Source organism: Pseudomonas sp. LA5 (assembly GCF_028640825.1).
Taxonomy (GTDB): Bacteria; Pseudomonadota; Gammaproteobacteria; order Pseudomonadales; family Pseudomonadaceae; genus Chryseomonas; species Chryseomonas aestiva.
The window spans coordinates 57,672-167,213 of sequence record NZ_JAQYZY010000033.1; the positions used below are offsets into that span (position 1 = coordinate 57,672).

General features: G+C 66.6%; 100 protein-coding genes, 2 tRNA genes, 1 pseudogene and 1 riboswitch (1 of these 104 cut by a window edge). Of the genes and pseudogenes, 44 read left to right on the forward strand and 59 right to left on the reverse strand.

Annotated features, from left to right (window positions below; genetic code table 11):
* Window positions 1-236, reverse strand: the 5' portion of a protein-coding gene (dtd, locus tag PVZ72_RS10710) for a D-aminoacyl-tRNA deacylase (protein ID WP_187980389.1). The gene continues 202 nt to the left of window position 1, outside the view; the window shows 236 of its 438 coding nt (coding positions 1-236); it begins with the start codon at window positions 234-236; the stop codon falls past the left edge of the window.
* Window positions 233-1,198, reverse strand: coding sequence for a prolyl aminopeptidase (pip, locus tag PVZ72_RS10715; protein ID WP_133861514.1), 966 nt, complete (start codon window positions 1,196-1,198; stop codon window positions 233-235). Before pip ends, dtd begins: the two co-directional genes overlap by 4 nt.
* A 131-nt stretch (window positions 1,199-1,329) precedes the next feature.
* On the opposite strand from pip, the gene PVZ72_RS10720 reads away from it, so the two are divergent.
* On the forward strand, window positions 1,330-2,133 hold the full coding sequence (locus PVZ72_RS10720; RefSeq protein ID WP_273861875.1) for a hypothetical protein: 804 nt from the start codon (window positions 1,330-1,332) through the stop codon (window positions 2,131-2,133).
* A 17-nt stretch (window positions 2,134-2,150) separates the two neighbouring features.
* On the opposite strand, the gene PVZ72_RS10725 is transcribed toward PVZ72_RS10720, so the two are convergent.
* From PVZ72_RS10725 to PVZ72_RS10755, 7 genes are all read right to left on the reverse strand, one after another.
* The gene (locus PVZ72_RS10725) at window positions 2,151-2,645 is read right to left on the reverse strand and encodes a YbhB/YbcL family Raf kinase inhibitor-like protein (protein WP_252977208.1); all 495 of its coding nucleotides are present in this window, start codon (window positions 2,643-2,645) and stop codon (window positions 2,151-2,153) included.
* 17 nt (window positions 2,646-2,662) lie between these two features.
* Window positions 2,663-3,226, reverse strand: coding sequence for a lipocalin family protein (locus PVZ72_RS10730; RefSeq protein WP_133861517.1), 564 nt, complete (start codon window positions 3,224-3,226; stop codon window positions 2,663-2,665).
* Complete coding sequence (locus PVZ72_RS10735; protein ID WP_133861518.1) at window positions 3,223-3,477, reverse strand: hypothetical protein; 255 nt, start codon at window positions 3,475-3,477, stop codon at window positions 3,223-3,225. The genes PVZ72_RS10730 and PVZ72_RS10735 overlap by 4 nt, the downstream gene beginning before the upstream one ends.
* Before the next feature lie 207 nt (window positions 3,478-3,684).
* Entirely contained in the window at window positions 3,685-5,598 is a 1,914-nt protein-coding gene (gene speA / locus PVZ72_RS10740) for an arginine decarboxylase (RefSeq protein WP_187980392.1), read from the reverse strand.
* 86 nt (window positions 5,599-5,684) lie between these two features.
* Entirely contained in the window at window positions 5,685-6,029 is a 345-nt protein-coding gene (locus PVZ72_RS10745; RefSeq protein WP_187980393.1) for a translation initiation factor Sui1, read from the reverse strand.
* Between the two features lie 143 nt (window positions 6,030-6,172).
* Window positions 6,173-6,724, reverse strand: coding sequence for an NUDIX hydrolase (locus PVZ72_RS10750; protein ID WP_187980394.1), 552 nt, complete (start codon window positions 6,722-6,724; stop codon window positions 6,173-6,175).
* Complete coding sequence (locus tag PVZ72_RS10755) at window positions 6,724-7,740, reverse strand: DUF2333 family protein (protein ID WP_133861522.1); 1,017 nt, start codon at window positions 7,738-7,740, stop codon at window positions 6,724-6,726. The genes PVZ72_RS10750 and PVZ72_RS10755 overlap by 1 nt, the downstream gene beginning before the upstream one ends.
* 268 nt (window positions 7,741-8,008) lie before the next feature.
* On the opposite strand from PVZ72_RS10755, the gene PVZ72_RS10760 reads away from it, so the two are divergent.
* From PVZ72_RS10760 to PVZ72_RS10815, 12 genes are all read left to right on the forward strand, one after another.
* Complete coding sequence (locus PVZ72_RS10760) at window positions 8,009-9,622, forward strand: response regulator (RefSeq protein WP_187980395.1); 1,614 nt, start codon at window positions 8,009-8,011, stop codon at window positions 9,620-9,622.
* Window positions 9,623-9,678: 56 nt separating this feature from the next.
* On the forward strand, window positions 9,679-11,442 hold the full coding sequence (gene dsbD, locus PVZ72_RS10765) for a protein-disulfide reductase DsbD (RefSeq protein WP_187980396.1): 1,764 nt from the start codon (window positions 9,679-9,681) through the stop codon (window positions 11,440-11,442).
* Window positions 11,443-11,558: 116 nt separating this feature from the next.
* Window positions 11,559-12,005, forward strand: a complete 447-nt coding sequence (aroQ, locus tag PVZ72_RS10770; protein WP_017641056.1) for a type II 3-dehydroquinate dehydratase — start codon at window positions 11,559-11,561, stop codon at window positions 12,003-12,005.
* Window positions 12,006-12,058: 53 nt separating this feature from the next.
* A complete protein-coding gene (accB, locus tag PVZ72_RS10775) occupies window positions 12,059-12,523 on the forward strand; it encodes an acetyl-CoA carboxylase biotin carboxyl carrier protein (protein WP_187980397.1) in 465 nt (154 codons plus the stop codon).
* A gap of 16 nt (window positions 12,524-12,539) precedes the next feature.
* Complete coding sequence (gene accC, locus PVZ72_RS10780; RefSeq protein ID WP_187980398.1) at window positions 12,540-13,886, forward strand: acetyl-CoA carboxylase biotin carboxylase subunit; 1,347 nt, start codon at window positions 12,540-12,542, stop codon at window positions 13,884-13,886.
* A gap of 238 nt (window positions 13,887-14,124) precedes the next feature.
* Complete coding sequence (gene prmA / locus PVZ72_RS10785) at window positions 14,125-15,000, forward strand: 50S ribosomal protein L11 methyltransferase (RefSeq protein ID WP_158890978.1); 876 nt, start codon at window positions 14,125-14,127, stop codon at window positions 14,998-15,000.
* A gap of 109 nt (window positions 15,001-15,109) precedes the next feature.
* Complete coding sequence (locus tag PVZ72_RS10790; protein ID WP_273861876.1) at window positions 15,110-16,555, forward strand: DUF3426 domain-containing protein; 1,446 nt, start codon at window positions 15,110-15,112, stop codon at window positions 16,553-16,555.
* Between the two features lie 155 nt (window positions 16,556-16,710).
* Window positions 16,711-17,703 carry a tRNA dihydrouridine synthase DusB gene (dusB, locus tag PVZ72_RS10795; protein ID WP_187980400.1) on the forward strand — a complete coding sequence of 331 codons (993 nt, stop codon included), beginning with the start codon at window positions 16,711-16,713 and terminating at the stop codon, window positions 17,701-17,703.
* The gene (gene fis, locus PVZ72_RS10800; protein WP_026083845.1) at window positions 17,700-18,017 is read left to right on the forward strand and encodes a DNA-binding transcriptional regulator Fis; all 318 of its coding nucleotides are present in this window, start codon (window positions 17,700-17,702) and stop codon (window positions 18,015-18,017) included. The genes dusB and fis overlap by 4 nt, the downstream gene beginning before the upstream one ends.
* Window positions 18,018-18,083: 66 nt before the next feature.
* A complete protein-coding gene (gene purH, locus PVZ72_RS10805; protein ID WP_273861877.1) occupies window positions 18,084-19,676 on the forward strand; it encodes a bifunctional phosphoribosylaminoimidazolecarboxamide formyltransferase/IMP cyclohydrolase in 1,593 nt (530 codons plus the stop codon).
* 85 nt (window positions 19,677-19,761) lie between these two features.
* A complete protein-coding gene (gene purD / locus PVZ72_RS10810) occupies window positions 19,762-21,045 on the forward strand; it encodes a phosphoribosylamine--glycine ligase (protein ID WP_273861878.1) in 1,284 nt (427 codons plus the stop codon).
* Between the two features lie 94 nt (window positions 21,046-21,139).
* Window positions 21,140-23,914, forward strand: coding sequence for a hybrid sensor histidine kinase/response regulator (locus PVZ72_RS10815; protein WP_187980403.1), 2,775 nt, complete (start codon window positions 21,140-21,142; stop codon window positions 23,912-23,914).
* Here PVZ72_RS10815 and PVZ72_RS10820 read toward each other — a convergent pair.
* On the reverse strand, window positions 23,898-24,293 hold the full coding sequence (locus tag PVZ72_RS10820; RefSeq protein ID WP_064309293.1) for an acyl-CoA thioesterase: 396 nt from the start codon (window positions 24,291-24,293) through the stop codon (window positions 23,898-23,900). The two genes, PVZ72_RS10815 and PVZ72_RS10820, sit on opposite strands and share 17 nt — an antisense overlap.
* A 152-nt stretch (window positions 24,294-24,445) precedes the next feature.
* Window positions 24,446-24,588: riboswitch (S-adenosyl-L-homocysteine riboswitch) on the forward strand.
* A 22-nt stretch (window positions 24,589-24,610) separates the two neighbouring features.
* Here PVZ72_RS10820 and ahcY point away from each other — a divergent pair.
* The 3 genes from ahcY (at window position 24,611) to PVZ72_RS10835 (ending at window position 28,986) form a co-directional block, all read left to right on the forward strand.
* Window positions 24,611-26,017, forward strand: coding sequence for an adenosylhomocysteinase (ahcY, locus tag PVZ72_RS10825; protein ID WP_133861533.1), 1,407 nt, complete (start codon window positions 24,611-24,613; stop codon window positions 26,015-26,017).
* A 52-nt stretch (window positions 26,018-26,069) separates the two neighbouring features.
* Window positions 26,070-26,906, forward strand: a complete 837-nt coding sequence (metF, locus tag PVZ72_RS10830; RefSeq protein WP_133861534.1) for a methylenetetrahydrofolate reductase [NAD(P)H] — start codon at window positions 26,070-26,072, stop codon at window positions 26,904-26,906.
* 184 nt (window positions 26,907-27,090) lie between these two features.
* Window positions 27,091-28,986: a DEAD/DEAH box helicase gene (locus PVZ72_RS10835; protein ID WP_273861879.1), complete on the forward strand. Its 1,896-nt coding sequence runs from the start codon at window positions 27,091-27,093 to the stop codon at window positions 28,984-28,986.
* Between the two features lie 82 nt (window positions 28,987-29,068).
* Here PVZ72_RS10835 and PVZ72_RS10840 read toward each other — a convergent pair whose 3' ends face one another.
* The 3 genes from PVZ72_RS10840 to PVZ72_RS10850 all read right to left on the reverse strand — a co-directional run bounded on the left by PVZ72_RS10840 (window position 29,069) and on the right by PVZ72_RS10850 (window position 30,494).
* On the reverse strand, window positions 29,069-29,356 hold the full coding sequence (locus tag PVZ72_RS10840; protein WP_007161573.1) for a PA4642 family protein: 288 nt from the start codon (window positions 29,354-29,356) through the stop codon (window positions 29,069-29,071).
* Window positions 29,357-29,472: 116 nt separating this feature from the next.
* Entirely contained in the window at window positions 29,473-29,943 is a 471-nt protein-coding gene (locus PVZ72_RS10845) for a WbuC family cupin fold metalloprotein (RefSeq protein WP_273861880.1), read from the reverse strand.
* Window positions 29,940-30,494 carry a hypoxanthine-guanine phosphoribosyltransferase gene (locus tag PVZ72_RS10850; RefSeq protein ID WP_133861537.1) on the reverse strand — a complete coding sequence of 185 codons (555 nt, stop codon included), beginning with the start codon at window positions 30,492-30,494 and terminating at the stop codon, window positions 29,940-29,942. Before PVZ72_RS10850 ends, PVZ72_RS10845 begins: the two co-directional genes overlap by 4 nt.
* A 255-nt stretch (window positions 30,495-30,749) precedes the next feature.
* On the opposite strand from PVZ72_RS10850, the gene upp reads away from it, so the two are divergent.
* A complete protein-coding gene (gene upp / locus PVZ72_RS10855) occupies window positions 30,750-31,388 on the forward strand; it encodes a uracil phosphoribosyltransferase (protein ID WP_017641072.1) in 639 nt (212 codons plus the stop codon).
* Window positions 31,385-32,656 carry a uracil-xanthine permease family protein gene (locus tag PVZ72_RS10860; protein ID WP_166655918.1) on the forward strand — a complete coding sequence of 424 codons (1,272 nt, stop codon included), beginning with the start codon at window positions 31,385-31,387 and terminating at the stop codon, window positions 32,654-32,656. The genes upp and PVZ72_RS10860 overlap by 4 nt, the downstream gene beginning before the upstream one ends.
* Window positions 32,657-32,675: 19 nt before the next feature.
* Here PVZ72_RS10860 and PVZ72_RS10865 read toward each other — a convergent pair whose 3' ends face one another.
* Entirely contained in the window at window positions 32,676-33,731 is a 1,056-nt protein-coding gene (locus PVZ72_RS10865; RefSeq protein WP_187980406.1) for a ferrochelatase, read from the reverse strand.
* On the reverse strand, window positions 33,728-34,636 hold the full coding sequence (locus PVZ72_RS10870) for a TIGR01777 family oxidoreductase (protein WP_273861881.1): 909 nt from the start codon (window positions 34,634-34,636) through the stop codon (window positions 33,728-33,730). Before PVZ72_RS10870 ends, PVZ72_RS10865 begins: the two co-directional genes overlap by 4 nt.
* 65 nt (window positions 34,637-34,701) lie before the next feature.
* Here PVZ72_RS10870 and PVZ72_RS10875 point away from each other — a divergent pair, with 65 nt between their 5' ends.
* From PVZ72_RS10875 to PVZ72_RS10890, 4 genes are all read left to right on the forward strand, one after another.
* Window positions 34,702-35,799 carry an NAD(P)/FAD-dependent oxidoreductase gene (locus tag PVZ72_RS10875; RefSeq protein ID WP_133861541.1) on the forward strand — a complete coding sequence of 366 codons (1,098 nt, stop codon included), beginning with the start codon at window positions 34,702-34,704 and terminating at the stop codon, window positions 35,797-35,799.
* Window positions 35,800-35,924: 125 nt separating this feature from the next.
* Window positions 35,925-36,896, forward strand: a complete 972-nt coding sequence (locus PVZ72_RS10880) for a YbgA family protein (RefSeq protein ID WP_187980407.1) — start codon at window positions 35,925-35,927, stop codon at window positions 36,894-36,896.
* Window positions 36,886-37,830: a MerR family transcriptional regulator gene (locus PVZ72_RS10885; protein ID WP_273861882.1), complete on the forward strand. Its 945-nt coding sequence runs from the start codon at window positions 36,886-36,888 to the stop codon at window positions 37,828-37,830. The genes PVZ72_RS10880 and PVZ72_RS10885 overlap by 11 nt, the downstream gene beginning before the upstream one ends.
* Window positions 37,827-39,248: a cryptochrome/photolyase family protein gene (locus PVZ72_RS10890; RefSeq protein ID WP_273861883.1), complete on the forward strand. Its 1,422-nt coding sequence runs from the start codon at window positions 37,827-37,829 to the stop codon at window positions 39,246-39,248. Before PVZ72_RS10885 ends, PVZ72_RS10890 begins: the two co-directional genes overlap by 4 nt.
* A gap of 28 nt (window positions 39,249-39,276) precedes the next feature.
* On the opposite strand, the gene PVZ72_RS10895 is transcribed toward PVZ72_RS10890, so the two are convergent.
* The 6 genes from PVZ72_RS10895 to hemA all read right to left on the reverse strand — a co-directional run bounded on the left by PVZ72_RS10895 (window position 39,277) and on the right by hemA (window position 44,668).
* The gene (locus PVZ72_RS10895; RefSeq protein ID WP_133861545.1) at window positions 39,277-39,801 is read right to left on the reverse strand and encodes an acyloxyacyl hydrolase; all 525 of its coding nucleotides are present in this window, start codon (window positions 39,799-39,801) and stop codon (window positions 39,277-39,279) included.
* 152 nt (window positions 39,802-39,953) lie between these two features.
* The gene (gene murI, locus PVZ72_RS10900) at window positions 39,954-40,745 is read right to left on the reverse strand and encodes a glutamate racemase (RefSeq protein WP_273861884.1); all 792 of its coding nucleotides are present in this window, start codon (window positions 40,743-40,745) and stop codon (window positions 39,954-39,956) included.
* Window positions 40,738-41,493: a molybdopterin-synthase adenylyltransferase MoeB gene (locus PVZ72_RS10905; protein ID WP_133861547.1), complete on the reverse strand. Its 756-nt coding sequence runs from the start codon at window positions 41,491-41,493 to the stop codon at window positions 40,738-40,740. The genes murI and PVZ72_RS10905 overlap by 8 nt, the downstream gene beginning before the upstream one ends.
* Window positions 41,487-42,317: a peptide chain release factor N(5)-glutamine methyltransferase gene (prmC, locus tag PVZ72_RS10910; protein ID WP_273861885.1), complete on the reverse strand. Its 831-nt coding sequence runs from the start codon at window positions 42,315-42,317 to the stop codon at window positions 41,487-41,489. The genes PVZ72_RS10905 and prmC overlap by 7 nt, the downstream gene beginning before the upstream one ends.
* A gap of 3 nt (window positions 42,318-42,320) precedes the next feature.
* Window positions 42,321-43,403 carry a peptide chain release factor 1 gene (gene prfA / locus PVZ72_RS10915; protein WP_187980411.1) on the reverse strand — a complete coding sequence of 361 codons (1,083 nt, stop codon included), beginning with the start codon at window positions 43,401-43,403 and terminating at the stop codon, window positions 42,321-42,323.
* Window positions 43,400-44,668: a glutamyl-tRNA reductase gene (gene hemA, locus PVZ72_RS10920; RefSeq protein ID WP_133861550.1), complete on the reverse strand. Its 1,269-nt coding sequence runs from the start codon at window positions 44,666-44,668 to the stop codon at window positions 43,400-43,402. The genes prfA and hemA overlap by 4 nt, the downstream gene beginning before the upstream one ends.
* Before the next feature lie 246 nt (window positions 44,669-44,914).
* Between hemA and PVZ72_RS10925 the strand changes: the two genes are divergently transcribed.
* From PVZ72_RS10925 to PVZ72_RS10965, 9 genes are all read left to right on the forward strand, one after another.
* Entirely contained in the window at window positions 44,915-46,639 is a 1,725-nt protein-coding gene (locus tag PVZ72_RS10925; protein ID WP_187980412.1) for a tetratricopeptide repeat protein, read from the forward strand.
* Window positions 46,636-47,256, forward strand: coding sequence for a lipoprotein insertase outer membrane protein LolB (gene lolB / locus PVZ72_RS10930; protein WP_133861552.1), 621 nt, complete (start codon window positions 46,636-46,638; stop codon window positions 47,254-47,256). The genes PVZ72_RS10925 and lolB overlap by 4 nt, the downstream gene beginning before the upstream one ends.
* Entirely contained in the window at window positions 47,253-48,113 is an 861-nt protein-coding gene (gene ispE / locus PVZ72_RS10935) for a 4-(cytidine 5'-diphospho)-2-C-methyl-D-erythritol kinase (protein WP_187980413.1), read from the forward strand. The genes lolB and ispE overlap by 4 nt, the downstream gene beginning before the upstream one ends.
* Window positions 48,114-48,138: 25 nt before the next feature.
* Window positions 48,139-48,213: transfer RNA gene (locus PVZ72_RS10940), tRNA-Gln, on the forward strand.
* 41 nt (window positions 48,214-48,254) lie between these two features.
* The gene (locus tag PVZ72_RS10945; protein ID WP_007161553.1) at window positions 48,255-49,196 is read left to right on the forward strand and encodes a ribose-phosphate pyrophosphokinase; all 942 of its coding nucleotides are present in this window, start codon (window positions 48,255-48,257) and stop codon (window positions 49,194-49,196) included.
* Between the two features lie 122 nt (window positions 49,197-49,318).
* On the forward strand, window positions 49,319-49,942 hold the full coding sequence (locus tag PVZ72_RS10950; protein ID WP_133861554.1) for a 50S ribosomal protein L25/general stress protein Ctc: 624 nt from the start codon (window positions 49,319-49,321) through the stop codon (window positions 49,940-49,942).
* Window positions 49,943-49,976: 34 nt separating this feature from the next.
* Window positions 49,977-50,561 (forward strand): aminoacyl-tRNA hydrolase, encoded by a 585-nt coding sequence (gene pth, locus PVZ72_RS10955; RefSeq protein ID WP_133861555.1) that lies wholly within the window; start codon window positions 49,977-49,979, stop codon window positions 50,559-50,561.
* Window positions 50,562-50,603: 42 nt separating this feature from the next.
* Complete coding sequence (gene ychF, locus PVZ72_RS10960; RefSeq protein ID WP_133861556.1) at window positions 50,604-51,704, forward strand: redox-regulated ATPase YchF; 1,101 nt, start codon at window positions 50,604-50,606, stop codon at window positions 51,702-51,704.
* 160 nt (window positions 51,705-51,864) lie between these two features.
* Window positions 51,865-52,776: a LysR family transcriptional regulator gene (locus tag PVZ72_RS10965; protein ID WP_273861886.1), complete on the forward strand. Its 912-nt coding sequence runs from the start codon at window positions 51,865-51,867 to the stop codon at window positions 52,774-52,776.
* Here PVZ72_RS10965 and PVZ72_RS10970 read toward each other — a convergent pair.
* On the reverse strand, window positions 52,749-53,108 hold the full coding sequence (locus PVZ72_RS10970; protein WP_208693789.1) for a hypothetical protein: 360 nt from the start codon (window positions 53,106-53,108) through the stop codon (window positions 52,749-52,751). The two genes, PVZ72_RS10965 and PVZ72_RS10970, sit on opposite strands and share 28 nt — an antisense overlap.
* 106 nt (window positions 53,109-53,214) lie before the next feature.
* Window positions 53,215-54,402 carry an MFS transporter gene (locus tag PVZ72_RS10975; RefSeq protein ID WP_273861887.1) on the reverse strand — a complete coding sequence of 396 codons (1,188 nt, stop codon included), beginning with the start codon at window positions 54,400-54,402 and terminating at the stop codon, window positions 53,215-53,217.
* 102 nt (window positions 54,403-54,504) lie between these two features.
* On the opposite strand from PVZ72_RS10975, the gene PVZ72_RS10980 reads away from it, so the two are divergent.
* Entirely contained in the window at window positions 54,505-55,380 is an 876-nt protein-coding gene (locus PVZ72_RS10980; protein ID WP_187980417.1) for a LysR substrate-binding domain-containing protein, read from the forward strand.
* 638 nt (window positions 55,381-56,018) lie between these two features.
* Here the strand turns inward: PVZ72_RS10980 and PVZ72_RS10985 are convergent.
* The gene (locus tag PVZ72_RS10985; protein WP_187980418.1) at window positions 56,019-56,387 is read right to left on the reverse strand and encodes a hypothetical protein; all 369 of its coding nucleotides are present in this window, start codon (window positions 56,385-56,387) and stop codon (window positions 56,019-56,021) included.
* Between the two features lie 266 nt (window positions 56,388-56,653).
* On the opposite strand from PVZ72_RS10985, the gene PVZ72_RS10990 reads away from it, so the two are divergent.
* Window positions 56,654-57,898, forward strand: a complete 1,245-nt coding sequence (locus tag PVZ72_RS10990; protein ID WP_273861888.1) for an MFS transporter — start codon at window positions 56,654-56,656, stop codon at window positions 57,896-57,898.
* On the opposite strand, the gene PVZ72_RS10995 is transcribed toward PVZ72_RS10990, so the two are convergent.
* The 7 genes from PVZ72_RS10995 to PVZ72_RS11025 all read right to left on the reverse strand — a co-directional run bounded on the left by PVZ72_RS10995 (window position 57,876) and on the right by PVZ72_RS11025 (window position 65,024).
* Window positions 57,876-58,787, reverse strand: a complete 912-nt coding sequence (locus PVZ72_RS10995) for a LysR substrate-binding domain-containing protein (protein ID WP_158894809.1) — start codon at window positions 58,785-58,787, stop codon at window positions 57,876-57,878. The genes PVZ72_RS10990 and PVZ72_RS10995 overlap by 23 nt on opposite strands.
* A gap of 196 nt (window positions 58,788-58,983) precedes the next feature.
* The gene (ycaC, locus tag PVZ72_RS11000) at window positions 58,984-59,607 is read right to left on the reverse strand and encodes an isochorismate family cysteine hydrolase YcaC (protein WP_059313433.1); all 624 of its coding nucleotides are present in this window, start codon (window positions 59,605-59,607) and stop codon (window positions 58,984-58,986) included.
* Window positions 59,608-59,655: 48 nt separating this feature from the next.
* Window positions 59,656-61,251, reverse strand: a complete 1,596-nt coding sequence (locus PVZ72_RS11005) for an MFS transporter (RefSeq protein WP_273861889.1) — start codon at window positions 61,249-61,251, stop codon at window positions 59,656-59,658.
* Window positions 61,252-61,263: 12 nt separating this feature from the next.
* Window positions 61,264-63,105 carry an amidohydrolase gene (locus tag PVZ72_RS11010; RefSeq protein WP_273861890.1) on the reverse strand — a complete coding sequence of 614 codons (1,842 nt, stop codon included), beginning with the start codon at window positions 63,103-63,105 and terminating at the stop codon, window positions 61,264-61,266.
* A gap of 52 nt (window positions 63,106-63,157) precedes the next feature.
* Window positions 63,158-63,976 carry an alpha/beta fold hydrolase gene (locus tag PVZ72_RS11015; RefSeq protein ID WP_273861891.1) on the reverse strand — a complete coding sequence of 273 codons (819 nt, stop codon included), beginning with the start codon at window positions 63,974-63,976 and terminating at the stop codon, window positions 63,158-63,160.
* Window positions 63,973-64,602: an antibiotic biosynthesis monooxygenase gene (locus PVZ72_RS11020; protein WP_273861892.1), complete on the reverse strand. Its 630-nt coding sequence runs from the start codon at window positions 64,600-64,602 to the stop codon at window positions 63,973-63,975. Before PVZ72_RS11020 ends, PVZ72_RS11015 begins: the two co-directional genes overlap by 4 nt.
* Window positions 64,599-65,024, reverse strand: coding sequence for a DoxX family protein (locus tag PVZ72_RS11025; RefSeq protein WP_187980423.1), 426 nt, complete (start codon window positions 65,022-65,024; stop codon window positions 64,599-64,601). Before PVZ72_RS11025 ends, PVZ72_RS11020 begins: the two co-directional genes overlap by 4 nt.
* A 296-nt stretch (window positions 65,025-65,320) precedes the next feature.
* Here PVZ72_RS11025 and PVZ72_RS11030 point away from each other — a divergent pair, with 296 nt between their 5' ends.
* Window positions 65,321-65,728, forward strand: a complete 408-nt coding sequence (locus PVZ72_RS11030; RefSeq protein ID WP_187980424.1) for a DoxX family protein — start codon at window positions 65,321-65,323, stop codon at window positions 65,726-65,728.
* A gap of 36 nt (window positions 65,729-65,764) precedes the next feature.
* Here the strand turns inward: PVZ72_RS11030 and PVZ72_RS11035 are convergent, their stop codons facing one another.
* Window positions 65,765-66,685: a LysR family transcriptional regulator gene (locus PVZ72_RS11035; RefSeq protein ID WP_133861569.1), complete on the reverse strand. Its 921-nt coding sequence runs from the start codon at window positions 66,683-66,685 to the stop codon at window positions 65,765-65,767.
* Between the two features lie 97 nt (window positions 66,686-66,782).
* Between PVZ72_RS11035 and PVZ72_RS11040 the strand changes: the two genes are divergently transcribed.
* From PVZ72_RS11040 to PVZ72_RS11055, 4 genes are all read left to right on the forward strand, one after another.
* A complete protein-coding gene (locus PVZ72_RS11040) occupies window positions 66,783-68,009 on the forward strand; it encodes an MFS transporter (RefSeq protein ID WP_187980425.1) in 1,227 nt (408 codons plus the stop codon).
* A 155-nt stretch (window positions 68,010-68,164) separates the two neighbouring features.
* Complete coding sequence (locus PVZ72_RS11045; RefSeq protein WP_133861571.1) at window positions 68,165-68,887, forward strand: pirin family protein; 723 nt, start codon at window positions 68,165-68,167, stop codon at window positions 68,885-68,887.
* Window positions 68,888-68,967: 80 nt separating this feature from the next.
* Window positions 68,968-69,555, forward strand: coding sequence for a DedA family protein (locus PVZ72_RS11050; protein ID WP_273861893.1), 588 nt, complete (start codon window positions 68,968-68,970; stop codon window positions 69,553-69,555).
* A gap of 115 nt (window positions 69,556-69,670) precedes the next feature.
* Window positions 69,671-70,111 (forward strand): helix-turn-helix domain-containing protein, encoded by a 441-nt coding sequence (locus PVZ72_RS11055; protein WP_133861573.1) that lies wholly within the window; start codon window positions 69,671-69,673, stop codon window positions 70,109-70,111.
* Window positions 70,112-70,732: 621 nt separating this feature from the next.
* Here the strand turns inward: PVZ72_RS11055 and PVZ72_RS24080 are convergent.
* The 23 genes and pseudogenes from PVZ72_RS24080 to PVZ72_RS11170 all read right to left on the reverse strand — a co-directional run.
* Window positions 70,733-71,449 (reverse strand): annotated as a pseudogene (locus PVZ72_RS24080) (winged helix-turn-helix domain-containing protein); the annotation flags it as partial.
* A 158-nt stretch (window positions 71,450-71,607) separates the two neighbouring features.
* A complete protein-coding gene (locus PVZ72_RS11065; RefSeq protein WP_273861895.1) occupies window positions 71,608-72,561 on the reverse strand; it encodes a GlxA family transcriptional regulator in 954 nt (317 codons plus the stop codon).
* A gap of 217 nt (window positions 72,562-72,778) precedes the next feature.
* Window positions 72,779-73,897, reverse strand: coding sequence for a metallophosphoesterase (locus tag PVZ72_RS11070; RefSeq protein WP_273861896.1), 1,119 nt, complete (start codon window positions 73,895-73,897; stop codon window positions 72,779-72,781).
* A 98-nt stretch (window positions 73,898-73,995) separates the two neighbouring features.
* Complete coding sequence (locus PVZ72_RS11075; protein WP_273861897.1) at window positions 73,996-75,288, reverse strand: NTP/NDP exchange transporter; 1,293 nt, start codon at window positions 75,286-75,288, stop codon at window positions 73,996-73,998.
* On the reverse strand, window positions 75,289-76,206 hold the full coding sequence (locus tag PVZ72_RS11080; RefSeq protein WP_273861898.1) for an aldo/keto reductase: 918 nt from the start codon (window positions 76,204-76,206) through the stop codon (window positions 75,289-75,291).
* A 295-nt stretch (window positions 76,207-76,501) separates the two neighbouring features.
* Window positions 76,502-77,578 carry a UV DNA damage repair endonuclease UvsE gene (uvsE, locus tag PVZ72_RS11085; RefSeq protein ID WP_273861899.1) on the reverse strand — a complete coding sequence of 359 codons (1,077 nt, stop codon included), beginning with the start codon at window positions 77,576-77,578 and terminating at the stop codon, window positions 76,502-76,504.
* A gap of 281 nt (window positions 77,579-77,859) precedes the next feature.
* A complete protein-coding gene (locus tag PVZ72_RS11090; RefSeq protein ID WP_273861900.1) occupies window positions 77,860-79,128 on the reverse strand; it encodes a DUF445 domain-containing protein in 1,269 nt (422 codons plus the stop codon).
* 193 nt (window positions 79,129-79,321) lie between these two features.
* Complete coding sequence (gene hxsA, locus PVZ72_RS11095; protein ID WP_273861901.1) at window positions 79,322-79,954, reverse strand: His-Xaa-Ser repeat protein HxsA; 633 nt, start codon at window positions 79,952-79,954, stop codon at window positions 79,322-79,324.
* Entirely contained in the window at window positions 79,941-81,179 is a 1,239-nt protein-coding gene (hxsC, locus tag PVZ72_RS11100) for a His-Xaa-Ser system radical SAM maturase HxsC (protein WP_273861902.1), read from the reverse strand. Before hxsC ends, hxsA begins: the two co-directional genes overlap by 14 nt.
* A 4-nt stretch (window positions 81,180-81,183) precedes the next feature.
* Window positions 81,184-82,671: a His-Xaa-Ser system radical SAM maturase HxsB gene (hxsB, locus tag PVZ72_RS11105; RefSeq protein ID WP_273861903.1), complete on the reverse strand. Its 1,488-nt coding sequence runs from the start codon at window positions 82,669-82,671 to the stop codon at window positions 81,184-81,186.
* Window positions 82,672-82,974, reverse strand: a complete 303-nt coding sequence (gene hxsD / locus PVZ72_RS11110; protein ID WP_273861904.1) for a His-Xaa-Ser system protein HxsD — start codon at window positions 82,972-82,974, stop codon at window positions 82,672-82,674.
* A 235-nt stretch (window positions 82,975-83,209) separates the two neighbouring features.
* Window positions 83,210-84,322 (reverse strand): Gfo/Idh/MocA family protein, encoded by a 1,113-nt coding sequence (locus tag PVZ72_RS11115; protein WP_273861905.1) that lies wholly within the window; start codon window positions 84,320-84,322, stop codon window positions 83,210-83,212.
* A 249-nt stretch (window positions 84,323-84,571) separates the two neighbouring features.
* Window positions 84,572-85,597 (reverse strand): ABC transporter permease, encoded by a 1,026-nt coding sequence (locus PVZ72_RS11120; protein WP_133861581.1) that lies wholly within the window; start codon window positions 85,595-85,597, stop codon window positions 84,572-84,574.
* Window positions 85,598-85,656: 59 nt separating this feature from the next.
* Window positions 85,657-87,210: a sugar ABC transporter ATP-binding protein gene (locus tag PVZ72_RS11125; RefSeq protein ID WP_273861906.1), complete on the reverse strand. Its 1,554-nt coding sequence runs from the start codon at window positions 87,208-87,210 to the stop codon at window positions 85,657-85,659.
* A gap of 439 nt (window positions 87,211-87,649) precedes the next feature.
* Window positions 87,650-88,576 carry a sugar ABC transporter substrate-binding protein gene (locus tag PVZ72_RS11130; protein ID WP_187980435.1) on the reverse strand — a complete coding sequence of 309 codons (927 nt, stop codon included), beginning with the start codon at window positions 88,574-88,576 and terminating at the stop codon, window positions 87,650-87,652.
* Between the two features lie 129 nt (window positions 88,577-88,705).
* A complete protein-coding gene (locus PVZ72_RS11135) occupies window positions 88,706-88,876 on the reverse strand; it encodes a hypothetical protein (RefSeq protein WP_158896923.1) in 171 nt (56 codons plus the stop codon).
* A gap of 111 nt (window positions 88,877-88,987) precedes the next feature.
* Window positions 88,988-90,082 carry a Gfo/Idh/MocA family protein gene (locus PVZ72_RS11140; protein ID WP_273861907.1) on the reverse strand — a complete coding sequence of 365 codons (1,095 nt, stop codon included), beginning with the start codon at window positions 90,080-90,082 and terminating at the stop codon, window positions 88,988-88,990.
* Between the two features lie 42 nt (window positions 90,083-90,124).
* Window positions 90,125-91,135, reverse strand: coding sequence for a Gfo/Idh/MocA family protein (locus PVZ72_RS11145; protein ID WP_133861585.1), 1,011 nt, complete (start codon window positions 91,133-91,135; stop codon window positions 90,125-90,127).
* 43 nt (window positions 91,136-91,178) lie between these two features.
* Window positions 91,179-93,116, reverse strand: a complete 1,938-nt coding sequence (gene iolD / locus PVZ72_RS11150) for a 3D-(3,5/4)-trihydroxycyclohexane-1,2-dione acylhydrolase (decyclizing) (RefSeq protein WP_273861908.1) — start codon at window positions 93,114-93,116, stop codon at window positions 91,179-91,181.
* Between the two features lie 13 nt (window positions 93,117-93,129).
* Window positions 93,130-94,629 carry a CoA-acylating methylmalonate-semialdehyde dehydrogenase gene (locus tag PVZ72_RS11155; protein WP_133861587.1) on the reverse strand — a complete coding sequence of 500 codons (1,500 nt, stop codon included), beginning with the start codon at window positions 94,627-94,629 and terminating at the stop codon, window positions 93,130-93,132.
* Between the two features lie 50 nt (window positions 94,630-94,679).
* A complete protein-coding gene (gene iolB / locus PVZ72_RS11160; RefSeq protein ID WP_273861909.1) occupies window positions 94,680-95,495 on the reverse strand; it encodes a 5-deoxy-glucuronate isomerase in 816 nt (271 codons plus the stop codon).
* An 11-nt stretch (window positions 95,496-95,506) separates the two neighbouring features.
* A complete protein-coding gene (gene iolE / locus PVZ72_RS11165; RefSeq protein WP_273861910.1) occupies window positions 95,507-96,403 on the reverse strand; it encodes a myo-inosose-2 dehydratase in 897 nt (298 codons plus the stop codon).
* A gap of 25 nt (window positions 96,404-96,428) precedes the next feature.
* Entirely contained in the window at window positions 96,429-98,366 is a 1,938-nt protein-coding gene (locus tag PVZ72_RS11170; RefSeq protein WP_273861911.1) for a bifunctional 5-dehydro-2-deoxygluconokinase/5-dehydro-2-deoxyphosphogluconate aldolase, read from the reverse strand.
* Window positions 98,367-98,596: 230 nt separating this feature from the next.
* Between PVZ72_RS11170 and PVZ72_RS11175 the strand changes: the two genes are divergently transcribed.
* On the forward strand, window positions 98,597-99,511 hold the full coding sequence (locus PVZ72_RS11175) for a MurR/RpiR family transcriptional regulator (RefSeq protein ID WP_133861591.1): 915 nt from the start codon (window positions 98,597-98,599) through the stop codon (window positions 99,509-99,511).
* Between the two features lie 109 nt (window positions 99,512-99,620).
* Window positions 99,621-99,697: transfer RNA gene (locus PVZ72_RS11180), tRNA-Met, on the forward strand.
* 435 nt (window positions 99,698-100,132) lie between these two features.
* Here PVZ72_RS11180 and otsA read toward each other — a convergent pair.
* Both otsA and otsB read right to left on the reverse strand, forming a co-directional pair.
* A complete protein-coding gene (otsA, locus tag PVZ72_RS11185; RefSeq protein ID WP_273861912.1) occupies window positions 100,133-101,584 on the reverse strand; it encodes an alpha,alpha-trehalose-phosphate synthase (UDP-forming) in 1,452 nt (483 codons plus the stop codon).
* A 1-nt stretch (window position 101,585) separates the two neighbouring features.
* On the reverse strand, window positions 101,586-102,344 hold the full coding sequence (gene otsB / locus PVZ72_RS11190; RefSeq protein WP_133861593.1) for a trehalose-phosphatase: 759 nt from the start codon (window positions 102,342-102,344) through the stop codon (window positions 101,586-101,588).
* 127 nt (window positions 102,345-102,471) lie between these two features.
* On the opposite strand from otsB, the gene PVZ72_RS11195 reads away from it, so the two are divergent.
* The gene (locus tag PVZ72_RS11195) at window positions 102,472-103,005 is read left to right on the forward strand and encodes a hypothetical protein (protein ID WP_133861594.1); all 534 of its coding nucleotides are present in this window, start codon (window positions 102,472-102,474) and stop codon (window positions 103,003-103,005) included.
* Between the two features lie 13 nt (window positions 103,006-103,018).
* Here PVZ72_RS11195 and rimI read toward each other — a convergent pair whose 3' ends face one another.
* Window positions 103,019-103,471 carry a ribosomal protein S18-alanine N-acetyltransferase gene (gene rimI / locus PVZ72_RS11200; RefSeq protein ID WP_133861595.1) on the reverse strand — a complete coding sequence of 151 codons (453 nt, stop codon included), beginning with the start codon at window positions 103,469-103,471 and terminating at the stop codon, window positions 103,019-103,021.
* Entirely contained in the window at window positions 103,468-104,298 is an 831-nt protein-coding gene (locus tag PVZ72_RS11205; RefSeq protein WP_273861913.1) for an energy transducer TonB, read from the reverse strand. The genes rimI and PVZ72_RS11205 overlap by 4 nt, the downstream gene beginning before the upstream one ends.
* A 161-nt stretch (window positions 104,299-104,459) precedes the next feature.
* Here PVZ72_RS11205 and mksB point away from each other — a divergent pair, with 161 nt between their 5' ends.
* The 3 genes from mksB to mksF are packed head-to-tail and all read left to right on the forward strand — an operon-like array spanning window position 104,460 to window position 109,187.
* Entirely contained in the window at window positions 104,460-105,722 is a 1,263-nt protein-coding gene (mksB, locus tag PVZ72_RS11210; protein WP_273861914.1) for an Mks condensin complex protein MksB, read from the forward strand.
* Window positions 105,712-106,389, forward strand: coding sequence for an Mks condensin complex protein MksE (mksE, locus tag PVZ72_RS11215; RefSeq protein ID WP_273861915.1), 678 nt, complete (start codon window positions 105,712-105,714; stop codon window positions 106,387-106,389). The genes mksB and mksE overlap by 11 nt, the downstream gene beginning before the upstream one ends.
* Window positions 106,386-109,187, forward strand: a complete 2,802-nt coding sequence (gene mksF, locus PVZ72_RS11220; protein WP_273861916.1) for an Mks condensin complex protein MksF — start codon at window positions 106,386-106,388, stop codon at window positions 109,185-109,187. The genes mksE and mksF overlap by 4 nt, the downstream gene beginning before the upstream one ends.
* Window positions 109,188-109,542: the final 355 nt, after the last annotated feature.

Below are 109,542 nucleotides of genomic sequence, written 5' to 3' on the forward strand. Positions count from 1 at the left end.
AACTGGGAGACCAGCAGCAGACCGCCGCCGACATCCTGCAGGGACAGATTCATGCGCTGTTCGCCGTCGGCGAATACCCGGTATTCCAGCAGCCGCTTGAGCATCCGAGCACAGGCCGCTTCGTCATCCGCGGGTTCGATGCCGACAAAGACCAGCAGCCCCGGGCCTATGGCGCCGACCGTCTCTCCCTCCACCTCGACGCTGGCGCTGATGACCCTTTGCAGCAGCGCCTTCACTCGGCCTCCTGGGGCAGATCGAGCAGTTCACGGGCGATCTGGTCGGTCGCCCGCACCAGGGCGTCGCAGATACCGGGCTCGCTGGCCGCATGACCGGCGTCGCGGATGATCTGCAATTCGCTGCCTGGCCAGGCGTGGTGCAGGGCCCAGGCATTGTCCAGGGGGCAGACCATGTCGTAGCGGCCGTGCACGATTACCGCCGGTATATGGGCGATCCTGGGCATGTCGCGCAAGAGCTGGTCGGGTTCGAGAAAGGCAGCGTTGATGAAGTAGTGGCACTCGATACGGGCAATGGCCAGGGCATGCTCGCTGAATTTCTCCAGCACGTCGGGATTGGGCCTCAGGGTGACCGTACGGCCCTCCCAGCAGGACCAGGCGCGGGCGGCGGACATCTGCGCCAGTTCATCCGGGCCGGTCAGGCGGCGATAGTAGGCCTGAATGAGATTGCCGCGTTCTTCCTCAGCGATGGGATGCAGATAGTCCTGCCAGAAATCGGGAAAGAGTCGGCTCGCGCCCTCCTGGTAGAACCAGTGCAGATCCACCGGGCGACAGAGAAAGATGCCGCGCAGGACCATGGCCTTGACCCGCTCGGGATGGCGCTGGGCATAGGCCAGGGCCAGGGTGGAGCCCCAAGAGCCGCCGAACAGTACCCACTGCTCGATGCCCAGGTGCTCGCGCAAGCGCTCGATGTCCTCGACCAGGTGCCAGGTGGTGTTGTTCTCCAGGCTGGCATAGGGGGTGGAGCGACCACAGCCGCGCTGATCGAAGGTGACAATGCGATAGAGATTGGGATCGAAGAAGCGCCGGCTCAGGCGATCGCATCCGGAGCCGGGTCCGCCATGGATGAACAGCACCGGCAGACCATCCGGCGAGCCACTTTCGTCGGCATAGAGCACATGGGGGGCTTCGACGGCCAGCTCGTGGCGGGCGTAAGGCTTGATTTCCGGGTACAGATTCAGCATGTCGCGCTCCGCGGGGCAGGGTCGGCCCCTTCATCATAGACCTGCACCTTACCGGGTTTCCACGCTGCCCGGGCTTGCCTCGCGTCCAGCGGCGCCCGCACCATCGACAGCCCGTCACCAAGGAGATCGCCATGCCCCATGCCAAGCTGCACTTGCTGCTGATCGATCCGCAAAACGATTTCTGCGACCTGCCGGGGGCAGCCCTGCCAGTGCCCGGCGCAGTGGCAGGGCTGCAGCGTGTCGCCGCCCTGATCGAACGCCTGGGTGCCCGACTCACCGCGGTCCGGGTGACCCTGGATTCCCACCAGCCGCTGCACATCGCCCACCCGCACGGCTGGCAGGATGCCCGGGGCGGGCCGCCGGCGCCCTTTACCCAGATCAGCGCGGACGACGTGGCCAGCGGTCGCTGGCAGACCCGCGATCCGGCCGAGCACACCCGTGCGCTGGCCTATGTGCAGGCCCTGGAGGCCGGGGGTCGCTATCGCCTGGTGATCTGGCCGGAGCACTGCCTGGTGGGTGGCTGGGGCCATGGCGTACAACAGGATGTGCACCAGGCGCTCAATGGCTGGGGACGGCAGCAGGGACGCCTGGTGGAATTCATCGCCAAGGGCGGCAATCCCCACACCGAACATTATTCGGCCCTGCGCGCCGAGGTCCTGGATCTGGCGGACCCGGGCACTGCAGTGGACGCCGGACTGATCGCCCGGTTGCAGTCCGCCGACACCCTGCTGGTGGCGGGCGAGGCGCTGTCACACTGCGTGGCCAGTACCCTGCGCGATCTGCTGGAATACTGGCCGCGGGAGCGGTGCCAGGACCTGGTGCTGCTCACCGACTGCAGTCATTCGGTGCCGGGCTTCGAAGCCCAGGGCGAGGCGTTCCTGGCCGAGATGCGTGCGGCAGGCATCCGCCTGGCGATCTCGACGGACGAGTTCTAGCCCGTCCGCCCGCTGCCTCACTTGATCTCGTAGAGACCGGTGTAGGTGGCCGAAGCCAGCTGGTTGAGGTGGATCATGAAGCGGCCGACCGCATTGGTGGCGTCCGCTGGCACCGGCAGCTGATCAACCTTGAGCGCATGCAACTGGAAGATATAGCGGTGCGGCTTGTCGCCCTTGGGCGGCGCCGCGCCACCAAAGCCACGGGTGCCGTAGTCGTTGATCAGCTGCAGCGCACCTGCGGGCAGGCCCGAACCATCGGCGCGACCGGCGTCTTCCGCCAGACCCCGGGTGCCGACCGGGATGTTGACCACCACCCAGTGCCAGAAACCGCTACCGGTAGGGGCATCGGGATCGTAAACGGTCAGCGCGAGGCTCTTGGTATCGGCGGGTAGATCGGCCCACTGCAAGGCGGGCGAGATGTTCTCTCCGTGGGCGCCGAAATCGGCCACGTCGAATTCGTGGCGCTTGGGCATGAAGGCGTTATCGGAAAAGGCGTCGGTCCAGAGTTTCACGGGGGTGCTCCTGAGGCCTAGGGCATGTGGGCGTCGGTCTCGCGCCAGACCAGACGATTGAGGTTGTAGCCTTTCTCGCGGGCGATACGCAGCAGCTTCTCGCTCTGCGCCGAGGAAATCTCGGGCTTGCGCGCCAGCAACCAGAGGTACTTGCGATCCGGGCTGCCGACCAGGGCGGTCTTGTAGTCGTCATCGACATAGAGGATCCAGTAGGGTCCCTTGGCCACATTGGGCAGCACGCCACTGAACCAGGTGTCGAAACGCACTTCCAGGCGATCGGTCACGCCCGGCTTGATCGGGGTGGCGGTACCCGTGGCTTCCTGGACCTTGCCGTCCAGGGTGCGGCAGCGATTGAACACGGCCACCGAGCCATCGGCCATGACGTGATAGTTGGCGTCGGACTGGGCGCACTTGCGCTGGAAGAACATCGGCAGCCGCGCGACCTCGTACCATTGGCCCTGGTAACGCTGCAGATCGACATTGCCCGCGGTGAGCGGCGGGACCTCGCGCGGACCGCTGGCGCAGGCCGCTAGCAGTCCGGCGGCGCCCGCCAGCAGTAGAATCTTGGTAGAGGTTTTCATCGCAGACCCTGCCCGGCGAACATCGCCACCTTGTCGTTGAGATACTGCACGCTGATGAAGGAGCCGCGATCGCCCCAAGTACAGGTGGTGACGCCCAGGGCGCCCGCGCATTCCGTGGGTGCACCCAGGACCTGCTCCACCTCGGCCTTGGTCTGGCCGGCCTTGAGCCGGGAATAGTTTTCCTGATTGACCTTGCCGCAGCCGGCCAGCAGCAGACCGCCCACCAACAACAGCGCCATGCGCCCCTTCATAACTGCCTCCTCTCATCCTGACGGCAAGGCTATAGAGCCCGCCCCGCCGCCAGGGTTCGCTTCGTCAGAAGCTGTTCACGATCTCGCGAGCTAGAGCCAAGCAAGACGAAAATGCCGGAGAAAGCGGAATTTACAGATAGTAAATGAGCATTTCGAAGGCATTTTCAACGCCGCTTGGCCGACGCGCAGCAGATCGTGAGCGGCTTCTTAGCTGGCGAGATAGGAGGAACGGGTCAGGCCCAGGCGCATGGCGTCGAGGAACTGGGTGCGTTCGCGCGCGGTGAGGCGCGCGCTGGCGACCTTGTCGCGGTAGTAGGTCATCAGTTCCTCGGGCGAGAGGTGCACGTACCTGAGCATGTCCTCGATGGTGTCGTGGGTCTCGATGCCGCCGTGGCGCACGCTGCCGTCGGCGTCCTGGTAGACGTTCACCGAGTCGGTGTCACCGAACAGGTTGTGCATGTCGCCGAGGATCTCCTGATAGGCGCCCACCAGGAACACCGCCAGCAGATAGTCCTCGCCTTCGCGCACCTCGTGCACCGGCAGGCTGGTCTCGATGCTCTGCTCGTCGACGTACTGCTTGATCTTGCCGTCCGAGTCGCAGGTCAGGTCCTGCAGCACGGCACGGCGCACCGGCTCCTCGTCCAGGCGGGTCAGGGGGACGATGGGCAGGATCTGGTCGATGGCCCAGGTATCGGGCAGGCTCTGGAACACCGAGAAGTTGCAGATGTACTTGTCGGCCAGCTTGTCGTTGAGCTCGTCGAGCACCTGGCGATGAGAGCGCTGGCGTGCCTTGAGCTGGTTGTAGAGGCGGCGACAGATGGCGAAGTAGCACTGCTCGGCCAGCGCCTTGTCGCTCAGGCTCAGGGTGCCGGAGGCGTACTGGGCGGCGGCTTCGCTGACGTACTGGGTGGCGCGCCAGTAGGTCTCGGTGACCATTTCCGGATCGGTGTCGCCCAGCAGTTCGGCCAGCCACTGCACCACCTCGGCCTTGCCTTCGAAGCGTTCGCTGGCCGGCACGCTGTCGTTGTGGCGCTCGACGTCGGTGACCTGCATCACCAGCATGGCGTGGTGCGCGGTCATGGCGCGGCCACTTTCCGAGAAGATGTTCGGATGCGGCAATTCCTGCTGGTCGCAGAATTCCTTGAGCATGCCGACCACGGTACCGGCGTAGTCGTCCATGTCGTAGTTGATCGAGCTGGCGTTGCGCGAATGGGTGCCGTCGTAGTCCACGCCCAGACCGCCACCGACATCGATGTGATCCAGCGGAAGGCCCAGGGCGCGCAGCTCGGCATAGTAGCGGATGGCTTCGCGGAAACCCTGGCGATAGTCGGCCAGGTTGGCGATCTGCGAACCCATGTGGAAATGCAGCAGGCGCACGCCTTGCTCCAGGCCGGCGGCGCGGAAGCGCTCGATCACCGACAGCAACTGGGCAGCGGAGAGACCGAATTTGGACTTCTCGCCACCGGTGTCGGCCCATTTGCTCGACGCCAGGGACGACAGCCGCACCCGCAGGCCGACCTGGGGCGTGACCTTGAGCTCGGCCGCCTCCTCGATCACCAGCGGGACCTCGGACTCCTTCTCGATGACGATGAAGACATTGTGGCCCAGTTTCTGGCCCATCAGCGCCAGGCGAATGAATTCGCGGTCCTTGTAGCCGTTGCAGACGATGGTGCCGCCCTTGGGCGCCAGCGCCAGCACCGCCATCAGCTCCGGCTTGGAACCGGCTTCCAGACCGATGGAGACGTCGCGGGTGGCGATGATGTTTTCCACCACCGCTTCCTGCTGGTTGACCTTGATCGGATAGAGGGCGGTGTAGCGGCCCTGGTAGTCGAGGCGCTCGATGTTGCGATCGAAGGCACCGGTCAGGTGGCGCACCTGGCCCTGGAGAATGTCGGGGAAACGCACCAGCAGCGGCAGCGACAGCCCCGCTTCGCGCAGCTGGCCGACCAGCACATGGAGGTCGATCGGCTGGCCGTCCGGGCCATGGGGGCGGACTTCGACGTTGCCGGCATCGCTGATGGCGAAGTAGCCGGCACCCCAGTGGCGAATACCATAGACGCTGCGGCTGTCCGCCACGGTCCACTGGCTGCCGTCATCTTTGCGCGTGCGTCGTGGGGACATTCGCGGGAATCTCCTGTAGGGAATCTTGCTTTGGATGGACCGCCGCCAGGGGCGGTAAGTTGTACGCGGAGGTTGGAAGGCCTGGCCTAGCCGCCCGACCGCCTGGTCTTGAAGCCGCGTTTTTCGAGTTCGCCGAGCAGCAGGTCGACATGGTCGCCCTGGATCTCGATGACGCCATCCTTGAGCGCCCCGCCGGTGCCGCAGCGGCGCTTGAGCGCGCTGGCCAGGTCCTTGAGTGCTTCCTCGTCCAGGGGGACGCCGCTGACCGTGGTCACCGTCTTGCCGCCACGGCCCTTGGTCTCGCGCCGGACCCGGGCGATGCCGTCGCCGGTCGGGACCGGTGCCGGGGGTTCTTCCGGGCGAATGCGGCCGACGTCGGTGGAGTACACCAGCCGGCTGAGATCCGCCAGCGACGAGGTTTTCTTGCTCAAGGGACGGTCCTCCCAGTCTGGTTCAGACGCCGGGCGCCTGGAGGAAACCTTGGATACAGCGCCGGCCGGCACGGGCCGCGCTGGTCCGGGGCCGCGCAATGTAGCAGCATCGCCCACGGATGCTAAGGCGCGAATGCGAGAAATTAAGGCAGGGATGCGACATCTGCCCGGCTGATGACCAGGCGCAGGGCCTCCAGCGAATCCGGGCAATAGGGCTGCTGACGAGCCTCGGCGAGAATCGCCGCCGGAGCCAGGAAGCGGGCCTCCAGTACCTCTTCCGGCTGCAGCCGCAGCGGGCCGTTCCAGTGGGCGCTGAACACGCCGCCCCAGAGGCGATTGCCCGGCTCCTCGAAATAGAAGGTGCCGTGCTCGCGCAGGGGGACGCCGCTGCCCCCCAGTTCCTCGGCCAGCTCCCGGGCCGCCGACTGCGCATAGCTCTCGCCCGGCGCCACCATGCCGCCGGCGGCCACGTCCCAGTAGCCCGGGTAGAGCGCCTTGCTCAGGGTGCGCCGGTGCACGCAGAGTTCGCCGCGGTCATTGAACAGCAGGATGAAGGTGCAGCGACCGATCAGGCCGCGGGCACGCAATTCCGCCCGTGGCACCTCACCCTGGATGCGGTCGTCGCGATCGACCCACACCACCAGCTCCCGGTCGGAGGCGGCGCGATGCGCCGCTTCGCGAGCGTCCGGCGTCATCAGCCCTGTTCCAGCAACTGGCGCAGGTCGATGATCGCGGCGTTGGCGCGGGAGATGTAGTTGGCGATCACCAGCGAATGGTTGGCCAGGATGCCGAAGCCGCTGCCGTTGAGGATCATCGGACTCCAGACCGGCTGCTGCGCCGCCTCAAGTTCGCGGATGATCTCGCGGACGTTGACCGTGGCGTTCTTCTTGGCCAGGGTGTCGGCGAAGTCCACCTCGATGGCGCGCAGGATGTGCGACAGCGCCCAGGCCTGACCGCGGGCCTCGTAGAAGACGTTGTCGATCTGCAGCCAGGGCGTCTCGACGCGCTGCTCGTGCACTTCCGGCACCTGGCCGGCGGGAATGTCCTGGTTCGGCCGTACCTCGGCGTCCAGGCGTACCCGGCCGACGCTGGCGGACAGCCGCTGGGACAGCGAACCCAGGCGGGTCTCGACGTCACCCAGCCAGTTGCGCAGGTTGTCCGAGCGCGAATAGAAGTAGGCGGTGGGCTGGCCCTGGGCATTCTGGCCACCCAGGCGCGCCAGGTAGCGATCCAGGGAAGCGATGCCGGCGCGGTATTCCGACTCCGACGAGGGCATGGCCCAGCTGTGGTTGTCGAAGTTGAAGCGCGGCTCGGCCTGGGCCAGGTCGACGTCCTCGGTGGACTGCGACTGGGAACGGGCGAAGTCCTTGCGCAGGGCGCGCGCCAGATCGCGGGTCTGCACCAGCACGCCGTATTCCCAGGACGGCATGTCGTCGAGCCAGAGGCCCGGCGGGAAGATGTCGTTGGAGAGATAGCCGCCCGGCTTGTCCAGCAGGGTGCCGGCCACCTGCTTGAGGGTCTCGACCGTGGTGTAGCCGAGCACCAGCTTGCGACCACTGGCCGTGGCCGCCTCCTGGGCATGCTGCTGCACCGGGAAGAAATCCGGTTCGCGACTCCAGTACCAGCCTATCGCCAGGGTGACCAGAAGGTAGAGCGCGATCAGCACTGCCACCAGCCGGAGCCATCCCGACCTCAAGTTCCACTCCCGCATGGGCAATTCCTTGCAATGATTTCAAAGATGTTGGCGCTTGGACCCCCGCCGGCGACGCCGGTTGCGCCGCCATCGCCGGCAGTGCGGGCACGACGCATCTGGACAGCCGCCTTCGAGACTAGGGTAACAGGCGACGGACGCTACTCCAGAAGCGACCGACAGTGTCCATGCGAGCGGCATAGCCGCCGCTAACCAGGGTACCGCCTCTCCCCTGCCAGCCAGCAATTGGTAGCATAGGGCCACCACCTCAAGAATGACGGAACAATTCGTGAGCGAACCAGATGATCCGAGCCGGGACCGCCTCAAGCTGCACTTCGCGCAACGGGTCATCCACCAGTCGCGCCAGATGCTGGAGATCTGGCAACGGCTGCAGCGAGACGAGTGGACGGCCGGCAGCCTGGTCGAGCTGACCGACGCCAACGCGCGCCTGCTGCAATATGCCAAGCGCTTCGAGCAGCAGGGCCATGCCGAACTCGCCGAGGCCATCGGTGCCTCCCTGGCCCAGGTCACCGCCAATCGCGGTCGCCTCAACAGCCAGGCCATCACCGAACTCAGCCAGGCCATGCAGAGCCTGTCGCGCACCGGGCTGCGCCAGGGCGACCAGCTGGAGACCACCAGCCTGCCGCCGCTGCGCAAGCCGATCTACATCGCCCTGCTCGACAGCGAGCGCGCCGAGCGGCTGGCGCAGCAGATGGAATACTTCGGCGTCACCATCCAGATCATCCATGGCGCCGACGACTTCCGCGCGATGATGGACAACCGTCACCCGGCGGTCATCGTCATGGACGTGGACTTCGGCGGCGCGGGCGCCGGCATCCAGCTGGCGCTGGAGGCCCAGAGCGGTCTGGAGCGCAAGCTGCCGGTACTGTTCTACAGCCACCAGGAAGCCGACACCCCCTTCCGCCTGGCCGCGGTGCGCGCCGGCGGTCAGGAGTTCTACACCGGCACCCTGGATTCGGCGCGGCTGCTGGAAAAGATCGAGACCCTCACCCGCACCGTCTACTACGACCCGATCCGCGCCCTGGTGGTAGACGACTCTCGCGCCCAGGCCATGGCCACGGAAATGGCGCTCAACAGCGCCGGGATCGTCACCCGCACCCTGATGCAGCCCGGCGCGGTGATGGCGCACCTGGCCGAATTCGTGCCCGACCTGATCATCCTCGACATGTACATGCCAGAGTGCACCGGCACCGAGCTGGCCAAGGTCATCCGTCAGCACGAACGCTATGTCAGCGTGCCCATCATCTATCTGTCGGCCGAGGACGACCTCGACAAGCAGCTGGACGCCATGAGCGAGGGCGGCGACGACTTCCTCACCAAGCCGATCAAGCCACGCCACCTGATCGCCACGGTGCGCACCCGCGCCGCCCGGGCGCGCAGCCTGCAGGCGCGCATCGTCCAGGACAGCCTCACCGGCCTGTACAACCACACCCACACCCTGCAGCTGCTCGAAGACGCCTGCTTCCGCGCGCGGCGCAGCCAGCGGCCGATCACCTTCGCCATGCTGGACATCGACCACTTCAAGCAGGTCAACGACCACTACGGCCACCCCATGGGCGATCGGGTGATCAAGAGCCTGGCGCTGTTCCTCAAGCAGCGCCTGCGCAAGTCCGACCATATCGGCCGCTATGGCGGCGAGGAATTCGCCATCGTGCTGCCCGATACCGACCTGGCCACCGCCACTCGCCTGATCGACGAGATCCGCCAGCGCTTCGCCGAGATCCACTATCCGGCGCCGCCCAAGGAACTCAGCTGCACCTTCAGTGCCGGCGTGGCGCAACTGCAGCCCGGACAGGAGATGCCCACGCTGGCCAAGCAGGCGGACGAAGCCCTCTATGCCGCCAAGCATGCGGGACGCAATTGCGTGCGCCAGTACGTCTAGCCAGACCAACCGGATGCCTCTGCTATGATCGGCCGCTGCCGATCGCCGAGAAGCCCATGCGTGTCCTGCTGTTCCTGCTCACCCTGCTGCTGACCCTGCCCGCCGCCGCCGGCCTGTTCGATGCGCCGCGCCCGACGGCCGCATTGGGCCTGGACGGTCAGCGTCCCAGTCAGCAATTCCTGCCGGTGGACCAGGCCTTTCGCCTGGAGCAGCGTCGCGACGCCGAGGGCCGCCCCCAGGTGCGCTTCATCATCGCCGAGGGTTATTACCTCTATCGGCAGCGCTTCGCCTTCGACGCCGACCCCGGCCTGCTGACCGCGCCGGTGGCCCTGCCACCTGGCGAGCCCAAGCACGACGAATGGTTCGGCGACGTCCAGGTCTATCACGCCGGCGTCGACATCCCCCTGCCCCTCGCGCCCGACCGCGGCGGCCGGATCCAGGTGACCTACCAGGGCTGCGCCGATCGCGGCCTCTGCTATCCGCCGGAAACCCGCACCCTGACTATCGCCGGCCCCGCGGCCGCCTCCGCGGCGAGCCCGGCGGTCGCCGCCCCGCCCCCTGACCAGGTGGGGTGGAACAGAATCCTGCTGGCCTTCCTCGCCGGCCTGGGACTGACCTTCACCCCCTGCGTCCTGCCGATGCTGCCCATCGTCTCGGCGGTGGTCCTGGCCGGCAAGGCGCGCCCGGGCCGTGGCCTGCTGCTGGCGCTGGCCTACGTGGTGCCCATGGCGCTGAGCTTCGCCGCCCTGGGCGCACTCATGGGCGTCTTTGGCGCCAGTCTCAACCTGCAGGCGCAATTGCAGTCGGCCTGGGTACTGATTCCCTTCGCCGCGCTGTTCGCGCTGTTCGCCCTGGCGATGTTCGGCCTCTTCGAACTGCGCCTGCCGGCGGCCCTGCGCGAGCGCCTGGAACAGCTCGCCAACGGTACCCGCGGCGGCTCCCTGGGCGGCGCGGCTACCCTCGGCGTGCTCTCCAGCCTGATCGTCTCGCCCTGCGTCTCGGCGCCCCTGGCGGGCCTCCTGCTCTATATCAGCAGCACCGCCGACTGGCTCGGCGGCGGCCTGGCACTGTTCGCCCTGGGCCTGGGCATGGGCGCCCCGCTGATCCTCATCGCCGCCGGCGGCGGCGCCCTGCTGCCACGCAGCGGCGCCTGGCTGGTGGGCATGCGCAATGCGTTCGGCGTACTGCTGCTGGCGGTAGCCCTGTGGCTGCTTGAGCGACTCCTTCCGGGCCCCCTGGCGCTGGCGGCCTGGGGCCTGCTGGCCGCCGGGGTCGGGCTGTTCCTCGGCGCCCTGGAATTTGTCCCCAAGCCGCCCCGCCAGCGCCTGTCACAACTGGCGGGCCTGGCCCTGGTGGTCTACGGCGCGGCCGCCGGCATCGGCGCCCTGCGCGGCGCCAGCGATCCCCTACGACCGCTGGGCGACGCCGCGGCACCCGCCGTGGCTGCCCGCGCGGAGGTCATGCGCAGCCTGAGCGATCCCACCGCCCTGGCGAGCAGCCTCGGCAGCGGGCGACCCCTGCTGGTGGACGTCTATGCCGACTGGTGCATCAGCTGCAAGCTGATCGAGCGCGAGGTCTTCGGCAATCCTGAGATCCAGGCGCAATTGCGCGACTTCACGCTGATCCGTTTCGATATGACGCAAAGCACCCGGGAACAGCGCCAGTGGCTGGAGCAGCACGGCCTGTTCGGCCCGCCGGCGATCCTGTTCTACGATGCCAGCGGCCAGGAGCAGGCCAAGGCGCGCATCGTCGGCGAAATCGATGCTGCGGGCTTTCTCGCCCGACTCGACGAAGCAAAAAGGCTTATCACCAGTGATTAAAAGAATTTCGCCCAACGTGCGGGCATTTCCGGCAAACGTCTAGCGACTGGACAGTCACCTCCGGTTGCGGCATAGTCCGCGGCCAATCTGGTTGCGAAATCGCGAGGCAAGTGGCTATGGCGCATCTGCTGGTACTGCACGGGCCCAACCTGAATCTGCTGGGTACCCGCGAACCGGGCGTCTACGGTGCCACCACCCTGGCCCAGATCAACGCCGACCTCGAAGCCCGCGCCACCGCGGCGGGGCATCGTCTGCAGTCGCTGCAGAGCAACGCCGAACACCTGCTGATCGAACGCATCCACGCCGCGCGCGACGAAGGGGTGGATTTCATCCTGATCAATCCGGCTGCCTTCACCCATACCAGTGTCGCCCTACGTGACGCCTTGCTCGCGGTGAGCATCCCATTCATCGAAGTGCACCTGTCGAACGTGCACAAGCGCGAAGCCTTCCGCCACCACTCCTATTTTTCCGATGTGGCGGTCGGTGTCATCTGCGGGCTCGGCGCCAGTGGCTATCGCCTGGCGCTGGAAGCCGCCTGCGAACAGCTCGCCGCACGCGGCTGAGCGCGACCCAATATCCAAAACATCACCTGAACCCGAGGGGAGAGCCAACGCCAATGGACATCCGTAAAGTCAAGAAACTGATCGAGTTGCTGGAAGAGTCCGGTATCGACGAGCTGGAAATCCGCGAAGGCGAAGAGTCCGTCCGCATCAGCCGCAACACCGGCCGCAACCAGGGCATGCAGACCGTCTACGCCGCCGCTCCCGCGCCGGTCGCCGCGCCGGCCCCGGCTGCCGCTCCGGCCGCTGCTGCGCCGGCTACCGAAGCCGCCGCTCCGCAACTGACCGGTAACGTGGCTCGCTCGCCCATGGTCGGCACCTTCTACCGCGCGTCCTCGCCCACCACTCCGGCCTTCGTCGAAGTCGGCCAGCAGGTGAAGAAAGGCGACATCCTGTGCATCGTCGAAGCCATGAAGATGATGAACCACATCGAAGCCGAAGCCAGCGGCACCATTGGCCAGGTGCTGGTCGAGAACGGTCAGCCCGTCGAATTCGACCAGCCGCTGTTCACCATTGTCTAAGCCCGTGGAGCCCACGATGCTGGAAAAAGTCCTGATCGCCAACCGCGGGGAAATCGCCCTGCGCGTGGTGCGTGCCTGCAAGGAGCTGGGCATCAAGACGGTGGCGGTTCATTCCACCGCCGACCGCGAACTGATGCATCTGTCCCTCGCCGACGAATCGGTGTGCATCGGCCCGGCCCCCTCGCCCCTGTCCTACCTGAACATCCCGGCCATCATCAGTGCCGCGGAAGTCACCGGCGCCACCGCCATCCACCCCGGCTACGGCTTTCTCGCCGAGAACGCCGACTTCGCCGAGCAGGTGGAGCAGTCCGGATTCGCCTTCGTCGGCCCCACCGCCGACGTGATTCGCCTGATGGGCGACAAGGTGTCCGCCAAGAACGCCATGAAGCAGGCCGGCGTGCCCACCGTACCGGGTTCCGACGGCGCCCTGCCGGATGACGAGGCCGAGTGCCTGCGCATCGGCCGCGAAGTCGGCTATCCGGTGATCATCAAGGCCGCCGGTGGCGGTGGTGGTCGCGGCATGCGCGTGGTCGAGGACGAGGCCGAGCTGATCAAGTCGATCAAGCTGACCCAGACCGAAGCCGGCGCCGCCTTTGGCAATTCCATGGTCTACATGGAGAAGTTCCTCGGCAATCCGCGTCACGTGGAAGTCCAGGTGCTCTCCGATGGCCAGGGCAATGCCGTGCATCTCTACGACCGCGATTGCTCGCTGCAGCGCCGGCACCAGAAGGTCATCGAGGAGGCGCCTGCGCCCCAGATCGACGAGAAGGCCCGCGAAGAGGTCCTGGCGCGCTGCGTCAAGGCCTGCATCGACATTGGCTACCGGGGCGCCGGCACCTTCGAGTTCCTCTACGAAGACGGCCGCTTCTACTTCATCGAGATGAACACCCGCGTGCAGGTGGAGCATCCGGTGACCGAGATGATCACTGGCGTCGACATCGTCAAGGAGATGCTCAGCATCGCCGCTGGCAACCCGCTGTCGATCAAGCAGGAAGACATCAAGATCACCGGCCACGCCATCGAGTGCCGGATCAACGCCGAAGACCCCAAGACCTTCATGCCCTCCCCGGGCCTGGTCAAGCACTACCATGCACCGGGCGGCAACGGCGTACGGGTGGATTCGCACCTGTACAGCGGCTACAAGGTTCCGCCGAACTACGATTCGCTGATCGCCAAGCTGATCACCTGGGGCAAGACCCGCGAAGAGGCCATGGCCCGGATGCGCAACGCCCTGGACGAGCTGATCGTCGACGGCATCAAGACCAACGCCGATCTGCATCGGATGCTGACCCGCGACCAGGCCTTCGGCCAGGGCGCGGTGAACATCCACTATCTGGAGAAGAAGCTCGGCATGCGCCACTAAGGACGTGACGGCTGCGCGTCGGCCAGGCTGCGTTGGAAATCGCCTGGATCGCCAGCCCGGCCTGGGCGGCCCCGTCGGAATGCCCATTTACCCTAGGGAGAATGGCCTCCTCGGCGATTTCCGCCTTGCCTGACCTGGCTCGCTCGCCCCGTCGGCTTCTTACCTAGCAAACGGGCTGCCCTCGGGCAGCCCGTTTTCATTTACCCTCCCCGCTTTGACCCGATTCAGGTAGCCCACCATGTCCTGGCTGCAAGTCCGCCTCGCCCTCACGCCCGCCCAGGCGGAAACCTACGAAGACCTCATGCTCGAACTGGGCGCCGTCTCGGTGACCTTCATGGACGCCGAGGACCAGCCGATCTTCGAACCGGATCTCGGCACCACCCCGCTGTGGTCCCAGACCCACCTGCTGGCGCTGTTCGAAGGCGATACCGACGCCGCCGCCCTGGAACAGCGCGTGCAACTGCTGGCCAACGGCCTGACCTACGAGGTGGAGCGCCTGGAAGACCAGGAGTGGGAACGCAGCTGGATGGACAACTTCCAGCCGATGCGCTTCGGCCAGCGGCTGTGGATCGTCCCCAGCTGGCACGAGGCCCCGGAACCCGAAGCGGTCAATCTGCTGCTGGATCCGGGCCTGGCCTTTGGCACCGGCACCCATCCCACCACCTCGCTGTGCCTGCAGTGGCTGGACGGCGAACCGGTCGCCGGCCGGCAGGTGCTGGATTTCGGCTGCGGCTCGGGCATCCTCGCCATCGCCGCCCTGCTGCTGGGCGCCGAGCGCGCCGTGGGCACCGACATCGACGTCCAGGCCCTCGAAGCCTCGCGCGAGAACGCCAACCGCAACGGCATCGATCCGGCCCGCTTTCCGCTGTACCTGCCCGCCGATCTGCCAGGCGAGCAGGCCGACGTGGTGGTGGCCAACATCCTCGCCGGTCCGCTGGTCGGCCTGGCCGAGCAGATCACCCGCCTGACCCGCATCGGCGGTCGCCTGGCCCTCTCCGGCATCCTCGCCGAGCAGGCCGAGGACGTCCGCGCCGCCTACGCCGGCTGCTTCGACCTGGAACCCACCGCCACCCTCGACGGTTGGGTGCGCATCAGCGGGACCCGCCGCCGCTGATGCGCAGCGGCGCCACCGGTCCGCTCACCCGGCGGCCCGGTGGAGGCCCTTCTTTCGCCAGGGCCTTCGGGTACACTAGCGCGCTTCACTCCCTGGCTGTCGCCTCGCCATGACCGAATCCCTCGTCGCCCAGTGTCCGCATTGCCATACCCGCTTCCGTGTCACCCAGGAACACCTGGCCGCCGCGGATGGCGACGTACGCTGTGGCGTCTGCCTGGAAGTGTTCAACGCCAGCAACCAGGCCGCGCCCCTGACGGCCCCTGAACCCGCGCCCGCGCCACCCGTGGCCGCGCCGGCGCCCACGCCCAGCGAAGCGGCCTGGCCCCATGACGAACTGGACCTGAGCCACCTGGAGCTGGACGCCGAGGTCGCCCGCCTGGGCGCCCTGGAAGAACAGCGCCGCACGCCGGTCGCTCCCATGGCGCCTGCCGCCTTGGCCGCACCGCCCGCCATGACCACGCCGCAGGAAGAGCCGGCACCGGCCCTGGGGCTGGCTGCCCGTCGCCCCCAAGACGACGAAGATGCCTACGAGCTGCCGTCGCTCGGCGCCGTCTCCGCCGAGCGCGAACCCGAGCCGGAGTCGCTGCGACTGCGGGCCGCGCCCGAGGCGGAGCCTGAGTCCGAGCCCCTGTCCCTTACCGCCGCCGAGCCGGAACCGCAACTCGAGCCCGAGCCCGAGCCGGCCTACGCACCGGTGCCCGAGACCGAGCCCGCCATCAGCCCCTTGCCTGCCGTAGCGCCGGTGGCTCCGCTCGCGGCCGTGCGCGCCCCGCTGAAGCCCGCCCCGGCCACGCCGCCCGCGCCCCTCACCGCCGCGCCGGCCGAACGCCAGGAGCCCGCGCTCGGCCGGGTCGAGGCCGACGACGACGAACGCGCCGAACCCGGCCTGGGCCGCCTCGACGACTGGCAGGAGCCGGCTGCCGAATCCCTCAGCGCCGCTCGCGACAGCGACGACGAGCCGCCGCCGGCCAAGGCCGCGAGCGGCCTGCGCAGCGAGCCGGAATGGCAGGACGATCCGCTGCTGGACCTGCACGACGAACCGCTGCAGCTGGACAGCCACCCGCAGCGCCCGCGCTGGGGTCGCCGCCTGCTGTGGATCCTGCTCTGCCTGCTAGCACTGCTCGGCCTGGCCGGCCAGTACGTCTATTACCACTTCGACGAACTGGCGCGGCAGGACAGCTATCGCCCGCTGTTCGTCCAGGCCTGTGCCAGCCTCGGCTGCAAGGTGCCGTCCAAGGTCGATGTGCAGCAGATCCGCAGCAGCAACCTGGTGGTGCGCAGCCACCCGCAGTTTTCCGGGGCGCTGCGCGTCGATGCCATTCTCTACAACCGGGCACCCTTCTCGCAGCCCTTCCCGCTGCTGGAATTGCGCTTCGCCGACCTCAATGGCCAACTGCTCGCCAGCCGCCGCTTCAAGCCGGGCGAATACCTGAATGGCGAACTGAAAGGCCAGGACGAGATGCCGCCGCAGACGCCGATCCATATCGCCCTGGACATTCTCGACCCCGGCCCGCGAGCCGTGAATTACAGCCTGAGCTTCTTCTCGCCAGAGTAGCTCCAGGGGGAATTGCTCATAAACTAGCCAACTCGCGCTTTATCCGGAGGCGGTGAGCGGGTATCATTCCCAACCCTTTTCAAGCACAGCAGCCCCTGTCCGCGGCCGGTTTCCGGCGCAGGCGGAACAGGCGCCTATTCGCCAGGGAAAAAGATATGTCGATGGTACGCATCGGCCCTTATACCTTGCCCAATCCGCTGATTCTCGCGCCCATGGCCGGGGTCACCGACCTGCCCTTCCGTCGCCTGTGCTTGGCACTCGGCGCCGGCATGGCCGTGTCGGAAATGGTGACCAGTGACGTGCGGCTCTACGACAGCCGCAAGTCGCGGCTGCGCCTGATCCACGCCAGCGAGCAGGAACCGCGTTCGGTGCAGATCGCCGGCGGCGATCCGGCGATGCTGGCCGAGGCGGCCCGGCGCAATGTCGAACTGGGTGCCCAGATCATCGACATCAACATGGGCTGCCCGGCGAAAAAGGTCTGCAACAAGGCCGCCGGCTCCGCGCTGATGAAGGATGAGGCCCTGGTGGCCGAGATCCTCGCCGCCGTGGTGGCCGCCGTCGACGTCCCCGTGACCCTGAAGATCCGCACCGGCTGGAATCCCGACAATCGCAACGGCCTGCGCATCGCGCAGCTGGCCGAAGCCGCGGGCATCCAGGCCCTCGCCGTGCATGGCCGCACCCGGGACGACCGTTTTCTCGGCGCCGCCGAGTACGACACCATCGCCGCCATCAAGCAGGCGGTCGATATCCCGGTGTTCGCCAACGGCGACATCGACAGCCCGGAAAAGGCCCGCTGGGTGCTCGAACACACCGGCTGCGACGGCCTGCTGATCGGCCGCGCCGCCCAGGGGCGCCCCTGGATCTTCCGCGAGATCGCCCACTACCTGGCGACCGGCGAGCACCTGGCGGCGCCCGGTGATGCCGAGGTGGAGGCCATCCTGCTGGAACACCTCGACGCCCTGCATGCCTTCTACGGCGCGGAAATGGGCGTACGCATCGCCCGCAAGCACGTCGGCTGGTACCTGGCCGACCGGCCGGGCGCCGCGGAATCGCGCGCCCAGTTCAACCGACTGCAAGACACCCAAGCCCAGCACGCCAGCATTCGCGCGTTCTTCGCGCAGCCCCCGACCGGGAAGCAGGTGGCATGAATTCGATGACCGAGACTTTGACTGGAACAGCGCCTGTGAGTGACAACGGCGACCTCAAGCAGCACCTGACCGCTCCCCTGCAGGAGGGTCAGACGCTGCGCGACAGCGTGGAAAAGGCGCTGCGCAACTATTTCGCCCACCTCGATGGGCAGCCGGTGACCGACGTCTACAACATGGTGCTCTGCGAAGTGGAAGCACCCCTGCTCGAAAGCGTGATGAATTACGTCAAGGGCAACCAGACCAAGGCGTCGGAGATGCTCGGGCTCAATCGCGGCACCCTGCGCAAGAAGCTCAAGCAGTACGACCTGCTCTGATCCGCCTCATCGCCGGCGGCCCAGGGGGCTTGACCGGCGGTCTTTCTCCTCCTGATGGACATGACCATGACCGACCAGACCTCTCGCCTCCCCGTCCGCCGTGCGCTGATCAGCGTGTCCGACAAGACGGGCGTCGTCGACTTCGCCCGCGAACTCGCGGCCATCGGCGTGGAAATCCTGTCCACCGGCGGTACCTACAAGCTGCTGCGCGATGAAGGCATCCCAGCGGTGGAAGTCGCCGACTACACCGGCTTCCCGGAGATGATGGACGGTCGCGTCAAGACCCTGCACCCGAAGATCCACGGCGGCATCCTCGGTCGTCGCGGCGTCGACCACGAGGTGATGAGCGAGCACGGCATCCGCCCGATCGACCTGGTCGCGGTCAACCTCTATCCCTTCGCCGCCACCGTGGCCAAGCCCGGCTGCAGCCTGGCCGACGCCATCGAGAACATCGACATCGGCGGCCCGACCATGGTCCGCAGCGCGGCGAAGAACCACAAGGACGTCGCCATCGTGGTCAATGCCAGTGACTACGCGGCCATCCTCGACGACCTCAAGGCCGGTGGCCTGACCTATGCCCAGCGCTTCGATCTGGCGCTCAAGGCCTTCGAGCACACCGCCGCCTACGACGGCATGATCGCCAACTACCTGGGCAGTATCGACCAGCAGGCCGAGACCCTGACCACCGAAGGCCGCGCCGCCTTCCCGCGGACCTTCAGCGCCCAGTTCATCAAGGCGCAGGACATGAGATACGGCGAGAATCCGCACCAGCAGGCGGCCTTCTATGTCGAGCACGCCAGCGAAGCCTGCGTGGCCACCGCCACCCAGCTACAGGGCAAGGAACTGTCCTTCAACAACGTCGCCGACACCGATGCCGCCCTGGAGACCGTGAAGAGCTACGGGGAACCGGCCTGCGTCATCGTCAAGCACGCCAACCCCTGCGGCGTGGCCGTCGCCGGCGACATCCGCCAGGCCTATGAACTGGCCTATGCCACCGACAGCGAATCGGCCTTCGGCGGCATCATCGCCTTCAACCGCGAACTGGACGCCGAAACCGCCCGCGCCATCGTCGAGCGCCAGTTCGTCGAGGTGATCATCGCCCCGCGCGTCAGTGCCGAAGCCCGCGACGTCGTCGCGGCCAAGGCCAACGTCCGCCTGCTGGAGTGCGGCGAGTGGCCCGCCGAGCGCAAGCCCGGCCTGGACCTCAAGCGCGTCAACGGTGGCCTGCTGGTGCAGAGCCGCGACATCGCCATGATCACCGCCGACGACCTCAAGGTGGTGACCCGCCGCGCGCCCAGCGAGCAGGAGCTGCAGGACCTGATCTTCGCCTGGAAGGTGGCCAAGTTCGTCAAATCCAATGCCATCGTCTACGCCAAGGGCCAGCAGACCGTGGGCATCGGCGCCGGCCAGATGAGCCGCGTCAACTCGGCGCGCATTGCCGCCATCAAGGCCGAGCATGCCGGTCTGGCCGTGGCCGGCGCGGTCATGGCCTCGGACGCCTTCTTCCCCTTCCGCGACGGCATCGACAACGCCGCGGCCAACGGCATCACCGCGGTGATCCAGCCGGGTGGCTCCATGCGCGACGCCGAGGTGATCGCCGCCGCCGACGAAGCCGGCATCGCCATGGTCTTCACCGGCATGCGCCACTTCCGCCACTAAGGCCCGCCACGGCGAGGGCCGCAGCCTTCGCCGTCGACCCATTTGCGTGGCGGACGTGTCCAGCGCCCGCCCAGAGGAAAGCTTCATGAACGTACTCATCATCGGCAGCGGCGGTCGCGAACACGCCCTGGCCTGGAAGGTCGCCCAGGACACCCGGGTCACCAAGGTCTACGTCGCCCCCGGCAACGCCGGCACCGCCACCGAAGCCAAGTGCGAGAACGTCGCCCTCGACGTCCTGGCCCTGGAGCAACTGGCCGACTTCGCCGCCGCCAACGTCGAGCTGACCATCGTCGGTCCCGAGGCGCCGCTGGTGGCCGGCGTGGTCGACCTGTTCCGCAGCCGTGGCCTGCCCTGCTTCGGCCCCACCGCCGGCGCGGCGCAACTGGAAGGCTCCAAGGCCTTCACCAAGGATTTCCTCGCGCGCCATCAGATCCCCACCGCCGCCTACGCCAACTTCACCGAGGTGGAGCCGGCGCTGGCCTATCTGCGCGAGCAGGGTGCGCCCATCGTGATCAAGGCCGATGGCCTGGCCGCCGGCAAGGGCGTGATCGTCGCCATGACCCTGGCCGAAGCCGAGGACGCCGTGCGTGACATGCTCTCCGGCAATGCCTTCGGCGATGCCGGTGCGCGAGTGGTGATCGAGGAATTCCTCGATGGCGAGGAAGCCAGCTTCATCGTCATGGTGGATGGCAAGAACGTGCTGCCGATGGCCACCAGCCAGGACCACAAGCGCGTCGGCGACGGCGACAGCGGTCCCAACACCGGCGGCATGGGCGCCTACTCCCCGGCGCCGGTGGTGACCGCGGCGGTCCATGACCGGGTCATGCGCGAGATCATCGAACCCACCGTGGCCGGCATGGCCAGCGAAGGCAATGTCTACACCGGCTTCCTCTATGCCGGCCTGATGATCGACCAGAGTGGCGCGCCCAAGGTCATCGAATTCAACTGCCGGTTCGGCGATCCCGAGACCCAGCCGGTGATGCTGCGCCTGCAGTCCAGCCTGGTGCTGCTGGTGGAGGCCGCCCTGGCCGAGGCCCTCGACAAGATCGAAGCCTGCTGGGATCCACGTCCGAGCCTGGGCATCGTCCTGGCCGCCGGCGGCTATCCGGGCGACTACGCCAAGGGTGACGCCATCGCCGGTCTCGAGGCCGCCGCAGCGCTGCCGGGCAAGGTGTTCCACGCCGGCACCGGCCTGCGCGACGGTCAGGTCGTCACCGCCGGCGGTCGGGTGCTGTGCGCCACGGCTCTGGGCGAAACGGTCTCCGCCGCCCAGCAGAACGCCGCTGCGCTGGCCCGGGAAATCTCCTGGCAGGGCTGCTTCTACCGCAACGACATCGGCTACCGCGCCATCGCTCGCGAGCGACAGTGAAGCTCGCCTAAGGGATCAGCCTGTTACACTGTTACGTCAACAGACGTGACGGGCTGGTCTATACTCGACGTCCGCATTTGCGAAGGGAACTCTCGTGCACCGGCTCTGGATCGCCATAGGCTTTGTGGTCAGCTGGCTGCTGTTGCTGCTGGTGGCCAATTCCGTGCAGGCCGAGAATTCGCCGGATGCGGGCTGGGCGCAGTACGAGGACGTCACTGGCGAATTCTCGCTCGACGATGTCCGTGATCGGCTGTCCGCCTTCAAACCGCTGACCACCGCCAGGGCCCACCGCCCAGCCGGTTCCGGTGCGCTCTGGCTGCACACCCGCATCCAGCCCGACGCCCAGCAGCGGCTGCTGCGCATCATTTCGCCCAACGTCGGCTACCTGGATTTCTTCGCCTATCGCGATGACCAGTTGCTCAGCGAGATCCGCGACGGCCTGTCGCGGCCGCTGCTCAATCCGCAGCAACTCAGTCGCGACTTCGTCTTCCCGATTCCACAGAGCGATCAGCCGCTCGACCTCTTCCTGAGATTCGAATCGCCCCAGCCGATGCGGATCGCCCTGACCCTGAGCAGCAGTGCCGAAGCCGAGATCACCCATCGCCTGGTGATGTTCGGCGTGTTGCTCGGCTGCCTGGCCATGCTGGCGCTGTACAACGGCGCCCAGCTGCTCTATCACCGCAGTCGCGCCACCAGCGCCCTCACCCTGCTGCTGGTGATGCTGGTCTGCGTGGCCCTGAACATCTTCGGACTGAGCAAGTTCTTCCTGGGCACCTTCAAGGGCCAGACGCCACTGCTGACCGATCTGTCGGTGCTGGCCTGCAGCGCCGCCGGGCTGAATCTCGTGGGCGCCTTCTTCGGCTGGCGACGGCTGCCGCTGTGGGTCCGCCGCACGCTACGGGGTCTGCTGGCCCTGGTCGGCCTGGCCGCCGTGGTGCGTATCGCCGCCGGCGAATTCTATGTCGGCGACTGGCTGATGGCGGTCAATGGCCTGGCGCTGTGCGCCTGCCTGATCATCGCGCTGGAGCGCTGGCACCAGGGTGCCCGCTATGGGCGGCTGCTGGTGATGAGCTGCGCCCTGCTGGCCCTGGCCGGGCTGATCGCGCTGCCGATCCTGGCCGGCTACGCCAATCCACCGGTGTGGATGGGCCGCGGCCTGATCGCCAGCTGCATGCTCAGCGGCATCCTGCTGACCCTGGCCCTGGAGGAGCGGCGTCGCTATCTGCGCGAGGAACATTTCACCCGCACCCGCGACAGAGCCACGGACCATGCGGAGCTCAAGGGCAAGGCCGAATTTCTCTCGCGCATCAGTCACGAGATCCGCACGCCCATGAACGGCGTGCTGGGCATGACCGAATTGCTGCAGGGCACGGCGCTGTCGGCCAAGCAGCGCGACTATGTGCAGACCATCCACAGCGCCGGCGCCGAGCTGCTCAACCTGATCAACGAGATCATCGACATCACCCGCCTGGAAAGCGGCCAGATCGAACTCGAGGAGGTCACCTTCGACCTCAATGCCCTGCTCGACGACTGCCTGGACATCTTCCGGCCGCGTGCCGAGGAGCACCGGGTCGAACTGCTCAGCTTCATCCAGCCCCAGGTGCCGCGCCGTTTCATCGGCGACCCGACCCGCTTGCGCCAGATCCTGCTCAACCTGCTGGAAAACGCCTTCCAGCGCACCGAGGAAGGCGAGATCCTGCTGGTGATCTCCCTGGAAGAGGCCACCGGCCAACCACCACGCCTGCGCATCTCGGTGCAGGACAGCGGCACCCCGCTGGACGCGGCGCTCAGTCGCCAGCTGCTGTCCACCCACCTCGACCGCCGCGACTTCCTCGCCAGCGACACCGACAGCCTGGATTTCGGCCTGATCATCGCCCGCCAGCTGGTGCTGCTGATGCAGGGCGACTTCGGCATCCAGAACAACGCCGAGGGCGGTTCCAGCTTCTGGATCAGCCTGCCCATCCCGGCTCAGGCGCTGGTCCTGTCGCGCGGCGACAGCGACTATCCGCTGCAGGACGTGCGGGTGCTGGTGGTCGACGACAACGAACTCTGCCGCAAGGTCCTGCAACAGCAGTGCAGCGCCTGGGGCATGCAGGCGGTCACCGCCGCCTCCGGGCGCGAGGCCCTGGCCCTGCTGCGTACCCAGTCGCACCTGCGGGAATACTTCGATGTGGTGCTGCTCGATCAGCAGATGCCGGGCATGACCGGCATGCAGCTCGCCGCGCGCATCAACGAAGACGAGAATCTCAACCATGACCTGCTGCTGATCATGCTCACCGGGCTGAGCAATGCGCCGAGCAAGGTCATCGCCCGCAACGCCGGCATCAAGCGGGTGCTGGCCAAGCCGGTGGCCGGCTATACCCTCAGAGCCACCCTGGCCGACGAATTGTCGCGCCGCGGCCAGCGGGTCAGCGAGCCCGAGCCCCAGGAACAGCCCAGCGGCATCCCCAGCGACTTCCGCGTGCTGGTGGCCGAGGACAACAGCATCTCGGTCAAGGTGATCCGCGGCATGCTGAAGAAGCTCGGCGTCGAACCCGATACCGTGAGCAACGGCCTGGAGGCCTTCGAAAAGCTCCAGCAGAACACCTACGACCTCATCCTGATGGATTGCGAGATGCCCCTGCTGGACGGCTTCGGCGCCACCCGCCGGCTACGTGCCTGGGAGCAGCAGAATCATCGCTCGCGCACCCCGGTGGTGGCCCTGACCGCGCATATCCTCGCCGAGCACAAGGATCGCGCCCAGGAGGCCGGCATGGACGGCCACATGGGCAAGCCGATCGAACTCTCGCAACTGCGTGAATTGCTGCTCTACTGGGCCGAGCGGCGGCGCCTGGACGTGACCCGCGCCGGCCTCAAGGCGACTCCTTGAACCTGTCCTCGACATAGGTGATCCGGGTCTTGCCATGGGGCACCGGATTGCCTTCCTCGTCGAGATTGACGAAGACGATCTTGTCGATGGTGAGGATGCTCTTGCGGGTGATCTTGTTGCGCACCTCGCATCTCAGGGTGATGGAGGTACGCCCGAACTCGGTGGCGGTGATGCCCAGCTCGATGATGTCGCCCTGACGCGAGGCGCTGATGAAGTTGATCTCCGAGATGTACTTGGTCACCACCTTGGGATTTTCCAGCTGCACGATGGCGTAGATCGCCGCCTCCTCGTCGATCCATTTCAGCAGACTGCCGCCGAACAGGGTGCCATTGGCGTTGAGGTCTTCGGGTTTCACCCACTTGCGGGTATGGAAGTTCATCAGGGCTCCTTGAATTTCCAGGGGGGTTGGGGCATCAGATCAGGGTGCGCGCGGTAGATTCCGGTCGACATGAGGCAGAGCGCCACCCTTTGGGTTTATCGCGATCCTCGTTATACTGCCCGCGCATCGCGGCCACCAGGCCGCCCCGCCTTCCGTTCGAGGGGCGCTGCAGCACGCTGCGTTATCCCATCCTAGCCGACCCGCCGCTGGCGCGGGCATCACGGCCGGCATGACGTCAGACGTTGTCAGGCTCGAACGGAGCGTTATCAGAACGCATCAACGGCGCCCATTCGCACCTAACGAATGGAGACTCTTCAATGAGCGCTGTCCTCACGCCTGCCGCTTTCAACGATTTCAAGGTCGCCGACATCTCCCTGGCCGACTGGGGTCGTCGCGAAGTCATCATCGCCGAATCGGAAATGCCCGCCCTCATGGCGCTGCGTGGCAAGTACGCCGGTGAGCAACCCCTGGCCGGTGCCAAGATCCTCGGCTGCATCCACATGACCATCCAGACCGCCGTGCTCATCGAGACCCTGGTGGCCCTGGGCGCCGAAGTGCGCTGGTCCAGCTGCAACATCTTCTCCACCCAGGACCAGGCCGCCGCCGCCATCGCCGCCGCCGGTATCCCGGTGTTCGCCTGGAAGGGCGAGACCGAAGCCGAATACGAGTGGTGCATCGAGCAGACCATCCTCAAGGACGGCCAGCCCTGGGACGCCAACATGGTGCTGGACGACGGCGGTGACCTGACCCAGATCCTGCACGACAAGTATCCGCAGGTGCTGGAGCGCGTCCACGGCATCACCGAAGAGACCACCACTGGCGTACACCGCCTGCTGGACATGCTCAAGGACGGCACCCTCAAGGTCCCGGCGATCAACGTCAACGACTCGGTCACCAAGAGCAAGAACGACAACAAGTACGGTTGCCGCCACAGCCTCAACGACGCCATCAAGCGCGCCACCGACCACCTGCTGTCCGGCAAGCAGGCGCTGGTGATCGGCTACGGCGACGTAGGCAAGGGCTCGGCCGCCTCGCTGCGTCAGGAAGGCATGATCGTCAAGGTCTCGGAAGTCGACCCGATCTGCGCCATGCAGGCCTGCATGGACGGCTACGAGCTGGTCTCGCCCTATGTCGATGGCCTGAACGACGGCACCGAAGCCTCGGTGGATCGCGCCCTGCTGGGCAAGATCGACCTGATCGTCACCACCACTGGCAACGTCAACGTCTGTGACGCCAACATGCTCAAGGCGCTGAAGAAGCGCGCCCTGGTGTGCAACATCGGTCACTTCGACAACGAGATCGACACCGCCTTCATGCGCCAGCACTGGGGCTGGGAAGAGGTGAAGCCGCAGGTGCACAAGATCCACCGCACTGGTCTGACCGTCGACTCGGCCAACGACGACTACCTGATCCTGCTGGCCGAAGGCCGCCTGGTGAACCTGGGCAACGCCACCGGCCACCCCAGCCGCATCATGGACGGCTCCTTCGCCAACCAGGTGCTGGCGCAGATTCACCTGTTCCAGGAGAAGTTCGCCGACCTGCCGGTCGCGGAGAAGACCGCCAACGTCACCGTCATGGTCCTGCCCAAGAAGCTCGACGAAGAAGTGGCGCTGGAAATGGTGAAGGGCTTCGGTGGCGTGGTGACCCGTCTGACCGAAGCTCAGGCCAAGTACATCGGCGTGACCCAGGAAGGCCCCTTCAAGCCCGACAGCTACCGCTACTGATGGCCAGGCCACCCGTTCCCCGGAGCGGGTGGCCGCCCACGAGAGAGACGACGTGAAACCCAGTCTGAGTTTCGAATTCTTTCCCTGCAAGACCGAAGCGGGCCACGAGAAGCTGATCGCCACGGCGCGGCAACTGGCAAGTCATGGGCCGGAGTTCTTTTCCTGCACCTATGGCGCCGGCGGTTCGACCCGCGACGGTACCTATCGCACCGTGCGCCAGCTCAACGACGAGGTCGGGGTGCCGACCGCACCGCACCTGTCGTGCGTCGGTGACAGCAAGGCCAAGCTGCGCGAGTTGCTGCAGCAGTACCGGGAAGCCGGCATCAACCGTATCGTCGCCCTGCGCGGCGACCTGCCGTCCGGCATGGGCCTGTCCGGCGGTGGCGAATTGCGCCACGCCAGCGATCTGGTCGCCTTCATCCGCGAGGAAACCGGTGATCACTTCCATATCGAAGTCGCCGCCTATCCGGAAACCCATCCGCAGGCGCGCAGCTTTACGGACGACGTGCGCAATTTCGTGTACAAGATGCAGGCCGGTGCTGACCGCGCGGTCACCCAGTACTTCTTCAACGCCGATTGCTACTTCCATTTTGTGGAACGTGTCCGCAAACTGGGAGTCGAAGCCCCAGTGATCCCTGGCATCATGCCGATCACCAACTACAGCAAGTTGGCGCGCTTCTCCGATGCCTGTGGCGCTGAACTGCCACGCTGGCTGCGGAAGCAACTGGAAGCCTACGGTGACGACACCCAGAGCATCCAGGCCTTTGGCGAAGAAGTCATGACCGACCTCTGCGAGCGACTGCTCGAAGGTGGGGCACCCGGTGTGCACTTCTATACCCTGAACCAAGCGGAGCCGTGTATCGCCATCTGGCGAAACCTCGGTTTTTGAAGTCGGCCAGGCGAACTGGCGGCGACTTTACCCAATCGTGATTACCGCTATCGGTCATCGTCCGACTCGTCATCCAGCGCAGGATGACGAGGGTGGGCGAGACGTCCCAAGCCTTTCGGACGTCAACCGGCAGCGCAACCGCGCCCCCACGTCGGCGGGACGCCGACAGAGACAGGAACCCCGCATGTCCTTCATTTCCCTCGGTCTCTCCGAGGCCCTTGCCCGCGCTGTGGAAGACGCTGGCTACACGAATCCCACGCCTGTTCAGCAACGCGCCATTCCGGCCGTCCTGCAGGGTCGCGATCTGATGGTGGCTGCCCAGACCGGCACCGGCAAGACCGGTGGCTTCGCGCTGCCGGTGCTCGAGCGCCTGTTTCCCAACGGTCATCCCGATGGTCACCACTATGTGGCCAAGCAGCCCCGCGTGCTGGTGCTGACGCCGACCCGTGAACTGGCGGCCCAGGTCCACGACAGCTTCAAGGTGTACGCCCGCGACCTGCCCATGCGCAGCGCCTGCGTCTTCGGTGGCGTCGGCCTCAAGCCGCAGGTCACCGCCCTGGCCAAGGGTGTCGACGTGCTCGTCGCCTGCCCGGGTCGCCTGCTGGACCTCGCCGGTCAGCAGAGCGTCGATCTGTCCGCCATCGAGGTCCTGGTGCTGGACGAAGCCGACCGCATGCTCGACATGGGCTTCATCCACGATGTGAAGAAGGTCCTGGCCCGTCTGCCGGCCCGCCGCCAGAACCTGCTGTTCTCGGCCACCTTCTCCAAGGACATCACCGACCTCGCCGGCAAGCTGCTGCAGGATCCCGAGCGGATCGAGGTCACCCCGCCGAATACCACCGTCGAGCGCATCGAGCAGCGGCTGTTCCGCATCCCCGCCAACCAGAAGCGCGCTCTGCTCGCCCACCTGATCACCCTGGGCGCCTGGGAACAGGTGCTGGTGTTCACCCGGACCAAGCACGGCGCCAACCGCCTGGCCGAGTACCTGAACAAGCACGGCCTGCCATCGGCGCCGATCCATGGCAACAAGAGCCAGAACGCCCGCACCAAGGCCCTGGCCGACTTCAAGAGCAATGAGGTTCGTGTCCTCGTCGCCACCGACATCGCCGCTCGCGGCCTGGACATCGATCAGTTGCCCCACGTGGTCAACTTCGAGCTGCCCAATGTCGAGGAAGACTATGTCCACCGTATCGGCCGCACCGGTCGGGCCGGTCGCAGCGGCGAAGCCATTTCGCTGGTCTCCCCGGACGAAGAGAAGCTGCTCAAGGCCATCGAGCGCCTGACCAAGCAGAGCATCCAGGACGGCGACATGCAGGGCTTCGACCCGCAGTCCGTGCCACCCGAGCAGCCGGAAGTCCGGGCACCCCGCGAACCGCGTGGCAAGCCGCAGCAGAATCGCCAGAAGAAGGCCGACAAGCCGGCGCGCAGCGAAGGTAGAGGCCAGGGTCAGGGTCAAGCCCAGAACCCGGGCAAGGCCGCCGGTGGCGAGCAGTCCGGCGCTCAGCCCCAGGGCGAGCGCAAGGGGCGTTCCCGCAATCGTCGCGACCGCCGCGATCGCGATGACGCCGGCCAGGACAAGGACGCCGTGCAACCCGGCCAGGCCGTTGCCCAGCAGCCGCGCAATCGTGATCCGGAAGAATTTCTGGATGACGCCTACGACAACTTCGGCAACAGCGTCGACTACGTGAGCCCCTACCAGGGCAAGGGCCGCAAGGGTCCGCGCAGTGGCAACGGCGGCAGCGCGCCGCGCGCCGCCACGACCGGCGGCCAGGGCCAGCCCCGTCAGGGTCAAGGCCAGGGCCAGGGCGCTGCCCGCGGTCCGCGCAGCCAGCAACAGCAGCAGCCCGGCAAGCGGCGTGGTCAGAACGGTCAGCCCCGTGCCGCCCGGCCCTATGAAGCCGCGCCCAGCGAGCCGCGCGCCTATGCCACGGAAGAGCGGGCGTCGAACAAGCCGCAGCCGAAGATCGTGCACAAGCCGTCGCGTGCCGATCGTCTGCCGACCTTGGAGCAGCTGGAAGAGATGCCAAGCCGGCCGCGTAGCGAGAAGCCCGCGCTGCTGACCCGCAACCGCGACGCCTGATGGCCGACGGGCCGATCAGGCGGCCCGTTCACCAGGCAAAAAGAAACCCCGCCATGGCGGGGTTTCTTTTTTATGCGGCCATTTAGGCGTGGGCGGCGCGCAGGGCGTCGATATAGGGCTCGGCCTGGCGATGACTACGGATCAGCTCGATGAAGTCTTCACCCTGGTCGTTACGGGCATCCAGGTCGTAGCCGGCCTCGACGAAGAAGCCGACGAAGCGCTCGAAGTCATCCGGGCGCAGGCCGCGATAGGCCTTGACCAGCTTGTGCAGAGACGCGGGGGTATCGTCCGCCGGCTCGACCGCGAGAAACAGCTTGATCTGCTCGTCGCTGATCTCTTCACCGATGACCTGCTTTTTATCCTTGCGCATCCTTTGGCTACCTGTGCTGGGGGATTCTTTGGAGAAAAGGAGGATCGATTCTAACCCCGCCCCTCGCCTGCCCGCCAGTGACAAACCGTGGCGATACCGCGACCCTGGTCGAAAGTTCAATCGAATTGAGTGCGCATCCAGCTGCGATAGCGCTCGGCGTCGGGCGCGCCCTCCAGCGGGGCCCAGGCCGGTCGTTCACCCTCGCCCAGCGGCACGAAGGGCCCGGCCTTGCATTCGAAGAACAGGCAGTCGCCCCCCAGGGCAACCAGCGCATGGTAGTGCCCGGGGGCGAGATCGACGCCCGGGCAACCGGCGCGCTGGGACAGTTCGCGGCGCAGCAGCACCTGTCCGTCTTCACCGAAGATGAGCAGCCCGAGCCGGCCCTGCAGCACCAGCAGGCTCTCGGCCTTGTGCGGATCCAGGTGGCGATGGGGCGGTATGTAGCTGTCTTCGCACATCCCCACCACCAGGCGATGGCAGGGCTCGTCCATGAGATGCAGGTTGTGATGGGCGCGCCGTCGCGGGCTGGCCGCCGCCTGCCGGAGCAGGTCGGCGAACAGCGCCTGATCGAACAGCCGCGTGGTCACAGCCCCTTCACGGCATAGATGCCGGGCGCGTTGCGCCAGTAGCCCTTGTAGTCCATGCCGTAGCCGAAGATGTAGCGATCGATGCAGGGCAGGCCGACGTAGGTGGCTTCCAGGCCCTTGACCTTGCGGTCGTGGGTCTTGTCGATCAGCACCGCGGTGTGGACTTCGCGGGCGCCGGCATGGCGGCAGAAGTCGATGATGGCCTTGAGGGTATGGCCCTCGTCGAAGATGTCGTCGACGATCAGCACATCGCGATCGATGAAGGACACCTCGGGCTTGGCTTTCCAGAACAGCTCGCCGCCGGTGGTCTCGTTACGATAGCGGGTGGCGTGCAGGTAGGACATTTCCAGCGGGAAATGCAGCCGGGTGGCCAGCTTGCCGGTCAGGATCAGGCCGCCGTTCATCACGCAGAAGACCACCGGATTGCGCTCGGCGAGATCGGCGGTGATAGACGCGGCGATCCGGTCGATGGCCGCTTCGACCTGGGCTTCGTCATACAGGCAATCGGCTTCCTGCATGATCTGGCGGATGTGGGCGAGATCGGCGGACATGGGGCTTCTCCGGGGGACGGGGCGCCTGCCTGATGGTTGGCGCGGATAAAAGGCGGCAAAGGTACAGACACCGCGAACCGATCTCAAGCGCCGCCAGGCGGCTACTATTGTCGCAGGGTACTGCCCACCTCGGGTCGGATGCTTTAATGTACCGCGGTTTTTTTGTGCGCCTGCCCTTCCTGCGGCAGGCCTTCGGGCCGCCGGTCGTACCGAAAACGTCCTCGATCCGCTGCCCTACCGTCTCTGGAGAATCCCATGCCCGTCCACGAAATCCGCCACCCGCTCATCCGTCACAAGCTCGGCCTGATGCGGCGCGCCGACATCAGCACCAAGAACTTTCGCGAACTGGCCCAGGAAGTCGGCGCCCTGCTGACCTACGAGGCGACCAAGGACCTGCCGGTGGAAGAGGTGGACATCGAAGGCTGGTGCGGCACCGTCAAGGTGGAAAAGATTTCCGGCAAGAAGGTCACCGTGGTGCCCATCCTGCGCGCCGGCATCGGCATGCTCGACGGCGTGCTCAGCCTGATCCCCAGCGCCCGGGTCAGCGTGGTGGGCCTCGCCCGCAACGAATCCACCCTGCAGGCCCACACCTACCTGGAAAAGCTGGTGGGTGAACTGGACCAGCGGATGGCCATGATCATCGACCCCATGCTGGCCACCGGCGGCTCCATGATCGCCACCATCGACCTGCTGAAGAAGGCCGGGGCCAAGGAAATCCGTGCCCTGGTGCTGGTGGCGGCGCCCGAGGGCATCGCCGCGGTCGAGGAAGCCCATCCGGACGTGCGCCTCTACACCGCCTCCATCGACGAACGGCTCAACGAGCACGGCTACATCCTGCCGGGGCTGGGCGATGCCGGTGACAAGATCTTCGGCACCAAGCAGAAGGACGCCTGAGCGTGACCGCGCGGGAACCGCTCTGGCGGGAGATCCTGGTCGGCGCCCAGATGCTCTTCGTGGCCTTTGGCGCCCTGGTGCTGATGCCGCTGATCACCGGCATGGACCCCAATGTGGCCCTCTTCACCGCAGGCTTCGGCACCCTGCTGTTCCATCTCGTCACCGGCCGCCAGGTGCCGGTGTTCCTGGCGTCGAGCTTTGCCTTCATCGCCCCGATCATCGCCGCCAAGGCTGAATTCGGTCTGCCGGCGGTACTGGGCGGGGTGGTGGCGGCCGGCTTCGTCTACACCTTCCTGGGGCTGGCGGTGAAGGTGCGCGGCGTGGGCTTCATCGACCGCCTGCTGCCGCCGGTGGTGATCGCCCCGGTGATCATCTCCATCGGCCTGGGGCTGTCGCCGGTGGCGGCCAACATGGCCATGGGCAAGGCCGGGGACGGCAGCGCCCAGCTGGTGCCCTATGCCACGGCGATGATGATCTCCATGCCGGCACTGGTCACCACCCTGCTGGTGGCCATCTACGGCAAGGGCATGTTCCGCCTGGTGCCCATCCTCGCCGGGGTCTTCGTCGGCTACGCGCTGGCCTTCGTCTTCGGCATCGTCCATACCGAGGGCATGGCCGCCGCCCCCTGGCTGGCGATCCCGGCCTTCGTCGCGCCGGAATTCCACTGGGGCGCCATCCTGTTCATGGTGCCGGTGGCCCTGGCGCCGGCCATCGAGCACGTCGGCGGGGTGATCGCGGTGGGCGGCGTGACCGGCCAGAACTACCTCAAGCAGCCCGGGCTGCACCGCACCCTGCTGGGTGACGGCCTGGCCACCTCTTCCGCCGGGCTGTTCGGCGGGCCGCCGAACACCACCTATGCCGAGGTGACCGGCGCGGTGATGCTGACCAAGAACCACAATCCGCGAGTCATGCTGTGGGCCGCCGGCTTCGCCATGGTGCTGGCCTTCGTCGGCAAGTTCGGCGCGGCGCTGCAGACCATCCCGGTGCCGGTCATGGGCGGCATTCTCTGCCTGCTGTTCGGCTCCATCGCGGTGGTGGGGCTGAACATCCTGATCCGCCACCAGGTGGATCTGTCCGAGGCACGCAACCTGGTGATCGTCTCGGTGACCCTGGTGTTCGGCATCGGTGGCATCGTCTTCGGCAACGGCGAGATCGGCCTCAAGGGCATCTCCCTCTGCGGCCTGATCGCCATCGGCCTCAACCTGGTCCTGCCTGGGCACAACGCCTGGAAGAAGGACGCCGAACCGCCAGAGCGCCCGCTGCTCTGACGGCCAGCCCAGGATGCCGTTACGCCGGCATCCTGGGTTGTTCGATCGGCTGCGGCGGCAGCTCCGCCACTTCCTCGCACAACTCCACCAGCGCCCGGGCCCAGGCCGGGTCGTCGTTGACGCAGGGAATCAGCACCAGCTCCCGGCCACCGGCTTCGATGAACTGCTCGCGCCCGCGATCGCCGATCTCTTCCAGCGTCTCGATGCAGTCGGCGACGAACGCCGGGCACATCACCAGCAGGCGCTTGACCCCCGCCTTGGCCAGCGCGTCCAGCCGCGCCTCGGTGTAGGGTTCGATCCACTTGTCCTTGCCCAGCCGCGACTGGAAGGACACCGACCACTTGCCATCGGGAATGCCCAGGCGCCGGGCCACCAGTTCGGCGGTGCGCTGGCACTGGCTGCGGTAGCAGACGGCCAGGGCCTTGGCGGTGACCTTGCTGCTGTCGGGGGCGCGCAGGTCGTGCTTGCGATCCTTGACCAGCTTGCGGATATGCCGCTCGGGCAGGCCGTGGAAGGACAGCAGCAGGTGGTCGTAGGGCTCTTCGAGATAGGGCTCGACGCTGGCCGCCAGCGCCGCCTGGTATTCCGGACGGTCGTAGAACGGCGGCAGGATCTTCAGCGTCAGCGGCAGCTGGTGGGCCTCGATCACCCGCCGCGCCTCGACGATGGCGGTGGTGGTGGTGCTGTCGGCGAATTGCGGATAGAGCGGCGCATAGGTCACCTCGCGGATGCCCTGGCTGGCCAGGCGCTTGAGCACCGTTTCCACCGAGGGTTCGCCGTATCTCATGCACAACTCCACCGGACCGTGCCGCCAGAGTGGCCGTACGGCTTCCTGCAGCCGGCGGCTGAGCACGATCAATGGCGAGCCGTCGTCCCACCAGATCGACTCATAGGCCTCGGCCGAGGCGGCGGGTCGCTTGATCAGCACCAGGGATACCAGCAGACGGCGCAGCGGCCAGGGCAGATCGACCACATAGGGGTCCATCAGGAACTGGTTCAGATAGCGCTTCACGTCGGGGACATGGGGCGAATCGGGCGAACCCAGGTTGGCGAGCAGCAGAGCGTTGGTAGTCATCGTGAATCCTTGGCAGCGAGCAGGTCGGCCAGGGCCGCATCCAGCTCGGGATAGCGAAAGACATACCCGGCCGCGAGCAGGCGCTCGGGTCGGGCGCGCTGGCCACCCAGCAGGAGGATGGACAGCTCTCCCATCAGGCGCAGGGCGAAGGCGGGAATCAGCAATCGCGCCGGGCGCCGCAAGGCCCGTCCCAGCGCCTCGGTGAATTCCCGGTTGCGGACCGGCTGGGGGGCACAGAGATTATAGGGACCCTGGGCATCGCTTCGGTTGAGAAGAAAATCGATGGCCCCGATTTGATCCTGCAAATGAATCCAGGGCATCCACTGGCGTCCATTGCCAAGCCGCGCGCCCAGCCCGAAACGGAAGGGCGGCAGCAGGCGCAGCAGGAAGCCGTCGTCGGCGGCCAGCACCAGGCCGGTGCGCAGGTTGACCACACGGATGCCCAGCTTCTCGGCTTCGTTGGCGACCTGCTCCCAGGCCAGGCACAACTCGCCGGCGAAGTCGGGACCGGCCAGGCTGTCCGCCTCGCTCACTGGCTTCTCGCCGCTGTCGCCATAGAAGCCGGTGGCCGAGCCGGACAGCAGGACCGCGGGTTTCTGCGGACGGCCACGCAGCCACTCGATCAGGTGCTCGGTGGTAGCGATGCGGCTCTGCCAGAGTTCGGCCTTGCGACCTTGGGTCCAGGGCTTGTCGGCGATGGGGGCGCCGGCCAGGTTGACCACCGCATCCAGGTGTTCGTCGCCCAGCGCCTCCAGTTGGTCGATGCCGCGCACCCCGGGTCCGCATTCGCGCGCCACCCGTTCCGGGTCGCGACTGAGCACGGTGAGTTGGTGCCCGGCGGCCGCCCATTGGCGGCACAGCGCACGGCCGATCAATCCGGTGCCACCTGTCAGCAGGATATGCATGTCGTCACTTCCTTCTCGTATTGCCCTGCCGCCCGTATGCATCTGAACGAAGGGAAGAGGATTGTTTGGTATGGTCGTGGGTCGAAAGATCCAGAACGGTTGCCAGTCGTAGCCGTAGAGCCCTTGCGCGCGCAAACGTTCGACAAGGGCGAATCGTCAGACAAGCGAGGTCCATCATGACTGCCCCCATCGCCATCGTTGGCGCAGGAATAGCCGGACTTGCCGCGGCCCAGACGCTGATTCGCGCCGGGCAGCAGGTCCAGATCTTCGACAAGAGTCGCGGCAGCGGCGGCCGCATGGCCAGCAAGCGCAGCGAAGCCGGCGCCCTCGACCTGGGCGCCCAGTATTTCACCGCCCGCGACCGGCGCTTCATCGATGCCCTCAACGAGTGGCGTCGAGCCGGTTGCGCGGCCGAATGGAACCCGGCGCTCTACCAGTATCGCGACGGTCGCCTGAGTCCGTCCCAGGACGAGCAGCCGCGCTGGGTCGGGGTGCCGCGCATGAGCGCCATCACCCGCCACCTGCTGGCCGATCTGCCGGTCACCTTCGACTGCCGCATCACCGAGGTCTTTCGCGGGGCCCAGCACTGGCACCTGCTGGATGCCGGCGGCGAGACCCACGGGCCCTTCGCCCAAGTCATCGTCGCCATGCCGGCGCCCCAGGCCACGGCGCTGCTGTCCAGCGTGCCCAAGCTGGCGGCCACCGTGGCCGGTGTCAGCATGGAGCCGACCTGGTCGGTGGCCCTGGCCTTTCCCACGCCCCTGCAGACCCCGGTGGAAGGCTGTTTCGTGCAGGACAGCGAACTGGACTGGCTGGCGCGCAATCGCTGCAAGCCCGAGCGCGACACCACCCTGGACACCTGGGTCCTGCATGCCACCAGCGCCTGGAGCAAGGCGCACCTCGACGCCTCCAAGGACGAGGTGATCGAACGCCTGCATGGCGCCTTCGCCGAACTGATCGGCTGCCCGTTGCCGGCGCCGACCTTCAGCCTGGCCCATCGCTGGCTCTATGCCCGCCCCGCGCAACCCCACCAGTGGGGCGCCCTGGGCGATCCCGACATGGGCGTCTTCGTCTGTGGCGACTGGTGCTCCAGCGGTCGGGTGGAAGGTGCCTGGTTGAGTGGTCATGAGGCCGCGCAGCAGCTCCTGGGCAGTCTGGATTAATCGACGAAGCGCACGCCGTCTGTAACCTGCAGCGAATCTTTTACCGCAGCCCCCTGTCGAAAGTTGCACCAAACTTGTACAAATAGGAAAACCTTGTACAAGAAAATACACGACAGGGGATCTCCATGGTTGCCAATGCCTCCTCCAGCCTGCCCCGCCCGCGCCTGGGTATCAGTGCCTGCCTGCTGGGTGACGAAGTCCGCTACAACGGTGGACACAAGGAATCCCGGCTCTGCAGCCAGACCTTCGCCGAGCACTTCGATTTCGTCCGGGTCTGCCCGGAAATGGCTATCGGCCTGGGCACGCCTCGCGAACCCATCCGTCTGGTAGGCGACTCCCAGGCGCCGCGCGCCGTGGGTACCGTCGACCCCAGCCTGGACGTGACCGCCGCCCTGACCGGCTACGGGGAAAAGATGGCAGGCGAGCTGACCGACCTGTCCGGCTTCATCTTTATGCAGAAATCGCCCTCCTGCGGCATGGAGCGCGTCAAGGTCTACCACGCCAACGGCCAGGGCAGCGAAACCGATGGCCGCGGTCTGTTCGCCGCCGCCATCATGCGTCTACAACCGGACCTGCCAGTGGAAGAAGCCGGCCGGCTGAACGATGCGGTGCTGCGGGAAAACTTCGTCACCCGCGTCTTCGCCCATGCCCACTGGCAGCAACTGCTGCAACAGGGTCTGACGGCGCGGGCGCTGCTGTCCTATCATTCGCGTTACAAGTACCAGCTCATGGCCCACGACGCCCATCGTGCGCGGGCCCTCGGTCAGCTGGTCGGCAGCATCGGCCAGCGCAACCTGGACGAGCTGGGGCAGGAGTATTTCAGCGGCCTGATGGCTGCCCTGAAGAAGTGCGCCACCCGTGGTACCCATTGCAATGTGCTCTATCATCTATTCGGTTATCTGCGTCGGGTCCTGAGCGACAGCGAGAAGCAGGAAATGCAGCAACTGATCGAGCAGTACCACGAGGGCATCGTGCCCCTGGTCGTGCCCCTGACGCTGCTCAAGCACCACTTCCGCCAGCATCCGGATCGTTATGTGAACGAGCAGGCCTATCTCCAACCGCACCCCGAACGTCTGAGTCTGCGAAATGCCATCTAGCGCCACCCCCTTGCCTTCGCCGTCGAACGGCGAAGATCAGGACTACCAGTCCGCTCTCCACGAGGGCTGGCTGCCCATCCGGGAAATCGCCCGGCGCACCGGTGTGAATGCCGTGACGCTGAGGGCCTGGGAGCGGCGCTATGGCTTGCTGGTCCCCAAGCGCACGCCCAAGGGCCATCGCCTGTACAGCGAGGCCCATGTGGTCCGCGTGCAGCAGGTCCTCGCCTGGATCGCCCGCGGTGTAGCGGTCAGCCAGGTCAAGGGGCTGCTCGACGAACAACGGCCCGCGGTGATCCCCAGCGATACGCCCTGGCAGGCCATTCACCAGGAGATGATTGACGCCATCGGCCGACTGGCCTCGCGTGCGCTGGATGAGGCCTACAACCGCGCTGCCTCGCTCTATCCACCGCGGGTGCTGCTGGACCAGTTGCTCTGGCCGCTGCTGCGGGAGCTGGAGCGTCTGAGCCAGGCGACCGACGATGGTCGCCTGCAACAGGTGTTCTTCCAGTCCTGGCTGCGCAGCAAGCTGGGTGCGCGGATCTACCACAGCCAGCACAGCCTCAGAGGCGCGCCCCTGGTGCTGCTGAATCTCGACGAGACCCCGATGAACACCTCGCTGTGGCTCTGCGCCTGGCTGATCAGCGCCGCGGAATGCCCGGTAGAACTGGTGGAGTGGTCGGTTCCCGCGGGCAATCTGGATCGCCTGGTCGAGCAGCTCGAACCCCGGGCACTGATCCTCTGTCGTGACAGCCGTCCCGACAGCGAGCTGCGGCGCCAGCTGCAGACCTTCGCCAATCGCCATGCGCGCCCCTGCCTGACGCTTGGTGCGCTGGGTGAATCCCTTACTGCCGATGCCGCGCCGGCGCGCAGCCCCGGCGAAGCCTTCGATCGCCTGCAGAGTGCCGGGCTGCTGCATCAGGAACGCCATGCATGAATCAGCTCGTCTGGTTTCGAACTGACCTGCGCACCCTCGATCATCCCGCTCTCCATGCCGCCACCGAACAGGGCCCGGTGGTCGCCGTCTTTCTGCTGAGTCCTGCCCAATGGCAGGAGCATGACGAGGCGGCGGTCAAGGTCGACTTCTGGCTGCGCAACCTTGCCGAACTGGGCAAGACGCTCAAGTCCCTCGGTATCCCCTTGCTGATCCGCAGTGCCGAGCACTGGGCGCAGGCCCCCCAGGTGCTGCTCGACCTGGCCCGGGAGCTGGGCGCCGAACACCTGCATTTCAATGACGAATACGGGATCAACGAAGCCGCCCGTGACGACGCCGTGGTCAAGGCCTTCGAAGACGCTGGCCTGGCGACCCATCGCTATCTCGACCAGACGCTGTTCGCGCCGGGGACGGTGCTGACCAAGAGCGGTGGCTACTTCAAGGTTTTCGGCCAGTTCAGGAAGACCTGCCTGGCCCGCCTGGAGACCGGTCTGCCAACGCCCCTGCCAGCCCCGGGCAAGCAGCGCAAGAGCCCGGTCCCTTCGGACAAGCTGCCCACCGCGGTCGAGGGTTTCGCGGCCACCGCCGCCGACCTGCAAGGGCTATGGCCGGCAGGGGAAGAAGAAGCACTGCAGCGTCTGGAAGCCTTCATCCGGGATGATCTGGAAGACTATCAGCGGGCGCGGGACATTCCTTCCGAACCCGGTACCAGCCAGTTGTCGGCCTATCTCAATGCCGGGGTGCTGACGCCTCGCCAGTGCCTGCAGGCGGCGGTCCGCGCCAACGATGGCCTGCTCAGCGGCGGCAAGCAGGGAGCGGCCACCTGGATCACCGAGTTGCTCTGGCGCGAATTCTATCGTCACGTGCTGGTGGGTTACCCCTGGGTTTCCCGGCACCAGCCATTCAACCGGGATCTGACCGCCCTGCCCTGGCGTGACGACCCCGAAGGCCTCGCAGCCTGGCAACAGGGGCGCACCGGGATTCCCATCATCGATGCCGCCATGCGCCAGCTCTTGCAGACCGGCTGGATGCACAATCGCATGCGCATGCTGACGGCCATGTTCCTGTGCAAGAACCTGCTGATCGACTGGCGCGAGGGTGAGCGCTGGTTCATGCGGCAGCTCATCGATGGCGACCTGGCCTCCAACAACGGCGGGTGGCAGTGGAGCGCCTCCACCGGTACCGATTCGGTGCCCTATTTCCGGGTATTCAACCCGCACACCCAGGCGTTGAAGATCGATGCCCGGGGCGACTATGTGCGGACCTGGATACCGGAATTGGCTGACCTCAAGGGCAAGGCCGTGCATACCCCGGGGGGCCGCTACCTGACGCCCCTGGTGGACCTGGGCGAGAGTCGTCAGCGCGCGCTGGCCGCCTACCGCGGCATGGCGCGCAAGAAGGACACGAAAAAGCCGGACTAGGTCCGGCTTTTTTCATATCAGCCCTGGATCAGAGAGTATGGCTGTAGAACAGCGCATAGGACTCGATGCCATCGTTGGGCTGCTTGATGCCGGCGTTGGAGTAGTGGGTCGCACGGATGCCGACGCGCTGGGTGTCGCCGATCTTCAGGCCCAGGCCGATACGGTCTTCGAAGTTGAAGGCCGAACCCAGGTCCTGCTCGCCAACCTTGGTGCTGGAGAAGACGGCGACGCCGATACCGGCTTCGACGAAGGGCTTCACCTGGCCCTGGCCGAATTCGTAGACGAACACCGGGGCGAAGGACAGCGAATGCTGGTCGGAAGACCGGCCGTTGTCACCTTCCCAGTAGGTGTAGCCCGCATCCCAGTAGCCGGTCAGGCGACCGGTGGAGCTCTGCCACCAGCTCCTGTCCCAATTCCAGCCGGCACCGATACGGTAGGTCATGCCGCTCTGGCTGGTGGCACCGACTGCTCCGGTGATTTCCACAGCCTGTGCCGATGCGATGCCACCCAGAGAAAGCGCGGCGGCTACTGCGAGGGAAAGCAATTTGTTCATGAGAGTGCCCTTATGGATGTTTCTAGTTTTTACGAACTGGGAGCATTGACCATCAAGACGTGAAGGTGTTCACAGCCCTGGATATCTTTACCTACAAGGTCGGATGCTAGTCGCTGGCCCGGCATTTGGCGAGTGAAACCCGGAGGGAAAGGTCAGACGAACGCCTTTACCTCGGCCCCTGCCGGCCAGAGCTGCGGCAACACGGCGCGAAGCTCGGCGGGGTCGCCCGAGGTCCAGAATCTCGTAGGGCCGGCCGGCCCTCCCGCCAGGCGTCCGTCCCGCGCCAGCAGACTGTGCAGGCGCCGCGCCACGGCGGCGCCGGTGTCCACCAGGATGACCTGCGGTGGCACCAGTTCGGCCAGCAAGGGACGCAGGAAGGGATAGTGGGTGCAGCCCAGGATCAGGGTGTCGCACTGCGCCGCCAGCAAGGGGGCGAGAAAGCCCTCCAGCAGGCGCCGGGTCTCGGGGCCGTGCAGATCGCCGCGCTCGACCTGTTCCACCAGTCCCGGACAGGGCTGGGTCAGCACCTGGACGCCCAGGGCGAAGCGGTCCAGCAAGGCGGCGAACTTGGCGCTCTGCAGGGTACCGGTGGTCGCCAGCACCCCGACCCGGCCATTGCGGGTCGCCGCCGCAGCGGGCTTGACCGCGGGTTCCATGCCGACGATGGACCAGCGGGGATAGCGTTCGCGCAGATCGGCCACGGCCGCCACGGTGGCGGTGTTGCAGGCCACCACCAGGGCCTTGGCGCCCTGCGCGTGCAGCCGCGCCGCGATCAGCTGGCAGCGCTCGCGGATGAAGGCAGGGGTCTTTTCGCCATAGGGGATATGGCCGCAATCGGCGACGTAATGCAGGGTTTCCGCCGGTAGCAGCTGGCGGATCTCCGCCAGCACCGACAGGCCGCCGACGCCCGAGTCGAAGACCCCGACCGGCGCCTCGTCAGCCATGGCGGGCGCCGCACACCGGGCAACCCGGATCGCGCTTGACCCGCAATTCGCGGAAGCGACTGCCCGCCGCATCCACCAGCAGCAGCCGCCCCACCAGGGGCTCGCCGAAGCCGGCCAGGAGCTTGAGCGCTTCCAGCGCCTGCAGACTGCCCACCAGCCCCACCACCGGACCCAGCACCCCGGCTTCGCTGCAACTGAGCTCGGCTTCGCTGCCCTCGCCATAGAGACAGTGATAGCAGGGGCTGTCGGCGCGACGCGGATCGAAGACGCTGAGCTGGCCTTCCAGGCGAATGGCGGCGCCGCTCACCAGCGGGCGTCCCTGAGCCACGCAGGCGGCATTCACCGCCGCCCGGGTGGTGAAGTTGTCCGAGCAGTCCAGCACCAGATCCACCAGGGCGATGCGCGCCGCCAGACTGTCGGCGTCCAGCGCTTCGCGCAGCGGCACCAGGCGCACTTCGGGATTGAGCGCCGCCAGCCGCTGCAGGGCGGAATCCACCTTGCCCTGGCCGATACGGCTTTCATCGTGCAGCACCTGGCGCTGCAGATTGCTCAGGTCGACCTGGTCGAAGTCGGCCAGGTGCAATTCGCCGACGCCGGCGGCGGCCAGATAGAGCGCCACTGGCGAACCCAGACCACCGAGGCCGACGATGAGCACCCTGGCGTCTTTCAGCCGCAATTGTCCGGCGATATCCACCTGGGCCAGCAGGATCTGCCGGCTGTAGCGCAGCAGTTCGCCGTCGCTCAGCATGGCCGACGCCCTCCGCTGATGCGTTCGTGACCACCCAGGTCCTGGCGACTCTCGACCTCGACGAAGCCCTGGCGAACCAGCAGATCGCGCACCGCGGCGGCCTGGTCGAAGCCGTGCTCCAGCCACAGCCAGCCATCCGGCTGCAGGTGCGCGGGCGCCGCCGCGACCAGTTCGCGGATATCGTCCAGGCCATCGACGCCGGCCACCAGGGCGCTGCGCGGCTCGAAACGCACGTCGCCCTCATCCAGATGGCGATCGCTGCCGGCGATATAGGGGGGATTGCTGACGATAAGGTCGAACCGCTGTCCGGCGAGGGCGCCGAACCAGTGACTCTGCTGAAAGACCGTATTGCCCAGGCGCAGGCGCTGGGCATTGCGTCGCGCCAGTTCCACCGCCGCCGCGATGCGATCCACGCCGCTGACCTGCCAGCGCGGTCGCTCATGGGCCAGGGCCAGGGCGATGGCACCGGTACCGGTGCCCAGGTCCAGTACCCGCGCCTCGTCGGCCAGGGGCAATGCCAGGGCGGTTTCCACCAGCACCTCGGTATCGGGGCGGGGGATCAGGGTGTCGGGACTCACTTCCAGATCGAGCGACCAGAAGCCTTGCTGGCCAAGGATATAGGCCACCGGCTCACCCTGCCGGCGCCGTTCGAGATCGGCCCGAAAACGCGCCAGGGCCTCGCGCGGCACCAGCTTTTCCGGCCAGGTGCGCAGGTAGCTGCGCGGCTTGTCCAGGGCGGCGGCCAGCAGCAATTCCACGTCGAGCCGGGCGCTGGGTGAATCCGGCAGCTGGCTTTCGCGCAACAGGGCGCCGATGGTGGCCATGGCTTAGTCTCCCAGCGCCGCCAGCTGGTCGGCCTGGTATTCCTGCAGCAGCGGATCGATGATCTGCTGGACGTCACCGTTGACCACCTCGCCCAGCGAATAGAGGGTCAGGTTGATGCGGTGATCGGTCACCCGGCCCTGGGGAAAGTTGTAGGTGCGGATGCGCTCGGAGCGGTCGCCCGACCCCACCAGCAGCCGGCGGGTATCGGACATTTCCTTGTGCGCCGCCGCGTCCTGCTGGTCATTGAGCTTGGCCGACAGCCAGGCCATGGCCTTGGCGCGGTTCTTGTGCTGGGAGCGCTCTTCCTGGCACTCCACCACGATGCCGGTGGGCAGGTGGGTGATGCGCACCGCGGAGTCGGTCTTGTTGACGTGCTGACCGCCCGCGCCGGAGGAGCGATAGGTGTCGACGCGCAGATCGGCCGGATTGATCTCGATGGCCTGCTGTTCGTCCGGCTCCGGCAGCACCGCCACGGTGCAGGCCGAGGTGTGGATGCGGCCCTGGGATTCGGTCTCCGGGACCCGCTGCACCCGGTGCGCACCGGACTCGAACTTGAGCTTGGCGTAGACGCTGTCGCCTTCGACCCGGGCGATCACCTCCTTGAAGCCACCGTGCTCGCCCTCGTTCTCCGAGAGCACCTCGAGACGCCAGCCCTGGCGCTCGGCATAGCGCGAATACATGCGGAACAGATCACCGGCGAAGATCGCCGCCTCGTCGCCGCCGGTACCGGCGCGGATTTCCAGGAAGACGTTGCGGCCATCATTGGGATCCCGCGGCAGCATCATGCGCTGCAGTTCGTCTTCCAGTTCCTGTAGCCGCGCCTTGGCGCTGGTCACCTCTTCCTCGGCCATCTCGCGCAGATCCGGATCGCTGTCCTTGAGCAGCGCCTGGGCGCCCTCCAGGTCGGCCTGCACCTTGCGGTATTCGGTGAACGCCTGGTTGACCGGCTCGAGTTCGGCGTATTCCTTGGAATAGGCGCGGAACTGGGTCTGGTCGCTGATGACTTCGGCGTCGCCCAACAGCGCGGTCAGCTCCTCGAAACGGTCCTGCAGACCGTCGAGCTTGTGCAACAGAGAGGTCTTCATGTCTTGTCCAAACCCTCGTCGAGGGCGAAGAGTTCCTGAGCCAAGGTCAGCGCATCGACGCGCCCCTCGGCGGATAGTTTCTTGAGCTGCACGCTCGGGGCGTGCATCAGCTTGTTGGTGAGGCTGCGTGCCAGGGCCGCCAGGGCTTCCTGGGGATCGACGCCATTGGCCAGCTGGCGCTGGGCGCGCGCCAGTTCGTCGTCGCGGATCTGCTCGCCCTGCTGGCGATAGGCGCGGACCACGTCCACCGCGGCGCGCTCGCGCAGCCGCTGCATGAAGTCCTCGACCCCGGCCAGCACCAGCTTCTCTGCAGCCTGGGCGGCGCCCTGGCGACTCTTGAGATTTTCCGCCACCACCTCGTGCAGGTCGTCCACCGTATAGAGGTAGACGTCCTCCAGCTCGCTCACCTCCGGCTCGATGTCGCGCGGCACGGCGATGTCGACCATGAAGATGGGCTTGTGGCGACGCTGCTTGAGTGCGCGTTCCACCGCGCCCTTGCCGAGGATGGGCAACTGGCTGGCGGTGGAACTGATGACGATGTCGCTGTTGACCAGTTCGTCGGGAATGTCGGCCAGCAGCACGGTATGGGCGCCGAATTCTTCCGCCAGGTGGCTGGCGCGCTCCAGGGTGCGGTTGGCGACGACGATGCGCCGCACGCCCTGCTCGTGCAGATGGCGGGCAACCAGGGTGATGGTCTCGCCGGCGCCGATCAGCAGCGCCTGGCTGCGACTGAGGTCGCTGAAGATCTGCTTGGCCAGGCTGACCGCGGCAAAGGCCACGGATACCGGGTTCTCACCGATCGCCGTGTCGGTGCGCACCGCCTTGGCGGTATTGAAGGTGGCCTGGAACAGCCGGCCCAGCAGCGGACCGACGGTGCCGGCCTCGCGCGCCACGGCATAGGCCGACTTGAGCTGGCCGAGGATCTGCGGCTCGCCCAGCACCATGGAATCCAGCCCCGCGGCTACCCGCATCATGTGGCGGACCGCGGCTTCGTCCTGGTGCAGATAGATGCTGGCGCGCAGGTCTTCCAGGGGCACCCGGTGGTACTGGGCGAGCCAGGCCAGCACGGCTTCCGCCAGGCTGGGCTCCAGCTCCAGGTAGAGTTCGCTGCGATTGCAGGTGGACAGAATCGCCGCTTCGCGACTGTGGGTGGCCTGCTCCAGCTGGCGCAGGGCCTCGACCGTCTGCTCCGGAGTGAAGGCCACACGTTCGCGCACCTCAACCGAGGCGGTCTTGTGATTGATGCCGAGCGCGAGAAAGGCCATGGACGCAAGCAGTCGAACGGATTGGGGAAAGCCGAACATTGTCCTACGCGCGGGCGGTGGCGACAACCAGCAGCGACGAGACGTCGGACAATCGCCGTCATAGCCTGGGCGAATGAATCTTGCCGGGCAAAAGGCGTCAACAGCCTCGACCACCGCACTTCTCGGCCGGCCGCTGCGCATGCGCGACGCGGCCACGGCGACTCTTGTGGCATGATGGACCGACTGTAAAAAGGCCGCCTTGACCCTATGACCAGATACCTTGCGCTGCTGACGACCGCCCTGCTGCTCGCCGGCTGCCAGAACCTCGGCCGTCAGCCGACGCCCGCTGCCGCCATCCCGCCGCCCACCGCCAAGACCAGCACGCCGCAACCGGCCGGCTCCTTTCGCGAAGACACCCTCTACGACCTGCTGGTCGGCGAGCTGGCCGGGCAGCGCAACCGATTCGACATCGCCCTGACCAACTATGTCGAGCAGGCCAAGTCGACCCAGGACCCGGGGGTCGCCGAGCGGGCCTTCCGCATCGCCGAGTACCTGGGCGCCGATACCCCGGCGCTGGAAACCGCGCAGATCTGGGCGCGCAATGCCCCCGACAACCTGGATGCCCAGCGCGCCGCCGCCATCATGCTGGCCCGCGCCGGTCGCTATGACGAATCCATGGTCTACATGGAGCGCGTGCTCCAGGGCCAGGGCGACACCCATTTCGACTTCCTCGCCCTCTCGGCGGCGGAAACCGACGAGACCACCCGCGCCGGCCTGCTCAAGAGCTTCGACCGGCTGCTGGCCAAGTATCCGCACAATGGCCAGCTGCTGTTCGGCAAGGCGCTGCTGCTGCAGCAGGACGGCCGTGCCGACGAGGCCCTCAAGCTGCTGGAGCGCAATCCGGCGGCCAGGCGCGAAGTCGCGCCGCTGCTCCTGCGCGCCCGCCTGCTGCAGAGCCAGGACCGCAGCGCCGAGGCCCTGCCGCTGCTCGAAGCCGGCATCCGCCAGCACCCGGAAGACCGCCGCCTGCGCCTGGCCCATGCCCGGCTGCTGGTGGAGCTGGATCGCCTGGACCAGGCCAAGCGCGAATTCGCCGAGCTGGTCACCCAGTTCCCGGATGACGATGACCTGAGATTCTCCCTGGCGCTGGTCTGCCTGGAGGCCCAGGCCTGGCGCGAAGCCCAGATCTATCTCAAGGAACTGATCGACCGCGGCAGCCACGTGGATGCCGCGCACCTCAACCTGGGTCGCAGCTACGAAGAACTCGACCAGCCCGAGCAGGCGCTGGCCGAATACACCCAGGTCGGGCCGGGCACCGACTACCTGGCCGCCCAGCAGCGCCAGGCGGAAATCCTGCTGGGCAGCGGGCGCATCGCCGAGGCCCGTCAACGCCTGGCCGAGGCGCGCAAGCGCCAGAGCGAATACGCCGTGCCGCTCTATCTGCTGGAAGTCGAAGGCCTGGCCAGTGCCGACCAGACCGCCCTCGCCGACCAGACCGTGCAGCAGGCCCTGCAGCAGTATCCCAATGACCTCAACCTGCTCTATGTCCGCTCCATGCTGGCGGAAAAGCGCGGCGACCTCGGTCAGCTGGAAGGCGATCTGCGCTACATCATCGCCCACGACCCCGACAACGCCATGGCGCTCAACGCCCTCGGCTACACCCTGGCCGATCGCACCCCACGGCTGGCCGAGGCACGCCAGCTGATCGACAAGGCGCACCAGTTGAGCCCGGACGACCCGGCCATCCTCGACAGCATGGGCTGGATCCGCTATCGCCAGGGCCAGCTGGGCGACGCCGAACGCTATCTGCGCCAGGCCTACGAACGCTTCCCCGACGCCGAAGTGGCGGCCCACCTGGGCGAGGTGCTCTGGGCCCAGGGCAAGCGCAGCGAAGCGCGCAAGGTTTGGCGCGTGGGCCTCGACGCCGACGCCGATGACGCCATCCTGCGCAGTACCCTCAAACGCCTGACTGGAAGCGAAACCCTCCGATGATCCGCGTGCGTACCTTCGTCACCCTGTTGCTGCTCGCCCTGCTGGCCGGTTGCGCCAGCACCTCTCGCCAGGAGGCCGTGGAAGGCCAGGGCAATGCCGCCCAGTGGCAGGCTCATAAAAAACGTATCGCCGCCCTCGACGGCTGGCAGATCGACGGCAAGGTCGGCATCCGCGCCCCGCGCGATTCCGGCAGTGGTACCCTGTTCTGGCTGCAGCGCCAGGACTATTACGACATCCGCCTGGCCGGCCCCCTGGGCCGCGGCGCCACCCGACTCACCGGCCGTCCGGGCGCCGTCACCCTCGATGTCTCCGGCCAGGGCAGCTATCAGGCCGATTCCCCCGAAGCCCTGCTGGAACAGCAACTCGGCTGGCGCCTGCCGGTCTCGCACCTGCTCTGGTGGGTGCGCGGCCTGCCGGCGCCGGACAGTCGTAGCCAGCTGACCCTGGACGCCGACAGCCACCTGGCGCGTCTGGTACAGGACGGCTGGACCGTCGAATACACCCGCTACACCGAGCAGAACGGCTACACCCTGCCCGAGCGCCTCAAGCTCACCGGCAAGGACCTGGAAGTCATCCTGGTGGTGAAGACCTGGCAGCCGCGCGAGCTGGGCAAATGACCGCAGCGCCTGCCTTCACCCTGCCGGCACCGGCCAAGCTCAATCTGTTCCTGCACATCCTCGGCCGCCGCGCGGACGGTTATCACGAGCTGCAGACGCTGTTCCAGTTTCTCGACTGGGGCGACGACCTGGGCTTTGCCGGACGGGATGACGGCGAATTGCAACTGCACGACGGTCTGCCGGGCGTCGCCCCCGCGCAGAATCTCATCCTGCGCGCCGCCCGGCTGCTGCAGCAGGAAAGCGCCACGACCAAAGGCGCCGACCTCTGGCTGACCAAACGCCTGCCCATGGGCGGCGGTATCGGTGGCGGCAGTTCGGATGCTGCCACCACCCTGCTTGGCCTGAATCATCTCTGGGGCCTGGGCGCCAGCCTCGACGACCTGGCGGTGCTGGGGCTGCGCCTGGGCGCCGATGTGCCGGTATTCGTCCGCGGCCAGGCCGCCTTCGCCGAGGGCGTGGGGGAAAAGCTCACCCCGGTCACCCCCCCGGAACCCTGGTATCTCGTGGCCGTGCCGCAAGTCTCTGTAAGTACAGCAGAAATTTTTTCAGATCCGCTGTTGACACGGGACACTCCCGCCATTAAAGTTTGCGCCGTTCTCAAGTGGTCAGGTCGAAACGACTGCCAGAGTACGGTCGAAAGGCGTTACCCAGAAATTCGTAACGCTTTGATCTTGCTAAACAAATTTGTTTCAGCTAGATTAACCGGCACTGGAGGTTGCATATTTGGAAGCTTTCCAAATAAGACCGAAGCTGATACAGTAGCTAGCCAGCTACCAGCATCACTTCCAGGCTTCGTGGCCAAAGGTAGCAACACTTCCATGTTGCACCGGGCGCTGGCAAGCCTGACCAGAGAATGAGTACAGCTAGTACTCTGCAAGATACAGGGGCGTCGCCAAGCGGTAAGGCAGCAGGTTTTGATCCTGCCATGCGTTGGTTCGAATCCAGCCGCCCCTGCCATTTTCCTTCCAAGACCCACCTCAAGCCGCAGGAACTGCAGCGTGTCCAAGATGATGGTCTTCACGGGGAACGCCAACCCCGATCTGGCACGGCGCATCGTGCGCCAGCTGCATATCCCTCTCGGTGACGTCTCCGTCGGAAAATTCTCCGATGGCGAGATCAGCGTCGAAATCAACGAGAACGTGCGGGGCAAGGATGTCTTCATCATCCAGCCCACCTGCGAGCCGACCAACGACAACCTGATGGAACTGGTGGTGATGGCCGATGCCTTCCGCCGCTCCTCGGCCACTCGTATCACCGCAGTCATCCCCTATTTCGGTTATGCCCGCCAGGATCGCCGTCCGCGTTCCGCACGCGTCGCCATCACCGCCAAGGTCGTGGCCGACATGCTGACCGTGGTGGGCATCAATCGCGTGCTCACCGTCGATCTGCACGCCGACCAGATCCAGGGCTTCTTCGATATTCCCGTGGACAACATCTACGGCTCCCCCGCCCTGGTGGATGACATCGAAGACCAGCGTTTCGAAAATCTGATGATCGTCTCCCCGGACATTGGCGGCGTGGTGCGTGCGCGTGCCGTGGCCAAGAGTCTGGGTGTGGACCTGGCGATCATCGACAAGCGTCGTCCCAAGGCCAACCAGTCGGAAGTGATGCACATCATCGGTGACATCCAGGACCGCACCTGCGTGCTGGTCGACGACATGGTCGATACCGCCGGCACCCTGTGCCACGCGGCCAAGGCCCTCAAGGAACACGGCGCCGCCAAGGTCCTGGCCTACTGCACCCACCCGGTGCTGTCGGGTCGGGCCATCGAGAACATCGACAACTCCGTGCTGGACGAGCTGGTGGTGACCAACACCATTCCGCTGTCCGCCGCGGCTCAGGCCTGCAGCCGTATTCGCCAACTGGACATCGCGCCGGTGGTGGCCGAGGCGGTACGCCGGATCAGTAACGAAGAATCCATCAGCGCGATGTTCCGTTAAGGAACAGCCGCTCTGGAAGCGCCCCGGAAGGCCGTGACGGTCTACCGGGGCTTTTTAGTCGGTAGGGCCATGGAACTGGTCGCAAGTCCCGGTCTGCCGATTCCTTATCCTGGAGATTCACAATGTCTGATTTCACTCTGAATGCCGAAGTGCGTTCCGACCTGGGGAAAGGTGCGAGCCGCCGCCTGCGTCGTAATGCCGGTAACGTTCCCGCCGTGATCTACGGTGGCGACAAGGCTCCGACGTCCATCACCCTGGTCGGCAAAGACCTGGCCAAGATGCTGGAAAGCGAAGCCGCCTTCGCCAGCGTCATCACCCTGAAGGTTGATGGCAGCAACGAAAGCGTGCTGGTCAAGGCCCTGCAGCGTCACCCCTCCAAGGGCTACGTCATGCACGCCGACTTCCTGCGCGTCATCGCCGGTCAGAAGCTGACCGCTCACGTGCCCCTGCACTTCATGAACCAGGAAACCTCCGTGGGCGTGAAGCAACAGGGTGGCGAGATCCTGCACACCATTAACGAAGTCGAAGTTTCCTGCCTGCCGAAAGACCTGCCGGAATTCATCGAAGTCGACATGGCCAAGGTCGCCCTGGACCAGATCGTTCACCTGAGCGACCTGAACGTCCCGGCTGGCGTCGAGCTGGTGTCCCTGGCCCACGGCAGCGATCTGCCGGTTGCCAGCATCCACATGCCGCGCATCCGTGAAGAAGCTGCTGACGGCGCTGCCGAAGAAGGCGCTGCCGAGTAAGTTCTCGCACGCCTGAAAGAGAAGGGCTCCTGACATGACTGCCGTCCAACTGATCGTCGGCCTGGGTAATCCGGGCCCCGAATACGACCAGACTCGGCACAATGCAGGGGCCCTTTTCGTTGAGCGACTGGCAGCCGCCCAGGGCGCGAGCCTGGCTGTCGACCGCAAGTATCATGGCCTGGTGGGGCGCTTCCGCCACGCGGGCAACGATGTTCGTCTACTCATCCCCACCACCTACATGAACCGCAGCGGCCAGGCCGTGGCGGCGCTCGCCGGCTTTTTCCGCATCCCGCCGGCAGCCATCCTGGTGGCCCACGATGAACTCGACCTGCCACCCGGCACCGCACGCCTCAAGACCGGCGGCGGCCATGGGGGGCACAACGGACTGCGCGACATCATCGCCCAGCTCGGCAATCAGAACGGCTTCCAGCGTCTGCGCCTGGGCATCGGCCATCCGGGGCATGCCAGCCTGGTCTCCAACTTCGTGCTGGGCCGCGCACCGCGCAGCGAGCAGGACCTGCTCGACACCAGCATCGATGCCGCCCTGGAGGTGGTTCCGGAGCTGCTGACCGGCGACCTGACCCGCGCCATGCAACGCCTGCACAGCCGCAAGGCCTGACCTACCCTACCCTCTTCCTTTTCTTCCGCGAGGACACACACCATGGGATTCAATTGCGGCATCGTCGGCCTGCCCAACGTCGGCAAGTCCACTCTGTTCAATGCCCTGACCCAATCTGGTATCGCGGCAGAAAACTTTCCCTTCTGCACCATCGAGCCCAACAGCGGCATCGTGCCCATGCCCGATGCGCGACTGAACGCCCTGGCGGAGATCGTCAAACCCGAGCGGGTGATCCCCACCACCATGGAGTTCGTCGACATCGCCGGGCTAGTGGCCGGCGCCTCCAAGGGTGAAGGTCTGGGCAACAAGTTTCTCGCCAACATCCGCGAGACCGACGCCATCGCCCACGTGGTGCGCTGCTTCGAAGATGAGAACGTCATCCACGTGTCGAATTCGGTGGATCCCAAGCGGGACATCGAGGTGATCGACCTGGAGCTGATCTTCGCCGACCTCGACAGCTGCGAGAAGCAGCTGCAACGCGTGACCCGCAACGCCAAGGGCGGTGACAAGGAAGCCCTGGCGCAGAAGGCCCTGCTGGAACAGCTGATTCCGCACTTCGAGGCCGGCAAGCCTGCCCGCAGCCTGCTGAAGGGCCTGGACGAGGAGCAGAAGCGCCTGGTGCGCAGCTTCCACCTGCTGACCAGCAAGCCGGTGATGTACATCGCCAACGTCGCCGAAGACGGCTTCGAGAACAACCCGCACCTGGATGTGGTCCGGGCCATCGCCGAAGAAGAAGGCGCCGTGGTGGTGCCGGTCTGCAACAAGATCGAGGCGGAAATCGCCGAACTGGACGACGACGAGGAAAAGCAGATGTTCCTCGAGTCCATGGGCATGGAAGAGCCGGGCCTGAACCGGGTGATCCGCGCCGGCTACGAACTGCTCAACCTGCAGACCTACTTCACCGCCGGGGTGAAGGAAGTCCGTGCCTGGACCGTCCGCGTCGGCGCCACCGCGCCCCAGTCGGCCGCCGCCATCCACACCGATTTCGAGAAGGGCTTCATCCGCGCCGAAGTGGTGGCCTATGCCGACTTCATCGCCTTCAAGGGCGAGAACGGCGCTAAGGAAGCCGGCAAGTGGCGCCTGGAAGGCAAGGAGTACATCGTCAAGGACGGTGACGTCATGCACTTCCGCTTCAACGTCTAAGCGACGGCGAACGCCAGAACCCCCTCCTCACCGCAAGGTGGCGAGGGGGTTTTCTTTTGCCCGTTCGCCAACGGCCTGGCTGACACCGGACGCCTGGCGATTTGGCACAATGACGGCGATCCGACCGCCGTCGAACGTCTCCCGCTGCCTGGATGCCGCCATGAATTTCGAAGACCTGCGCCTGTTCGTCACCACCCTGAACGAGGGCAGCTTCACCGCCGCCGCCGACAAGCTGGGGCTGTCCAAGCAATACGTCAGCCGGCGGACCCTGTTGCTGGAGGAAAGTCTTGGCGTGCGGTTGATCAACCGCACCACGCGGCGTCTGCAGGCGACCGAGCTGGGGATGCTGCTCTACGAGCGAGCGGTGAAGATCCTCGAAGACGTCAACGACACCGAGGAGTTGCTCTCCAGCCGGCGGACGGTGCCCCAGGGGGTGCTGAGAGTCAGTGCGCCCATGACCTTTGGCACCCTGCACCTGAGTCCCCTGCTGCCGGATTTTCTCTCGGCCTATCCGCAGATCCGCCTGGAGCTGGATCTCAATGACCGGGCGGTGGATCTGCTCGCCGAGGGCTACGACATGTCGATCCGCATCGGCACCCTGGCCGATTCCAGTCTGATCGCCAAGCGACTGACCGAGATGCAGCTGGTGACCTGTGCCAGTCCGGATTATCTAAAGAAGGCGCCGCCGCTGCTGCAACCGGAGGATCTGGCCGAGCACAGCTGTCTGCTCTATGGCCATGGTCACCAGGTGGAATGGCGCTTTCAGCGCGGAGGCAAGCCGCTGGTGCTGCCCATGCAGGGTCAGCTCAGGGCCAACAACGGAGAGGTGGTGCGGGACGCGGCCATCGCCGGTCAGGGCATCGCGGTGCTGCCGACCTTCATCATCGGCGCGGCGCTGGCCTCAGGGGCGCTGGTGCAGGTGCTGGAAGACTTTGCCCTGCCCAGCGCGGCGGTCTATGCGGTCTATCCCCAGCATCGTCAGTCGGCGCGCATCGTCCAGCTGTTCTCGGACTATCTGCGCGACCGCCTGACGGTCGGGCCGACTCACGCTACGGCGCCGCGGGTCGGTTGACGCTGGGGCCACTGCTGGAGGGTTCGCTCGGCGCCGTCGGCAGCCAGGCGCTGGCCATCCAGACGCTGCTGCTGACGCTGGATCGCCGGCTGCAGACTGCGCTCGGCGCCGTTTTCAGCCAGGGCACGCCGCGGGTCGAGACGCTGCTGCTGGCGCTGGATCGACGGCTGCAGGCTGCGCTCGGTGCCGTTCTCGGCCAGGGTGCGATCCTGCTGCTGGTGCTTTTCGATCAGCGAACCCAGGGGGCGCAGGGCGCTTTCCTCGGCCTGGGCGGATTGGGCGATGGCGGTGGTGAGCAGAGTGGCGGCGAACAGAGCGGTGAGAGCTTTCATGGCGAGTACCTGTGTCGGGTGGGTGTGGACTCATTGTCGCCAGCCCACCCCGCGCCTAGAAATCGTCCCGCGGGATAGCGATCATCGACCGCGCTGATGATGGCGCTCAGGCCCGCGCCTGACGCTGGCGCAGCAGGAACAGGTACCAGACGGCCAGCGCCGTGGCGGCCAGCAGGCAGCCGGCCAGGCTGACGCCGGTCCAGCCAAAGTGCTCGTACAGCCGCGCCGACAGCAGCGAACCCAGGGAGCCGCCGAGGAAGTAGCCGGTCATGTAGCCGGCGTTGAGGCGACTACGGGCTTCCGGGCGCAGGCGATAGACCACGTTCTGGTTGCTGACGTGGCTGAGCTGCGCGGCGAGATCCAGCACCAGGATGCCGACCAGCAGCGCCGCCAGCGACTGCTGGGCGAAGGCCAGGGGCAGCCAGGCCAGGGTCAGGGAAGCCAGCCCGATGCTGGTGGCGAGACCACCCTTGCCCTGGTCGGCCATGCGCCCGGCCAGGTTGGCGGCCAGGGCGCCCACCGCGCCGGCGAGACCGAACAGGCCGATGGTACCGTCGCTGAAGCCATAGGGTTCGGCGGCGAGCAGAAAGGCCAGGGGCGTCCAGAACACCGCGAAGACGGCGAAGCCCAGACAGCCCAGCAGGGTGCGCAGACGATGCATGGGTTCGTCGCGCAAGAGCACGAACACCGAACCCAGCAGCCGTGGATAGCTCAGGCCCGCCGACTGCTGATAGCGCGGCAGCGCCAGGCGCAGGGCCAGGGCGGTCGCCAGCATCAGACCGGCCGCCACGGCATAGACGGTGCGCCAGTCGCCCAGGGACGAGAGCGCCCCGGCCACGGTGCGGGCCAGCAGGATGCCGAGGATGAGGCCGCTCATCACCGTGCCCACCGCCCTACCCCGCTGCTCCGGCGCGGCCAGGGTCGCGGCGAAGGGCACCAGCACCTGGGCCACCACCGAGAAGAGTCCGGTCATGGCGGTGCCCACTAGCAGCCAGGTCAGACTGGTGGCGGTGGCGCTCAGGGCCAGGCCGGCGGCGGCGATCACACTCATGGTGACGATCAGCCGGCGGCGCTCCAGCAGATCGCCCAGGGGCACCAGCAGCAGGAGCCCGGCGGCGTAGCTGAGCTGGGCGGTGGTGACGATGCTGCCGGCCTGGGTGTAGCTGAGGTCAAAGCGCTGGGCGATGGTGTGCAGCAACGGCTGGTTGTAGTAGTTGCTGGCCACCGCGATACCGGTGGCGACGGCCATGAGCAAGGTCAGCCAGCGGCTGAGAGGAGGCGTGGGAGTCGACATCCGCAAGGTCCGGCATGGGAAAGGCTGGTCAGTATCGGACAACGGCAGCCATCGGTTAAATGAATCGTTAAGATGGTTTCGATCTCATTTCAAGATAGCGCCATGAATCTCAAGCAACTGGAATTCGCCGTCGCCCTGGCGGAGGAGCGCCACTTCACCCGCGCCGCCGAGCGTTGCCATGTGGTGCAGTCGGCGCTCAGTCACCAGATCGCCCGCCTGGAAGCCGAACTGGGCGCCACCCTGTTCGAACGCCTGCCGCGGCAGGTGCGCCTCACCCCCGCCGGCGAAGCGCTACTGGTCCAGGCGCGGCAGGCGCTGGCGGCGGTGGAAAGGCTGCAGCAGGACGTGGCCGCCGCGGTCGGCGCCATTCGCGGCACCCTGACACTGGGCCTGATCTCCTCGGTGCCACGCCTGGATATCGTCGAGTTGCTGGCCACCTTCCATGCCCGCCATCCCCAGGTGGACATCCGGCTGCGCCAGGACAAGAGCGAGACGCTGCTGGCGGCGGTGCGCGAGCGACAACTGGATTTCGCCCTGATCGGCCTGTCGCGCCAGGTGGCCCTGGAGGCGGTGGCCAGCCGCCTGCTGCTCAGCGAGGAGCTGGTGGCGGTGCTGCCCGCTGCGCACGCCCTGGCGGGGCGGGAAAGGCTGTCGCTGCACGAGCTGGTGGATCTGCCGCTGGTGGACCTGCCCGCCGGCAGCGGCGCCCGGCGGCAGACCGACGAGGCCTTCGCCGCCCTGGGCCTGCCCCATCGGGTGGGTTTCGAGACGGGCAACATGCAGCTGCTGGAACGCTTCGTCCGCCGCGGTCTGGCCATCGGCCTGGTGCCCCAGAGTATCGCCAGCACCTTTGCCGGCCTGGCCCGGGTGCCGGTCAGCGATGCCCCGCAGCGCAACGTCCATGCCATCTGGTCGCCGCTGCCGACGCCGGCGACGCGGGAATTTCTCAAGGTCCTGGAAGAGGCCCTGGTGGATTAGCCCCACTTACCAGCGGGCCGTGCAGCCGTTGAGGTGATGCGCGGGCTACGTGCCGGAGTATGGTCCGGTGACGGCCCCCTGGGGCACGAGGCGCTTCCTGGTCCGCGATCCTGGTGGCCAGCCGATGCGATCGCGCCTAGGAGCCTGCGTAGGTTGGGCTGAGCACAGCGAAGCCCAACATGGCTCAAGACTGAACCTCCCTGTTGGGCTTCGACGATGGAGCCGTCTCAACCCAACCTACGGTCTATCGCAGCCATGGCCTGAGCCTTTTCCAGGGGTGACGTCGCTGTGTGCGGGGCGTGCCCTCACCCCGACCCTCTCCCGGAGGGAGAGGGGGTTGTTCGAGCAGGCATTCAGCTCTATCGGAGCCGTAGCCTGGAAAACGGCGCAGCCTTTTCCGGGAGTGACTTCAGTGTGCAGGGCGTGCCCTCACCCCGACCCTCTCCCGGAGGGAGAGGGGGTTATTCGAGCAGGCGTTCAGCTCTATCGGAGCCGTAGCCTGGAAAACGGCGCAGCCTTTTCCGGGAGTGACTTCAGTGTGCGGGGCGCGCCTTCACCCCAACCCTCTCATAGAGGGAGAGGAGAACCGAGCTGGTGTTCAGCGGCCGTGAAACGCTCGACAGCCTGCCGACCTGCCCTCAACCCTCGCTAACCGGCAGCCGGCGGACGAAGGTGCCCACCCGCCAGGCCAACTGCTCGCCCTGGCACTGCACCAGCAGATTGCGCACCGGATAGGACTGGCCAGCAATGCTGGCCTCGGCTTCCGCCTCGCTGGCGCCGTCGAGGTGGTTGCGGGCCAGCACCCGGTAGCTGCCGGTGGCACAACGCTCGGCAGCTTCGCCCGCGCAGCCGGACCAGCTGCCGAATACCCCGTTGCACTGCACCAGGTAGGCGGTGCGGCCATCCTGCAGGTAGGCGGTGTGAGAGCTGGCACAGCCGGCCAGCAGGGCGAGCGAGCCGGCGCAGGCCAGCAGGCGGAGGGTATTGCGAAGGGCGGCGAGGGACATGGGAGTGGCTCCAAACAATATGGAGCCATCGTAAGAAGCCAACGCCCTCGTCCATAAATCGTACCGGCGGATAGCGCTTATCGACGCGGCTGATGGTGCCCCCGGACGTCTCCGGTCAGGCGCGGACTTTTGTGATGCTCACCTTAAGGTTCTCGTAAGCGCTCCGGGGAGAGGCTAGCGAGACAACCACTACAACCAAGGCTGCCTCCCCACTGACCCCGCGAGCCGCCAGGGCGTCGACAGCCCTTCGAGCAAGGAGATTGGCCATGTCTACCTGGACTTCTACACAGCGCAACGTGGCCTTCGCCACCTTTGCCAGCTGGACGATGGATGCATTCGACTTCTTCATCCTGGTCTTCGTCCTCAGCAACCTGGCGACGTATTTCCACAACTCGGTGACCGATGTCTCCCTGTCGATCATGCTGACCCTGGCGGTGCGTCCGATAGGCGCCCTGATCTTCGGGCGCCTGGCCGAGCGGCATGGGCGCCGGCCGATTTTGATGCTCAACATCGTGCTGTTCTCGGTGTTCGAGCTGCTGTCCGCCTGGTCGCCGACCTTCATGGCGTTCATGGCTTTCCGTCTTCTCTACGGCGTGGCCATGGGCGGGGTCTGGGGCGTGGCTTCGTCGCTGGCGATGGAAACCATCCCCGATCGCGCGCGCGGGCTGATGTCGGGGATCTTCCAGGCCGGCTATCCCTGCGGCTACCTGCTCGCCTCCATCGTCTTCGGCTTGTTCTTCACCACGGTGGGTTGGCGCGGCATGTTCCTGATCGGCGCCCTGCCGGTCCTGCTGCTGCCCTTCATCTACTTCAAGGTGCCGGAGTCGCCGGTGTGGCTGGCCGCGCGCGAGCGCAAGGAGAGTACTGCCCTGCTGCCAATCCTGCGCCAGCACTGGAAGATCTGCCTGTACATGGTGCTGCTGATGGCCTGCTTCAATTTCTTCAGCCACGGCACCCAGGACCTCTATCCCACCTTCCTCAAGGTGCAGCACCAGTTCGATGCCCATACCGTGAGTCTGATCGCCATCGGCTACAACATCGCGGCGATGCTCGGCGGCGTGCTCTTCGGTTCGCTGTCGGAACGCATCGGCCGCAAGAAGGCGATCATGCTGGCCGCACTGCTGTCGTTGCCGGTCCTGCCCCTGTGGGCCTTCTCCAGCGGCTCCTGGACGCTGGGCATCGGCGCCTTCCTGATGCAATTCATGGTGCAGGGCGCCTGGGGCGTGGTGCCCACCTATCTCAACGAACTGGTGCCGGGCAATGTGCGCGCCGTGCTGCCGGGCTTCGTCTACCAGATGGGCAACCTGCTGGCCTCGGTCAACGCTACCCTGCAGGCGCATATCGCAGCGGCCCACGGCGGCAACTATGGCTTGGCCATGGCGCTGGTGGCAGGCACCGTGGCGCTGCTGATCATCCTCTTCGTGGCCTTCGGCAAGGAGACCCGTGGCATGCAGATTTCCGGAGCGGTGGCCGAGCAGCCGGCTGGGCTCACGCAGCCGGTTCGCCCATGAATCTGATGATCTCGCCGCGCAGCCAGCGCTCGCCCGGATCCTGGTCCTGGGCCGCGCGCCAGACCAGCGACAGTTTGGCCGGGACGATGGGAAACGGTGGTTCCTCGATGCGCAGGCCGCCGCCCGCAGCCAGCGCCCGGGCGGCGTAGTCGGGCACCGTGGCGAGCAATTCGCTGCCGGCCAGCAGGGCGCCGAGACCGTTGAAGTGGGGTACGCCCAGGGCCACCTTGCGACTGCGGCCGAGGCGCGCCAGGTCGTCGTCGATGTTGCCGCAGAGATCGCCGGACATCGACACCAGCACATGGGGCCGCGCGCAATAGTCATCCAGGGTCAGGGGCGCGGGATCGCGGTCGGCGCGCACCACCAGGGCGCGGATGTGCCTCAGGGTACGGCACCTGGCGTTGGCCGGCAGCTGGGTGGTGTAGCTGATGCCCAGGGAAACCTCGCCACTGGCCAGCAGGCCGGGCAGCAGCAGGAAGTTGGCGTTGCGCACCACCAGCACACAGTGCGGCGCCACCTCGCGCAGATGGGCCAGCAGCGGCGGCAGCAGGCCGCACTCGACGTCGTCGGACATGCCCAGGCGAAACACCGCGCGACTGGCGCCGGGGTCGAAGTCGTCGACCTCGCTCAAGGCATTGGACAGGCCGTCCAGCGCCGGGCGCAGCCGTTCGAGAATGGCCAGGGCCCGCGGCGTGGGCTCCATCGCCCGCCCACTGCGTACCAGCAGGGGGTCGTCGAAGAATTGCCGCAGGCGCACCAGGGCGGCACTGATGGCCGGCTGGCCGAGAAAGAGCTTTTCCGCGGTGCGGGTGAGATTGCGCTCGTGCATCAGGCTTTCGAACACCACCAGCAGGTGCAGGTCGATGCGGCGCAGGTCGTTGCGGTTCACGGCATCCCTCCGCGAAGGTCAGGCGCCGGGAGGGGCGCCTGACTGTCGTTACCTTAGAGTCTGTTCAAAGTCTCGCGAGCTAGAGCCAAACAAGGCGAAGAGGCCTGAGGAAGCGGAGTTTACAAATAGTAAATGAGCATTCCGAAGGCCTCTTCAACGCCGTTTGGCCGACGCGCAGCAGACTTTGGATAGGCTCTTACTTGGCGGCCAGCTTGGCGTAGCTCGTCATCAGGTTGCGGTAGTTGGGGATGTGGTTGGACAGCAGGGCACCCAGGCCCTCGATGTCGTTGCGCCAGTCGCGGTGCAGCTCGCAGGCCACGCTGAACCAGTTCATCAGTTGCACGCCGGCGGCGCTCATGCGTGCCCAGGCGGCCTGTTGCACGGTCTTGTCGAAGGTGCCGGAGGCATCGGTCACCACGAAGACGTCGAAGCCTTCGGCGATGGCCGCCAGGGCCGGGAAGGTCACGCAGACGTCGGTCACCACGCCGGCGATGATCAGCTGCTTGCGGCCGGTGGCCTTGATGGCGGCGACGAAGTCTTCGTTGTCCCAGGCGTTGATCTGGCCGGGGCGGGCGATGTACGGCGCCTCGGGGAACAGCTCGACCAGCTCGGGCACCAGCGGGCCGTTGGGGCCCTGCTCGAAGCTGGTGGTGAGGATGGTGGGCAGGCCGAAGAACTTGGCGCTGTTGGCCAGGGCCAGGACGTTGTTCTTGAAGTCGCTGGGGGTGAAATCCTGGACCAGCGAGATCAGACCGGCCTGGTGGTCGATCAGCAGGACGACGGCATCGTTCTTGTCGAGACGGTTGTAGGGCTTGCTCATGGTGGAGTCCTCAGGGAGTGGTTTGGGGGTTGCGGGTGAAGGGCGGCATCAGGCGCCGCCCAGGAGATGGCGAATGGCGACGGGTACGCCGGGGGTCTGGTACTGGCGCGCCGCCGCTTCCAGGCGCTGTTCGCCCTGGGTGACGCGGTGGTGGTGGCGCAGGTGTTCCAGCCAGGATTCGTCGCAGAAGAATTCCTGCCAGCGGCGCGGCTCGGCGCTGTCCTGCAGCAGCGCCCAGGAGAAGGCGCCGTTGCGCCGGCGCATGGCGCCCACCGCCTGCATGGCCTGGCGAAAGGCCGGACCATGCTCGGGGGCGATGTCGTACTCCAGGGTGACCATCACCGCGCCGCGCTCGCGATCCAGGGAGTCGTCGAGGATCGGCGCCGGCCAGTGCAGCGAAGGGGCGATATCGGCGGCCGGGGTGACCGGCAGACGCAGGCGCCAGGTCACCCCGATGCCGGCCAGCAGCACCCCGGCCGCCGCGCTCAGGGCAAGACTCAGGGAGAAGTGACTGGCCAGGGCGCCCCAGAGCAAGCCGCCCAGGGCGCTGGTGCCAAAGAACACCAGGATGTAGACGGCCAGGGCACGGGCGCGCACCCAGGTGGGCACGGCGGTCTGGGCCGCCACCTGCAGACTGGAGAGCACGGCGATCCAGGCCAGGCCGCTGACCAGCATGACCGGCAGCAGCCAGGCGAAGTCGCGAATCCAGGCAAGGCCGAGCAGCACGCCGGCATAGAGCGCACTGGCACCCGCCACCAGCAGGTCGCTGGACAGCCGTTCGCGCAGCCGCGGCAGGAGCATGGCGCCGCCGATGGCACCCAGGCCGACGCACCCGAGCAGGATGCCGAAATCCAGGGCGGTACCCTGCAGGGCCTGGCGCACCAGCAGTGGCAACAGGGCCATGCCGGCGCTGGCGCCGAGGAAAAACGCGGCGGTCCGGGCCAGCACCACCTGCAGCTGGAGCGAGCTGCGGGCATAGCGGAGGCCGACCCGGACGGCGCCCAGCAGGCGCTCCGCGGGCAGCACGGCGGCTGCAGGTTGGCGTCGCCAGGTCAGGAGCGCGACGATCACGGCAAGGAAGGAAACGGCATTGAGGGCGAAGGTCAGCCAGGGACCGGCCAGGCTGACCAGCACCCCGGCGAGCGCCGGGCCGAGGGCACGGGCCACGTTCATGCCCAGGCTGGACAGGGCGATGGCCGCGGGCAACTCGCTTTTATCGACCAGCTCGGGGGTCAGCGCCGACCAGGCCGGCAGCATCAGCGCCGTGCCCACGCCCATGGCCAGGGTCAGGCCCAGCAGCAGCGGCACGGTCATCCAGCCGGCCAGGGTCAGCCCGGCCAGAGCCAGGGCCACCGCGGCCATCCACAGCTGCACGCCGAGCAGGTAGCGCCGGCGGTCGACGATGTCGGCCAGGGCGCCGGCCGGCAGTGCCAGCAGGAACATCGGCAACGCCCCCGCCACCTGGACCAGGGCCACCGCCAGAGGACTGGCCGACAGCGAGGTCATCAGCCAGCCGGCGCCCACCTCGTGCATCCAGGTACCGATGTTGGAGGCGATGCTGGCCAGCCACAGCCAGCGGAAGGTGCGCTGACGCAGGGGCTGCCAGGGCGAGGCGGTGGTGGAAGTCAGGGCGGCGGCGGTCATGGCGGACGCTCCTCAGAAGCTGAAGCAGGAGCAGCCGAAGGCGCCCCAGAAGCCACTGAAGTCGCTGACCGGCACCCGGCTCTGGCGCGCCCGCTCATGGCCGTGGCCATGCACGGAACAGGCGCCGGCGCACTGGTGCACGGCGGCCTGCAGGGGCGCGCCGGGCTTCCAGTGGCCGGGCACCTTGACCACCGGCGACCAGTCCGGGGTGACGGGCAGGGGCGGCGGACCCAGGCGATCGAATTCCTCGGCGCCATGGACGATACGGCCACCGACCACGGTCAGCACCGAATCCAGATGCTTGATGGCCTCTTCCTCGACCGTGAAGAAGTCCGCCGAGAGCACCGCCACATCGGCCAGCTGGCCTACCCGCAGCTGGCCCTTCTTGCCCTGTTCCGAGGAGAACCAGGCGCTGCCCTGGGTGAACAGCTGCAGGGCGGTGGCCCGTGGCAGGCCTTCCTGGTAGAGCGCCAGGCCGCCGACGGTACGGCCGCTGACCAGCCAGTACAGCGAGGTCCAGGGGTTGTAGCTGGAGACGCGGGTGGCATCGGTCCCCGCCCCTACCGGTACGCCTTCGGCGAGCATCCGCTGGATCGGCGGGGTCTGCTCGGCGGCCTGGGCACCATAGCGGTCGACGAAGTATTCGCCCTGGAAGGCCATGCGGTCCTGGATGGCGATGCCGCCGCCGAGGGCCTTGACCCGCTCGATGTTGCGCGGACTGATGGTCTCGGCGTGGTCGAAGAACCAGGGCAGCCCGTTGAAGGGCACGTCGCGGTTGACCCGCTCGAAGACGTCGAGCATGCGCGAGATGGATTCGTCGTAGGTGGCGTGCAGGCGGAACGGCCAGCGCTGCTCCACCAAGTGACGCACCACCGGTTCCAGATCGGCCTCCATGGTGGGCGGCAGGTCCGGGCGCGGTTCGAGGAAGTCCTCGAAGTCGGCCGCGGAGAAGGCCAGCATCTCGCCGGCGCCGTTGTGGCGGAGGAAGTCGGTGCCCTGGTGCAGGGTGACGCTGCTGGTCCAGCTCCTGAAGTCGGTCAGCTCTTCCTTGGGCCGCTGGGTGAAGAGGTTGTAGGCGATGCGCACGGTGAGCTGGTCGGCATCGGCCAGTTCCTGGATCACCTGGTAGTCGTCCGGGTAGTTCTGGAAGCCGCCGCCGGCGTCGATGGCGCTGGTCAGGCCCAGGCGATTGAGCTCGCGCATGAACTGGCGGGTGGAGTTGACCTGGTATTCCAGCGGCAGCTTGGGCCCCTTGGCCAGGGTGGCGTAGAGGATCATGGCATTGGGCCGGGCGATGAGCATGCCGGTGGGCTCGCCGCGGGCATCGCGCTGGATCTCGCCACCTGGCGGATTGGGCGTGTCCTTGGTGTAGCCCACGACACGCAGGGCGGCGCGGTTGAGCAGTGCCCGGTCGTAGAGGTGGAGGATGAACACCGGGGTGTCCGGCGCGGCCTGGTTGAGCTCCTCCAGGGTCGGCAGCCGGCGCTCGGCGAACTGGAATTCGTTCCAGCCGCCCACCACCCGCACCCACTGGGGCGCCGGGGTGCGCTCGGCCTGGTCCTTGAGCATGCGCAGGGCATCGGCCAGCGAGGGCACGCCCTCCCAGCGCAGTTCCAGGTTGTAGTTGAGGCCGCCGCGGATCAGGTGCAGGTGGGAGTCGTTGAGGCCGGGGATGGCGCGGCGCCCGCGCAGGTCGACCACCTGGGTGCCCGGGCCGCGATGGGCCATGACGTCGCTGTCGCTGCCCACGGCAAGAAAGACGCCGTCCCTGATGGCGACCGCGGTCGCCTCGGGGCGCTCGGGATCGACGGTGTGGAGCTTGCCGTTGTGGAGAATCAGATCGGCGTGTTGCATGTGGCCTCCGGGACCAGGATCAGAAGTCCGGGCGCAGGGCGCCCGGGAAGGCTCAGCGAGCGACGAAGGCCAGCAGGTCGCGGTTCAACTGCTCGGCGTGAGTCACAGCGAAGCCGTGGGGGGCGCCGGCGTACACCTTGAGCTCGGCGCCACGGATCAGCTCGGCGGCCAGCTTACCGGTGGTCGCGAAGGGCACCACCTGGTCGGCGTCGCCGTGGATCACCAGGGTCGGCACGCCGATCTTGGCCATGTCCGGCCGGAAGTCGGTCTCGGAGAAGGCGGTGACGCAATCCAGGGTGCCTTTCAGCGAAGCCAGCAGGGCGATGTTGAGGGTCTGGGTGAAGACGCCCGCGGAGACCGTCTGGCCCTGGTTGGTGCCATAGAACACCGGGGCGAAGTCGGCGAGGAACTGGGCGCGGTCCTTCAGCAGACCACCGCGGATACCGTCGAAGACGCCCTGGTCGACGCCCTGGGGGAAGTCCGGCTTCCGCCCGAACAGCGGGGTGACGGCGCCGAGCAGCGCCAGCTTGGCGACCCGCGCCGAGCCATGGCGCGCCAGGTAGCGGCTGACGTCGCCCCCGCCCATGGAGAAGCCCACCAGGGTGACGTCGCGCAGGTCCAGGTGCTCGATCAGCTCGCCGATGTCGTCGGCGAAGGTGTCGTAGTCGTAGCCATTCCACGGCTGGCCGGAGCGCCCGAAGCCGCGGCGGTCGAAGGCGATGGCGCGATAGCCGTGGCTGGCCAGATGGTGCATCTGGTAGTCCCACATGTCGGCGTCCAACGGCCAACCGTGGCTGAACAGCACGGGCTTGCCGCTGCCCCAGTCCTTGAAATAGATCTCGACGCCGTCGCGGGTGGTGAAGGTGCTCATGGTTGCTCGCCTCTGTGGGTGGAAGGAGTGGAAAAGGCGCCCGAGCGGGCGTTGAGCCAGGGCGCGCACAGGCGGCTCACCCTCGGCATGATCAGGAATACCACCAGCGGCACGATGCACAGGGTGATCAGCAGGTTGCTCGGCACAGTGCCGGCCAGCAGCGGATAGCGCGCGAACAGCGGCTGCCACAGTGGTGGGATCAGCATCGTCAGGGGCGCGATGACCAGGTAGGTCAGCACCGCCTGCTTCCAGGCCGGCGGCGGGCGCACGCCGGGGCGCGGCGGGTTGAACCAGAATTCGGCGTCGGCATGCACCTCGGGCGCATCGGCCTCGCGCAGCAGCGGCGCCACCTCGGCGATCAGCGCCTGGCGTTCGGGCGAGGCCAGCCAGGCCTGGAGCTGGTCGACGTCGGCGAAGCGCACCAGGGTGGTGAAGGCGGCGCCTGCCTCGGCTGGCGGGATGACATCCACGCCCAGGTGGCCGCAGGCCGCGCGGGCGGCGGTGACGGCGCGCTGCAGCCAGCGCTGGTAGGCGTCCTGCTGGTCGGCCAGGGGCTGGTGGCGGATCACCAGGGTGACGATGCGGCTGTGGGCCTGCTGCAGGTCCTGCCCGAGTGCGGCACTCATGACAGCGCCCTCGCGAAACCACCCTGGGTGGCTTGACGCCTGGCCAGCCGCGCCTCCAGCGAATAGCGACCCGGCCCGGTGAGCGCCAGGGTGCCGAACAGCACCAGCAGCAGCCAGCCGAACTGGCCTTCTTCCAGGGACCACTGCGGATGCACCACCAGCAGCGCGATCAGCAGCACGCCGAGGATCGGCAGGCAGGCCAGGCGCGTCGCCCAGCCCAGGGCGATCAACAGCGGGCAGACGACCTCGGCGAAGACCGCGAAACCCAGGGTCGGCCAGGCACCCAGGTGCAACGGGTCCTCGATCAGCCCGAGTTGCTGGCGGAAATGCAGCGCCTTGGGCAGGCCGTGCACCGCCAGGAGCAGTCCGGCGCCACCCAGGCGCAGGAACAAGAGTCCCAGATCCAGTCGCAAGCGTTCCATGGCCCAGCCTCCCGCGGAAAGAATCGGCTGCGAGAAGACCCCGCGCCGTCGATGGAGCGGACTTTCACCCGGACGACGCTGGGCGGCCTTGGACGTCTGTGCTGGTTTTTGTACGTCTGTGCTGTGGCGTGCAGGTGAAAGGATTCAGGTCACAGTACGGATCAGTACGTTGGAAATAGTCAACTCTTGAGAGACTATGAAACGCGGAACGGCTACTTAATCGAATTTAGGGTGGACAGTAACCTGGCCCCATCGCATCCACACCGGATGCCGGACCTCACCAAGGACAGTCGACGATGAACACCCAAGCCCTCACCGCCACCACCGGCCGCCTGCTGCTCGCCAGCCTCTTCCTGTTCAGCGGCGTGGGCAAACTGCTCGCTCCGGCGGCCACCAAGGGCTACATCGCCGCCATGGGCCTGCCCTTCCCGGACCTTGCCTACCTCGGCGCCCTGGCGGTGGAGCTGGGACTCGCCAGCCTGCTGCTGATCGGCTATCGCACCCGGCCGGTGGCGCTGGCCATGGCCGCCTTCACCCTGGTGACTGCCCTGGTGTTCCACCACAACTTCGCCGACCAGAACCAGCTGATCCACTTCCTCAAGAATGTCGCCATCGCCGGTGGCCTGCTGCAGGTGGCCGCCTTCGGCGCCGGGGCCCTGAGCCTGGATGGCCGCCGGCCGGCGCGGTCGGCCCGCCTTGCCTGATCGCCCTCGCTCGATGCGCCCGCCCGATCCTTGAGCTCAGGCGGGCGCTGTCACATCCAGCATCCTGGCGCAGGCCTCGCGCACCAGTTCGAGAAACAGGCGCAGCCGCGCCGGGTAGACGCGGGCATAGGGATAGATGAGATAGAGCGGCAGGGGCGCCGCCTGCCACTCGGGGAGCAGGTGCACCAGGCGACCCGCAGCGACGTCCTCGCGCACCATCCAGTGCGACAGCGCCGCGCAACCCAGGCCGCGCACCGCGGCATGCCGGGCGACAAAGAGGCTCTCGGTGGCCAGCCGTGGCCGCAAGGGGACCAGCCGGCTTTCGCCAGTGGCGCCCAGCTGCAGGCGCAGTTCGGTCTGGTAGAACTGGGTCATGGCGATCCAGGGCAGCGCCGTCAGCTCCTCGGGTGTCTGCAGGGCGCTCGCCAGCTCCGGCGCCGCCACCAGGATGCGCTGGACGTCGCCCAGGCGCACCGCCACGGTGTCCGGATCCTCCACCACCCCCACCCGGATGGCACAGTCGACGCCATCGGCGACGAAATTCGGTGCCCGGTCGCTGAGCACCCAGTCCACCTGCATCCCCGGATAGCGCCGCAGATAGGTCTCCAGCGGATCGAGCAACTGCTCCTGGCCGAAGGCATGGGGCATCACCACCCGCAGCCGTCCCTCGGGCTCGGCATGGGCGCCGTGCAGGGCGGCGGCGAAGGCCTGCCAATCGCCGAGCAGTTGCTGGGCCTGGCGATAGCAGCGCTGGCCGTCCTCGGTCAGGCGCAGGGCGTGGGTCGAGCGCTGCACCAGGCGCACCTGCAGCGCGGCCTCCAGCGCCTGCAGGCGCCGACTGACGGTGGGCTGCGTGGTACCGAGCTGGCGTGCAGCCGCCGACAGGCTCCCGGCCTCGACGATGCGCACGAAGGTTTCCAGCAGATCGAGACGATCATGGGTAAAGGTGGTGTTCATACGGTCTACGTATACCCCCTGTACCCGGCGTTCGGCTACAGGTGGCGATGGCTCTGGTGAAGAATGCGTTCATCGTCTTCCCACCGGATGAACCGCCATGACCGACATTCCACTCCCGCATAGCCACACCTCACCTCAAGTTGCCAGCCTGTCCCCTGCCCTGCTCGGCCTGCTGGCCACCGGCGCCGGCCTGAGCGTGGCCAACCTCTATTACAGCCAGCCGCTGCTCGGCATTCTCGCGGGCGCACTGCCAGCACCTGCCGCCGACGTGGGACTGATCCCTACCCTTACCCAGCTCGGCTATGCCCTGGGGCTGCTGCTGCTGGCGCCCCTGGGTGATCGCTTCGACCGCCGCCGCATCATCCTGGCCAAGCTGGCCGTGCTGCTGCTGGCGCTGCTGGGCGCCAGCCTGGCGCCGGGGCTGCACGGGCTGCTGCTGGCCAGCCTGGTGACCGGGCTGGCCGCCACCGTGGCCCAGGACCTGGTCCCTGCCGCCGCGACCCTGGCGCCGCCGGCCGCGCGCGGGCGCATCGTCGGCACGGTGATGACCGGCCTGCTGCTGGGCATCCTGCTGTCCCGGGTGGTCAGCGGCCTGGTGGGCGAGTGGTTTGGCTGGCGGGCGGTCTATCTGCTCGCCGCCCTGAGCATCGCCGCCATCGGCGTGGCGGTGTGGCGCGGCCTGCCCGCCTTCGCCGCCACCACCCGACTCAGCTATCCGGCCCTGCTCGGCTCCCTGGGCGCGCTCTGGCGCCGGCATGCCGCGCTGCGCCGGGCGACCCTGGCGCAAGGCCTGCTGTCGGTGGGCTTCAGTGCCTTCTGGTCGACCCTCGCCCTCTATCTGCACGCCGGGCCCTTCCAGCTGGGCAGCGCCGCCGCCGGCGCCTTCGGCCTGGCCGGTGCCGCCGGTGCCCTGGCCGCGCCCTGGGCCGGCCGCCTGGCGGATCGCCATGGCTCGGAATGGGTGACGCGGCTGGGCATCGGCCTGGCGGCCCTGGCCTTCGCCAGCCTGCTCCTGCTGCCCTGGTTGCCGGGCGTGGCCGGTCTGGTACTGCTGGCGCTGGCGACGGTGATCTTCGACCTGGGCGTCCAGGCCACCCTGATCGCCCACCAGGCCCAGGTCTACGGCCTGGAACCCGAGGCGCGCAGCCGGCTCAACGCGGTGCTCTTCACCGGCATGTTCATCGGCATGGCCAGCGGCGCGGCCCTGGGCAGCCTGCTGCTGGCGCGGCTGGGCTGGAGCGGCGTCGCCGGTCTGGCGCTGGCGACCGCGCTGCTGGCGCTGACCGTCCGGCTCTGGCCGGCCCGTCCGCGCCAGGTTCAATGAGCGCGGAGCAGCAGGTGACGCCAGCCAGGGGTATCGTCAACCAAAACAGGACGACCATTCTCCTTCCAGCTCGTTAATCAAACCCAGGCGCCACAGTAGGATGACTTCCATGGCGTCGGAACAGACCGCGCCCCACTCAGACAAGGAGCCTCATCATGCTGGCCATTCGTAAAGCTTCCGATCGCGGCGCCGCCAACCACGGCTGGCTCAAGTCCTTCCACACCTTTTCCTTCGCCAGCTATCGCAATCCGGCGGAGCAGGGCTTCTCCGACCTGCTGGTGATCAACGACGACACCGTGACCGGAGGCCAGGGCTTCGGCGAGCATCCGCACCGCGACATGGAGATCTTCTCCTATGTGCTCGAAGGCGCCCTGGAGCACCAGGACAGCCTGGGCACCGGCTCGGTGATCCGCCCCGGTGACGTCCAGCTGATGAGCGCCGGCAGCGGCGTCAGTCACAGCGAGTACAACCACTCGGAGCGCGAGAGCGTGCACTTCCTGCAGATCTGGATCGTGCCCAACGTGCGCCGCGCCGAACCGCGCTACCAGCAGCAGCACTTCAGCGCCGCGGCCAAGCGTGGCCGCCTGGCCCTGATCATCTCGCCGGACGGCGCCGAGGGTTCGCTGGAAGTGCGCCAGGACGCCCGGGTCTACGCCGGTCTGTTCGACGGCAGCGAAGGTGCCACTCTGCAACTGGCCCCCGAGCGCCATGCCTATGTGCACGTCGCCCGCGGCAGCCTGGAACTGAACGGCGTCCTGCTGCAGGCCGGTGACGGCGCCAGGCTGCGCGGCGAGCGCGAACTGCAGCTGGCCCACGGCACCGACGCCGAGGTGCTGGTGTTTGATCTGCGGCCCAACGAACTGCCGCAAATGCCCTGACTACGATTTGCTCGCGAAATCGTAGGCCCTGTTTGCGCTAGGAGGCCGCTCCAACGGCCTCCCCTTGCCGAGAACGCGCCATGAGCACCCAAGCCCTGACCTCCCTGGTGGCCGGTAACGCCACCCTCTGGCTGACGCTGAACGTCTTTGGCGAACAGCTGGGCCTGCCGGTACCGGCCTATCCGTCGCTGGTGGTGATGGGCGCCGCGGCCGATGAAGCCGAATTGCTCCTGGCGCTGCTGGCTACCGTGGCGGTCACCGGCGTGGCCGATCTGCTCTGGTACTGGGCCGGCCGGCGACATGGCGCCTGGCTGTTGCGCCACCTGCCTGGCCACGTCCCGGCGGCTACCCGCCTGCCCGGCCTGCTGCTGGTGGCCAAGTTCGTCCCCGGCGCCGCGGCCCTCGCCACCCTCAGCGCCGGTGCCAGCGCCATGCCCCTGCGGCGCTTCCTGGCCTACGACCTGGGCGGCGCCACCCTGTGGATCGGCTCCGGCCTGGCCCTGGGAAAGCTGTTCGAAGAACACATCCTGGCCCTGATCGACAGACTCCAGGCCTATGGTCCGGCGCCCCTGCTGCTCGCCGGACTGCTCGGCCTCGCCCTGCTGGGCTGGCACCTGCTGGCCCGGCGGCACCCTCGGCCAGCTCCGGCGCGACAGTATTGCGCCTAGAGCGTTGCCGCCTTAACGCTAATTAACGATAGGCAACTCGCACGTCAGACAACTGCAGGGAATCATTCTCATCCAGACGGTCGCGCGACGCGGCTGGTTTGATAGGGAGAGCGCCATGTCCATGACCGTCGATAGCACCCTGGCTCTATCCAGCACCCGACTGATCGGTTTGGCCGCCTGGCAGGAACGGCTGGCCAAGGAGGTCCTGCTGCAGCATCTGGAGCGCGGTATCAGCGTCAGTCAGGTCGCCTCCGTCTGCGGCCTGTCGCGCAGTCACTTCACCCGCCAGTTCAAGCTCAGTGCCGGGCTCGCTCCACTGGAATGGTTGCGGCAGCAGCGCATCCACCGCGCCCAGCAATTACTCGCCGAGCGCGAATTGCCCCTGGCGGCGATCGCCCTGGAATGCGGCTTCTTCGATCAGGCGCATCTGAGCCGGGTATTCACCCGCGCCATCGGGGTCCCGCCGCTGGCCTGGCAGCAGCAGGCCCTGGAGCGGCGGTTGCTGGCGGAACTGCCGCAGATGCAGCCGCAGCATGGCCAGCAGGCGGTAGCCTAGCGTCGCCCCGCTGCCTTCCACCAAGATCAGCGACTTCTCCACCAGTTGCCCCAGCAGGGGGATGAAGTGCGCCTCCTCCAGCCCGCGCTGCGCCGCCAGCGCCAGGGCCTCGCTGCGACTGAAGCGCTCGCCGGCCTCGGCCAGGGTCGCCAGCACCGCGAATTCCGACTCGCCCAGGCTATGCAGACTCCAGTCCAGCATGGCGCCGAGACTGCGTTGCCGCTGCGCCGCGGTCCGCCGCCCCTGGACACTGAGGTAGTAGCCGCCTTCGAGTTGCGCCAGCACTCCGTTCAGGCCCTGGGCCGCCACCTGCTCGGCGAGGATCTCCAGCGCCAGGGGCACGCCCTCGCTGCGCCGACAGATCTCGCCGACCAGTTGCACGTCGGCCGGCTGCAGTCGCAGCCCCGGCAGCCGCGCCCGGGCGCGTCGGACGAACAGGCGAAAGGCCGGTTCGCGCATGGCCTCGCGCAGGTGGTGCGAGGGTGGATTCGCGATCGGCAACGGTGCCAGGCGCAACACGGCCTCTCCCTCCACCCGCAGGGCCTCGCGACTGGTGACCAGCACCCTGAGCTGCGGACAGCCTTGCAGCAGATTTTCCACCAGCCAGGCCGCCGGTTCGACCAGCCGCTCGGCATTGTCCAGCACCAGCAGCAGGCGGCGCGTGGCCAGGGCTTCCTGCAGCGCCGGCAGACCGCTGCCGCTGGCGAGGCCCAGGTCGCTGGCGAGGCGCTCCACCAGCGCCATCATGTGGCCCAGTGCGGCGAGATCGAGACTCTGTATCCCGTCGGCAAAGTCCTCCGCCAGCACGGGCAGCAGATGCTGGACCAGCAGCGACTTGCCGACACCGCCGGTGCCCACCACCGACACCAGGCGGCGCTGGGCAAGCAACCGGCGCAGTTCGACGAGGCTGGTGTCGCGACCTTCCAGGTGCGTCAGCGGCGGTGACGTCTCGACCAGGGGTATCAGGTCGCCTTCGCCCAGCCGCTCCACCGGCGGCGCGAAGCCGTAGCCGCGCTGGCGGACGCTGAGGATGGGATCGTCGGCGCTGTAGCGGCGCAGCACCCGGCGCAGGGCCGAGATGTGCACCCGCAGATTGATGTCCTCGACGACGCTCCCGGGCCACACCCTCGTCATCAGGGTCTGCTTGTCGACCAGCTCGCCAGGGTGTTCCAGCAGCACCCGCAGGATGTCCAGCGCCCGCCCGCGCAGGGGCAGCACGCGCTCGCCATCGAGCAACAGGCGCCGTCGCGCATCCAGGACCAGGCCGCAGAAGCGGAAGGCACTGGCGTCTTCCAGGGACTTGAGCTCTTGCATGACCATGCCGCGCCACGCCGCCATGGGTCGCCGGGGGTACTCCTTCCCGGCGCCCGCGGGCGTCTGCGCCTCTCCTTAGCCGATAGGTAGGACCATTCTGGCCGCTGCCCAGGCAGGTTGTACGACGATCTACGGCCAGAAGCTGCCATCGATGGGCGTGATACCGCCATCAGCCGCCGATTTCAGCTGAATTGATAGCGGTACTGCGCCGGGGTCAGGCCCAGATGGCTCTGGAAGGCAGCGCGCATGCAGCGGTCGCTGGCGAAGCCGCTGCGAAAGGCCACCGTCTTCAGCGGCAGCTCGGAGGTCTCCAGCAATCCACGGGCGTGATCGATGCGCGCGCGCAGGACGAACTCCAGCGGCGTCATGCCGGTGTCGCGCTTGAACACCCGGGCGAAGTTGCGGGTGCCCATGGTCGCCAGCTCGGCGAGCCGGCTGATCGAATAGGCCTGGTCGATGTTCGCCACGACGTGGTGCTGCACCCGGGTGATGGCGGTGGCCGCCTCAGGTTCGTCGAACAGCGGACTGAACTGGGCCTGCTTGCCCTGCCGCTGGGTCACCACCACCAGCACCTTGGCCACCTCCCGGGCGATGGCCTTGCCATGGTCCTCGGCCACCAGCGCCAGCGCCAGGTCGATGCCGGCGGTGACCCCGGCCGAGCTCAGCAGCGGGCCATCGCTCAGGTAGATGTCATCGGCGGTCACCTGGGCACGGGGAAAGCGCCGCGCCAGGCGCTCGCGATAATTCCAGTGGGTGGTCACCCGCCGGCCATCGAGCAGGCCGGCACTGCCCAGCAGAAAGGTACCGGTGCAGACCGCCCCGTAGCGCGCGCACTGCGCGGGCACCTGGCGCAGCCAGGCCGCGACGTCCGGATGGGGCTCCAGATAGGCGCCCGGCCCGCCGGGCACCAGCAGCAGGTCATAGGCCGCGGGCGGCTGCTGGGTGGTGAGCTCCGTGCGTATCGTCATGCCATTGGAACAACGCAGGGTCCGTCGCCGCCCGGCGGCGATGGTCACGATGCGATAGTGGTCAGCCGCGGCCAGATAGCGATTGGCGATGGAAAACACCTCCACCGGCCCGGCGAAATCCAGCATCAGCACCTCGGGGACCAGCAAGAAAGCCACTGTCCTCGTCATGGCGATACATCCTTATCCGTGTTGCAGTTGGTCCTTGAACGCTGGGGCGTCCGGGTGAATGCAGGGACGAGGATAAGGATCTGTCCCCTGAGGACAAGCAGTGGCAAAAGGCCATCCATCTGCCTTTTGCCTTGCGCGATCAGGGCTCGAAGCGCCCAGGGGCTCTGGATCGGGATTCCTGGCGTGTCGGATGCGGATACCGCCGCTTCGCCTGCCGCTACCCTTTTCGCAACCTGATCAGGGTGATCTCGCTGGGCGCGCCGAATCGCAGCGGCGGGCCCCAGTAGCCGGTGCCGCGGCTGATGTAGACGGTCAACCGATCCAGGCGGTGGATGCCGGCGACCCAGGGTTGCTGCAGGCGCACGAAGTGCATCCAGGGCCAGAACTGGCCGCCGTGGGTGTGGCCGGAGAGCTGCAGGTCGGCGCCGGCGGCGGCGGCCTTGGGCGCCGAGCGCGGCTGGTGGGCCAGCAGCAGGCGGAACAGCCCTTGCGGGGCGTTGGCGAAGGCGATCGCGGCGTCGCTGCGGTGGCTCGGCACATAGAGCGGCGCCGAGTAGTCGGTGATGCCGGCCAGTACGAAGGGCGTGCCCTGGTGCTGTAGCACCCGATGCTCGTCGAGCAGCACGGTCAGGCCCTGCTCGCGCCAGGTGCGTACCCAGGCTTCGGCGCCGGAATAGTATTCGTGATTGCCGGTGATGGCATAGGTGCCCAGGCGCGCCTTGAGTTGTTGCAGCGGCAGGAATTCCTGGCGCAGTTCGGCCACCTTGCCGTCCACCAGGTCACCGGTGATGGCCACCAGGTCGGCGTCCAGACCGTTGACCCGCTCGACGATGCGTTGCAGATAGCCGGCCTTGATGGTCGGGCCGATGTGCAGGTCGCTGAGCTGGACGATGCGCAGGCCGTCCAGGCCAGCGGGGAGCGTCGGCAAGGCCACGTCCACCTCTTTGACCTTGGCGGTACGGCGGGCGTTGTAGACGCTGCGCAGCGCCACCAGCAGCACCAGCCCCAGCACCACCCAGGCGCTGCCGACGCGCCAGGCGGCGTCCAGCGGGTGGCCGACCAGGCTGGCGAGCGCCACCACCAGGCCGCGCAGCAGACTGAACACCGCCAGGCTGGAAAACACGCCCATGGCGATCAGCGCCGCCCAGGCCAGCAGGCGCGAGTTCATGTCCCGCGAGCGAAAGCCCAGGGGCACCAGGACGAAGGACAGGATCAGCAGGGCCCAGAACGGCAGCTGGGCGACAGGCGACAGCCCGAGGTTACCGATGACACTGAGGCCGATGAACAGGTGCAGGGCGAACAGGACCAGGTACATCATGGCGCGGGAGCGGAACATGGAGGGCCTTGAGGCAGGAAGAAGGCCTTACCTTAGCACCCTGCAGGGCGCCTCTCGGAGCCCCGGGTTGTTTCCGGCTACAACGATTCAGCCGGTATTCAGCGCCGCTCCGCCTCGTCGGCCTGGGCCGCCTGGTCAGCCCGCCGGCCCAGGTAGAAGCCGAGCCAGGCCCAGAGCGCCGCGCAACCGGCGCCCACCAGCGCCGGCAGCCAGGCGCCATGGCCGAGCAGGTCCAGCAGACTCTTGGCCCAGCCGCTGGCGGCGTCACCGGCGCGATAGACCACGGTGTCGATGAAGTTCTTGGCCTTGTACTGGGTCTCGGCGTCCAGCGGCGCGAAGAGCATCTCGCGGCCCGGGCGGATGAAGGCGTATTCGCCGATCCGCCTGACGATCATCAGCCCCGCCAGCATGGCGAAGGTGGGCAGCAGCGCGAGGCCCAGGAAGCCGATGCACATCAGCAGCGGCACCCCGGCCAGGAGCACCCGCACCCCGAGGCGCTGGGCCAGGCGGCCGGTGATCAGCACCTGGCTGGCCAGGGCGCCGGCCTGGACCACGAAATCCAGCAGGCCGAACACCTGCACCTGACGGGCGCGATCGGGAAACAGCTCGGCCACCAGGCGTGCCTGTTCGAAGTAGAGAAAGGTGCTGACCGTGGCCAGCAGGATGACGAAGGCGCTCACCGCCAGCAGATAGGGGGAGGCCAGCACCCGGGTCAGGCCGCTGAAGGGATTGCCGGCGACCGGGCGCCGCGGGCTTTCGGTCGGTGGCGCCCCTGGCCGCCCGGCGCCACGAATCTCGCGCCAGCCCATCAGATAGGCCTTGAGCCTGAGCGCCAGAAGCAGCAGCACGGCGGCCAGCAGCGCCAGGCCCGCCTCGCCGACCCGGGGCGCCAGGGCGGCGGCCAGTACCGGCCCGAGCAGCCCGCCGACACTGGCCCCGGCGGCGATGAAGGCGAACAGCCGCCGCGCCTGGGCGCCGTCGAAGACATCGGCCATCAGACTCCAGGCCACCGAGACCACGAAGAGGTTGTAGACCGATATCCAGACATAGAAGGCACGCGCCAGCCAGACGCTGTCGCCCAGGCTGGCGAAGCAGGCGGCGAAGGCCAGCAGGTTGAGGGCGAAGCAGCCATAGACCCAGTCGACGAAGCGAATCCGCGCCACCCGCGAGTTGAGCCAGGCGAACAGTGGCACGGCGAGCAGCATCACCAGGAAGGTGGCGGTGAACAGCCACTGCAGATTCTCCACGCCACCGGCGATGCCCATGGCCTCGCGGATCGGCCGCAGCATGAAGTAGCCGGCGAACAGGCAGAGAAACAGCGCAAAGCCGGCCAGGGCCGCGGACGACTCGCCGGCGCGGGCGTCGAGGACGCGACCGAGCCAATCCTTCATCTAGGCGAACAGCCCGGCGATGGCCTCGCGCTGGCGCGCATCGGGCAGGCGACCGCGACCGGCCTGGAGGTTATCGATCATGTAGCGTGGGTTGCTGGTGGCCGGGATCACTGCGGTCACCGCCGGGTCGGCGAGGATGAACTTGAGCAGCAGTTGCGCCCAACTGGTCGCGCCCAGTTCGGCGGCCAGGGGTGGCAGCGGCTTGCCACGGGTGCCGGAGAGCAGATTGCCGCGCTGGAAGGGGCGATTGATCAGCACGGCGATGCCCTGGTCGCGGCAATAGGGCAGCAGGCGTTTCTCGGCTTCGCGCTCGCCCACCGAATAGTTGAACTGCACGAAATCGACCTTCTCCTTTTGCAGCGTGGCCAGCAGATCGTCCAGCGCCGCTTCGCGATAGTGGGTGACACCGACATAGCGCACCTTGCCGCCCTGCTGCTGTTCGCGCAGCAGGGCCAGTTGGTTGGCGGTGTCCTGCAGATTGTGCACCTGGACCAGGTCCAGGCGTTCGGTCTGCAGGGCCTTGAAGCTGGCGGCCAGTTGCGCCGCGCCGCGTTCGCGCCCGGTGGACGACACCTTGGTGGCGAGAAAGACCCGCTCGCGAGCCTGGGCCCGCTTCACCAGCTCGCCGGCCACCCGCTCGGAATTGCCATAGCTGGGCGCGGTGTCGATGAGGGTGCCGCCGCCGTCGAGCAACGCCTTGAGTACCTCCTGCAGTGGCGCCAGGGCGGCATCGTTCAGCTCGACATCGAGATTGCCCGAGGTGCCCAGGCCGATGACGGGCAGGGCTTCGCCGCTGCGCGGGATCTTGCGGGTCAGCAACGGCTCGGCGGCCTGGGCGCTCTGCCACAGCCAGGGCGCGGCGGTGACCGCGGCGGCCAGGGCGGTGGTGGTCTGCAGGAAATGGCGACGGGTCGGCATGGCGGGCCTCGCGACGATCGAATTCGGAAGGATGACCCTTGAGTTAAGCGGTTCTTCCAGCCGATCGCCCACCGGGCTCATTGCCGCATGTTGCGAATGAAGCCCCGCCCGTAGGTTGGCGCTGAGCGCAGCGAAGCCCAACGGTGTCCAGGGTTGAAGCTCCCTGTTGGGCTTCGACGATGGAGCCGTCTCAGCGCCAACCTACGTACCGACTCCCGTAGCGTGGACAACGGCGCAGCCTTGTCCACTGGTTAGCTCTGACTGCCCAGTGGAAAACGCTGCGCGGTCTTCCACGCTACGGATTTGCGACATCCTGGCCCGCAAGAATCCCGTGATCTGCCGGCGGCAGCGTGCCGTCGCCACCCAGGTAGCGATCGTAGAAATCCCGCACCGTGACGTTCTTGTGCTTGGCCTCGAACATGATGTCGAAGCGGTCGAGAAACTGGCAGGCGTAGCGGTTGCACCAGTCGTTCCACATCATGTCGCTGTGGGCATAGAGCAGCCGCTTGCTGATCTGCTGCAGCAGGAACCTGATGTCGATCCGCTCGCTGGGCGAGACGCCCATTTCCATCAGGGCTTCCGGCGGCTGGGAGTAGTGCATGGCCGGTCGCACGCCGCGCCAGCTGTCGATGATCCTCGCCACCCGTGGCTCCCAGGGATCGATGTAGGCCTCTTCGTGGATCCAGCAGTGGTGGATGTCCAGCACCACCGGGGCGAGATCGGCCAGTTGCAGGCAGTCGTCGACGCCATAGGTCTTTTCATCGTTCTCGAAGGTGATGCAGTTTCGCGCCTCGCTCGACAGACGCGGCCAGATCGCGCGAATGCCGGGCACGCCCAGGCGACCGGCGATGTGCACATTGCACTTGAAGTCCTGGAATTTCTGGCCGTAGCCCATCAGGCGGATCATGTCGGCGTGGTACTCGAACTCCTTCAGGCTGTTCTCCACCACCTCGGGGCGATCCGAGCCCAGCACGCAGAATTGCCCGGGATGCAGCGACAGCCGCACATCGCGGCGGCGGGCCAGTTCGCCCAGCCGGCCGAAGCGATCCTCCAGCAGCGCCTGGAGCTCCTGGGAACGATAGAAGTAGGCGAATTCGGCGTGGCTGTAGAAGGGCAGCAGATCGCTGCTCAGGCGCAGCATGCGCAGATTGTCCGGCAGGTCGGCGACGTGCTCGACGAATCTCAGCTGGGCATCCAGGTTGTGGGTGACCACGTCCAGCAACTTGGCCTCGGCGGCGGCGCGTTCGACGCTGCCGAGCCAGCGCAGGGTGGTGGTGCGGGTATTGAAGGCCCGCTCGACCTGCTCCAGTGCCTTGAGCGACAGACTGCGCTCGGGATGACGGTACATGCAGGCAAAGCCGATTCGATACATGGGACGCTCGGGACAGGGACTATGGGCTTTAGTCCGCGCGGCGCCGCCTGGGTGCGGGTGGGGTGATGGGTGGAGCCGGGCTTGGCGTCTGGCGTCCGGGTTTGCCCTCACCCCGGCCCTCTCCCAGGGGGAGAGGGGGTAGTCTGGCAAGGGGGTGACGTTCTCGATGTATCAGCTTGAGCGGCGGCAGCCAGTGGAAAACGCTGCGCGGTTTTCCACGCTACGGGGGCGGCGGTAGGGTGGAAAACGGCGTAGCCTTTTCCACGTGTGCTCTGGCTGCCCTACCCTGGCCCCAACCACTGCGTCAGGGCATGCAGCACCAGCCCCACCAGGCCGCCCACGAGGGTGCCATTGATGCGGATGAACTGCAGGTCCTTGCCGACGCTCTGTTCCAGTTGCTGGACCAGCTCGTCGGTGTCCCAGGCGGCCACGCGGGCGGCGATGTAGTCGCCGATGCGCTGGCGGTTGCGGTCGATGAAGGGCGGCGCCACGGCCATCAGCTGCTCGTTGATCCAGCGTCGCATGGCTTCGTCGCGACTCAGGGTGTCGCCCAGCTCGGCCAGCAGCCGGCCCAGGCGCCGGCGGATGCGCGAATCCGGGGCGGCGAGATCGGCCTGCAGCCAGTTCACCAGTTGGTCCCACAGCTCCTGCAGATAACCCGCCAGCGCCGGGTGCTCCAGCAGCCGGTCGCGCAGTTGTTCGCCGCGCAGGCGAAAGGCCGGGTCCTCCTTGAGGCGCTCGATGAAGCCGACCAGATAGCCATCGAAATGCCGGCGCAACTCGTGCTCGCGGTCATGGCTGATCTCGCCGATCAGGCGCGACACCGCCTGCACCACCTTGATCGCCGACCAGCGCCCGACCCGTTCGTCCAGGCCCAGGTACTTCAGGGTACGCAGCTCGCCGCCGATGGTGCGGGCGATCAGCGCCTGGGTGTCTTCGTCCTGCAGCAGGCGATCGATCTCCTGCAGCACCTCGTCGAGCACCGCCTGATGGCGACCGTCGGCGGTCAGCATGTCGAGCAGTTCGCCGGACAGCGCCGCCACGTCCAGGCGCTGCAGCCGCTCCACCGCTACCCGGCGGATGAAGGCCTGCACCCGCACTTCGCGCAGGGCTTCCAGGGAATAGCGGGCGACTCCGGTGGCCTGGCTGGCCACCGCGGCGGCGTTGTCCGGCTGGCGCAACCAGCCGGCCAGGCGCCCGGCGGCGTCCAGTTCCTCCAGCTTGGCCAGCACCTGGGGCGTGGCGAGGAAGTGCAGGCAGATGAAGTCCGACAGCTTGCGCCCGACTCCGGCCTTGTTGCGCGGGATGATGGCGGTGTGGGGAATCGGCAGGCCCAGCGGATGGCGGAACAGCGCGGTCACCGCGAACCAGTCGGCGATGGCCCCGACCATGGCCGCCTCGGCGAAGGCGGCGGCGTAGCCCCAGGCCGGATGGCTGGCCTCGAGGGCAGTGGCCAGGCAGTAGAGCGCGGCCGCCAGGAACAGCAGCAGCAGCGCGATGAGCTTCATGCGCCGGACCGGGGTGAGGCCGTCGAGAGGAGATAAGGGCATAACGATGGGACGGTCCTTTTGCGTCGAGCGGGGTGATTGAGTAGAAAACGGCACCTGGGCGTAGTTTCTTACGCGCGTTCGTATTACCAACCCAACCCCATCCTAGCGCACGCTCTTCTTTACTCGCGTCAAGCCGTGCCTTCGAACATATTGCGTTTCAGGCTACGTGCAGACACGCACCTTCCCCGGTTCCTCAAGGAATGCGAATACCCAAAGCGTTCAAGGTTGGGGTATCCATACGCCCATTGATCGTCAGACCGGTATCCATTTGGAAGGACATCAAGGCACCTCGGGTACTTTTACCCAGAACGCCATCGATAGCGCCGTGGTAGTACTGTTTGAGTGTCAGCGCCGTTTGCACTCGCATGACCAAGCTGGATAGTGCCTCGCCAGTCGGCTGTGCTTTACCAGATGTCGTGTTCGGCTCGGTCGTGGTAGTGCCACTACTTTTCGAGGGAGCATAGAGTCCTGAGCTACCACTGTAGCCGGACGCCCCGCTACCACCACTACTGGGGGCACGATAATAGCTATCGGATGAGCTCGGTGCAGTATAGGAGCGCGGACTGCTGTAGCCCCCAGAACCACTGTAGTGCGAACTATGAGAGCTGTGGGATCGATGAGAGCTATGCGAGCGATGAGCTGCATAGAGATTGGTCGCATCGAGGGCATTGAGTGGATTGCTGAACACCGGTACCTGATTCCCTGGAGTGGCGCTCCACGTCATATCGGCCAAAGGCATCTGGTCGACCTGGGCCAGAGCACTTCCGGCGACCGGCAATAGGGTGACATGACCGATAAGCATCTTCCAACGATCAAGCAGACTCATGACGCGCTCCTTGCGAAGACAATAAAGCCTCGGCAGCCAGAGGACGGATACCCCGGCTCTGCCAACGCTCGTTATGGGATTTGAAAAAACCGGAACAACGAGTAACCGCTGCACAATCCTGGCAGGCGTCGATGAAGAGGTTTTTCCAATCCGAAATACTCTGCCGGGCAAAAGGCCTCAGGGGCGGGGATACCAGGCAAAGCGGTAGGTTGTAGAGCGATACGGGAATTCCACGGTGATGCAGAAAGAACACTGCCTCGCTCAACTCCTGCTGATAATCCAGAGGATCGATCCAAAGCTCGGTGTGATGCTTCCTAGCCAACCCTGTGCTTTCGATTCCCATGAATGCAACGTGGCGAACGAAAGGCAGATTACGAAACAGGAAGAGAGCCAGTTGCGGCAGCCGTGGTGTGGCCAGTCGATTGAGAACAACCCTGATCTCCACAACCTGATTGGCCCGGGCCAAGTTGTAAAGCCCGCGCAGCGTTTCGCTGAAAGCCCCTGGTGCCTGTACCAACTGATCGTGATCACCAGCATTGTCTGCATAGAGGGGTATGCCCCAACTCAGCTTGGGATGATCGAGCGCTTGCAATTCGCCAATCCAGGTTGGGTCCTGGAGCAGCCGGCCATTGCTGAGAAGGTGCAGCGCCTTGTCGGGTATGACGCTTTTAGCCTTATTCAAGACTGCCAACAGGCCCTCTCTATAAAGCGTAGGCTCGCCACCACTGATCCCAAGATGCTCCTCGCCTGCATCCATCAGATCGAGCAGGCGCAGATTTTCCTCAATATGCCAGAGATCATCTATGTCCTTGGGTGGTTGGGAACACATCAGGCAAAGGCTGTTACAACGATCGGTCATGAACAACAGGTTACTGTTAGCGCCACGGCGATAAAGCACCCTTACCAGGTTAGAAGCAGGAGAAAGGGCGACGACATCTCCAGAGCGCACCACGCCCGGGCTCCTACACTCACTCAAAAGAATTCGGCCTGATGGAATGTCACCGTCGAACACCGAATCGCACATGAATCCGGCAACCGGTATCCGCAACAGCCCTCGATATAGAGGACCAGCGCTATCGTCGAGATACAGCAGTACATCCGCCAGTTCGACCTGCCCCGCACATCTGGCTAGGCCATGCTCGACGAATTCCGCTGCGGTAAGCACCTTCAGCAGACGGGGCTCATGAAGATTGCGAATGAGGAATTGCGTTTCCTTCGCTAGCATCTCACTACCCCCGGTAACCAGGCAGGCTGACGTCTGCGAGAGAACGTCTACTGAGCCAGGACAACAAAACGCGCTGAGTCTCCTCGCTGCCATCTCGCAACAGAACGAACAGATGTCGCAACAGCTCCATGTTCTTCTGGCAGAAGGCACTGAAGGCCCGATGTCCTACGGGGTCGCCCTGACGAGCGTAATGCTCTATAGGGTCGCTGCCGCAGTAGGGAACCAAGGCGCAGTCGTTACACCCTGGCAGGGTTTCCGCGATTCCCGACGCCAGCAGTAATTGCATCGCTGGGGAAGCCAATAATTCGTGCAAGGGCTGCTGAACATTCCCTAGACGCAGCCCCTTCTCGCCCATTTCGACCAGCATCCTAGCTTCGTCGGACGGATAGACATCGCCATCGTAGTTATAGACTAGGGCGCCCAAGCCAGCGCCTAGAGGTGAGCGCAAATCGACATAGCCACTGGAGAAGGGTGTCAGCACGTTGTTCAACAGCAATGCTGTGTAGCTTTCGACCAGATAGGTGCCCTGGCTATTCAACGCGAGTAGGTAGTCCAGTGCACGATGGTAAAAGGCCAAGTAACGGGCCATGGGATAGGCCAGCCTCTGCGCACTTTTTGTAGCGAAGCCATACAGACTAAGGGGCCGTAGCGAAATACTGGATAAACCTTGGCGAACGTATTCGTCAATGATGGCTTCGGGTTGCTCGAGACTTCTGACAGTAAGGGTAGTTAAGGCGGACACGGCATCAGCACCAAGCCGCGCGCGAACCCTATGGATACCCTCCACGGTTCGCTCGTAGGCATCCCGTGTCGGTGTAGGCCGGTTGGCGTTGTGCAGAGCAGCCGGCCCATCCAGAGAGGTTGAGAACTGAATACGATGCGTGGCAGCAAAGTCCAAAATGGACTCGTCCAGATGATGCAGGGTGCTGGTGATGACGAACTGAACGTTGCGCTTTTCCCTGCTGTTGCGCTCCACCACCTCTTCAACGATCTGTCGAATCCTGGGAAATGCCAGTAACGGCTCACCTCCTTGAAATTCGACAGTCAAAACGTCCGATGAGGATTCGAACATCCTAGATACCGCATGGCGTGCATCCATTTCGCTCATGTCATGCCCAGCTCCACCCAAAGGAGCGCGGGACACCTGGCAATACTGACACGTGTGATTACAACGCAACGTGGTAACAAAGAGGTGCAGAGCAGGCCCCTGCTTCAAGAAATCTTTGCGACTCAGATACTGGGCGGCCATCTCTGGCAAAGGATCATGCCCGTCGGGTTCGTAGATGAAATGACGAGCCAGCAAATCCTTGTACAGCGCCGTACCTGGCCGGAGCTGGCGATCTACCAGGGCTCGCAACTGCTCTTCGGAAAGAAAGATGTATTCCCCAGTATCTGTCGTAACCAGAATCTCTCGCGACGACTGCCCGCCCAGTCGCATGAAACGGAAAGGCAGCAGTCGGTAACCACCCTGCATAGCGATGAGATGGGTCATCTAGCGAACACATCCATTCAGCGCCGCCTTTACCAGCAGCTCGCGCAAACCGACTGTTTCCTGTTGGATACGTTCGCGTAGCGCGAAATCGTTCAACTGCTGCAAAAGCAGAGCCCGCGCAACATCGGGAGAGGGCTGCAGCGAAATGCAGTTTTGAGGTGCGGGTAACGCCTCAATGCACCATTCGCCATCACTAGTCTTGAGTTGAATGACTAGGCGATCTGCGAGGCTATAAATTGCCCGTTGGACGCAGCTCAGCGAATAGAGGGTGGGATCTAGCAGTAACGTGACAGGCCATGTCATGAGGGCGTCCTTGATAACCCGAAGCCAGCTCTCGAAACACTGCAGGACTTGCAGCTTAAGCAGTATTCGAAGAACGAGCTTCTAGGGTGCATCCCCTGGACTATCAAGCAGAGCACTTTACGCCAAACGGTTCGCGAGGCAGGACGAATAGTCTTATTAATTACATCGCTTCCTTTGGACACCTCATCCCCTGACAGACAGTTAAGGAGCAAGATTAGAACTACCCGCCTATCTCCTAATCCAGCCTGACCCAGCGCTCCTCCTGCGCCGATTGCCGCGCGGCCTGGGCCAGGCGTTCCACTTCCCAGGCTTCCTGGAAGTCGACACCGGTGTGTCCGGGGTTGCCGCCCAGGGCCTCCAGCAGCGAGCGGACCTCCAGGGTCTTGAGTTCGTTGTAGCCGAGCTGGTGGCCAGGGGCCGGGCAGAAGGCGGCGTAGTCCGGCAGGTGCGGACCGGCCAGCAGGGTACGGAAACCGGCCAGGCCCGGACGGTCGCCGACCTGGTAGAGGCGCAGTTCGTTGAGCCGCTCCTGGTCGAAACTGAGGGTGCCGCGGGTGCCGCAGACCTCGAAGGCCAGGCGATTCTTGCGCCCGTGCTTGAGCCAGCTGGTGGTCAGGGTGCCGCGGGCGCCACTGGCGAAACGCAGCAGCAGATGGGCCTGGTCGTCGATCTCAACCGTCCGGGTGCCGCCCTGGTGGGGCCGCTGGCCATGGGCGGTGTGCAGATCGGCGCAGAGCGCCGCCACCGGGCCGAGCAGGAAGCGCGCCAGCGACAGGATATGGCTGCCCAGGTCGGCCAGGGCGCCGCCAGCCTGGCGGGTCTCGCAGCGCCAGGTGAAGGGCCCCTGGGGATCGCCCATGAAGTCTTCGCTGAATTCGCCGCTGAAGCTGACGATCTCGCCCAGTTCGCCGCTGTCGATTAGCTCACGCGCCTGCCTGAGCATGGGATTCTGCAGGTAGTTGTAGCCGACCCGGTTGACCACCCCGGCCTGGCGCGCGGCGTCGCGCATTTGCGTCGCCTCCTCCAGGCTCACCGCCAGGGGCTTTTCGCAGTAGACCGCCTTGCCCGCCGCCAGGGCGGCCAGGGCCATGGGCGCGTGCAGCAGATTGGGCGTGGTGATGGCCACCAGCTCGACCTGGGGATCGGCGATCAGGCTTTCCCAATCGCAGCTGCGGGTGAAGCCCCAGGCGTCGGCGCAGCGAGCGGCGCGCTCCGGATCGGCGTCGGCCAGGGCCACCAGCCGCGGGCGGACCGGGAGCGCGAAGCTGCTCGCCGCGTGATGGAAGGCCTGGGCATGGGCATGACCCATGAAGCCGGTGCCGATCAGACCGATGCCGATGTCGCGCATGTCGTTCTCCGTCAGGGGTGTAGAAAGACCCGGCCGGCCAAGCCAGTAGCCGACCGGGTAAAAGGGATGGCTTAGGGGTGGGGGCGCCCTCACCCCGGCCCTCTCCCAGGGGGAGGGGGGGAAAAACGGTCGGGTGCTGGCTCGGCCCTCACCCCGGCCCTCTCCCAGGGGGAGAGGGGGAAAAACGGTCGGGTGCTGGCTCGGCCCCTCACCCCGGCCCTCTCCCAGGGAGAGGGGAAGGCGCCAGCCCTAGCGCTTGGCCTTGCGCTTGTTGCGGTACTGGTCGATGACCACGGCGACCACGATGATCAGGCCCTTGATGATGTCCTGGACGTAGGCGTCCACCCCGAGGAAGGTGAAGCCGCTGGCCATGGTGCCGAGGATCAGGGCGCCGATCACGGTGCCGGTGATGCGCCCTACCCCGCCCGCCAGGCTGGTACCGCCGATCACCGCCGCAGCGATGGCGTCCAGTTCGTAGGACATGCCCATGCCCGCCTGGCCGGTGGCGGCGCGGGCCGAGGCCACGACCCCGGCCAGGCCCGCCAGCAGGCCGGCGATGCTGTAGACGATGATCAGGTGCTTCTTGACGTTGATGCCGGAGATGCGCGCGGCCTGCATGTTGCCGCCGATGGCATAGGTGTACTTGCCGTACTTGGTGTAGCGCAGGGCGATGTGGAAGATCACCGCCACCACCAGGAAGATGATCACCGGCATGGCCCCGGCGCCGATGGCGGTGTAGTTGTCGGACAGCATGCTGATCGGCTGGCCTTCGGTGTAGTAGCGCGCCAGGCCGCGGGCCGAGACCATCATGCCGAGGGTGGCGATGAAGGGCGGGATGCCGGTGACGGCGATGATGCTGCCGTTGATGGCGCCGGCCAGCAGCCCCACCCCGAGGCCGGCCATGACCGGCACCCAGACCGGCAGGTCGGTCAGCGAGGGAAACACCGCCCGGCCGAAGTCCGAGCCCTGGGCCAGACTCGCCGCCACCATGGCCGACAGCGCCAGCACCGAGCCGGAGGAGAGGTCGATGCCGGTGGTGATGATCACCTGGGTCACGGCGATGGCCAGCAGGCCGATGATCGAGACCTGCAGGATCATCAGCACAAGGCGCTGGGAATTCATCAGGAAGCTCTGGTCACGCAGGACCCAGCCGAAGGCCTCGAAGGCCAGGCCGATGCCCAGCAGCACCAGCAGGATACCCAGTTCGGTGGGAATGCGGCGCCGCGGGCGCGCGCTGGGTAGCTCGGCGGTTTTCTTGTCCAGGAGGGCACTCATCTTGTTCTACCTCTTGTATGCCGGGAGCGATGGGCGCAGCCCACCGCGCGAAGGGTGCGCTAGTGCAGTACGGGATTGCCCGAGGCCAGGTGCATGACCCGCTCCTGGGTGGCTTCGCCGCGATCGAGAAAGCCGGTGACGGTGCCTTCGTGCATCACCATCACCCGGTCGCTCATGCCCAGGACCTCGGGCAGTTCGGAAGAAATCATGATCACCGCCAGGCCCTCGGCGGCCAGCTTGGCGATCAGCCGGTAGATCTCGGCCTTGGCGCCGACGTCGATGCCGCGGGTGGGCTCGTCGAGGATGAGGATGCGCGGCCGGGTCATCAGCCAGCGGGCGATCAGCGCCTTCTGCTGGTTGCCGCCGGAGAGATTGGCGATGCACTGGTCCAGCGAGGGGGTCTTCACCCGCAGTTGCTGGCGCATCTCCTCGCAGAGCTGGTCGAGGCGCTGCTGCTGCACGAAGCCGCCGCTGGCGAAACCATTCAGCACCGCCACCTCCATGTTTTCCCCCACCGACAGGCAGGAAAAGATGCCGGTGTCCTTGCGGTCTTCGGTGAGCAGCGCCAGGCCTTTCTGGATCGCCAGATGAGGATCGCTCATCCGTACCGGCCGGCCGTCGATGCGGATCTCGCCCGCCGTGGCCGGGGTCACGCCGAACAGCGTCTCGGCGACATTGGTGCGCCCCGAGCCCATCAGTCCGGCGATGCCCAGCACCTCGCCGGCGCGCAGGTCGAAGGAGACGCCGGAGAACACCCCGTCCAGGCCCAGGTCGCGCACCGACAGCAGCACCTCGTCGCGCGGCGCGGTGCGCTCCGGGAACAGCTGGGTCAGTTCGCGCCCCACCATCATGGCGATCAGGCCGTCACCGTTCATGCTGTCGGCGCGCTGCAGGCCGATGTACTGGCCGTCGCGGAACACCGCGACCTCGTCGGCGATCTGGAACACCTCGTCCATCTTGTGGGTGATGTAGACGATGCCCTTACCCTGGGCCTTGAGGTCGGCGATGATGGAAAACAGGTGCGCCACCTCGGTCTCGGTGATGGCCGAGGTGGGTTCGTCCATGATCAGCACATCGCTGTCGTAGGACACCGCCTTGGCGATCTCCACCATCTGCCGCCCGGCGATGGACAGGCTGCCCACGCTGTCTTCCGGGTCCAGGGCGATGCGCAGTCGGTCCAGCAGCGCCTGGGTCTGGCGACGCATCTTGCCGTGGTCCACCAGGTGCAGGGCATTGAGCGGTTCGCGACCCAGCCAGATGTTCTCGGCGATGGTCATGAAGGGCATCAGATTGAGTTCCTGGTGAATCATGGCGATCCCCGAATGCAGTGCCTGCAGCGGCGTCTCGAAGCGCACCGGCACCCCGCGCAGCCGCACCTCGCCGGCATCGGGCTGGTAGATGCCGGCAATGATCTTCATCAGCGTCGACTTGCCCGCGCCGTTCTCGCCCATCAGCGCCAGCACGGTGCCGGGACGCACCCGCAGCTGCACGTGGGACAGCGCCTTGACGCCGGGAAACTCCTTGGTGACGTCGACGATTTCCAGCAGGTATTCGCCGGGCGCGGCCGTGGCCGCGGTGGCGGGAGCGGCGGCAGGGGTGGCGGAACTGAGCATGATCACGATCTCCTCGCGGGCGCCGACCAGGCGGCGCGGGTCGCTGGTCAGTAGAGGGCGCTGGGCGAAGGGCTGGCCGTGACGGCGTCTGCCAGGTGCGGGCAGGTGCCCGGCGGACAGGCGATCGGAGACCCGAGCAGGGACAGGGAGCGGGATGGCATGACGGCACCTTTTATTCTTGTTGAAGGGTGCGCTCGCCGGGGCGAGGCACCGCTGTACGTCTTGGCTTGCCCTCGACTCTATTGGAAAATAAATTCCAGTCAATATATTTTTGGAATTTTTAGGTGATAATCATCGAGGAGCCGCAACCCGCCCGGCGCCGCTGGCAAGGCCCCAGATAGACAAACGGGCGGTCCGTTGCCGGACTGCCCGTTTGCTCTGGAAAGCCGTTCTGGCGCGGCGCCCCGCCCTCCTTCCAGGACGGCGCAGGCGCCTCAGGTCATTTGGTCATGGCCTGGAATTCGGCGACGTTCTCCGGGGTGATCAGGCGGAAGGGAATCAGCACGTTCTGCTCGCCGGGGGTCTTGTTGATCATCTTCAGCGCCGCATCGAGGGCGCCTTCCGCCTGGCCCTTGGCGTCCTGGAACACCGAGACCGTCACCAGGCCGCGCTTGATCGCCGCCAGGCCGTCGGGCGTACCGTCGACGCCGGTGACCAGCACGTCCTTCCTGCCGGCCTGGCGCAGGGCCATGGCCGCGCCGATGGCCATCTCGTCGTTGTTGGCGAAGATGGCGTTGAGTTCCTTGCCGGCCAGCAGCCAGTTGCTGGTCAGGTCCATGGACTTGTCGCGCTGCCAGGCCGCGGTCTGCTCCTCGACGATCTTGATGCCCGGATACTTGGCCAGGACCTCCTTTACCCCGGCGGTGCGATTGTGGGTGGAGTTGTTGGCCAGATCACCCAGCAGGATGGCCACCTGGCCCTTGCCGCCGAGCTTGTCCGCCACGTACTGCGCCTGCAGGCGGCCGGCTTCCTTGTCGTCGGAAGTCACCGCGACCACGCCCGCCGGCAGAGTGGGCTCGTCGGGGCGGCGGTTGATGTAGACGATGGGTACGCCGGCCTTGGTGGCGGCCTCGGTCAGGGTCCGGGTCGCGGCGGTGTCCACCGGATTGACGATGACCGCATCGACCTTCTGGCTGATGAAGCTCTGCACCTGGGTGAGCTGCTTGACCACGTCGTTGCGGGCGTCCTCGAACTGCAGCTGCACGCCGTCGGTCTTGGCCTTCTTGGTCATGTATTCGCGGACATAGGTAAGGTAGTTGTCGTCGAACGACGACATGGTCACCCCGACCTTGAGGTCCGCCAGGGCCGCACTGCTGCCCAGCAGCAGCGACAGCGCCAGGGTGGCAAAGCGAGTTTTCTTCTGCATGGTTCAGGCTCCATTCGTGGGGTGACGATCAGCAAGGGGATCAGACGGGCGCAACGGCCAGGCGCACCTCGGGCGCCGCGCGGTCTTGAACCGGGCGGAGCCTGAGCGAACGCTGGAAAGACGCGGGAATCAGTGCGGGCGGTAGAACACCGCGGCGCCGGGCGAGGCGCAGAGCACGGCGCCGCTGCGCTCGTGGCAGAACAGCCGGCCGAGCAGGGCGAGCAGTCGGGAGGGACGCTGCACCTTGAGGCGGTGCACGGCGGCGAGGGCGAGACGGAAGGAATGCGTGGAGTGGTTCATGTGACGGCACCTATTATTGTTGTCGGGGCGCACGGCCCTGGTGACTCGTTTCTGCAACTGCTCTCGACTCTATTGGAAATTTAATTCCACAACAAGAGAGAAATAGAAATTTCATTCGACCTGTACGAATGACCGCCGCGCTCGCCCCTGGGCACCTGCCCGCGACCGCTCCGCTGCCTCTTCGAGGCCCTCTACCACCAGGCTTTCCCCCGTACGGGCACTCTGCCGCGCCGCCGCCAGGATCGCCTGGCAGGCCAGTGTTTCCTGCGGCGTGACCGGCAAGGGCGCGCCCTGGGTGAGGGCCGCCAGCCAGCCTTGGTAGAACAGATCCCAGCGGCCCCGTTCGCTCGGTACCCGTGAGCGCTCGTCGCCCACGCTCAGCCAGCCCCAGCGCTGATGCTCCTCGGCGCCCCAGCTGGCCTTTTCGCTGCGCGGGGTCCGCCCCTGGCGCAGGGCCGCGGCCTGGCCATCCAGGCCATCGACGCTATAGGCGCCCCGCTCGCCGACCACCCGCAGCCGCTGGGGACAGTTCTGCAGACCACTGCCCGAGAGGTGCGAGACCACCCCCGAGCGATGGCGCAGGGACAGGAAGAATTCCCGCTCCCGCGCGGGATCGCCACGGCGGAACTGCGCCTCGGCATAGACCCGTTCGACCGGCCCGAACAGCAGCAGCGCCTGGTCCACCAGATGGCTGCCCAGTTCGAGGAGCAGGCCAGCCTCGGCGCCCAGGCCCGCCGCGGCCAGATCGGTCAGTTGCAGGCGCGACTCGAAGAGGCGTACCCGGCCCAGGCGCTTTTCGCGCAGCAGTCGCGCCAGGGTGAGCAGGTCCGAATCCCAGCGGCGCAGCTGCTGGACGCAGAGCGGGACGCCCCGCCGTTCGGCCAGCGCCATCAGGTCCTCGGCCTCTGCCAGGGTGCTCGCCAGCGGCGCCGCGCAGACCACCGGCAAGTCCCGCCGCAACGCTTCCCGCACCTGCGCCGGACGTTCGCCGAGAGGCGTGGCGATCACCAGGCTGTCCACCCCGGCGGCGATCAGCCCGGCCAGGTCGGGATGGCCGGTGACGCCGGGATACGCCTTGGTCAACTCGGCATGCTGCGCCGGCGAGACTGTCACCACACCCACCAGTTGGACGCCCGGGGTGCTGGCGATCAGCGGCGCCTGCAGCAGGCGTCCGAGGCCGTCGTAGCCGACCAGTCCGATTCTCACGGCCGAGGCCTCCCGTGCAGGCAACACATCCCCGCGAGCGACCTAGGCGTAGAAAGCCGGTCGGCTGGGCAGGGTCACCGGCTCGATGGCGCCGCTGTCCTGGGCCTTGATGCAGGCGTCGGCGGTGACCGCGGCGATGTAGCCGTCCCAGGACGACGGCCCGGTCAGCTGGCCGGCGGCGAGGTCGTCGATGAAGGCCTGCAGTTCCACGTCGTAGGCGGCGATGAATCTGTCCTTCCAGTCCATGAGGATCTCGTTGGACAGCCGCGCCTCGCTGCGCAGCTGCACAGAGGTCGGCTCCGGCAGGCGGGCGATGCCGCGCTCGCCGACGATCTCGCACTGGATGTCGTAGCCGTACTGGCAATTGACGAAGACCTCGACGTCGATGCGCACGCCCTTGGCCGTTTCCAGCAGCACCACCTGGGGATCGCGCAGGTGCTCGCGCGCCGCCGGCGCCTTGCGCGGAAAGACCACCTGGGCGGACACGTAATGATCGTCCAGCAGCCAGGCCAGCACGTTGATCTCGTGGATCAGGGTGTCGGTGATGGCCATGTCGGTACTGTAGTGCTCGCTCACCGTGGGATTGCGGTGGGCCGCATGGATCATCAGCGGTGCGCCGATGCGATCGGCGTCGACCACCGCCTTGAGCTGGCGATAGCCGGCATCGTAGGGCCGCATGAAGCCCACCTGCACCAGGCGCTTGCCGTGGGCCTGTTCGGCTTCGACGATGCGCCGGCAGCCCTCGGCGGTGGTCGCCAGCGGCTTTTCGCAGAACACCGGCTTGCCGGCGGCGATGGCGGCCAGCACGTACTCCTCGTGGGTCGGCCCCCAGGAGGCGACCAGCACCGCCTGGACGTCCGCCGCGGCGATCAGCGCATGGCCGTCGGCATAGACCTCCGCGGTGATGCCCAGCTCCTGGACCACCCGGGCGGCCTGGTCGGCGTTGATGTCGGTCACCGCCACCACGCGACTGCCCAGCAGGGTGTGGCTCAGGCGGCGGATGTGTTCGCGGCCGATGGCGCCGGTCCCGATGACACCGATGTTCAAGGTCATGACTTCATTCTCCGATTTGGACTTGTTATGGAGTGAGCGGCGCTCAGTATTGGCGGGCCTGGGCGGCGTTTTCCCTGAGCACCCGGGCGACGGCGGCGATCTTTTCGCTGGTGGAGACCTCGGCGCCGCCGACCCGCCACCAGGACAGGTAGCCGTGCAGCATGGTCTTGGGCAGCACCTTGATGTCGATCAGGGTGGAGACCGTCTGCCGACGGGCATCGACCAGGGCCGCTTCCAGCTCCTCCAGGGTGCGCACGCTATAGGTCTTGCAGCCGTAGGCGGCGGCGCTCATGGCGAAGTCCACCGGCACGAAGTCGCCGTCGAGCTTGCCGGTCTCCGGATTGCGATAGCGGAATTCGGTGCCGAAGCTGCCCATGCCGTGGCCGACCTGCAGGTTGTTGATGCAACCGAAGGTCATGTTGTCGAGCAGCACCACGTTGATCTTGCGCCGCTCCTGGATGGAGGTGGCCAGCTCTGAGTGCAGCATCTGGTAGGAACCGTCCCCCACCAGCGCATAGACCTCGCGCTCCGGTTCGGCCAGCTTCACGCCGAGGGCGGCGTTGATTTCGTAGCCCATGCAGGAATAGCCGTATTCCAGGTGGTAGGTGTTGACGCCCTTGCTCTGCCAGGCGCGCTGCAGGTCACCCGGCAGGCTGCCGGCGGCGGCGACGATGATGGCGTCGTCGTCCAGCCGTTCGTTGAGGCGGCCGAGCACCTGGCTCTGGGTCAGGGACGAACCGGTCAGACGGACGAATTCCTCCAGCACCGCGCGCGGCAGGTCGTCGTCGATCTCCGGCACGAAGTCGGCGCCGGTGTAGCCGACCGTGTAGACCCGCTCCACCTCCTGACGATAGCGCTCACGCGCCTCCCCCACCTGGCCGCCCCAGCCGGCGCGGTAGTCGGTAGCCCCTAGCGCCTCGGTCAGGGCGTCGAGGGCTTCGCGGGCATCGGCCACCACGGCTAGGCCATCAAGCTTGCCGGCGTCGAAGGCGGCCACGTTGAGATTGAGGAATTCCACCTCGGGATGCTGGTAGAGCCACTTCGAGGAGGTGGTGAAATCGGTGTAGCGGGTGCCGACGCCGATGATCAGATCCGCTTCCCGGGCCAGCAGGTTGGCGGCCAGGCAGCCGGTCTCGCCGATGCCGCCGACATTGAGTTCGTGGCTGGAGACGATGGCGCTCTTGCCGGCCTGGGTCTCGGCGAAGGGAATCTCGAAGCGCTCGGCGAAGCGCTGCAGGGCCGCGGCGGCGCCGGAATACTTCACCCCGCCGCCACAGATCAGCAGCGGCTTGCGCTTGCGCCTGAGCAGCTGCACCGCCTCCGCGATGGCGGCGACCACTGGCGGCCGGCGATCCAGGCGGTGCACCCGCTTGGCGAAGAAGTAGTCGGGATAGTCGTAGGCCTCGCCCTGGACATCCTGGGGCAGCGCCAGCGTCACGGCGCCGGTCTCGGCCGGATCGGTCAGCACGCGCATGGCGTTGATCGCCGCGCTCATCAGCTGCTCGGGGCGGTTGATGCGATCCCAGTACTTGCTCACCGCGCGGAAGGCATCGTTGGTGCTGATCGACAGGTCGTGGAATTGCTCGATCTGCTGCAGCACCGGATCGGGCTGGCGACTGGCATAGACGTCGCCGGGCAACAGCAGCAGCGGGATGCGGTTGGCGGTGGCGGTGGCCGCGGCGGTCAGCATGTTGGCCGCGCCCGGCCCCACCGAGGAGGTGCAGGCATAGATCTGCCGACGCAGCTTCTGCTTGGCGAAACCCGTGGCGGCATGGGCCATGCCCTGCTCGTTGCGCCCCTGGTGCACCACCAGCTCACCGGCCTCCTGCTCCAGCGCCTGGCCCAGGCCGAGCACGTTGCCGTGGCCGAAGATGGTGAAGACGCCGGCGACGAATCTGGTCTCGACGCCATCGACGCTGAGGTACTGGTTGTCGAGAAATTTCACCAGGGCCTGGGCCATGGTCAGACGTTGGGTGCTCATGGCTTCTCCCCGGTCACTTGGCGGTGGGCATGCTGAATTCGGCGCCCTTGGCGATGCTGTCGGGCCAGCGCTGCATCACGCTCTTGTAGCGGGTGTAGAAGCGCAGGCCTTCCTCGCCATAGGCGTGGTGATCGCCGAACAGGGATCTCTTCCAGCCACCGAAGGAATGCCAGGCCATGGGCACCGGGATGGGCACGTTGATGCCGACCATGCCCACCTTGATGGTGCGGGCGAAGGCGCGGGCGATGCCGCCGTCACGGGTGAAGCAGGAGACGCCGTTGCCGAATTCGTGGGCGTTGATCAGTTCCACCGCGCTGGCGAAGTCCGGCACCCGCACGATGCCCAGCACCGGGCCGAAAATCTCTTCCCGGTAGATGGTCATCTCCGGGGTCACGCCGTCGAACAGGGTGGCGCCAACGAAGAAGCCGTGCTCGGCACCGGGCACCTTGAAGTTGCGGCCGTCGACCAGCAGCCTGGCGCCCTCCTCCACCCCTTTCGTGATGTAGCCCTCGACCTTGGCCTTGTGCTGGCCGGTCACCAGCGGCCCCATGTCGGCGTCGGCTTCCACGCCGTTGCGCACCCGCAGGGCATCGATGCGCGGCAGCAGTTTCTCGATCAGGGCATCACCCACCTCGCCCACCGCCACGGCAATGGAGATGGCCATGCAGCGCTCGCCGGCCGAACCGAAGCCGGCGCCGATCAGGGCATCGGCGGCCTGGTCCAGGTCGGCGTCGGGCATCACGATCATGTGGTTCTTGGCACCGCCCAGGGCCTGGACGCGCTTGCCGCGGCGGGTGCCTTCCTGGTGGATGTATTCGGCGATGGGGGTGGAGCCGACAAAGGAGATGGCCTCCACGTCCGGGTGCTGCAACAACGCATCCACCGCCACCTTGTCACCCTGGACCACGTTGAATACGCCATCGGGCAAGCCGGCCTGCTTGAGCAGCTCGGCCAGCAGCAGGCTGGCGGAGGGATCGCGCTCGGAGGGCTTGAGGATGAAGGTGTTGCCGGTGGCCAGCGCCATGGGAATCATCCACAGCGGCACCATCACCGGGAAATTGAAGGGGGTGATGCCGGCGCACACGCCCAGCGGCTGGCGCAGGTTCCAGTTGTCGATGCCGCCGCCGATGTTGTCGCTGTAGCTGGTCTTGGCCAGGTGCGGCGCGCCGCAGGCGAATTCCACCACCTCGATGCCGCGCGTCACCTCGCCCATGGCGTCGGACAGCACCTTGCCGTGCTCACGGGTGATCAGCGCCGCCAGTTCCCGGTGGTGCTGGTCGAGCAGCTCCTTGAAGCGGAACAGGATGCGCGCCCGGCGCAGCGCCGATTGCTCGGACCACTCGGGAAAGGCCGCCTTGGCCGCCGCCACCGCCTGGTCCACGGTCTGCGCCGTGGCCTGGGCGACCCGCCCCTGGACCACGCCCTCGGCCGGATTGAAGACGTCGCTGAAACGCTCGGCCTGGGTCGAGACCGCGCCGTTGATGTAGTGCCCGATGACGGGGGTGTCGCTCATGTCCTGATCCTCGTGTCCTGGGGTCGCCGCCACGGCGAATGCGAAAGGGGTTAGCGAGTCAGCAGCCACTCGTGCTGCGGATCGTTGTGGAATTTCCAGACGCGCCGGGGGCCGGCCATCACGTTGAGGTAATAGGACTCGTAGCCATAGGGCACGCTGACCGGGTGATAGCCGCGCGGCACCAGCACCACGTCGTGGTCTTCCACCGCCATGGCCTGGTCCAGGTCACGCTCGTCGGTGTAGACGCGCTGGAAGACGAAGCCCTGCCCCGGATCGATGCGGTGGTAGTAGGACTCCTCCAGCAGACTCTCCGCCGGCAGGTTGTCGCGGTCATGGCGATGGGGCGGATAGCTGGAGGAATGCCCGGACGGGGTGCGCACCTCCACCACCAGCAGCGAATGGGCCGCCACCGTGTCCGGCAGGATGTCGCAGACATAGCGGGTGTTGGCGCCCTTGCCGCGGGTGGATCGCTGCATGCTCGCCGGCTCGATCAGCCGCGGTGGCAGCCGGTCCGCCACCAGCGGATTGCCGGGCGAGGTGCAGATGGCGATTTCGGCGGTGCTGTCGGCGGTCACCCGCGCTTCGCTGCCGGGCGGCAGGTAGGCGGCATAGGGCGAGACGTCTTCGAAGACGCTCTGGCGACCGGCCAGCCCGCGCCAGGCGAAGGCGCCCAGCTGCGGATGCCCGCCCTCGATACTGGCGCCGCCGCTGAGCAGCACGATGCAGACCTCCAGATCGCCTGCCAGCACCGGCAGGGACTCCCCCGGTTGCAGGCGATGGGCGGCGAAGCCGACATAGTCCAGGGCGCCGGCCGGGACGCTGACGATGTCGCGGGCGCTACGGTCGGCTTTGACGAGCAGATTCATCGGATTCCTCCTCAGGCAGTGGCCTGCGCCACCAGCTGGCGCAGATGGTCGTAGCCCTTCTTGGCGTATTCGTAGGCCGGCGCCACGGCCGGGTCCTGCTCGGCCTCCACCACCAGCCAGCCTTCATAGCCGGCAGCCACCAGCACCTTGAGCAATGCCGAGAAATCGATGTCGCCGTCACCCGGCACGGTGAAGGTCCCGTTGAGGATGCAGTCCGGAAAGCTCCACTGGTGGTTGCGCGCCAGCTGCACCACGGCCTTGCGCACGTCCTTGAAGTGCACGTGGCAGACCCGGTCGATATGTTGCCGCAGCACGCTCAGGGGATCGCCACCGCCCATGTAGCAATGGCCGGCATCGAACAGCAGGCCGACGTCCGGAGAGGTCAGCGCCATCAGCCGGGCGATGTCCTCGGGCGCTTCCACATAGGCGCCCATGTGGTGGTGATAGGCCAGGCGCAGGCCCTGGCTCAGGGTGAAGGCGGCCAGGCGATCGAGCTTCTCGGCATAGGCCTGCCAGGCGGCGTCGCTGTGGAAGCGCGGTCGCTCGATCAGCGGCCGGCGCTGCCCCTGGATGGAGCCGGCCACCTCGCCGTAGACCAGCACCTTGGCGCCGTTCTCGGCCAGCAGCCGGCAATGCGGACGGATCGCCTCGATCTCGACCTCAACATCCCGGTGCGCCAGGCCGCTGGAATACCAGCCGGACACCAGCTCCAGGTCATGCTGGCCGAGGACCTCGCCCAGCGCCTTGGGCTCGCTGGGAAACTTGCCGCCCAGCTCGAAGCCCTGGAAGCCGATTTCCTTGCCCTCGCGCAGGATGGTCGCAAGCGGGGTGTCGCCGCCCAGGGCCGGCAGGTCGTCGTTAGCCCAGGAGATAGGGTTGATGCCGATCTTGAGTTGTTGTGCGGTCATGTCGGAGCTGCTCGTCAGGAGGCGATCAGGCGCGGGCGTCGCGCCAGGCCTGGATCAGGAATTCGAAGTTGCTGCGGATCTGCGCGACCAGCGCACGGTCGTCGATCTCGCCGGCCAGCCAGGCCCGACTCGGCTGGGCGAAGATGGTCCGGCCCACGGCGAAGCCCTGGCAGCGCTGGCTGGCGCTGGCCTGACGAAAGCCCTCGGCCAACTCTTCGGCCGGGGCGTTGAGGCCCAGCACCACCACGCCCTGGCAATGGGGATCGCGTTCGGCGATCAACTGGTCGAGTTGCCTCCAGACGGCGGCCGGCTGCGCCTCGATCTTCCACCACTCGGGATAGATGCCCAGGTTGTACAGTCGCTTGATGGCGCGATAGAGCACGTCCGGCCGGCTGGAGGCATGGTTCTTCGGTGGGATGACCTCCAGCAGGAGTTCATGACCGCTGGCCTGGGCCGCTTCATACAGCCCCTTGAGCTGAGCCTCCTGCTCCAGCCGCAGCAGCGGCTCGTCATCGGGGTGGAATTGCACCAGGCACTTGATGATCTGCTCGCTCGGCCAGCTCAGCAGGATGCTGCCCACCGAGCGACCATGCTCGAAGGCCAGCGGTCGCGAATTCTGCAGCTCCACCGGCCGGGCGATCCACCAGCCGCGGCCGCTGGCGGCATTCAGGGCGTCCTGGCCGAAGCGCTCGTCGGCCAGCAACCCGACGTCGGCGGCCACACCCTGACGCTGCAGGTCCTGCTCGACCTCGGCGATGGCCTGGACGAACAGCTGCTTGAGCGCCGGAATCCGCGCCGGGTCGGCGCCCACCTGCTGAGCGCTCTCCACCAGCTGGTAGCGGTGATCGAAGGCGAAGATGAACAGCGGCTGCCACTGGCGGCGCCGCGTACTGACCCGGTGCAACCGGGTGAGCACGGGATCGAGGTCGGGCCGGGTGATGGGCATCGGACTGTGGTTGAGGTAATCCAGCTCGGCCAGGGTCGGCATGGCCGGGGCGCAGCCGTGGCGCGACACCACCAGCCCGCCGCAGGCATTGGCCAGCCGGCAGCATTCGGCATCGTTGCCGCCGGTCAGCCAGCCGCGCAGGAAGCCGGACATGAAGGCATCGCCCGCACCCAGCACATTGAGCACCTCGACGCGGATGCCGCGATGGATCTCGCCTTCCTCGAGACGCGCCGGAATGGCACCCTGGATCACCGTGCAGCCCTGGGCGCCAAGCTTGACCACCAGGGTCGCCGCGGTCACCTCGCGGACCCGGCGCAGGGCGGTGAGCAGGTCTTCGCTGCCCCCGGCGATCTGGAATTCCTCTTCGGTGCCTACCACCAGGTCGAAGCGCGGCAGGATGCGCTGCACATGGGCGCTGACCTCGGCACTGGCGATGAAGCGGGTCTCGCCATCGGCCTTGCCGGTCAGCCCCCAGAGCACCGGGCGGTAGTCGATGTCCAGCACCCGCTTCACGCCGTTGCGCTCGGCGTAGTCCAGCGCCCGGCTGCTGGCCTGGAACACCCCCTCGGTGGAGAAGTGGGTACCGGTGATCAACAGTGCCTTGGCGCTGGCGATGAAGGCCTCGTCGATGTCGTCCGCGCCCAGCGCCATGTCGGCGCAATTCTCGCGATAGAACACCAGGGGAAAGGTCTCGCGATCCTTGATGCCCAGCAGCACCAGGGCGGTGAGGCGCTCGCGATCCACCTGGATGCCGCGGGTGTCGCAGCCTTCCTGCGCCAGCGTCCGAGTCAGGAAGCGGCCCATGTGGTCGTCACCGACCCGGGTCAGCATCGCCGACTTCAGACCCAGGCGCGCGGTGCCGAAGGCGATGTTGGCGGAGGATCCCCCCAGGTACTTGGCGAAGCTGCTGACATCTTCCAGTGGCGCCCCGATCTGCTGCGCATAGAGGTCGACGCCCAGTCGCCCCAGGCAGATGACGTCCAACTGGCGCCCGCTGGCGAAGAAATGATCACCCATGGGTGGCTCCTGCTTATTGTTATCGGCCAACCGCGCGGACCCGAGGGGCCGAACGTGTGAGTGAGCTCAGGCTAGAACGACGCCGCGGACAAATCAACAAATTTTCCACATGAGATTTTATGGAATTTAATTTCCATAACTGGCGTACACTGCGCCTGCCGTCCCACTTCGACGCCGCCCGGCGAATGGGTTAAGTTGCCGGCACAAGAATCCCTACCGCGAGATAGCCCATGTCCTCCGACTCCCCGGCCGACGACCCCCTCAGCAGCGCGCCGCTGGCCGATCCCCCCGGCAACGTCGAGCAGTTGCTGGCCTGCATCGCCCGTGACTACGAGGCCCTGCCACGCCAGCTGAAACGGGTGGCCGCCTATGTCAGCCAGCAGAGCGACAGGGTCATGGTCGATCGCATCAGCGACATCGCCGGGCAGTGCGAGGTGCATCCCTCGGCCATCGTGCGCTTCTCCCAGCGCTTCGGCTTCAAGGGCTTCAGCGAGATGCAGGCGCTGTTTCGCGAGGCCTACACCCACAAGACCACGCCGGTACAGAACTACCAGCAGCGCATCCGCAGCATGATCGCCAACAAGAGCCAGCGCGCCAGCAGCGGCGATCTGGCCCGCGAGTGCATCAACGCCACCCGCTCGGGGCTGGATCGACTCGCCGAGGAACTGGACGACGCCGCCTTCGACAAGGCCGTCGACCTGCTGGTGAACGCCGAGAACATCTATGTGGTGGGGGTGCGCCGCTCCTTCGCCGTGGCCGACTACCTGGTCTACAACCTGCAGCACACCAACAAGCGCATCCACCTCATCACCGGCCTGGGTGGCGGCTATCGCGAACAGATGCGCAGCATCGCCCAGGGCGACCTGCTGATCGCCATCAGCTTCAGCCCCTATGGCAAGGAAAGTCAGCAGTGCGTGCGCATCGCCCAGCACCACAAGGCCAAGACGCTGATCATCACCGACAGCAATCTCTCGCCCCTGGCCAAGCGCGCCGATGCCCTGCTGCTGGTCAACGAAGGCAGTGCCTTCGCCTTCCGGTCGCTGAGTGCCACCCTCTGCCTGTGCCAGGCGCTGTTCCTGGCCCTGGGCTATCGCCTGGAGCTGAAGATGGACGAGATCCAGCTGCCGCTGGACGAGGACGACTAGCCGAACCGGCCCCGGCGGGGCCGCGCAAACGCTTGATCGACAAACAGAAATTTCTTGAGCAGAAGGCTTGACAGCCACCGGCGCCTTGCCAATAATGCGCGCCTCGGATGGCTACGTAGCTCAGCTGGTTAGAGCATAGCATTCATAATGCTGGGGTCCGGGGTTCAAGTCCCTGCGTAGCCACCACCTATTTCCAAGGGTCAGCGTAAGCTGACCCTTTTTTATTGCCCACGAAAAAGCCCACCGCGGCACCGCTTTTAGTCCCCTCTCCCTCCGGGAGAGGGCTAGGGTGAGGGCCCTGCCCCGCTCTCCCCCCGGACAGCCTTCCCGCCCACGGAAAAGTCCAGCAAAAGCAGACCCAAGCCACAGCTAGCACCGCTCTTCGTCCCCTCTCCCCTCGGGAGAGGGCCAGGGTGAGGGCCCCGCCCCACTCTCTCCCCCCGGACAGCCTTCCCGCCCCGGAAGAGTCCAGCAGAAGCAGACCCAAGCCACAACTAGCACCGCTCTTCGTCCCCTCTCCCCTCGGGACAGGGCCAGGGTGAGGGCCCCTTCCCACCAAATCTCAGCCTCACCCCATGAAAAAGCCCGGCCTAAGCCGGGCTCAATCACCGCGCAACACGCTTACAGGGCGACCTTCTGCTTGCTCTCCAGCTCTTCCGTAGCAGCCGCGTCCTGGGTCTCGATGGACTGCACCAGCGCCTTGGAGCTGAAGGCCCGCAGATCGCGCAGGAAGTTGTCCCGCCAGGAGGCCAGATCCGCTTTGCGGATCACCCGCATCATGTCTTCGTAGCGCGATTTGCGCTCTTCGAGCGGCATGCGCAGCGCCCGGTCCAGCGCCTCGGCCATGCCGACATGGTCATAGGGATTCACGATCAGCGCCGAATTGAGTTCGCGCGCCGCACCGGCGAAGCGCGACAGCACCAGCACGCCCGGATTTTCCGGATCCTGGGCCGCCACGTACTCCTTGGCCACCAGGTTCATGCCATCGCGCAACGGCGTCACCAGGCCGACGTCGGAGGAGCGGAACAGCCCCATCACCGTGCGTCGGTCGTAGCTCTTGTTCAGGTAGCGGATCGGCGTCCAGTCCAGCTCGGAGAAATGGCCGTTGATATGGCCGGCATGGCTCTCCAGCTGACGCCGGATGTTCTGGTAGGAGACCACGTCCGCCCGCGACGAGGGCGCGATCTGCACGAACTGCACCGCCCGATGATGCTCGGGGAAATGCTCCAGCAGTTTTTCGAACGCCTGGAAGCGCTCCACCAGCCCCTTGGAATAGTCGAGGCGGTCGACGCTGACGATGGTCTTGTAGGGCACGCCCTCGATGCTGCGCGAGATGAACTGGCGCCGCGTGCGATAGGACTCGGCCTGCTTCTGGATGACGTCTGGCATTACGCCGATGGGATAGACGCCGACCCGGAAGTTATGACCGTAGGCGGTCAGGCTGCCGTCCTTCTCCAGCACGCCACGCACCTCGCGGGTGATGTAGTCCTGGAAGGCCAGTTGGTCGGTATCGGTCTGGAAGCCGATCAGGTCATAGAAGCACAGGGTCTTGAGCAATTCGTTATGCGGCGGGATGGCGGTGAGGATCTCCGGCGCCGGGAAGGGAATGTGCAGGAAGAACCCGATGCGGTTGCGAATGCCCAGCATGCGGCAGGCTTCGGCGAAGGGAATCAGGTGGTAGTCGTGCACCCAGATGATGTCATCGGGCTTGAGCAAGGGCTTCAGGCGCTCGGCCATCGCCATGTTGACGCGTCGATAGCCGTCGTACTCTTCACGGTTGTAACGCGCCAGGTCGATTCGATAATGGAAGATCGGCCAGAGGGTGGCGTTGGAGAAGCCGCGGTAGTAGTGGTCGTAGTCGCGCTTGGTCAGGCCGAAGGTCACATAGTCGATATTGTCCTTGGTCTGGGTCTTGGCCGGCCCGTTTTCCTTGACCGTATCGCCATTCCAGCCGAACCAGATGCCACCCGACTTGCGCAGGGCGTCCAGGACACCCACCGCCAGACCACCCGCGGTCGCCTTGCCTTCCTCGATCGGGGCCACCCGATTCGATACCACCACTAAACGGCTCATCCTAGTCTCCTTGCTTATAATGTGGCGCGAGGTCACGGCTCAGCTGCTGCAGCCAGAGGGCTACCGCTTCCACCGAAGGCAGGCGGGTCTTGGCGACCGTCTCCCCCTCCCCTACCTTGACGGTCAGACCGCCTCGCGCATTGACGACAGTGAACCCCTCTTCATCGGTGCGATCGTCACCGAGAAACACCGGCAGGCAGCCGGCAAAGGGTTCCAGTTCGAGAAAACGGGCGATGGCCTCGCCCTTGCTCGCCGCAGCGGGCTTGAGTTCGAAGACGCACTTGCCCGGCTGCAACTTGAATTCGGGATGGTCGGCGGCGATGCCTTCAGCCAGTTCGCGAACCAGGGCTTCCTTGTCCGGCGCCTGGCGATAGTGCAGGGCGAAGGCCACGCTCTTGCGTTCGAGCAGCAGGTCCGGATGCGCCGCCAGTGCGGTCTCCAGGCGCCGACCGACGTGCGCCAGCATCTCCGCATCCAGGCTCACCCGATGGATCTCGCCCTGGGGATCGCGCCACTCGGCGCCATGGACGCCAGCCGCTGGCAGCCGCAGCGGCGCCGTGAAGCCGTCGATCTCCGCCAGCGGCCGCCCGGAAACCACGGCGACGCCATGGTGGCGCGCCAGCTGTTCAAGGGCAGCGAGGGTTTCGGCGGGAATGAAAACCTGTTCCGGACGTGGCTGCAATTCTGCCAGGGTGCCATCCAGATCGAAGAAGAAGGCCAGCGGCTGGCCCGATGAGGTGAGGCTGTCGAGGTCGATCATGGAAGGTACGACTGCCGGGTCATCGTATGGTTCGTTCACATCTTCCGGCGGTGCCGAGGAATTCCCCTTGCCGGCGCGTAGTCGGATTCAGGGAGATGCTCTAGCAGCCCTGCCTTTGGAGACCACCATGAACAAGCCCGACATCACCAAGACCCCCGAAGAGATCGACGACATTCAGGACCGCATGGGTGACATGCGCGAACTCGACTTCAGCGATCGCAAGGACGAGCGCGGTGGTCGCATCGGCGACGAAATGGACGAGCGCGACTATGAAGGCCAGTTTCCCGAAGAGCGCGTGCGCCAGGCCGGCATGACCGGCGGCGAAACCCTGGATCATCAACCGACGATGGACGACGCCAGCCCCGAGACCCTGCTGGACGAAACCGGCGCGCGCTCGCCGACCGACTACGGCGATGCCTGGCCGAACGACAAGGAACTGAGCGTGGTCGAGGACAGCGACATCGGCGGCGGCTCCGGTCAGGACGAAGCCGAACTCGGTCGCAGCCATCCGCTGGATGGCGAGGCCTGGGACGGCGAAGCCGACGCACCCAACGAAGCCGAGACCCAGCGAGAGGCCCGCTACGCCGATCTGGATGCGAACGACGAAGACCTCGCCGGCGACACCAGCCTGGATCTGGACGAAAAACGCGCCGATCACTGAGGCCGCTGACGGCCTAGTCGAGCAGCGTACAGGCCATCACCAGCGCATCTTCCCGGCCGCCGACCGCGGGATAATAGTCCCGCCGGCGGCCGATCTCGTTGAAGCCATAGCGTTCGTACAGCCGATAGGCCGACTGATTGCTGGCGCGCACCTCCAGGAAACACTCGTTGGCCTTGGCCTTGCGCGCTTCCTGCAGCAGGTGTTCCAGCAGCCGCAGGCCGAGTCCCCGGCCCTGGCTTTCCGGCTTGATGGTGATATTGAGCAGATGGGCCTCGTCGAGAATGACGTTGATCACCCCGTGCCCCACCTGCTGCTCGCCAGCCGTCATCACCCAGCAGTCGTAGGACCTGAGCGCATCGGTGAAGATGCCGCGGGTCCAGGGATGGCTGAAGGCCTGATATTCGATCTTCAACACCGTGTTCAGATCGGCTTCGGTCATCCGCCGAAAGCTCACCGCATCGTTCATTGCTGTTCCATCCAGCGGCGCCGCAACGGGCGCATGGCTTGCCAGAGCGCGGCCTTGGCGGCCGGCTCTTCCATCAGGATATCCAGTCCCGGCACCAGCCAGGCCGGGCCCAGGGCGGTGTCCCGCTCCACCCCCGTGAGCTGCGCATCCTCGACCCCGCTGTAGCGTCGCGCGGCCACACCGATCAGCCAGAGTCCCAGGCCCTCGCCCAGGCGCTCCTGGTGCCCCGAGACGAAGCTCTGCACGAATTCAGCGGCCGCCGCCGGCCCCTGGTCGAGTTGACCGTTGTTGAGCAGTGGCCAGCGAATGGGCTCTTCACTGACGATCCGCGGCGTGTCCGGCAGGCCGGCAGCGCGCAGCAGATCCCGGAGCAGCAGGTAGGCCGGATCCCGCACCCCCAGGGTATCGCCGGTAGGCAACTCCAGCAGCAGCAGGCAGCGCCCGGCCTGCAACAACTGCAAGGCAAAACGGGGCGCCGGCTCCCGCGCTGGCGGCGGCGCACGTTCCGGTTCCGGCTCGGCCACGGGGGGCGCAGCCGGCTTCAACGCCGCAGGTCGCGGGATCTCGATGCGCGGCCGATTCGCCGGCGGTGCCTCGGCTACCGCAGCGGCCGGCGCGGTCTTGGCCACCGGCTCCGGGCGTACCACCCGAGCCACGACAGGCGCCGCTTCCGGCTCCTCGACCCACAGGGCTTCCGGGCGCGAAGGCGCGGCGAAGGGCAACACCGTGCGCGGCACCCAGACATCCAGCTGCAACGCCTGCAGATAGGCGCGACGACGCGCCTCGGCGGCAAGCGAGGGGCTGGCGGAAGGGGTGGGATCGGACATGGGCGGATCCTTCGGACACGCGAGGGAATTATGCGGGGCGGCATTGTCGCCCGGATCGCCCTGGATCGAAAGGCCACCCTGCCCATCGGTCCCACCGCGATCACACCGAAGGCTCTGGCGTCTGGAGTACAATGGCGCTTTTGTCTGGTGCGGTCCCCGCCATGATCGACCCCAAACGCGTCCTGCGTACCCTCGCCGAACACTGGCACCTCATCGACCCGCTGTGCACCCACTTCGACAGCGGTACCCTGGGCCTGGTCGAACTGCGCGCCCGCCTTGCCGAGCAGTTGCCCGAACGCACGCCTGCCGACCTTACGGCGCTGCTGGACACCTGGATCCGCCTCGACATCCTGGTGCCGGTGGCCAAGAGCCCCAACCGCTTCGAACTCAATGGCCAGATCCACGACTTCCTCGGCTACCTCAGGCGCGAGCACCGCCTGGGCCTCTGCCTGGAGATCGAGGCCTACCTGCGCCACCTGGAACGCCTCGCCGGTCACATCCGCGAAGCCTTCGACAACCGCGACGGCCCGGACCTGGCGCGCCAGCTGCGTCTGCTGGACATGCGCGTGCGCGACGTCCTCAAGAAGCTGGCCAACGATGGCCATGCCCTGGAAGGCGTGGCCGAGCGGGCCAAGACCAGCGATCGCCAGATCCCCCTGCGCCAGCGCTATGCCGAGGTGCTGGCCACCTGGGACGAGTACGTCGAGCCGATGATCCAGCTGGTGGCCGCCGACGGCGCCTTCGAACGTGGCGTGCATCGCGTCGAGCAGGTCCTGCTGCACCTGCTGGGTGAACAGCAGCGCCTAGGCCACCTGGTCGACGACGACCTGCTGCTGCGCACCCAGGCGCGCATCCTGGAGATGCACAACGCCGCCCAGCTGGCCCTCAGACGCGCCCGCGAACTGCTCTTGCCGCTGCGCGAAGAGGCACGCCGGCACAACGCCGTGACCCGGGGCGCCGCCCTGGCCCTGGCCACCATTCGCCGCAAGGGTCTCGACGCCGTGCCCCAGGCCGCCTTGCCGCTGTTCAGCCGGCCACAGAGCGTCTTCCTCGGCACCACCGCCCAGGTGGAAAGCTATGTCTACGCCCTGGCCCGCTTCGAGCCCAAGCCGGCGCGCTTCCCCAGCCAGACCAGTCGCCCGCGTGACAGCGAACGCCCGGCCGCGCCCCGTACCGCCCGCGAGATGCTCGATCTCTGCCAGGACGCCCTGCCGCTGCCCGACCTCATGGCCTGGCTGCTGGAACAGGAGCCGGCCGGCGACACCGACGAGCTGCTCTACTGGTTCTCGCGCCTGTCCCGCGATGCGCGCTTCCAGCGCCAGCGCCTGGACCGCCGCCACTACGACACCCTCGAACACCGCGTCAGCCTGTGCTCCTACGCCCTGACCGCCCGATCTCCCGCGAGCGACGCCCATGCAACTTGACCTCAATGAAATGACCCAGCTCGCGCCCATCTTCCGCGAGCTGTTCAAGGGCTATCACCTGTCCCGCAGCGAGCCCGAGAGCTATGCCCAGCTCAGCCAGCAGCAGGACCAGTACCGCGCGCTGTTCCGCGCCCTCGGCTTCGAACTGGTCTGCGATCCGCGCGGCTTTTACTACTTCGTGCCCGAGCAGATGGGCGCCCAGGTCAACAAGACCGCCCAGCGCCTGGCGCTGTTCACCTTCATCCTGGTCGAGCACCTGGCCGACCAGGGTCGCGATCCGCTGGCCGTGCTCGATGGCGGTACCCTGGGCCGCCACGAACTGCCGGCGCTGCTGGACAAGTACCGCGACCTCTTCCTGCAGGCCGAGGTCACCACCCAGGAAGAGCTGGAGGAAAAGATCCTGCGCCGCCTGACCCAGCTCGGCTTCGCCCTGGACAGCAACGGCACCTACCGTTTCCTGCCGCCCATGCACCGCTTCCTCGATGTCTGCCTGACCGTGCAACAGGATCGCGACCTGGCCGCCGGCCTGCATGCCAGCGACCTGCCACTGCCGACGCCAACCCTCGCCAGCGACGAAGACGGCACCGCGCAGGAAGGCGCCGACGAGGATGACGAAGAGGCCGCCCTGGCCCGCGCCATCGCCGCAGAACGGGAGTTCGACCTATGATCCGCTACGGCATCAGCCGCTTCGCCCTGCTCAACACCGCCGGCTACAGCCTCGGCCTCTTTCCGCTGGAACAGCCGCTGTCGGTCTATGGCGCCAACAACCTGGGCAAGAGCGCCTCGATCAACGCCCTGCAATTTCCCATTCTGGCGCGGCTCTCCGACATGAGCTTCGGCAAGTACAGCAACGAGCAGTCGCGCAAGTTCTACTTCGCCACCGACACCAGCTACATCCTCATCGAGCTGCGCCTGGCCCACGGCCCCCACGTCATCGGCGTGGCCGGTCGCGGCCCGGGGGGCGGCTTCGGTCACCAGTTCTTCGCCTATGCCGGCGAACTGGACCTGGCCCACTACCAGCGCGACGGCGCCTGCCTGCGCCAGCGCGAGCTGTTCGCCAGCCTGGAGCGCGCCGGCCATAAGGCCTATGAGGTCAAGCCCGATGAATTGCGCCGCCTGCTGGTCGGCGGCCATACCAGCATCCCCCTGGACCTGACGCTGATTCCGCTGCGATCCACCAGCGAACAGAGTCTCAAGACCTTCCGCGCCCTGTTCATCAACCTGCTGCACATGCGCGAGATCACCGCGGCCAAGCTCAAGCAGCTGTTTCTCGATGCCTTCGAGCACAGCCTGAGATCCGGCAGCGTCGACTACATCGCCGCCTGCGAGGAAGCCTTCCGCGATGTCCGCCGCATGGAGCAGGACTACCAGGCGCTGGTCGCCGCCGGCCCGCTGGTGGAAGCCCTGGCCAATGGCGTCGAACAGCGCGATCGCCTGAGGGGCAAGCTGCATCGCCTCTCGCCCTTGCTCGACAGCCTGCTCGGCAGCTGGCAGCACTATGCCCTCGACCGCCGCGACGAACTCCTGACCCAGACCGAACACTATCGCCAGGAGCAGGATGGCCTGCAGCAGAGCCAGCGCGACGGCACCAGCGAATTGATGCGCCGCGAGCGCGAGATCAGCAGCCTGCAGCGCTGGCTCGCCGAGCTGGCCCAGCTCAAGCACCGCTTCGCCCTGGTGGAGTCCACCGCTCCCCTCGAAGCCCAGCTGCTGGCCGCCAAGGACGCCCACGACGAACTCGCCGGCGCCCTGTCCCAGGCCAGTCAGTTCAGCAGCGAAGACCTCGACCAGCGTGTCCGCGAACTGGAGCAGCGCCTCAAGGGGATTCGCCAGCAACTCGACCACGCCGACAACAACAGCTATGCCCGCCTGCGTGAAGAATTCAGCCAGGCCGACGTCGACCGCCTGATGCGGCTGTTCAACGGCCAGCTGTTCAGCCTGCCGCTCGGCCCCAGGGGTGTCGAACTGGCGGAAGACGGCAGTTGGGTAAAGACCTTCGAAGGCATCCTGGCGCGTTTCCAGGGCGATCGCCTCGAATTGCCGGGCCTGTCCCTCGACCTCTCGGGGATCGAGCCACCCACCCTGCAGGCCCTGGCCGATCGCGCCGCGCTGCGTGACCAGAAGGACCGTCTGGAGCGCGAGCTCAAGCAACTCAAGGCCCAGCAGGGCGTCAGCGTCGATCGCCAGGCCAGCAAGGCCCAGGCGGAGGTGCTCTACCAGCAGGTACTGGATGCGCAAAAGGCCCTGGAAGACTTCCGTCGCTGCCAGACCCTCGGTGCCGAGGAAAACGAAAAGCTCGAACAGCTGGCCCAGCTGGAAGCCGCCCAGGACGAACTGAGACGCGCCGGCGATGCCTTCACCGAACGTGTCCAGCAACTCTCCGCCAGGCTGCAACTGATTGGCCGCCAGCTCGCCGACCTGGAAGCCAGGGACCGTACCCTGGCCGACGCCCTGCGCCGCCGCCAGCTGCTGCCCACCGACCTGCCCCCGGGCACGCCCTTCATGGAAGCGGTGGACGATTCCCTGGAGAACCTGCTGCCGCTGCTCAACGACTACCAGGACAGCTGGCAGGCCCTGCAGCGCGCGGACACCCAGATCGAGGCGCTCTATGCTCAGGTCCGCCTCAAGGGCGTCGCCAAGTTCGACAACGAGGAAGATCCCGAGCGCCGCCTGCAGCTGCTGGTGAATGCCTATGCCCATCGCCAGGACGAAGCCCTGACCCTGGCCAAGGCCCGCCGCGCTGCCGTCACCGACATCGCCCGGACGCTGAGAAACATCCGCAGCGACTACGACAACCTCGAACACCAGCTGCAGCTGTTCAACCGCGAGATCAATCGCAAGCAGGTCTCCAACCTGGAGAGCTTCCGCATCGTCCTGGCGCCCAATAAGGAAGCGCTCAAGCACATCGACCAGATCATCCACAGCGCGGGTCAGTACGAGGAAGGCGAGACCCTCTCGGTCTTCGATCTCACCCAGGACAGCAGCCAGGACCAGAAGAACGAAGATGCCAAGGAATACCTGGCACGCCTGGTGGCCGCCAACGGCAACCAGCTCGGCCTCAAGGACCTCTTTGAGTTGGCCTTCGAGATCACCAAGCAGGGCGGCCAGCCGATTCTGCACACCGACATCGACGGCGCCGCCTCCAACGGCACCACCATGACCATCAAGGCACTCACCAACATGTACCTGTTGCTGCACCTGATGGACCGGGAGCAGGCCGCCAAGATCCGCCTGCCCTACTACCTGGACGAAGCCGCCGACATCGACGAACGCAACCAGCAGGCGCTGATCGAAACCAGTCAGCAACTGGGCTTCGTGCCCATCCTGGCCAGCGTCAAGCCCCAGGTCAGCGCCCAGGTCGCCATCGACCTCGAAGGCGGCAGCGGCCCCGGTGGCATCTACATCGACGAAGCCGACTGGAAATACATCGCCAAACGCGACCTGGCGCTGCCCGAACCCGCTTGAGCGCTCTCCAGAACGCAAAAAGCCCGGCCAATGCCGGGCTTTTTCCTGCTCGCGTAACGCCGCCTTAGGTGCTGCGGTAGGTTGGGCTGAGCCTGGCGAAGCCCGACATCCGGAAGCCCCCCCTCACCGCCTCGCCGCCGTTCGCTTGATGCCTGCAACGGACCTCATCGTTGGGCTTCGCTGCGCTCAGCGCCAACCTACGATGATTCTGTGCCGTGCTTCCAACACAACAGCCCGGCGCAGCCGGGCTGTTGTGGCTCTTGGGCTCTTGCGGACGTAAAGCTATACCTGCCTAGCAGGCACTGCTCCAATGCCGCCGCCGCGCCCTTTTGGTCCCCTCCCCCCCGGGAGAGGG

Excerpts from the sequence above, each read along its gene's own strand:
- pip (WP_133861514.1), bottom strand. The coding sequence starts at position 1,198 with ATGCTGAATCTGTACCCGGAAATCAAGCCTTACGCCCGCCACGAGCTG.
- PVZ72_RS10720 (WP_273861875.1), top strand. The coding sequence starts at position 1,330 with ATGCCCCATGCCAAGCTGCACTTGCTGCTGATCGATCCGCAAAACGAT.
- PVZ72_RS10730 (WP_133861517.1), bottom strand. The coding sequence starts at position 3,226 with ATGAAAACCTCTACCAAGATTCTACTGCTGGCGGGCGCCGCCGGACTG.
- PVZ72_RS10735 (WP_133861518.1), bottom strand. The coding sequence starts at position 3,477 with ATGAAGGGGCGCATGGCGCTGTTGTTGGTGGGCGGTCTGCTGCTGGCC.
- speA (WP_187980392.1), bottom strand. The coding sequence starts at position 5,598 with ATGTCCCCACGACGCACGCGCAAAGATGACGGCAGCCAGTGGACCGTG.
- PVZ72_RS10750 (WP_187980394.1), bottom strand. The coding sequence starts at position 6,724 with ATGACGCCGGACGCTCGCGAAGCGGCGCATCGCGCCGCCTCCGACCGG.
- PVZ72_RS10755 (WP_133861522.1), bottom strand. The coding sequence starts at position 7,740 with ATGCGGGAGTGGAACTTGAGGTCGGGATGGCTCCGGCTGGTGGCAGTG.
- dsbD (WP_187980396.1), top strand. The coding sequence starts at position 9,679 with ATGCGTGTCCTGCTGTTCCTGCTCACCCTGCTGCTGACCCTGCCCGCC.
- aroQ (WP_017641056.1), top strand. The coding sequence starts at position 11,559 with ATGGCGCATCTGCTGGTACTGCACGGGCCCAACCTGAATCTGCTGGGT.
- accB (WP_187980397.1), top strand. The coding sequence starts at position 12,059 with ATGGACATCCGTAAAGTCAAGAAACTGATCGAGTTGCTGGAAGAGTCC.
- accC (WP_187980398.1), top strand. The coding sequence starts at position 12,540 with ATGCTGGAAAAAGTCCTGATCGCCAACCGCGGGGAAATCGCCCTGCGC.
- prmA (WP_158890978.1), top strand. The coding sequence starts at position 14,125 with ATGTCCTGGCTGCAAGTCCGCCTCGCCCTCACGCCCGCCCAGGCGGAA.
- PVZ72_RS10790 (WP_273861876.1), top strand. The coding sequence starts at position 15,110 with ATGACCGAATCCCTCGTCGCCCAGTGTCCGCATTGCCATACCCGCTTC.
- dusB (WP_187980400.1), top strand. The coding sequence starts at position 16,711 with ATGTCGATGGTACGCATCGGCCCTTATACCTTGCCCAATCCGCTGATT.
- fis (WP_026083845.1), top strand. The coding sequence starts at position 17,700 with ATGAATTCGATGACCGAGACTTTGACTGGAACAGCGCCTGTGAGTGAC.
- purH (WP_273861877.1), top strand. The coding sequence starts at position 18,084 with ATGACCGACCAGACCTCTCGCCTCCCCGTCCGCCGTGCGCTGATCAGC.
- purD (WP_273861878.1), top strand. The coding sequence starts at position 19,762 with ATGAACGTACTCATCATCGGCAGCGGCGGTCGCGAACACGCCCTGGCC.
- PVZ72_RS10820 (WP_064309293.1), bottom strand. The coding sequence starts at position 24,293 with ATGAACTTCCATACCCGCAAGTGGGTGAAACCCGAAGACCTCAACGCC.
- ahcY (WP_133861533.1), top strand. The coding sequence starts at position 24,611 with ATGAGCGCTGTCCTCACGCCTGCCGCTTTCAACGATTTCAAGGTCGCC.
- PVZ72_RS10835 (WP_273861879.1), top strand. The coding sequence starts at position 27,091 with ATGTCCTTCATTTCCCTCGGTCTCTCCGAGGCCCTTGCCCGCGCTGTG.
- PVZ72_RS10840 (WP_007161573.1), bottom strand. The coding sequence starts at position 29,356 with ATGCGCAAGGATAAAAAGCAGGTCATCGGTGAAGAGATCAGCGACGAG.
- PVZ72_RS10850 (WP_133861537.1), bottom strand. The coding sequence starts at position 30,494 with ATGTCCGCCGATCTCGCCCACATCCGCCAGATCATGCAGGAAGCCGAT.
- upp (WP_017641072.1), top strand. The coding sequence starts at position 30,750 with ATGCCCGTCCACGAAATCCGCCACCCGCTCATCCGTCACAAGCTCGGC.
- PVZ72_RS10865 (WP_187980406.1), bottom strand. The coding sequence starts at position 33,731 with ATGACTACCAACGCTCTGCTGCTCGCCAACCTGGGTTCGCCCGATTCG.
- PVZ72_RS10870 (WP_273861881.1), bottom strand. The coding sequence starts at position 34,636 with ATGCATATCCTGCTGACAGGTGGCACCGGATTGATCGGCCGTGCGCTG.
- PVZ72_RS10880 (WP_187980407.1), top strand. The coding sequence starts at position 35,925 with ATGGTTGCCAATGCCTCCTCCAGCCTGCCCCGCCCGCGCCTGGGTATC.
- PVZ72_RS10885 (WP_273861882.1), top strand. The coding sequence starts at position 36,886 with ATGCCATCTAGCGCCACCCCCTTGCCTTCGCCGTCGAACGGCGAAGAT.
- PVZ72_RS10890 (WP_273861883.1), top strand. The coding sequence starts at position 37,827 with ATGAATCAGCTCGTCTGGTTTCGAACTGACCTGCGCACCCTCGATCAT.
- PVZ72_RS10895 (WP_133861545.1), bottom strand. The coding sequence starts at position 39,801 with ATGAACAAATTGCTTTCCCTCGCAGTAGCCGCCGCGCTTTCTCTGGGT.
- murI (WP_273861884.1), bottom strand. The coding sequence starts at position 40,745 with ATGGCTGACGAGGCGCCGGTCGGGGTCTTCGACTCGGGCGTCGGCGGC.
- PVZ72_RS10905 (WP_133861547.1), bottom strand. The coding sequence starts at position 41,493 with ATGCTGAGCGACGGCGAACTGCTGCGCTACAGCCGGCAGATCCTGCTG.
- prmC (WP_273861885.1), bottom strand. The coding sequence starts at position 42,317 with ATGGCCACCATCGGCGCCCTGTTGCGCGAAAGCCAGCTGCCGGATTCA.
- prfA (WP_187980411.1), bottom strand. The coding sequence starts at position 43,403 with ATGAAGACCTCTCTGTTGCACAAGCTCGACGGTCTGCAGGACCGTTTC.
- hemA (WP_133861550.1), bottom strand. The coding sequence starts at position 44,668 with ATGGCCTTTCTCGCGCTCGGCATCAATCACAAGACCGCCTCGGTTGAG.
- PVZ72_RS10925 (WP_187980412.1), top strand. The coding sequence starts at position 44,915 with ATGACCAGATACCTTGCGCTGCTGACGACCGCCCTGCTGCTCGCCGGC.
- lolB (WP_133861552.1), top strand. The coding sequence starts at position 46,636 with ATGATCCGCGTGCGTACCTTCGTCACCCTGTTGCTGCTCGCCCTGCTG.
- ispE (WP_187980413.1), top strand. The coding sequence starts at position 47,253 with ATGACCGCAGCGCCTGCCTTCACCCTGCCGGCACCGGCCAAGCTCAAT.
- PVZ72_RS10950 (WP_133861554.1), top strand. The coding sequence starts at position 49,319 with ATGTCTGATTTCACTCTGAATGCCGAAGTGCGTTCCGACCTGGGGAAA.
- pth (WP_133861555.1), top strand. The coding sequence starts at position 49,977 with ATGACTGCCGTCCAACTGATCGTCGGCCTGGGTAATCCGGGCCCCGAA.
- ychF (WP_133861556.1), top strand. The coding sequence starts at position 50,604 with ATGGGATTCAATTGCGGCATCGTCGGCCTGCCCAACGTCGGCAAGTCC.
- PVZ72_RS10965 (WP_273861886.1), top strand. The coding sequence starts at position 51,865 with ATGAATTTCGAAGACCTGCGCCTGTTCGTCACCACCCTGAACGAGGGC.
- PVZ72_RS10970 (WP_208693789.1), bottom strand. The coding sequence starts at position 53,108 with ATGAAAGCTCTCACCGCTCTGTTCGCCGCCACTCTGCTCACCACCGCC.
- PVZ72_RS10975 (WP_273861887.1), bottom strand. The coding sequence starts at position 54,402 with ATGTCGACTCCCACGCCTCCTCTCAGCCGCTGGCTGACCTTGCTCATG.
- PVZ72_RS10980 (WP_187980417.1), top strand. The coding sequence starts at position 54,505 with ATGAATCTCAAGCAACTGGAATTCGCCGTCGCCCTGGCGGAGGAGCGC.
- PVZ72_RS10985 (WP_187980418.1), bottom strand. The coding sequence starts at position 56,387 with ATGTCCCTCGCCGCCCTTCGCAATACCCTCCGCCTGCTGGCCTGCGCC.
- PVZ72_RS10990 (WP_273861888.1), top strand. The coding sequence starts at position 56,654 with ATGTCTACCTGGACTTCTACACAGCGCAACGTGGCCTTCGCCACCTTT.
- ycaC (WP_059313433.1), bottom strand. The coding sequence starts at position 59,607 with ATGAGCAAGCCCTACAACCGTCTCGACAAGAACGATGCCGTCGTCCTG.
- PVZ72_RS11005 (WP_273861889.1), bottom strand. The coding sequence starts at position 61,251 with ATGACCGCCGCCGCCCTGACTTCCACCACCGCCTCGCCCTGGCAGCCC.
- PVZ72_RS11010 (WP_273861890.1), bottom strand. The coding sequence starts at position 63,105 with ATGCAACACGCCGATCTGATTCTCCACAACGGCAAGCTCCACACCGTC.
- PVZ72_RS11015 (WP_273861891.1), bottom strand. The coding sequence starts at position 63,976 with ATGAGCACCTTCACCACCCGCGACGGCGTCGAGATCTATTTCAAGGAC.
- PVZ72_RS11020 (WP_273861892.1), bottom strand. The coding sequence starts at position 64,602 with ATGAGTGCCGCACTCGGGCAGGACCTGCAGCAGGCCCACAGCCGCATC.
- PVZ72_RS11025 (WP_187980423.1), bottom strand. The coding sequence starts at position 65,024 with ATGGAACGCTTGCGACTGGATCTGGGACTCTTGTTCCTGCGCCTGGGT.
- PVZ72_RS11030 (WP_187980424.1), top strand. The coding sequence starts at position 65,321 with ATGAACACCCAAGCCCTCACCGCCACCACCGGCCGCCTGCTGCTCGCC.
- PVZ72_RS11035 (WP_133861569.1), bottom strand. The coding sequence starts at position 66,685 with ATGAACACCACCTTTACCCATGATCGTCTCGATCTGCTGGAAACCTTC.
- PVZ72_RS11040 (WP_187980425.1), top strand. The coding sequence starts at position 66,783 with ATGACCGACATTCCACTCCCGCATAGCCACACCTCACCTCAAGTTGCC.
- PVZ72_RS11045 (WP_133861571.1), top strand. The coding sequence starts at position 68,165 with ATGCTGGCCATTCGTAAAGCTTCCGATCGCGGCGCCGCCAACCACGGC.
- PVZ72_RS11050 (WP_273861893.1), top strand. The coding sequence starts at position 68,968 with ATGAGCACCCAAGCCCTGACCTCCCTGGTGGCCGGTAACGCCACCCTC.
- PVZ72_RS11055 (WP_133861573.1), top strand. The coding sequence starts at position 69,671 with ATGTCCATGACCGTCGATAGCACCCTGGCTCTATCCAGCACCCGACTG.
- PVZ72_RS11065 (WP_273861895.1), bottom strand. The coding sequence starts at position 72,561 with ATGACGAGGACAGTGGCTTTCTTGCTGGTCCCCGAGGTGCTGATGCTG.
- PVZ72_RS11070 (WP_273861896.1), bottom strand. The coding sequence starts at position 73,897 with ATGTTCCGCTCCCGCGCCATGATGTACCTGGTCCTGTTCGCCCTGCAC.
- PVZ72_RS11075 (WP_273861897.1), bottom strand. The coding sequence starts at position 75,288 with ATGAAGGATTGGCTCGGTCGCGTCCTCGACGCCCGCGCCGGCGAGTCG.
- PVZ72_RS11080 (WP_273861898.1), bottom strand. The coding sequence starts at position 76,206 with ATGCCGACCCGTCGCCATTTCCTGCAGACCACCACCGCCCTGGCCGCC.
- uvsE (WP_273861899.1), bottom strand. The coding sequence starts at position 77,578 with ATGTATCGAATCGGCTTTGCCTGCATGTACCGTCATCCCGAGCGCAGT.
- PVZ72_RS11090 (WP_273861900.1), bottom strand. The coding sequence starts at position 79,128 with ATGCCCTTATCTCCTCTCGACGGCCTCACCCCGGTCCGGCGCATGAAG.
- hxsA (WP_273861901.1), bottom strand. The coding sequence starts at position 79,954 with ATGAGTCTGCTTGATCGTTGGAAGATGCTTATCGGTCATGTCACCCTA.
- hxsC (WP_273861902.1), bottom strand. The coding sequence starts at position 81,179 with ATGCTAGCGAAGGAAACGCAATTCCTCATTCGCAATCTTCATGAGCCC.
- hxsB (WP_273861903.1), bottom strand. The coding sequence starts at position 82,671 with ATGACCCATCTCATCGCTATGCAGGGTGGTTACCGACTGCTGCCTTTC.
- hxsD (WP_273861904.1), bottom strand. The coding sequence starts at position 82,974 with ATGACATGGCCTGTCACGTTACTGCTAGATCCCACCCTCTATTCGCTG.
- PVZ72_RS11115 (WP_273861905.1), bottom strand. The coding sequence starts at position 84,322 with ATGCGCGACATCGGCATCGGTCTGATCGGCACCGGCTTCATGGGTCAT.
- PVZ72_RS11120 (WP_133861581.1), bottom strand. The coding sequence starts at position 85,597 with ATGAGTGCCCTCCTGGACAAGAAAACCGCCGAGCTACCCAGCGCGCGC.
- PVZ72_RS11125 (WP_273861906.1), bottom strand. The coding sequence starts at position 87,210 with ATGCTCAGTTCCGCCACCCCTGCCGCCGCTCCCGCCACCGCGGCCACG.
- PVZ72_RS11130 (WP_187980435.1), bottom strand. The coding sequence starts at position 88,576 with ATGCAGAAGAAAACTCGCTTTGCCACCCTGGCGCTGTCGCTGCTGCTG.
- PVZ72_RS11135 (WP_158896923.1), bottom strand. The coding sequence starts at position 88,876 with ATGAACCACTCCACGCATTCCTTCCGTCTCGCCCTCGCCGCCGTGCAC.
- PVZ72_RS11145 (WP_133861585.1), bottom strand. The coding sequence starts at position 91,135 with ATGACCTTGAACATCGGTGTCATCGGGACCGGCGCCATCGGCCGCGAA.
- iolD (WP_273861908.1), bottom strand. The coding sequence starts at position 93,116 with ATGAGCACCCAACGTCTGACCATGGCCCAGGCCCTGGTGAAATTTCTC.
- PVZ72_RS11155 (WP_133861587.1), bottom strand. The coding sequence starts at position 94,629 with ATGAGCGACACCCCCGTCATCGGGCACTACATCAACGGCGCGGTCTCG.
- iolB (WP_273861909.1), bottom strand. The coding sequence starts at position 95,495 with ATGAATCTGCTCGTCAAAGCCGACCGTAGCGCCCGCGACATCGTCAGC.
- iolE (WP_273861910.1), bottom strand. The coding sequence starts at position 96,403 with ATGACCGCACAACAACTCAAGATCGGCATCAACCCTATCTCCTGGGCT.
- PVZ72_RS11170 (WP_273861911.1), bottom strand. The coding sequence starts at position 98,366 with ATGGGTGATCATTTCTTCGCCAGCGGGCGCCAGTTGGACGTCATCTGC.
- PVZ72_RS11175 (WP_133861591.1), top strand. The coding sequence starts at position 98,597 with ATGTCCTCCGACTCCCCGGCCGACGACCCCCTCAGCAGCGCGCCGCTG.
- otsA (WP_273861912.1), bottom strand. The coding sequence starts at position 101,584 with ATGAGCCGTTTAGTGGTGGTATCGAATCGGGTGGCCCCGATCGAGGAA.
- otsB (WP_133861593.1), bottom strand. The coding sequence starts at position 102,344 with ATGATCGACCTCGACAGCCTCACCTCATCGGGCCAGCCGCTGGCCTTC.
- PVZ72_RS11195 (WP_133861594.1), top strand. The coding sequence starts at position 102,472 with ATGAACAAGCCCGACATCACCAAGACCCCCGAAGAGATCGACGACATT.
- rimI (WP_133861595.1), bottom strand. The coding sequence starts at position 103,471 with ATGAACGATGCGGTGAGCTTTCGGCGGATGACCGAAGCCGATCTGAAC.
- PVZ72_RS11205 (WP_273861913.1), bottom strand. The coding sequence starts at position 104,298 with ATGTCCGATCCCACCCCTTCCGCCAGCCCCTCGCTTGCCGCCGAGGCG.
- mksB (WP_273861914.1), top strand. The coding sequence starts at position 104,460 with ATGATCGACCCCAAACGCGTCCTGCGTACCCTCGCCGAACACTGGCAC.
- mksE (WP_273861915.1), top strand. The coding sequence starts at position 105,712 with ATGCAACTTGACCTCAATGAAATGACCCAGCTCGCGCCCATCTTCCGC.
- mksF (WP_273861916.1), top strand. The coding sequence starts at position 106,386 with ATGATCCGCTACGGCATCAGCCGCTTCGCCCTGCTCAACACCGCCGGC.